The sequence below is a fragment of the Paenibacillus ihumii genome, from assembly GCF_001403875.1.
Classification (GTDB): Bacteria; Bacillota; Bacilli; order Paenibacillales; family Paenibacillaceae; genus Fontibacillus; species Fontibacillus ihumii.
The window spans coordinates 1387158-1502500 of the sequence record NZ_LN884299.1; the positions used below are offsets into that span (position 1 = coordinate 1387158).

At 52.1% G+C, this 115343-nt stretch carries 111 protein-coding genes and 4 tRNA genes (2 of these 115 cut by a window edge); 84 read left to right on the forward strand and 31 right to left on the reverse strand.

What is annotated here, in order from left to right; genetic code table 11:
- The 5 genes from BN2762_RS13645 to BN2762_RS13660 form a co-directional block, all read left to right on the forward strand.
- Positions 1-248, forward strand: partial view of an ABC transporter ATP-binding protein gene (locus BN2762_RS13645; protein ID WP_055110034.1) — the 3' portion only. 649 nt of this gene lie to the left of the window's left edge; 248 of the gene's 897 nt are visible here — the last part of the coding sequence; the start codon falls outside the window, past its left edge; its stop codon occupies positions 246-248.
- The gene (locus BN2762_RS13650) at positions 245-1744 is read left to right on the forward strand and encodes an ABC transporter substrate-binding protein (RefSeq protein ID WP_055107502.1); all 1500 of its coding nucleotides are present in this window, start codon (positions 245-247) and stop codon (positions 1742-1744) included. Before BN2762_RS13645 ends, BN2762_RS13650 begins: the two co-directional genes overlap by 4 nt.
- Positions 1745-1857: 113 nt before the next feature.
- Positions 1858-2022, forward strand: coding sequence for a hypothetical protein (locus tag BN2762_RS27280; RefSeq protein ID WP_187386521.1), 165 nt, complete (start codon positions 1858-1860; stop codon positions 2020-2022).
- Between the two features lie 69 nt (positions 2023-2091).
- Positions 2092-2165, forward strand: a tRNA-Met gene (locus BN2762_RS13655).
- Positions 2166-2185: 20 nt separating this feature from the next.
- Positions 2186-2259: transfer RNA gene (locus BN2762_RS13660), tRNA-Ile, on the forward strand.
- Positions 2260-2975: 716 nt separating this feature from the next.
- Here the strand turns inward: BN2762_RS13660 and BN2762_RS13665 are convergent.
- Positions 2976-3272, reverse strand: coding sequence for a hypothetical protein (locus BN2762_RS13665; protein WP_055107503.1), 297 nt, complete (start codon positions 3270-3272; stop codon positions 2976-2978).
- A gap of 185 nt (positions 3273-3457) precedes the next feature.
- Between BN2762_RS13665 and BN2762_RS13670 the strand changes: the two genes are divergently transcribed.
- The gene (locus BN2762_RS13670) at positions 3458-3931 is read left to right on the forward strand and encodes an ASCH domain-containing protein (protein ID WP_055107504.1); all 474 of its coding nucleotides are present in this window, start codon (positions 3458-3460) and stop codon (positions 3929-3931) included.
- Positions 3932-4003: 72 nt separating this feature from the next.
- Here the strand turns inward: BN2762_RS13670 and BN2762_RS13675 are convergent, their stop codons facing one another.
- Positions 4004-4555, reverse strand: coding sequence for a 5' nucleotidase, NT5C type (locus BN2762_RS13675; protein ID WP_055107505.1), 552 nt, complete (start codon positions 4553-4555; stop codon positions 4004-4006).
- 157 nt (positions 4556-4712) lie between these two features.
- Here BN2762_RS13675 and BN2762_RS27285 point away from each other — a divergent pair, with 157 nt between their 5' ends.
- The gene (locus BN2762_RS27285; protein WP_187386522.1) at positions 4713-4868 is read left to right on the forward strand and encodes a hypothetical protein; all 156 of its coding nucleotides are present in this window, start codon (positions 4713-4715) and stop codon (positions 4866-4868) included.
- Between the two features lie 31 nt (positions 4869-4899).
- On the opposite strand, the gene BN2762_RS13680 is transcribed toward BN2762_RS27285, so the two are convergent.
- On the reverse strand, positions 4900-5121 hold the full coding sequence (locus BN2762_RS13680; protein WP_055107506.1) for a DUF2905 domain-containing protein: 222 nt from the start codon (positions 5119-5121) through the stop codon (positions 4900-4902).
- Between the two features lie 48 nt (positions 5122-5169).
- Positions 5170-5319 carry a hypothetical protein gene (locus BN2762_RS27290; RefSeq protein ID WP_187386523.1) on the reverse strand — a complete coding sequence of 50 codons (150 nt, stop codon included), beginning with the start codon at positions 5317-5319 and terminating at the stop codon, positions 5170-5172.
- Between the two features lie 239 nt (positions 5320-5558).
- Between BN2762_RS27290 and BN2762_RS13685 the strand changes: the two genes are divergently transcribed.
- The 7 genes from BN2762_RS13685 to BN2762_RS13710 all read left to right on the forward strand — a co-directional run bounded on the left by BN2762_RS13685 (position 5559) and on the right by BN2762_RS13710 (position 10847).
- Positions 5559-5644: transfer RNA gene (locus BN2762_RS13685), tRNA-Leu, on the forward strand.
- 215 nt (positions 5645-5859) lie between these two features.
- Positions 5860-6546, forward strand: coding sequence for a uracil-DNA glycosylase (locus BN2762_RS13690; RefSeq protein ID WP_055107507.1), 687 nt, complete (start codon positions 5860-5862; stop codon positions 6544-6546).
- 128 nt (positions 6547-6674) lie between these two features.
- Positions 6675-8900, forward strand: a complete 2226-nt coding sequence (locus tag BN2762_RS13695) for an Ig-like domain-containing protein (RefSeq protein WP_055107508.1) — start codon at positions 6675-6677, stop codon at positions 8898-8900.
- Positions 8901-8993: 93 nt separating this feature from the next.
- Entirely contained in the window at positions 8994-9194 is a 201-nt protein-coding gene (locus BN2762_RS27765) for a hypothetical protein (RefSeq protein ID WP_222861083.1), read from the forward strand.
- Complete coding sequence (locus tag BN2762_RS13700) at positions 9181-10080, forward strand: ComEC/Rec2 family competence protein (protein WP_055107509.1); 900 nt, start codon at positions 9181-9183, stop codon at positions 10078-10080. Before BN2762_RS27765 ends, BN2762_RS13700 begins: the two co-directional genes overlap by 14 nt.
- A gap of 8 nt (positions 10081-10088) precedes the next feature.
- Positions 10089-10301 (forward strand): DUF3006 domain-containing protein, encoded by a 213-nt coding sequence (locus tag BN2762_RS13705; RefSeq protein ID WP_055107510.1) that lies wholly within the window; start codon positions 10089-10091, stop codon positions 10299-10301.
- Between the two features lie 24 nt (positions 10302-10325).
- Positions 10326-10847: a DinB family protein gene (locus tag BN2762_RS13710; RefSeq protein WP_055107511.1), complete on the forward strand. Its 522-nt coding sequence runs from the start codon at positions 10326-10328 to the stop codon at positions 10845-10847.
- A 213-nt stretch (positions 10848-11060) separates the two neighbouring features.
- On the opposite strand, the gene manA is transcribed toward BN2762_RS13710, so the two are convergent.
- Together manA and BN2762_RS13720 are read right to left on the reverse strand one after the other, a co-directional pair.
- The gene (gene manA / locus BN2762_RS13715) at positions 11061-12008 is read right to left on the reverse strand and encodes a mannose-6-phosphate isomerase, class I (protein WP_055107512.1); all 948 of its coding nucleotides are present in this window, start codon (positions 12006-12008) and stop codon (positions 11061-11063) included.
- Positions 12009-12044: 36 nt separating this feature from the next.
- The gene (locus tag BN2762_RS13720; protein WP_055110036.1) at positions 12045-12959 is read right to left on the reverse strand and encodes an ROK family protein; all 915 of its coding nucleotides are present in this window, start codon (positions 12957-12959) and stop codon (positions 12045-12047) included.
- A 113-nt stretch (positions 12960-13072) separates the two neighbouring features.
- Here BN2762_RS13720 and BN2762_RS13725 point away from each other — a divergent pair, with 113 nt between their 5' ends.
- Entirely contained in the window at positions 13073-14101 is a 1029-nt protein-coding gene (locus BN2762_RS13725; protein WP_055107513.1) for a LacI family DNA-binding transcriptional regulator, read from the forward strand.
- Between the two features lie 75 nt (positions 14102-14176).
- On the opposite strand, the gene BN2762_RS13730 is transcribed toward BN2762_RS13725, so the two are convergent.
- A complete protein-coding gene (locus tag BN2762_RS13730) occupies positions 14177-14794 on the reverse strand; it encodes a superoxide dismutase (RefSeq protein ID WP_055107514.1) in 618 nt (205 codons plus the stop codon).
- Positions 14795-14991: 197 nt separating this feature from the next.
- Between BN2762_RS13730 and BN2762_RS13735 the strand changes: the two genes are divergently transcribed.
- The gene (locus tag BN2762_RS13735; protein ID WP_187386524.1) at positions 14992-15249 is read left to right on the forward strand and encodes a YuzB family protein; all 258 of its coding nucleotides are present in this window, start codon (positions 14992-14994) and stop codon (positions 15247-15249) included.
- A gap of 113 nt (positions 15250-15362) precedes the next feature.
- On the opposite strand, the gene BN2762_RS13740 is transcribed toward BN2762_RS13735, so the two are convergent.
- Both BN2762_RS13740 and trhO read right to left on the reverse strand, forming a co-directional pair.
- Positions 15363-15995, reverse strand: coding sequence for a helix-turn-helix transcriptional regulator (locus BN2762_RS13740; protein ID WP_055107515.1), 633 nt, complete (start codon positions 15993-15995; stop codon positions 15363-15365).
- 25 nt (positions 15996-16020) lie between these two features.
- The gene (trhO, locus tag BN2762_RS13745) at positions 16021-16914 is read right to left on the reverse strand and encodes an oxygen-dependent tRNA uridine(34) hydroxylase TrhO (RefSeq protein WP_055107516.1); all 894 of its coding nucleotides are present in this window, start codon (positions 16912-16914) and stop codon (positions 16021-16023) included.
- 120 nt (positions 16915-17034) lie between these two features.
- On the opposite strand from trhO, the gene BN2762_RS13750 reads away from it, so the two are divergent.
- On the forward strand, positions 17035-17742 hold the full coding sequence (locus BN2762_RS13750) for a PIG-L deacetylase family protein (protein WP_055107517.1): 708 nt from the start codon (positions 17035-17037) through the stop codon (positions 17740-17742).
- Between the two features lie 95 nt (positions 17743-17837).
- On the opposite strand, the gene BN2762_RS13755 is transcribed toward BN2762_RS13750, so the two are convergent.
- Positions 17838-18380 (reverse strand): DoxX family protein, encoded by a 543-nt coding sequence (locus BN2762_RS13755; RefSeq protein ID WP_055107518.1) that lies wholly within the window; start codon positions 18378-18380, stop codon positions 17838-17840.
- 259 nt (positions 18381-18639) lie between these two features.
- Between BN2762_RS13755 and BN2762_RS13760 the strand changes: the two genes are divergently transcribed.
- The gene (locus tag BN2762_RS13760; RefSeq protein ID WP_055107519.1) at positions 18640-19992 is read left to right on the forward strand and encodes an IS1182 family transposase; all 1353 of its coding nucleotides are present in this window, start codon (positions 18640-18642) and stop codon (positions 19990-19992) included.
- 128 nt (positions 19993-20120) lie between these two features.
- Here the strand turns inward: BN2762_RS13760 and BN2762_RS13765 are convergent, their stop codons facing one another.
- On the reverse strand, positions 20121-20894 hold the full coding sequence (locus tag BN2762_RS13765; RefSeq protein ID WP_055107520.1) for a polysaccharide deacetylase family protein: 774 nt from the start codon (positions 20892-20894) through the stop codon (positions 20121-20123).
- A gap of 191 nt (positions 20895-21085) precedes the next feature.
- Between BN2762_RS13765 and BN2762_RS26925 the strand changes: the two genes are divergently transcribed.
- Positions 21086-21247 carry a hypothetical protein gene (locus tag BN2762_RS26925; protein ID WP_154674770.1) on the forward strand — a complete coding sequence of 54 codons (162 nt, stop codon included), beginning with the start codon at positions 21086-21088 and terminating at the stop codon, positions 21245-21247.
- Positions 21248-21298: 51 nt separating this feature from the next.
- On the opposite strand, the gene BN2762_RS13770 is transcribed toward BN2762_RS26925, so the two are convergent.
- Genes BN2762_RS13770 through BN2762_RS13780 form a run of 3 tightly spaced genes read right to left on the reverse strand, consistent with a single transcriptional unit; the run spans position 21299 to position 23845 of the window.
- Positions 21299-22039: a hypothetical protein gene (locus tag BN2762_RS13770; protein ID WP_055107521.1), complete on the reverse strand. Its 741-nt coding sequence runs from the start codon at positions 22037-22039 to the stop codon at positions 21299-21301.
- A 3-nt stretch (positions 22040-22042) separates the two neighbouring features.
- On the reverse strand, positions 22043-23119 hold the full coding sequence (locus BN2762_RS13775; RefSeq protein WP_222861084.1) for a hypothetical protein: 1077 nt from the start codon (positions 23117-23119) through the stop codon (positions 22043-22045).
- A 60-nt stretch (positions 23120-23179) separates the two neighbouring features.
- Positions 23180-23845 carry a flagellar brake protein gene (locus BN2762_RS13780; RefSeq protein ID WP_055107523.1) on the reverse strand — a complete coding sequence of 222 codons (666 nt, stop codon included), beginning with the start codon at positions 23843-23845 and terminating at the stop codon, positions 23180-23182.
- 158 nt (positions 23846-24003) lie between these two features.
- Here BN2762_RS13780 and BN2762_RS13785 point away from each other — a divergent pair, with 158 nt between their 5' ends.
- The gene (locus BN2762_RS13785) at positions 24004-26025 is read left to right on the forward strand and encodes a putative bifunctional diguanylate cyclase/phosphodiesterase (RefSeq protein ID WP_055107524.1); all 2022 of its coding nucleotides are present in this window, start codon (positions 24004-24006) and stop codon (positions 26023-26025) included.
- A 78-nt stretch (positions 26026-26103) separates the two neighbouring features.
- On the opposite strand, the gene BN2762_RS13790 is transcribed toward BN2762_RS13785, so the two are convergent.
- Both BN2762_RS13790 and BN2762_RS13795 read right to left on the reverse strand, forming a co-directional pair.
- Positions 26104-27240: a response regulator gene (locus BN2762_RS13790; RefSeq protein WP_055107525.1), complete on the reverse strand. Its 1137-nt coding sequence runs from the start codon at positions 27238-27240 to the stop codon at positions 26104-26106.
- Positions 27241-27932: 692 nt separating this feature from the next.
- A tRNA-Val gene (locus BN2762_RS13795) sits at positions 27933-28005 on the reverse strand.
- A gap of 207 nt (positions 28006-28212) precedes the next feature.
- Between BN2762_RS13795 and BN2762_RS13800 the strand changes: the two genes are divergently transcribed.
- The 3 genes from BN2762_RS13800 (at position 28213) to BN2762_RS13810 (ending at position 29495) form a co-directional block, all read left to right on the forward strand.
- The gene (locus BN2762_RS13800) at positions 28213-28467 is read left to right on the forward strand and encodes a hypothetical protein (protein ID WP_055107526.1); all 255 of its coding nucleotides are present in this window, start codon (positions 28213-28215) and stop codon (positions 28465-28467) included.
- 242 nt (positions 28468-28709) lie between these two features.
- On the forward strand, positions 28710-29156 hold the full coding sequence (locus BN2762_RS13805) for a GNAT family N-acetyltransferase (RefSeq protein ID WP_055107527.1): 447 nt from the start codon (positions 28710-28712) through the stop codon (positions 29154-29156).
- A 99-nt stretch (positions 29157-29255) separates the two neighbouring features.
- Complete coding sequence (locus BN2762_RS13810; RefSeq protein ID WP_055107528.1) at positions 29256-29495, forward strand: DUF3892 domain-containing protein; 240 nt, start codon at positions 29256-29258, stop codon at positions 29493-29495.
- Positions 29496-29570: 75 nt separating this feature from the next.
- On the opposite strand, the gene BN2762_RS13815 is transcribed toward BN2762_RS13810, so the two are convergent.
- Positions 29571-30305 carry an MBL fold metallo-hydrolase gene (locus BN2762_RS13815; RefSeq protein WP_055107529.1) on the reverse strand — a complete coding sequence of 245 codons (735 nt, stop codon included), beginning with the start codon at positions 30303-30305 and terminating at the stop codon, positions 29571-29573.
- Between the two features lie 184 nt (positions 30306-30489).
- On the opposite strand from BN2762_RS13815, the gene BN2762_RS13820 reads away from it, so the two are divergent.
- Together BN2762_RS13820 and BN2762_RS13825 are read left to right on the forward strand one after the other, a co-directional pair.
- Positions 30490-31047 (forward strand): hypothetical protein, encoded by a 558-nt coding sequence (locus tag BN2762_RS13820; protein WP_055110041.1) that lies wholly within the window; start codon positions 30490-30492, stop codon positions 31045-31047.
- 128 nt (positions 31048-31175) lie between these two features.
- The gene (locus BN2762_RS13825; protein ID WP_055107530.1) at positions 31176-31493 is read left to right on the forward strand and encodes a DUF1292 domain-containing protein; all 318 of its coding nucleotides are present in this window, start codon (positions 31176-31178) and stop codon (positions 31491-31493) included.
- A gap of 96 nt (positions 31494-31589) precedes the next feature.
- Here the strand turns inward: BN2762_RS13825 and BN2762_RS13830 are convergent, their stop codons facing one another.
- Positions 31590-33065: an aminotransferase class I/II-fold pyridoxal phosphate-dependent enzyme gene (locus BN2762_RS13830; RefSeq protein ID WP_055107531.1), complete on the reverse strand. Its 1476-nt coding sequence runs from the start codon at positions 33063-33065 to the stop codon at positions 31590-31592.
- 187 nt (positions 33066-33252) lie between these two features.
- Between BN2762_RS13830 and BN2762_RS13835 the strand changes: the two genes are divergently transcribed.
- Complete coding sequence (locus tag BN2762_RS13835) at positions 33253-34521, forward strand: MFS transporter (protein WP_055107532.1); 1269 nt, start codon at positions 33253-33255, stop codon at positions 34519-34521.
- A gap of 24 nt (positions 34522-34545) precedes the next feature.
- Here BN2762_RS13835 and BN2762_RS13840 read toward each other — a convergent pair whose 3' ends face one another.
- The gene (locus BN2762_RS13840; protein ID WP_055107533.1) at positions 34546-35169 is read right to left on the reverse strand and encodes a DUF1054 domain-containing protein; all 624 of its coding nucleotides are present in this window, start codon (positions 35167-35169) and stop codon (positions 34546-34548) included.
- A 235-nt stretch (positions 35170-35404) separates the two neighbouring features.
- Between BN2762_RS13840 and BN2762_RS13845 the strand changes: the two genes are divergently transcribed.
- The 6 genes from BN2762_RS13845 (at position 35405) to ptsP (ending at position 41958) form a co-directional block, all read left to right on the forward strand.
- Positions 35405-36001, forward strand: a complete 597-nt coding sequence (locus BN2762_RS13845) for a hypothetical protein (protein ID WP_055107534.1) — start codon at positions 35405-35407, stop codon at positions 35999-36001.
- A 165-nt stretch (positions 36002-36166) separates the two neighbouring features.
- Entirely contained in the window at positions 36167-37576 is a 1410-nt protein-coding gene (gene gndA / locus BN2762_RS13850) for an NADP-dependent phosphogluconate dehydrogenase (RefSeq protein WP_055107535.1), read from the forward strand.
- Positions 37577-37730: 154 nt separating this feature from the next.
- Positions 37731-38234: a shikimate kinase gene (locus BN2762_RS13855; RefSeq protein WP_055107536.1), complete on the forward strand. Its 504-nt coding sequence runs from the start codon at positions 37731-37733 to the stop codon at positions 38232-38234.
- A 34-nt stretch (positions 38235-38268) separates the two neighbouring features.
- Positions 38269-39558, forward strand: coding sequence for a 3-phosphoshikimate 1-carboxyvinyltransferase (gene aroA / locus BN2762_RS13860; RefSeq protein ID WP_055107537.1), 1290 nt, complete (start codon positions 38269-38271; stop codon positions 39556-39558).
- A gap of 48 nt (positions 39559-39606) precedes the next feature.
- Positions 39607-40038: a CoA-binding protein gene (locus tag BN2762_RS13865; RefSeq protein ID WP_055107538.1), complete on the forward strand. Its 432-nt coding sequence runs from the start codon at positions 39607-39609 to the stop codon at positions 40036-40038.
- A 183-nt stretch (positions 40039-40221) separates the two neighbouring features.
- On the forward strand, positions 40222-41958 hold the full coding sequence (ptsP, locus tag BN2762_RS13870) for a phosphoenolpyruvate--protein phosphotransferase (protein ID WP_055107539.1): 1737 nt from the start codon (positions 40222-40224) through the stop codon (positions 41956-41958).
- 107 nt (positions 41959-42065) lie between these two features.
- Here ptsP and BN2762_RS13875 read toward each other — a convergent pair whose 3' ends face one another.
- Complete coding sequence (locus BN2762_RS13875) at positions 42066-42593, reverse strand: type 1 glutamine amidotransferase domain-containing protein (protein ID WP_055107540.1); 528 nt, start codon at positions 42591-42593, stop codon at positions 42066-42068.
- Between the two features lie 275 nt (positions 42594-42868).
- Between BN2762_RS13875 and BN2762_RS13880 the strand changes: the two genes are divergently transcribed.
- The 4 genes from BN2762_RS13880 to BN2762_RS13895 all read left to right on the forward strand — a co-directional run bounded on the left by BN2762_RS13880 (position 42869) and on the right by BN2762_RS13895 (position 45718).
- Entirely contained in the window at positions 42869-43312 is a 444-nt protein-coding gene (locus BN2762_RS13880) for a hypothetical protein (RefSeq protein ID WP_055107541.1), read from the forward strand.
- Between the two features lie 113 nt (positions 43313-43425).
- Positions 43426-43770 carry a bacillithiol system redox-active protein YtxJ gene (ytxJ, locus tag BN2762_RS13885; RefSeq protein WP_055107542.1) on the forward strand — a complete coding sequence of 115 codons (345 nt, stop codon included), beginning with the start codon at positions 43426-43428 and terminating at the stop codon, positions 43768-43770.
- 108 nt (positions 43771-43878) lie between these two features.
- Positions 43879-44883 carry a catabolite control protein A gene (gene ccpA / locus BN2762_RS13890; protein ID WP_055107543.1) on the forward strand — a complete coding sequence of 335 codons (1005 nt, stop codon included), beginning with the start codon at positions 43879-43881 and terminating at the stop codon, positions 44881-44883.
- A gap of 127 nt (positions 44884-45010) precedes the next feature.
- Entirely contained in the window at positions 45011-45718 is a 708-nt protein-coding gene (locus BN2762_RS13895) for a 5'-methylthioadenosine/adenosylhomocysteine nucleosidase (protein ID WP_055107544.1), read from the forward strand.
- Here the strand turns inward: BN2762_RS13895 and BN2762_RS13900 are convergent, their stop codons facing one another.
- Complete coding sequence (locus BN2762_RS13900) at positions 45719-46903, reverse strand: acetoin utilization protein AcuC (protein ID WP_055107545.1); 1185 nt, start codon at positions 46901-46903, stop codon at positions 45719-45721.
- A 43-nt stretch (positions 46904-46946) separates the two neighbouring features.
- The gene (locus BN2762_RS13905) at positions 46947-47579 is read right to left on the reverse strand and encodes a GNAT family N-acetyltransferase (protein WP_055107546.1); all 633 of its coding nucleotides are present in this window, start codon (positions 47577-47579) and stop codon (positions 46947-46949) included.
- Between the two features lie 318 nt (positions 47580-47897).
- Here BN2762_RS13905 and acsA point away from each other — a divergent pair, with 318 nt between their 5' ends.
- Positions 47898-49622 carry an acetate--CoA ligase gene (acsA, locus tag BN2762_RS13910; protein ID WP_055107547.1) on the forward strand — a complete coding sequence of 575 codons (1725 nt, stop codon included), beginning with the start codon at positions 47898-47900 and terminating at the stop codon, positions 49620-49622.
- An 87-nt stretch (positions 49623-49709) separates the two neighbouring features.
- On the opposite strand, the gene BN2762_RS13915 is transcribed toward acsA, so the two are convergent.
- Positions 49710-50654, reverse strand: coding sequence for a peptidoglycan DD-metalloendopeptidase family protein (locus BN2762_RS13915; protein WP_230202516.1), 945 nt, complete (start codon positions 50652-50654; stop codon positions 49710-49712).
- Positions 50655-50910: 256 nt separating this feature from the next.
- On the opposite strand from BN2762_RS13915, the gene BN2762_RS13920 reads away from it, so the two are divergent.
- Positions 50911-51636, forward strand: a complete 726-nt coding sequence (locus BN2762_RS13920; RefSeq protein WP_055110045.1) for a response regulator transcription factor — start codon at positions 50911-50913, stop codon at positions 51634-51636.
- Positions 51633-53450, forward strand: a complete 1818-nt coding sequence (locus BN2762_RS13925) for a sensor histidine kinase (protein ID WP_074048633.1) — start codon at positions 51633-51635, stop codon at positions 53448-53450. The genes BN2762_RS13920 and BN2762_RS13925 overlap by 4 nt, the downstream gene beginning before the upstream one ends.
- A 37-nt stretch (positions 53451-53487) precedes the next feature.
- Here the strand turns inward: BN2762_RS13925 and BN2762_RS13930 are convergent, their stop codons facing one another.
- From BN2762_RS13930 to rpsD, 3 genes are all read right to left on the reverse strand, one after another.
- Complete coding sequence (locus tag BN2762_RS13930) at positions 53488-53859, reverse strand: hypothetical protein (protein ID WP_055110047.1); 372 nt, start codon at positions 53857-53859, stop codon at positions 53488-53490.
- A gap of 148 nt (positions 53860-54007) precedes the next feature.
- On the reverse strand, positions 54008-57076 hold the full coding sequence (locus BN2762_RS13935) for a transglycosylase domain-containing protein (protein ID WP_055107549.1): 3069 nt from the start codon (positions 57074-57076) through the stop codon (positions 54008-54010).
- 224 nt (positions 57077-57300) lie between these two features.
- The gene (gene rpsD / locus BN2762_RS13940; RefSeq protein ID WP_055107550.1) at positions 57301-57900 is read right to left on the reverse strand and encodes a 30S ribosomal protein S4; all 600 of its coding nucleotides are present in this window, start codon (positions 57898-57900) and stop codon (positions 57301-57303) included.
- A 541-nt stretch (positions 57901-58441) separates the two neighbouring features.
- Here rpsD and BN2762_RS13945 point away from each other — a divergent pair.
- From BN2762_RS13945 to BN2762_RS13965, 5 genes are all read left to right on the forward strand, one after another.
- Positions 58442-60385 (forward strand): sensor domain-containing diguanylate cyclase, encoded by a 1944-nt coding sequence (locus tag BN2762_RS13945; RefSeq protein ID WP_055107551.1) that lies wholly within the window; start codon positions 58442-58444, stop codon positions 60383-60385.
- A gap of 270 nt (positions 60386-60655) precedes the next feature.
- A complete protein-coding gene (locus tag BN2762_RS13950) occupies positions 60656-61492 on the forward strand; it encodes a hypothetical protein (protein WP_055107552.1) in 837 nt (278 codons plus the stop codon).
- Positions 61493-61640: 148 nt separating this feature from the next.
- Positions 61641-62756, forward strand: a complete 1116-nt coding sequence (locus tag BN2762_RS13955) for an aminopeptidase (RefSeq protein WP_055107553.1) — start codon at positions 61641-61643, stop codon at positions 62754-62756.
- A gap of 84 nt (positions 62757-62840) precedes the next feature.
- On the forward strand, positions 62841-63086 hold the full coding sequence (locus tag BN2762_RS13960) for an HPr family phosphocarrier protein (RefSeq protein WP_055107554.1): 246 nt from the start codon (positions 62841-62843) through the stop codon (positions 63084-63086).
- A 398-nt stretch (positions 63087-63484) separates the two neighbouring features.
- A complete protein-coding gene (locus BN2762_RS13965; protein WP_055107555.1) occupies positions 63485-63772 on the forward strand; it encodes an Fpa/YlaN family protein in 288 nt (95 codons plus the stop codon).
- 125 nt (positions 63773-63897) lie between these two features.
- Here the strand turns inward: BN2762_RS13965 and cax are convergent, their stop codons facing one another.
- Complete coding sequence (gene cax / locus BN2762_RS13970; RefSeq protein WP_055107556.1) at positions 63898-65007, reverse strand: calcium/proton exchanger; 1110 nt, start codon at positions 65005-65007, stop codon at positions 63898-63900.
- Positions 65008-65159: 152 nt separating this feature from the next.
- Between cax and BN2762_RS13975 the strand changes: the two genes are divergently transcribed.
- The gene (locus tag BN2762_RS13975; RefSeq protein ID WP_019636071.1) at positions 65160-65522 is read left to right on the forward strand and encodes an Asp23/Gls24 family envelope stress response protein; all 363 of its coding nucleotides are present in this window, start codon (positions 65160-65162) and stop codon (positions 65520-65522) included.
- Between the two features lie 103 nt (positions 65523-65625).
- Here BN2762_RS13975 and ftsW read toward each other — a convergent pair whose 3' ends face one another.
- Positions 65626-66873, reverse strand: a complete 1248-nt coding sequence (gene ftsW, locus BN2762_RS13980; protein ID WP_055107557.1) for a putative lipid II flippase FtsW — start codon at positions 66871-66873, stop codon at positions 65626-65628.
- Between the two features lie 10 nt (positions 66874-66883).
- The gene (locus tag BN2762_RS13985) at positions 66884-67225 is read right to left on the reverse strand and encodes a YugN family protein (protein ID WP_055107558.1); all 342 of its coding nucleotides are present in this window, start codon (positions 67223-67225) and stop codon (positions 66884-66886) included.
- Between the two features lie 220 nt (positions 67226-67445).
- Between BN2762_RS13985 and BN2762_RS13990 the strand changes: the two genes are divergently transcribed.
- The 20 genes from BN2762_RS13990 (at position 67446) to xylB (ending at position 87655) form a co-directional block, all read left to right on the forward strand.
- Entirely contained in the window at positions 67446-68615 is a 1170-nt protein-coding gene (locus tag BN2762_RS13990) for a M20 family metallopeptidase (protein ID WP_055107559.1), read from the forward strand.
- A gap of 84 nt (positions 68616-68699) precedes the next feature.
- Entirely contained in the window at positions 68700-69122 is a 423-nt protein-coding gene (locus BN2762_RS13995) for a CBS domain-containing protein (RefSeq protein ID WP_055107560.1), read from the forward strand.
- A 178-nt stretch (positions 69123-69300) separates the two neighbouring features.
- Positions 69301-71037 (forward strand): DNA repair helicase XPB, encoded by a 1737-nt coding sequence (locus tag BN2762_RS14000; RefSeq protein WP_055110049.1) that lies wholly within the window; start codon positions 69301-69303, stop codon positions 71035-71037.
- Positions 71028-72893 carry a helicase-associated domain-containing protein gene (locus BN2762_RS14005; protein ID WP_055107561.1) on the forward strand — a complete coding sequence of 622 codons (1866 nt, stop codon included), beginning with the start codon at positions 71028-71030 and terminating at the stop codon, positions 72891-72893. Before BN2762_RS14000 ends, BN2762_RS14005 begins: the two co-directional genes overlap by 10 nt.
- Before the next feature lie 132 nt (positions 72894-73025).
- Positions 73026-73466, forward strand: coding sequence for a YlbF/YmcA family competence regulator (locus tag BN2762_RS14010; protein WP_055107562.1), 441 nt, complete (start codon positions 73026-73028; stop codon positions 73464-73466).
- A gap of 59 nt (positions 73467-73525) precedes the next feature.
- The gene (locus BN2762_RS14015; protein WP_055110051.1) at positions 73526-73789 is read left to right on the forward strand and encodes a YlbG family protein; all 264 of its coding nucleotides are present in this window, start codon (positions 73526-73528) and stop codon (positions 73787-73789) included.
- A gap of 255 nt (positions 73790-74044) precedes the next feature.
- Positions 74045-74701: an MgtC/SapB family protein gene (locus tag BN2762_RS14020; protein WP_055107563.1), complete on the forward strand. Its 657-nt coding sequence runs from the start codon at positions 74045-74047 to the stop codon at positions 74699-74701.
- Between the two features lie 128 nt (positions 74702-74829).
- On the forward strand, positions 74830-75267 hold the full coding sequence (locus tag BN2762_RS14025) for a hypothetical protein (RefSeq protein WP_055107564.1): 438 nt from the start codon (positions 74830-74832) through the stop codon (positions 75265-75267).
- 377 nt (positions 75268-75644) lie between these two features.
- Entirely contained in the window at positions 75645-76391 is a 747-nt protein-coding gene (locus BN2762_RS14030) for a GntR family transcriptional regulator (RefSeq protein WP_055107565.1), read from the forward strand.
- Between the two features lie 47 nt (positions 76392-76438).
- Complete coding sequence (locus BN2762_RS14035) at positions 76439-77386, forward strand: sugar phosphate isomerase/epimerase family protein (RefSeq protein WP_055107566.1); 948 nt, start codon at positions 76439-76441, stop codon at positions 77384-77386.
- Positions 77368-78579, forward strand: coding sequence for a M20 family metallopeptidase (locus BN2762_RS14040; RefSeq protein WP_055107567.1), 1212 nt, complete (start codon positions 77368-77370; stop codon positions 78577-78579). Before BN2762_RS14035 ends, BN2762_RS14040 begins: the two co-directional genes overlap by 19 nt.
- Positions 78580-78605: 26 nt before the next feature.
- Complete coding sequence (locus BN2762_RS14045) at positions 78606-79775, forward strand: threonine synthase (protein ID WP_055107568.1); 1170 nt, start codon at positions 78606-78608, stop codon at positions 79773-79775.
- A gap of 28 nt (positions 79776-79803) precedes the next feature.
- On the forward strand, positions 79804-81126 hold the full coding sequence (locus BN2762_RS14050; RefSeq protein WP_055107569.1) for an ABC transporter substrate-binding protein: 1323 nt from the start codon (positions 79804-79806) through the stop codon (positions 81124-81126).
- 95 nt (positions 81127-81221) lie between these two features.
- Positions 81222-82112 carry a carbohydrate ABC transporter permease gene (locus tag BN2762_RS14055; protein WP_055107570.1) on the forward strand — a complete coding sequence of 297 codons (891 nt, stop codon included), beginning with the start codon at positions 81222-81224 and terminating at the stop codon, positions 82110-82112.
- Positions 82113-82154: 42 nt separating this feature from the next.
- Positions 82155-82958: a carbohydrate ABC transporter permease gene (locus BN2762_RS14060; protein ID WP_055107571.1), complete on the forward strand. Its 804-nt coding sequence runs from the start codon at positions 82155-82157 to the stop codon at positions 82956-82958.
- 49 nt (positions 82959-83007) lie between these two features.
- Entirely contained in the window at positions 83008-84042 is a 1035-nt protein-coding gene (locus tag BN2762_RS14065) for a Gfo/Idh/MocA family protein (RefSeq protein WP_055107572.1), read from the forward strand.
- A 50-nt stretch (positions 84043-84092) separates the two neighbouring features.
- Positions 84093-84557 carry a RidA family protein gene (locus BN2762_RS14070; RefSeq protein ID WP_230202518.1) on the forward strand — a complete coding sequence of 155 codons (465 nt, stop codon included), beginning with the start codon at positions 84093-84095 and terminating at the stop codon, positions 84555-84557.
- Position 84558: 1 nt separating this feature from the next.
- Entirely contained in the window at positions 84559-85305 is a 747-nt protein-coding gene (locus tag BN2762_RS14075; RefSeq protein ID WP_055107574.1) for an MBL fold metallo-hydrolase, read from the forward strand.
- 39 nt (positions 85306-85344) lie between these two features.
- Positions 85345-86076, forward strand: coding sequence for a sugar isomerase domain-containing protein (locus tag BN2762_RS14080; protein WP_055107575.1), 732 nt, complete (start codon positions 85345-85347; stop codon positions 86074-86076).
- Positions 86077-86140: 64 nt separating this feature from the next.
- Positions 86141-87655, forward strand: a complete 1515-nt coding sequence (gene xylB, locus BN2762_RS14085) for a xylulokinase (protein ID WP_055107576.1) — start codon at positions 86141-86143, stop codon at positions 87653-87655.
- A gap of 124 nt (positions 87656-87779) precedes the next feature.
- On the opposite strand, the gene BN2762_RS27295 is transcribed toward xylB, so the two are convergent.
- Complete coding sequence (locus BN2762_RS27295; RefSeq protein WP_187386525.1) at positions 87780-87950, reverse strand: hypothetical protein; 171 nt, start codon at positions 87948-87950, stop codon at positions 87780-87782.
- A gap of 216 nt (positions 87951-88166) precedes the next feature.
- Between BN2762_RS27295 and BN2762_RS14090 the strand changes: the two genes are divergently transcribed.
- Both BN2762_RS14090 and BN2762_RS14095 read left to right on the forward strand, forming a co-directional pair.
- Positions 88167-89072, forward strand: coding sequence for a selenium metabolism-associated LysR family transcriptional regulator (locus BN2762_RS14090; RefSeq protein WP_055107577.1), 906 nt, complete (start codon positions 88167-88169; stop codon positions 89070-89072).
- 22 nt (positions 89073-89094) lie between these two features.
- Positions 89095-89961, forward strand: coding sequence for a PHP domain-containing protein (locus BN2762_RS14095; RefSeq protein WP_055107578.1), 867 nt, complete (start codon positions 89095-89097; stop codon positions 89959-89961).
- Between the two features lie 235 nt (positions 89962-90196).
- Here BN2762_RS14095 and BN2762_RS14100 read toward each other — a convergent pair whose 3' ends face one another.
- A complete protein-coding gene (locus BN2762_RS14100) occupies positions 90197-91963 on the reverse strand; it encodes an Rqc2 family fibronectin-binding protein (RefSeq protein ID WP_055107579.1) in 1767 nt (588 codons plus the stop codon).
- Between the two features lie 181 nt (positions 91964-92144).
- Between BN2762_RS14100 and BN2762_RS14105 the strand changes: the two genes are divergently transcribed.
- The 17 genes from BN2762_RS14105 to pknB form a co-directional block, all read left to right on the forward strand.
- On the forward strand, positions 92145-94952 hold the full coding sequence (locus BN2762_RS14105) for a calcium-translocating P-type ATPase, SERCA-type (protein ID WP_055107580.1): 2808 nt from the start codon (positions 92145-92147) through the stop codon (positions 94950-94952).
- An 82-nt stretch (positions 94953-95034) separates the two neighbouring features.
- Positions 95035-95877, forward strand: coding sequence for a diaminopimelate epimerase (gene dapF, locus BN2762_RS14110; protein ID WP_055107581.1), 843 nt, complete (start codon positions 95035-95037; stop codon positions 95875-95877).
- A 151-nt stretch (positions 95878-96028) separates the two neighbouring features.
- A complete protein-coding gene (locus BN2762_RS14115; protein WP_055107582.1) occupies positions 96029-97918 on the forward strand; it encodes a bifunctional homocysteine S-methyltransferase/methylenetetrahydrofolate reductase in 1890 nt (629 codons plus the stop codon).
- Positions 97919-97953: 35 nt separating this feature from the next.
- Positions 97954-98841, forward strand: a complete 888-nt coding sequence (locus tag BN2762_RS14120) for a YicC/YloC family endoribonuclease (protein WP_055107583.1) — start codon at positions 97954-97956, stop codon at positions 98839-98841.
- A gap of 49 nt (positions 98842-98890) precedes the next feature.
- Positions 98891-99151: an extracellular matrix/biofilm regulator RemA gene (remA, locus tag BN2762_RS14125; protein WP_019639066.1), complete on the forward strand. Its 261-nt coding sequence runs from the start codon at positions 98891-98893 to the stop codon at positions 99149-99151.
- A gap of 11 nt (positions 99152-99162) precedes the next feature.
- Positions 99163-99735, forward strand: coding sequence for a guanylate kinase (gmk, locus tag BN2762_RS14130; RefSeq protein WP_055107584.1), 573 nt, complete (start codon positions 99163-99165; stop codon positions 99733-99735).
- Between the two features lie 54 nt (positions 99736-99789).
- Positions 99790-100014 carry a DNA-directed RNA polymerase subunit omega gene (gene rpoZ, locus BN2762_RS14135; protein WP_055107585.1) on the forward strand — a complete coding sequence of 75 codons (225 nt, stop codon included), beginning with the start codon at positions 99790-99792 and terminating at the stop codon, positions 100012-100014.
- Positions 100015-100236: 222 nt separating this feature from the next.
- A complete protein-coding gene (gene coaBC, locus BN2762_RS14140; protein WP_055107586.1) occupies positions 100237-101466 on the forward strand; it encodes a bifunctional phosphopantothenoylcysteine decarboxylase/phosphopantothenate--cysteine ligase CoaBC in 1230 nt (409 codons plus the stop codon).
- Positions 101466-104003 carry a primosomal protein N' gene (priA, locus tag BN2762_RS14145; protein WP_055107587.1) on the forward strand — a complete coding sequence of 846 codons (2538 nt, stop codon included), beginning with the start codon at positions 101466-101468 and terminating at the stop codon, positions 104001-104003. Before coaBC ends, priA begins: the two co-directional genes overlap by 1 nt.
- A 133-nt stretch (positions 104004-104136) precedes the next feature.
- Positions 104137-104619 (forward strand): peptide deformylase, encoded by a 483-nt coding sequence (gene def / locus BN2762_RS14150; RefSeq protein WP_055107588.1) that lies wholly within the window; start codon positions 104137-104139, stop codon positions 104617-104619.
- 8 nt (positions 104620-104627) lie between these two features.
- Positions 104628-105572: a methionyl-tRNA formyltransferase gene (gene fmt / locus BN2762_RS14155; RefSeq protein WP_055107589.1), complete on the forward strand. Its 945-nt coding sequence runs from the start codon at positions 104628-104630 to the stop codon at positions 105570-105572.
- On the forward strand, positions 105569-107077 hold the full coding sequence (gene rsmB / locus BN2762_RS14160) for a 16S rRNA (cytosine(967)-C(5))-methyltransferase RsmB (protein WP_074048634.1): 1509 nt from the start codon (positions 105569-105571) through the stop codon (positions 107075-107077). The genes fmt and rsmB overlap by 4 nt, the downstream gene beginning before the upstream one ends.
- Before the next feature lie 254 nt (positions 107078-107331).
- Positions 107332-108552: an S-layer homology domain-containing protein gene (locus BN2762_RS14165; protein WP_055107590.1), complete on the forward strand. Its 1221-nt coding sequence runs from the start codon at positions 107332-107334 to the stop codon at positions 108550-108552.
- A gap of 594 nt (positions 108553-109146) precedes the next feature.
- A complete protein-coding gene (locus tag BN2762_RS14170; protein WP_187386526.1) occupies positions 109147-111777 on the forward strand; it encodes a DUF5704 domain-containing protein in 2631 nt (876 codons plus the stop codon).
- Between the two features lie 193 nt (positions 111778-111970).
- Positions 111971-113017, forward strand: a complete 1047-nt coding sequence (gene rlmN / locus BN2762_RS14175; protein ID WP_055107591.1) for a dual-specificity RNA methyltransferase RlmN — start codon at positions 111971-111973, stop codon at positions 113015-113017.
- Between the two features lie 9 nt (positions 113018-113026).
- On the forward strand, positions 113027-113797 hold the full coding sequence (locus BN2762_RS14180; RefSeq protein ID WP_055107592.1) for a Stp1/IreP family PP2C-type Ser/Thr phosphatase: 771 nt from the start codon (positions 113027-113029) through the stop codon (positions 113795-113797).
- Positions 113794-115343: the 5' portion of a Stk1 family PASTA domain-containing Ser/Thr kinase gene (pknB, locus tag BN2762_RS14185; protein ID WP_055107593.1), read on the forward strand. The gene runs 610 nt beyond the window's last position; only the first 1550 of its 2160 coding nucleotides appear in the window; its start codon is at positions 113794-113796; its stop codon lies off the right edge, out of view. The genes BN2762_RS14180 and pknB overlap by 4 nt, the downstream gene beginning before the upstream one ends.

A 115343-nucleotide genomic window follows, 5' to 3' on the forward strand; every position in this document is an offset into this window, starting at 1 on the left:
TAACGAGCACCGAATTCGTCAAACGCAATCCGAATTTGGATCAGGCTGACGGGGAGGCCGGATTCGGCACGCAGGGCGGTCTTCAGGAGGTTCATGAAGCTTTTGTCGTTGTCGACCGCGTTGGCCGTCTCCAGGTACCGAAAGAGTATTTGGAGGCCGTCGGAATCGGAGGCCGGGCCAGTATGGAATTCGATGGGGAGAAGATTGTAATTACAGCTCCGAAACCATTAGAGGGGGATAACAAATGAACAGCAGGTATGTTGGGAAAATACGTAAAGTTATGACCTTTGCTTTGGCTGCAAGTTTAGCCGTAGGCCTGCTAGCCGGCTGTAGCACCACGGGAAAGGTTAAAGAAAGCAAGGAAGAAAAGGTACTGCGCATTGGCATGCTGCACGGATCGAACGATGATTCCTGGTTCCGGCAGCAGTATACCGACATTTACGAGTTCAATAATAACGTTAAGATTGAAATTGTACCGGCTGTCGACCAATCCGAATACCGCTACAGGGATTACAGCAAAGAGCAGTATGTTGAGCCAGATTATTATGAGGGCTTAAAGAAGCTGTTGACGAGCAGTAACCCAGTAGATATCGTCATTGCTGACACAGGCACCTTGAAACGGCTGGCAGAGGAGAATCTGCTAAAGCCGCTTGATCCGATGATTCAGGAGGATAAGTACGACACCTCCGATTTCGTGCCTGCGGTTATCGATACTTTGAAGGACATCGGTGGAGATAACAAGCTATACGGACTAACACCGACCTTTAGCTCTTCGGCTCTATATTTTAACAAGAAGATTTTCGCGGATGCAGGCATTGAGCCGCCAACGGACGGCATGACCTGGGATGAAGTGTTTGATAAAGCGCGATTGCTTTCCAAAGGGGAAGGAAAGGACCGGGTTTTCGGTTTTTCCTTTAACCGTTATGTCGGAACCGATCCTTATTGGGATATGCAGTACAGCTATATCTCCACGCTGCAGCTCAGAGTGTTCGACGAGAAGGCGGAATTGATGACCGTCAATTCTCCGCAATGGCAGAAGGTATGGGGGACGATTAGCCAGCTGGCGAAGGACAAAATCATTCCAAGTTCATCGAATATGAACATGGAGGAGTATTATTCAGAAGAAAACTACAGCCCGATCAGCGGAGACTTGTTCTTGTCGGGCAAGCTCGCTATGATGCTCGGCGAAAGCTACTACATCAATGAGATTGCGGAAGTAAATAATAATGCGGATAAGATTAAAAACTTTAGTCCGGTTGATTGGGACATCGTTACAATGCCGGTTCATCCGGAAAAGCCGGGCATCGGCGGGAATATCTGGCTCGGGAATACGTTCTCGATCAACAGTGCGGCACCGAACGCCGAAACGGCTTGGGATTACATTAAATTCGTGACTGGAGAGGATTTCGCGAAGCTGAGATCCCGCAGCAACTCGTATGAGATGGTGTCCCGCAAATCGTTTATTACACCGAGAGCGGGCCAATCCTATAACATTGAGGCATTCTACCAGTTAAAGCCGGCTCCGCCGACCAGCGCTGCCGAAGAGAAGCTGATGCGCGATATGCCGGGGCTGCATGGCGTAACGAATTCGGGAAGACCGCATTTCCAGGAAGTGCTTGAGAACAAGAAGACGCCGGAAGAAGCGCTTAAAGAATGGGCAGAGAAGGGGAATAAAATGCTGTTGGAGCTGAAGAAGAACCCTAACGCCATGTTTAATGATGACGGTTCGGTCTATGAAATGTAGCAATTCTAAATTCTCGCCGGATTTTGATCCGGCGGGATTTTTTTTTGTGCGTTATTGGGTATTCTATAGTTGTAATGGTTCATGGACAAAACTTTGAAGGGCAGGGTCAACAAATGAGATGGGTATATTTCAATAAGCTGTACCGAACAAAATTTCAAGCGAGCTGCCTGGCCAAGAGGCTCGTCCAGGACGGCTGGATCTATGGCTTCGAGGAAATGAGGGAGGTGGAAATATTCCGTTCGCGCAAAGGAAAATATGGCGTTCGTTTTATTCCTTAAATTTTTAAGCAGAACACTTGACGACTGGTAGGGGTATCGTGTATATTATTAGTTGTCGCTATTTATTGACGCGGGGTGGAGCAGCCCGGTAGCTCGTCGGGCTCATAACCCGAAGGCCGCAGGTTCAAATCCTGCCCCCGCAATTCATCTTCATCTCGTCTCCGGGCCCTTAGCTCAGTTGGTTAGAGCGGTCGGCTCATAACCGATTGGTCACAGGTTCGAGTCCTGTAGGGCCCATACACGCGAAACCCCTTGCCTAGCAAGGGGTTTTTGTTATGTTTGGAGTTTGGTAGATTTAACCCATAAAAATGCTCAGTAGAACTGATTTGCTAACGCATTTACTAACGGCGGCTCAATATGGCGTTGGTTCCAGTGACTTTTCGGCATGTTTATTCAGTTCATTCGATTCGATTAATGGCCTCATCCTGCAAGTTGGGAACAGGTGGGAATATCGTTTGTTAAACATTGCCGGCGTCATTCCCAGGCGATCAGCGGCTCCCTTGGGATTAATGCCGATCTTCAAGAGAAAAGTAGCATGGGTGTGCCGTAAGTCGTGAAAACGAATTTTATTCAACATGCAGGAAGTGTTTTCTCGAGAACGCAAGTTCGGTTAATTTACGATGTTGAGGTATATTACACGATATAGTAAGATAACAATAGAAACAAGGAGGCTGCGCCACAGCCTCCCCGGTACAACACTTGGGTGGAATACCTCCAAGAAACAAGCTTGAAAATAACCCGTTCCCTCGGCGCTAACCTGGGCGGGTTATTTTCGTTTATTTTTTGTTATTTTTGCAGGGTTGGTAGATGATAGAATTGATTCTCACAGGAAAGAATAGCCTCAGCAGGTGGGAATAAGATACGCGAATATCTCAGTTGTTATAAGAAAACCGCTGCCCCACGCGCAGCGGAGCAACTGACAAATGTAGCCTGTTAAAATGCCAACTGTTAACTCAGATGAAAAAAGGGAGGAGGAATAAGTTCCGAATGCCATAGAAGGGAAAACGGCGATAGAAAAACCGGCGTCTAGGGAAAAAGCCAGGGAAAAAGCCGAATTGTCGATAGGTTGATTCATTCGCTGGTAATCCGTCTAAACGTTGGATCATTTCATTGCTGGGAACAGCCAGAGTAACATAGTTCTGATCCACATGGGCAATAAAACCATCGTATGCATGACCGTCAGCCGTTTCAATCCCGACATATTTATTCATGCAGCTCCAACAGATTTGTTGATACTCATTTGCGCTCATAAACGTACCTCCAAAGGTTAATGTTCTGACATTAGTCTATGGACTTTAACCCAGAAGGGCACGGCATTAGCCTATAATAAAAAATGTATCTAGCCATACTGGATGTACCATTCGGATTACAGGAATATGATGTTTACTGGCAGGGTAGAAATTTGCCCGCTGATATAAAGGGGAGAGAATTACTCATGAAAGCAATCACTATTATCCAGCCTTGGGCAACACTCCTTGCGCTTGGCGAGAAGCGATTTGAAACACGAAGCTGGGCCACCAGGCATCGGGGGCAAATCGCGATTCATGCCGGTAAGAAGGTCGACCGCAGGATTTGCCGGGAGGAGCCTTTCCGGAGCGTTCTGGCGAAGCACGGGTATACGGCGGATAATTTACCGGCGGGGGCTATCATTGCTGTAACGAGTTTACAGGACTGCTATCGTGTGACCAGGCCTTGCGGAGAGGAGGGAGTTGTCTGGCTCGAGGCAAATGGAAGGAAGCTGGCTTGGGATCCCGCGAAGCTTGAGGCAAGAGAGGAGCAGGAGTATGTCTTCGGAGACTATCGTGAAGGCCGTTATGCCTGGGAAATGGCGGATGTCCAGCTTCTGAAGAGGCCGATTCCGGCCAAAGGTATGCAGGGCTTGTGGAATTGGGGAGAGGAAGCTGAATAGGGACGAAGGGTTATTTGGTATAAGCTCAATAAAGGCTTAAGCAGCCATGAACGGTGTCAAAATAAGAAGCAATCATCCTTCCAGCATCTGATCGACCAGATCACACATTCCGTGCCAGCTGTCCTTGAGCTGGTATTGTTGCTGGATATGCGCATTCCACGGACGGGGAATGAGGATCGTTTCCTTGCCGGCTTCACTAGCTGCGATAATATTATGAGGGCCATCATCGATCAGAAGGTCAAAGCCAACCAAATATTTGCGTTTCGCTACGAAAAAATTTTCATAGGGTATAAAGGGGAGGTGCTTCTGCATCCAATTCCATTTCTCGGGAACGGATGAAGGGCGAGCCGCAGTGATGACGATAACATCATATTTTGCGGTCATTTTGCGTATTTCTTCGACGGTGTATTCATCAAAAATATCCAGCTCCTCGTAAAGGCCTGGTCTGCCGAAGAAGGCCTCTTCCGTGCATTCCGGGTGCCAGATGCGGCTCAGGTCAAAGCTGGTGACCTGCTCTATCATCAGTTGAAGGCTTGGATATTGCGAATTATGATAATAAAGAGCTTTTGGGATCAAGTGACAAATCGTATCGTCCATATCGATGGCTACAATTTTTTTGCTCATGATATTTATGTTCTCCTAGCAGTAAACGTAATGGTTTAATCATGATTGTAACGAAGATCGGGCTTCTTGGCAATTTTGCGGGATGAGGCATGGAACGGTTAGACGCTTGTAGTTTGCTTACCGTGAAGATGCTTAATGAAAGGAAGGAGGTAATGTCTTGAAAAATGAATTTTATGTAGGATGGGGGACACTGGCCTTAATTAATGCGGGTCTCGCGCAAGGAAAGAACAGAAGCGGAATGAATTGGTTCCTGCTCTCGCTATTGCTAGGGCCAGTCGCCACTTTTATTCTTGTCATTTCGGAGAAAAAGTAGGAGTTTAGGATCTAGCGTGATCAGCTACTTCTTATTTCATGAACCACCGCACGATATAGCTAATCAATGACAGAACCACGCTGATCAGAATGCAGGTAACGATGGGAAAATAAAATTTGACGTTGCCTTTATCGATAATAATATCCCCCGGCAGGCGTCCGAGATGGATGAACCTGCCCAGAAAAGACCAGAGCAAGCCCGCAATGATTAGGACTGCTCCGGCGATGATTAATATTTTTGGCATGTTGTTCATGGGAGTTCCCTCCTCTATATACGCAATGGTCATTATACGTCATGGTCGTCATGGTTGCTCTGACTTTTCATAAGCGATCAGGGTCACCTTATTCCCGGTCGCTTCCGCAATGGCTGCCTCGGCTTCTTTGATGATTGCGACGGCTTGTTCCTGATTATTCAGTGGAGCTATTTTGTAATCGTGAGTTGAAATATCCATCTTAATTACCTCCAGTCGAAATGAAATAACATTTATAGTGTGTCCAGACATTTCGGCTTGATGTAATATGAGCCGGATTGAATCATCCTTACCATTAACCTACCAAAAAAAACCGCATATGGCTATAAGCTAAACGTAAAGTTTAGGAAAGGGCTTGAAAGTCTGTTGAATTTCATGCTATAATCAACAACGCAGGAATTTTTTCGGCATTGCTTTTTGGCAGGTACAACTTCTAATCTGCCGGGGTGGCGGAATTGGCAGACGCACAGGACTTAAAATCCTGCGGTAGGTGACTACCGTACCGGTTCGATCCCGGTCCTCGGCATTATGTGAATATCGCACAGCTCTCCAATCATGGAGGCTGTGCGATTTTTTTATATAGAAATTATCTTTTCCCGACCGGAAGAAGAAGGTTTTTGATATAGTAGAGTTATCCAAAATTTGCACTGATCTATGCGGTTAGCGAGGCATGCTTCTAGCGTTGTGTTACTAACTGTTATAAGTGCTTTGCTGCAGCTTTTATAGAAAAGGAGAGACATCATGAGTGAAGAGTTATTCGGCAACGATTGGGATGAAGTGCTTGCTGCAGAGGTGGACAAGCCATATTTCCTTGAGCTGATGAACTGGCTGGAAGAGGAATATAAAGAGCATACGATATTTCCGCCGCGGCCGGATTTGTTTCAGGCATTGAAGCTGACCAGCTACAAAGGGACGAGAGCGGTAATACTCGGCCAGGATCCTTATCATGGGGCAGGGCAGGCACATGGCCTGAGCTTCTCCGTGCTGCCCGGCGTGAAGGTTCCGCCGTCGCTACGGAACATCTATAAAGAGCTGTCCAGCGACCTGGGGATTCCCATGCCTGCGGGCGGGACCCTGACTCCCTGGGCTAAGGAGGGCGTACTGCTGCTGAACACGGTGCTGACCGTCCGGGAGGGGCTTCCGGGCTCGCATCAGGGCAAGGGCTGGGAGAAATTTACGGATGCCGTCGTGGAAGCGCTGAACGCAAGGGAAGAGCCTGTTGTCTTCATCCTGTGGGGAAGTCATGCTCAGAAAAAAGGAGCGCGAATCAATACGGAGCGCCATCTGATCATTGAGTCGGCCCATCCCAGCCCATTGGCGGCAAGAAGGGGCTTTTTCGGCAGCCGGCCTTTTTCCAGGGTTAATGCCTTTCTGGAAGCGAACGGAGAGCGCCCGATCGACTGGAATGTAATAAATACCGATAAATGATAGCGGGAGTAGGACAAAGGAATTATTTTTATAGAAAAGGGTTACGAATTTAATCCTAGATGTCGATATAATTCCAGTAGAGCTGGATTGGATTCTGGCAATAAAATGACAACAAAGGAGAGAAATGGATGATTCCGAACAGGAAAATGACGAAGTGGCTCCTCACCATGGTGCTGCTCATTGCCGCTGTATTCCCGACTAGCGTCTTTGCTGCCTCCGGCGATGTCTTATCGATTGATATTGAAGGCTCCGGTGCAACGCTAGAACTTACGGTAGGCAAGGGAACAAAGCAACTGAAGGTATGGGCGACGGTCGAGGGCTCCTCGGTCAAGAAGGATATTACCCGTGCCGTCAGCTGGTCATCGGATCAGCCTGATACTATCAAAGTAGATAATGGTCTCCTAACGCCACTAAAGAGCGGGACCGCAACGATTACGGCGGTCTATAACGACTCCGCAGTAGATACGATTACTGTCAAAGCAGTGGATACCTACAAGGATTTGACCTTGGAGTATTCGCTGAAGGGGAAATATAAGCTTGGAGCGGATGAAGCGGATCTGAATGTTAAAGCTCAGGCTATCATTGAGAATACGAACGGCCAGCTGGCCGATGTGACTCAGGATGCCCATTGGACATCCTCCAATACGTCCGTGCTTACAATCGATAAAGGGAAAATCAAGCTAGTTGGAGAAGGTAAAGCGACGATTACAGCCAAATATTCCGGCTTGACGGCTTCCTTTGAGGCGACCGTCTCCTCTCCTTATTCCGAGCTGAATCTCATATATGCGAATGGCGAGCGTGCCGAGGATATCGAGCTGGTCGTAGGCGATAAGGAGATTGAAATCAAGGCTACCTCCATCGTGGCAAGCGACAAGTCGACGAGCGACGTTACCGACAAGGCCGAGTGGTCGACATCCGATAAGGCTGTCGCTACAGTCGAGGACGGCAAGATCAAAGCCGTTGCCGTAGGTAAGGCTACGATTACGGCGGAATACCTTGGAGCCAAGGGCCAGGTCGATGTCTACGTACGCACGCCATATGAAGTGATTATGCTGAACCCATCGTCCGATCAAGCGCTGTTTATCGGCGAGCGGCTGGAGGCGAAGGCTGAGGTTAGAAGCCGTGCCAACTTCACGGACGAGGTAACGGCAGAAGCCGAGTGGACGTCTTCCAATCCTCTTGCGGTTACGGTAGAGAGAGGTGTGATTTCTCCTAAAGCCGTGGGCTCTTCCACGATCAAAGTCAGCCATCTGGGCGTCAGCAAGACCATTAAGGTAACGGTTCAACCGACGATTACGAAGCTTGAAGCGGATAAGACAGAGCTTGAATTGTTCAAGAATGAATCGCTGAACGTACCAAAGATTAAAGCAACGAAGCTGGATGATGAGGAAATTGATTTCAGCAAGGAAGTCAACTGGACCTCGAGCAATGAGGATATCGTCAAAATCGAGGATGGCAAAATTGTAGCGAAGGATGCGGGCACGGTTACGATTACCGCCAAGCTGCCTGAATCCAAGGTAACGGCGGAGTCAGCGTATTCTATCCGCAGCAGCACGGTTGACGTGCAGGTTACGGTTAAAGAAAAGGTGCTTGCCCTGATCAGCGAGGAAGAGAAGCTGAATCTGGTCGTTGGCGAGGAAAGCCCGTTCCCTAAAGTGGCTGTCGTATGGGAGAACGGTAATGAAGAAGCAGACCTTTCCAGCGAAATGACCTGGACGATCTCCAATAGCAATGCGGTTATCAAGGATTCCGCGGACGGCAAAACGATCAAAGGCCTGATTAAAGGGTCGGCGACTTTAAAAGGAACGTATTCGAACAAGACGATCAGTATCCCGATTACGGTCGAGCAAAAAATTACAAAGATCGTCGTCGAGCCGCTGGATATCGAGCTCAACCTTAAGAAATCCAAGTCGATTAAAGTGACGGGTTATTATTCGAACGGGCAGAAGGTAACCCTGTCGACCAAAATGAACTGGCAATCCTCCAATACAGGCGTTGCCACGATCAGCACATCGTCCGTCAAGGCTGTTGGCGAAGGCTCGGCCACATTGACCGGATCTTATCAGGGGCATAACGCCACTGTCAATGTAAAGGTTGTACCTAAATTAACCAAGCTAACGGTCGACGAGAAGAAGTTTACCCTAGCTCCTGGAGCGAGCAAATCGGTTGTCGTTAAGGCTCAGTATGACACAGGGCTGATCTCCGACGTAACCGGAAGCGCGGTGTGGACAAGCTCCAAACCTTCGGTAGCGAAAGTGACCGCAGGTAAAATCGAAGCGGTAGGCAAAGGTACGACGTCGATCAAAGGAAAATTCGGCGGCAAGACAGTTACGATATCGGTAACAGTGAAGTAACAGCAGTACTCATTTATCCCTAACTCCAATTACAAAGCACTTCAGCTATTGCGGCTGAAGTGCTTTTGTATTAGTTAGAGCAATTGCACAAGGTTGAAGCAATTGCATCAGGTTAAAGATGTTGCAGTAGGCTGGAGCGTTATATTTTTTGATAGAGTTCATGCAAGCTTATGGTTGATTCTGGCGGGGTCATCTAATATAATAGGAGGAACAAATGTTCTAATTGGTTCGTTGTCATGGCGCAAGGTTAGAGCAACTAGAAAAGGACAATGGGAGATCAATGAAGAAGCTTAATTCGATTTTTAAGTTCAATTTAACGTCGTTTGTGAGTTTTGTGGCCATTATGCTAATGCTGTCCGGCTGTACCTTGGAATGGGAGATGGGGGATCCGCCTGGTTCCGGCAACGCCTCCAGGATGAATTCGGATCGTCTGCGCGTTATCTTTCTTGACGTGGGCCAGGGGGCGTCTCAATTGCTGATCAGCCCTTCGGGGAAGACGATGCTCATTGATGCGGGGAATAACGACCGGGAGCAAGCTATGCTGGATTATCTGAGGGAATATGGCGTGACCCGTCTGGATATCGTAATAGGCACGCATCCGGATGCAGACCATATTGGGGGCTTGGACCGGGTGATCGATCATATCGATGTCGGGGAAATTTATATGCCGAAGATTCAGGCGAATACGAAGACGTTCGAATCGCTGCTGCTGTCGATCAAGAATAAGGGTCTGAAAGTTAAGACTGCCAAGGCAGGGCTCGTGCTGGAATGGGATGAGGACGTCGAGGTGACGATGGTCGGTCCCGTTAAGGCCTCTGACGACAGGAACAATATGAGCGCTGTTGTGAAAGTAGTGTACGGCAATACGTCTTATTTGCTTACAGGCGATGCCGAGCGCGCAAGCGAGAAGGATATGCTCGAATCGGGAGCAGATTTGCGGGCGGATGTGCTGCTGATCGGGCATCACGGCTCCAAGTCATCCACTACGCTGAGTTTCCTGAAGAAGGTTGCCCCGCAATATGGGGTGATCCAGGTGGGGGACAATAATTATGGTCATCCTACCCCGACCGTATTGGAACGGCTTCGCAAGCAGGGGGTCGAGGTATACCGCAATGACCTGCATGGTACCGTGGAGATTGCTTCAGACGGGCATACATACCTAATCACGACCGAGAGGTGAGTGGAACGATGACAGGGATCATTGAAGGCTTTGAAGGCGAATATTGTATTATAGAGATTGACGGCAAGACAAGGGACGTGCCTCGCAAGCTGGTGAACACCGGCGCCAAGGCAGGCGATGTCGTGGAATGGGACGGAAGCCAATGGAATACGAACCTGGACCGGACGAGAGAACGAAGTGAATATATAAAGTCTTTAATGAATGACGTATGGGATGATTAGACGATCGCGATTGGGGGATAAGTTATGACGCTATCTAGACCACAGCCAGGAGAGTACGCAGCATACTTTGAGGAATATATTCGTGAAGTGCCGGAAGGGCAGCTCATGTCTCTGCTTGAGCTCCAGCCGGAGGAGGCTATGCTGAAGCTGGGAACACTCTCGGACGAAGCCGGCAATTACAAATATGCTGAAGGCAAGTGGAGCCTGAAGGAAGTGCTGGGTCATATTTCGGATACAGAGCGCGTGATGAGCTATCGGCTATTGCGGATTGCCAGAGGGGATAAGACGCCGCTTCCAGGCTTTAACGAAGAGTTGTTCGTCAGCCATGCAAATTTTGAACGGCTGTCGATTCTGCAGCTGATGAAGGAGTTCTCGTTGGTTAGGAGCTCGACCCTGTCGCTTGTCCGGCAATTGGATGATGAAGCCTGGCAGCGCATCGGGACCGCCAGCGGGGAACCCGTCTCCAGCAGGGCGCTTGCTTATATTATCGCCGGTCACGCGACTCATCATTTCCGCATTATACGTGAGCGATATATGCATGCCTAATATGCTTTAACTTGATACACTTTAATGGCTGGCTTGGGATTTAAGGATTTTATCGGACTTTTACAAAATGTAAACGGGCTGTCTCCGCTATGATATGCTCACCTTACAGCAACAGGCTTTATTTTCTACCTGTCTGCTATATGGGGGACATATCAAACTGAAGACAGCCCTTATTCTATTTCCGAAGCATAGTGAGGTGAAGGCCTGATATTGTTATTCCGAGGATACGATCAAATTCATCGAACCGCTAAGCTCATACGGGCCAAAGGAGACGGGAAGGATGAAATGATCCCCTTTATTCAGCGGGTACGGATTGTTGCTGATCGTTAACTGGCCTTGGCCGTCAATCACACTGCATATCGTATACTTTTTGCTGGCTTCAAGCTGGACTGTACCATCCACATCCCATTTTTGCACGGTGAAGAAGTCATTGGATACGAAGGCTGTAACCGTGAGCCCTCCCCGGGTATAGGAATCATACGTCCCCTTCTTGTACGATTGAGGAATCGTCGTAACATCAATTGCTTTGTCTAAATGAAGCTCCCGCGTATTGCCGTCTTTATCTTTACGATCGTAATCGTAAACCCGGTAAGTGGTGTCGGAGCTTTGCTGCGTCTCTAGGACGACGATCCCTTTCCCCAGAGCATGAATCGTACCGCTAGGCACGTAGAAAAAATCGCCTGGATGAACCGGAACCTTCGTCAGAAGACCATCCCAATTTCCTTCCTCCATCCACTTTACTAGCTGCTCCCTAGATTGGGCTTCATGGCCGTATACGATTTCTGCGCCCGGCTCCGCGTCAATGATATACCAGCATTCGGTCTTGCCGAGCTCACCGTTCTCATGCTCTCTCGCATACTGATCATCCGGATGAACCTGAACAGAGAGGTCGTCGGAAGCGTCCAGGATTTTGGTCAGCAGAGGGAAGACGGACGATTTGGAATGGAACAATTCCGGATGAGAGGACCATAGCTCTCCCAGAGTTAAGCCTTGGTAGGGCCCGTCCTTCACCACGCTTTGTCCGTTGGGATGCGCAGATACCGCCCAGCATTCGCCGGTCTTCGCATTAGGAATGTCGTAGCCAAACAGCTCAGCTAGCTTACTTCCGCCCCAGATGCGCTCTTGAAATACTGGCTTTAAAAAAATAGGCTGTTGATTCATGATGGTAATATCATCCTTTCTGATTATCGATCAAGATTAATAAGTCATGTGAATCAAGGCGGCAGCGCCGATCAGGCCGGCATCCTGATTTAATGCCGCTGGTACGATCGGGGTGCTCTGCCCGGACGGATTCAAGGCACAGCTCCGGACATAGTCCTGTACAGCGCTAAACAGAGGCTCGCCTACCTGTGAAACGCCGCCGCCGATGACTACTTTCTCGGGGTCAAAGGTGTTGATCAGCGTTACGCAGCCGATGCCGATATAGCGGAAAGCTTGCTCGGTCAGCTTCTTCATGTCGGCATGACCCTCCTGGGCCAACTCGAATACCTCTTTGGAGGTGATGTCTCTGCCGAGCAGCCGTGAAGCTTGTCTGGCAATAGCGGTGCCGGAAGCGACGAATTCCCAGCAGCCCTGCTGGCCGCATACGCAGTCCCCGGCGGAAGGGTCGATGACCAGATGTCCGACATCGCCGGCATTACCCGTCGAGCCCGTAATGAGCCTGCCATGGGAGAAAATTCCCGCCCCGATGCCCGTGCTGATCGTTATAAAGATGAAATGCTCGGCGTCCCGGGCAGCGCCCAGCCATTTCTCGGCCAGAGCTGCCGCCGTTGCGTCGTTCTCGAACTTAATCGGCAGTTTGAAATGCCTCTTCAAGGAGTTGAGCAGGGGGAAGTCGTGCCAGGCTTTCATATTCGGCGGCTTGACGATATAGCCTGTCTTAGTATTTAAAGGCCCAGGGGCTCCGACTCCGATACCAGCAATCTGCCTTTCATCCAGGCTCTGCTCTGCAAGCAATTGCTTGGCGGCATCAGCGATGCGGCTCACCATTACATGCGGATCGATTGTTAGGTCTGTAGGCAAGGATGTCTTGGCACATATCGTTCCATGAGAATCTACGATCCCGATCGCTGTCTTGGTACCGCCGATATCGATGCCTATTGCGTAAGTCACTTCCAAGTTGAATACCTCCTGTTTCCGCAAGTTAACTTTACAAACTTGACAAAATTAAATAATGTAAAGTATATTTAGGCTAAGTTTAGCATGTTTTGAGAGGATTGAAAAGGATGACCCGGAAAAAGAGAATATCCATGCAGGATATCGCCGATAAGCTGGAAGTTTCCAAGAATGCCGTATCGCTGGCTCTGACGAACAAGAAGGGAGTAAGCGAGGAGCTGCGCAGCCGCATTATCCATACAGCCAAGGAAATGGGATATGGGCCGTATGCGATTAGCGAGAGCGGAGAGTCCAATATTCTCGTGCTCGTTCCAGAGCGGATTATGAGCTATCAGGATAATGATCACTTTCAATTTTATCATGACATGATCTGGGGGCTTGAGAAGAGTATTCGGAGCAAAGGCTTCAATGCCGTCATCGCTCCAATCGACAAGGAATCCGAGGAGCGGCTCCAGCTGCCTCGCCTGTTCACGGACATTTCCTATCGGGGCATTATATTATTTGGAATTACGCAGCCGGAATATGCGCGGCTAGTGTGGGAGCAGGATGTGCGGCTTGTGATGATCGACTCTTACTACCGGGAGCTGCCCTGCCCGGTCGTGACCTCAGCCAATATGGAGGGGGCTTATGAGGCGGTGTCCCATCTGATGGAGTGCGGTCATGCGAATATTGGTTTTATTGGACCTGTGAATTTGACAACCAGCCATGAAGAGCGCTGGCTGGGGTACTGGAAGGCGATGCAGGCCGGGGGACTAAAGGTCAATGAAGAGCATTGCTTGACTTCATCGGTGGGCTATGATTATACGGCTGAGGAGATTTCGACCTTCCTGTCCGGGCTGAGCGAGCTGCCTAGTGCTTTTTTCTGCGGCAATGACCGTATCGCGTATATTTTGGCGGAGCTGCTTCAGGAGCGGAACATCGCCGTGCCTGGGGACGTTTCGATTGCGGGATATGACGATCTCCAGTATGTTAGCAGCTCGGGCGTGCATATGACGACCATGCGCGTGGAGAAGGAGAAGATGTGCGACGCCGCCGCAACGCTGCTCTTGTCGTTGTCTGAGCCATCCCGGGAGGCGATCCGCTGGAGCGTGGCTTCAACGCTGGTCGTCCGCGATTCGGTGCAGGAATTTCCAAAATGATTAAACAAGCAATCCTAACAATAAATAAGCGGCCGTCTCCATGGAGACGGCCGCTTTAATTTCTTGAATGCTATATTATTTGTTCAGTGCTGCTTCATAACGCTTCTCAACTTCAGACCAGTTGATGACGTTGAAGAATGCTGCGATGTAGTCAGGGCGTTTGTTTTGATATTTCAAGTAGTAAGCATGCTCCCATACATCCAGACCGAGGATTGGGGTTTTGCCTTCCATGATTGGGGAATCCTGATTAGGCAGGCTGTATACGGACAATTTGCCGTCTTTGTCTACCGCAAGGAAGGCCCAGCCGCTACCGAAGCGTGTCGTAGCTGCTTTCGTGAAATCTTCCTTGAACTTGTCGAAGCCGCCAAGCTCGTTGTTGATAGCGTCAGCAAGCTTGCCGGAAGGCTGCCCGCCGCCGTTTGGTCCGATGGTTTCCCAGAACAGGGAGTGGTTGGCGTGTCCGCCGCCGTTGTTGCGAACCGCTGTGCGGATGCTTTCAGGCACGCTGTCCAGATCAGCAATCAGCTCTTCCACGGATTTGGACTGAAGCTCAGGAGCGGATTCCAATGCCGCATTCAGGTTCGTTACGTAGGTATTGTGATGGCGGTCATGGTGGATCATCATCGTTTGTTCGTCGATATGCGGTTCCAGAGCGTTATTCGGGTAAGGTAGAGCAGGTAATTGATGTGCCATAATTTAAAATCATCCTCCCTAGTGTATATGTAATGCCCTTTTATTTCTCACAATGATCATTATAAATATTTAAGAACACTTAGTCAACTTATATGTATGTTAAGTATATTAAATAGGTAGTTCGTATTGACAAATGGTAGGACGTTCATCATAATAATTGAACTGTAACGATTACGTACATTGAGGTGAATTTAACAGTGGGCCTGGGAGTCGTTGTTGTGGAAGTGTGCGATAGCAATCTGCTCAGCTCGGTAGAGCTGGAGCAGCTGGAAGAGGAATATCCCGAAATAGCCGTTCTCCGTCTCGACTGCGTCAATTTATGCGGCCTCTGCAAGCTGCGGCCCTATGCGATGGTCAATGGCACAAGGGTATTCGCCAAGACGGTCGAAGAGTGCGTTCAGCTCATTAAGCAGAAGATCGAGGAGGAGCTTCGGGCTTTTGACGATATAGAGTAACGCTCCTCTTTATTAATAACCTATAGCGGGCAAAAGAAAACCTTCGGCGCCGAAAACGGCGGTTCCGAAGGTTTTTTAAGTCATCGAATAATATTATAAACTTCAGTATCTGCTTATTCTTTATTGGATATGATATAAATGCATCTTTTGCCGTCCTGGGCCAGGCATTCCGTTCGCTCGACCTCGGTGTCCAGCAGCGATTTGAAGAGGCTTAATTCGCAGTCGCAAGCATGGTTGTAGCGGTTCGCAATTTGTGAAATCGGGCAATTATGCTCCTTTAGTACAAAATCCCCGTCTTCATTCTGCTCACATTCGGTCATATAGCCGTTCTCGTTCTGAATTTGGGCCAGCTTCTTTACTTTGTCGGCAAACGGAATTCCTTCCATGCTCCTCTGATACTGCAGCTTTAGCCTGTCCCGGCGCTTCTCGAACAGCAGCCTGATCGTATCCTCGCCGCTTTCATTTTCAAGCTCTCCCAGCAGATCAAGAGTTAGCGTATGGTAATTCTTCGGGAACAGGCCTTCGGCCAGCTCAGTAAGCCCGAAAACCGAGGTAGGCCTTCCCATCGTCTGCCGGATCATTTTGGATTCGATCAGCCCGTCGCGCTCCATCGTGCTGAGATGGCGTCTGACCGCCATTTCGGTAATCTGCAGCTCGGACGTAATTTCTTTGGCGCTGAGAGGGCCGGATGTCTTCATCATATGCAAAATCCGTTCCCTCGTCGGCAGCTCTTTGATTTGGTTCATAATGACACTCCTTGCTAGAATGACATTAGCCGTTGTTTACAGCTAGCACCGATTCCCTGCATTCATTGCTGCAGAATCCATGATGCTCTTCCTCGCAGTCTTCACAGCAGACGTACTGAAGGTTGCAGACAGGGCAGTTGATATAGCGGTCATTCGTCTCGCCGCAATGGTAGCAGCTAGCGATGACGACATCCTCGTCGGTTCGGTTGATCGGTACGGAAATCCGCTCGTCGAAGACATAGCATTTACCGTCGAACAGATGGCCCTTTACTTCGGGATCTTTGCCGTAGGTGACGATTCCGCCTTCCAGCTGAGCCACGTCATTAAAGCCTTCATGCAGCAGGAAGCCGGTCAATTTCTCACAGCGGATTCCTCCTGTACAATAGGTCAGAATTTTTTTATCCTTAAATTGGCCCAAATTCTCGCGGATCCATTCCGGGAACTCGCGGAAGGATTCCACCTCTGGGCGGATGGCGCCGCGGAAGTGGCCAATATCGTATTCGTAGTCGTTGCGGCCATCGATAACAATGACGTCCTCCTGCTGCAATTGCTCGTGGAATTCGGCGGGAGAGAGCCGTTTGCCGCTAAGTTTGTTCGGGTCAAGCTCGCGCTCGTAGCGGAAGGTCACCAGCTCTTGCTTGTGGCGAACGAACATTTTTTTGAAGGTGTGTCCATCAGCTTCGTCAATTTTGAAAACGATGTCGTGGAACAGCGGGTTAGCCCGCAGGTCATTCATATATTTCTCCGTTTGCTCTACCGTCCCGGACACTGTGCCGTTGATCCCTTCGGAGGCGATGAGGATGCGTCCTTTGAGTCCGAGGTCTTTACAGTACTGCAGATGCTCTGCGGTAAATGCTTCTGGAGATTCGATGTGTACAAATTTATAATATAATAACACGCGGTATGCGGATTTGCTCATTATGATCACCTATCTATATTGGATTCTTCTGAATTGTAGTGAATTTTAACTACTTAGTCAATATTAAAGTATAGTAAGTATAAAAACGAAAATCCACAGGATAATTAAGGAGACGGACTTATGAACAGAACGGTTGGCTTTATTTATGCGCATCCTGACGACGAAACCTTCGGCTGTGCTTATCTGATCCGGGAGATTGCTAATCAGGGCGGTAAGCCGGTGCTGCTGACGGCAACCCGGGGGGAAGCAGGGAAGAGCGGCAGGCTGGGACCGATGACTCGGGAGCAGCTGGCGGAGATCCGGGACCTTGAGCTGCAGCGGGCCGGGGAGATTCTGGGCATTGCAGACATGGAGCGGCTGGATATGGGAGACGGCAAGCTGCAGGAGACAGAGCAGGAGGCGCTTGTTGACATAATTACGGCATTCCTGAACAAGCATGGGGCTGAGGTAGTCGTTACCTTTCCGGCGGACGGCATATCCGGCCATCCCGACCATATTGCCATTCATCATGCGGTAAATAAAGCCGTATTCAGCGGGAACTGCAGTTCCGTGCAGAAGCTCTATTACAACGTAATGGGCATTTCGGGGGCGAAGGCAAATGAAGAAGGGGCTGCGGTATTGGAACTGGAGGGGGAGGGTCTGCAGGAGACCAAAGCGAGAGCTCTTGCGGCGCACGAATCGCAGATTTTATCGATTGAGCGAGTATTCGGCAAGCTAAGCGAGGGGCCGCCTTGGCATTTCCCGCCGGAAGCCTTCCAGCTCGTATGGGAGCGGGGGAGCTTCAATCCGGTGAAGCGGGAGCGCTCGATTTTTGATGACCTGATCTAAATGCACAAGGCAATGCATCAGGCAGCGGACAAAAATTGAAAGGCTGTTCCTCCGAAGAGGAGCAGCCTTTGTTTATTTTTCGAAGAGTATCCTATTTATGCGCCATGGTTCACCTTTAAATGGGGTTTGCCTGCAGGTCCTTGCGCTTTGCTTGCCGTTTTTCTTTTGTCAAACAATCCCCGAAGGTAAGGCAGCACGTAGTAGTCAAGTCCGATTTTACCGGCATTGGCGGCTGCTACGATGACCAGTACTTCAAGCAGGAGCATTTGCGCATTCGTGCTCACGGTGCCCGAGAAGAGGAACGCGGCGTTCATCACGAGTCCCATCAGTGCTGCAAAGGTAGTGAAGGTACCGAGGATGAGGCCCAGTCCGACGAGAAACTCTCCGTAAGGAACGAGGATGTTAAAAATGTCTACGCCGGGTAGTGCTACATGCTCCAGGAACGCGGCCCACCAGCCTTGAACTGCCGGATGATCGCCGGCGCTGTTGGCGATGGCTCCAGCCAGGTAGCCGCCGGCATCGAAGCCTCCTGTAATTTTGCCCCAGCCTGCTTTCATCCATTCTACCCCGAGATAAATCCGTATGACGGTTAGGAACCACATTGCAAATTTATTTGTTCTGAGGAAATTGTTAAACATAATTACCACTCCTTCTGTGTTGTTCGCTGTAATGTTTTAGTTTGTTTTGGGATGATCATCTTTTATGTCTTTATTATAAGTGATTTTTTTCACAATATATGTGATTTAAATCACAATTATTAAATTTTTAATAGAATCAATTTCATAAATCAAAAGCCTTGCCACGACTGGTTTTTAAGGCATAGAAAAAGGAGTACCTCCCCAAATCTCGAATTAGTATAGTGACCAAACCAAACTAATGAGACGAGGTGAACTCCCTATGCCATATATTCGACACGAGAGTTTATTTACCCTGCAAGAACTTTATGAAATGGAACAAAAAGATCGTTTTCGTGAGGTTTTTTCTACGATTGACATTGCACCTATTCTACGTTTGGTCAGAAAAACATCTCTTTATGGTGCGCCCATTGAAGTGAATTATAGGGCAATGGTCTATTCCTTGATCATCCGAATCGTAGAACGTATTCCTACGATCAAAGATTTAATAAAGAGACTTCAACATGACATCTTATTTCGCTTGGATTGTGGCTTTATGCTGTCAGAATCGATCCCATCGGCTTCTTCTTACTCCCGATTAATGCGTAAGATAAGCGAAAGCCATGCGCTAGAAGAGATGCAACAGCAGCTACTAGAACATGCCATGGCCGAAGGATTTATTACAGACGATACGGTTGCTATTGATGCTACCCATATCGAAGCTCGAGATCAGGCGCCTGCAAAGCAAGAAAAGGAAAAGCCAGAACCCAAAAAGCGTGGGCGAAAAGCGAAAGCTGAACGCGAAGCTTGGTTGAAACAAAAACAAGAAGAAGAGGAGCAAAAACCAATCTTCGAGAAAGAAATCGCTGCCCAATTACATGAGCCGTTCAACATTTTACGAGATCAAATGCCTCTTGATCCGCAATGGGGAGTCAAGAAGAATAGCGATGGCAAAAATGTCTTTTGGTATGGCTATAAAGGTCACCTTGCCGTAGGATCGCAGAGTCAATATATCCTTGGAGCAATGCTATCTTCTGGGATCTTGAATGATGGTAAAGCTGCCATTCCGCTCCTAAAAGGGATGGCATTACAGCATCACAGTTTCAGTATCAAGTACGTAACCATGGATGCTGGATATGATTATGAAGCCATATACAAGCAAATTCGAGAAGCAGATGCACATGCTGTTATTGCTTATAATCGTCGGCGGGAACCAGAACTTGTTGGATTTGACGAATACTTCGCACCCACTTGTGTCAGGGAACATTCTTATCGCTATGACAGCTACGATCCAACCTATGAAATACTCAAATATGTTCGACCGAAAGAATGTGCAAGCTGTCCATTAGCGCATGATTCACTTTGCCAGAAGGTCTATAAAATGAAGATTACAACGGATCTTAGAAAATATACCGCTCCGGCCAGAGGCTCAAAGCAGTGGAAAGAAATTGCTAAGAGACGATCTGCAGTGGAAAGAGTGAATGCTTACTTGAAAGAATTTTTCCAACTGAACAATGTGAGACATCGAACAGGTCAAAAAGCTAAGGTTCATTTAAACTTGGTTACTTTAGTTTACAATTGCATGAAGTTAGCGTGTGATCGTTTAAGCCGTCAGTTACAAGAACGAGCCGCATAGTTTTTTTTAAAATGGAAATGCTTTAATTCGGTTAGTCTACGATTTTGTAACTAAGCATTATGAAATTGATTCAATAAATAAATTTTTAGAGAAATAAAGCAGCGGAGAAGTGGCTTCTCCGCATTCGATCAGTGTAGAACTTTTTTTAGCTGATGGTCGGGCGTAACTTTATGGGTAAGCAAGTCGGATACCGTGACGAAGGAGTAGCCCTGCTTCTTAAGCTCAGGTAAAATCAGCTTGAGCGCTTCGATGGTCTGTGTGCTGTTAGCCACATAGTCGTGCATGAGGACAATATCGCCGCTCCGCGCGTTTGTAACCACCTTCTTGACGATTTTACTTACTCCCGGGGACTTCCAATCCTTCGTATCCTGATGCCAGGACCAGAGGATGAACTTCAAGTCATTCTCTTTAGTAACATTAACCAGCATCTCATTATAGAATCCGCCGGGGGGACGAAACAGGGCGGGCTTGAAGCCGGCAGCCCGGTAAATCGCTTCTTGGGTTTTGCTGAGCTCATCCTGCATTTTGCTCTTGCCCAAAGTCTGGAAGGGGGGATGCCGGTACGAGTGGTTGCCAATTTCATGGCCGCGGGCCAGCTGCATTTTTACGATGTCTGGGTATTTCTCTACCCGATCGCCTACGACAAAGAAGGTAGCCTTGGCATTGTATTGGTCCAGCACGTCCAGAATTTGCGGCGTTTGTCGATGATCTGGACCGTCATCGAATGTAAGGGCAATGTATTTGTCTTCGGTAGGCACCTCCCAGACAATATCGCCGCGCTGCTCATAATAAGCCCGGTCTTTGAACCTGGATACCGGGCTGGCCAACGATGCATCCGGGAGGAGGGGGAAGAAGAGGGTGAATGTCACAATCAGAATTAACAGTCGTGTGTGTTTAGACATCTGTTCGCTATCCTCCATTATGGCTTCGTTAAACGAGTGTCTAGTTATTTTGGCTCAACCTGCTGATTTTATCCTTGCGAATCCTTCTCTAAGAAGAAGTTCGGATGGCAAGTCATTCAGCATATCTTCAAATACAAGCAGGCTTGTAAGCATTCGATGTCGAATAAGATGCTGGTGGGGAGGTGATGAGAATGAAGAGGAACAGCGTGAAAACATTCTTCAACACAAATATTGGTGATCTTGAGAAGGAGATTAACGACTGGCTGTATGAGAACAGACGGTTTACCGTACAGTCCATACAATATGCAGCGGAAGGGAACAGCTTCAGCGCCCTGGTGTGGTATTTGGTATAATTTCTTCTTCTTCCGTATAACGAACCAAAAAAACCTTTGAAGCCTGCGGCTTCAAGGGTTTATGGCGTTGATCAGGTATGAAGCGGCCAGGGAGGCGAGCAGAGCTCCGCCAATCCACCACCGCAGCTTGCGAAGCAGCAGCTTCTCCGCTGCTTTGGCCTGCTTCTGCTGCTCGTCAGCGATCTCCTGCTTGAGCTGCAGGATCATGTCTTGTTTCCAGGTATCCATCTCTTCGCGCTGGCGCAGCAACTCCTGCTGCAGCTTCTCGCAGCCGAGCTTCTGCTCTTGCCGGAATTGCTGCGTCAGCCGCTGCTCGGCCTCATCGATCATCGTATGCTGCTCCTGGATAACAGCAAGAATTTGCCGAGCCTGCTCATCGCTGATGCCCCACAGCTGTTCGATATGGCTTTGCTGCTCCCGGATTGCCTCATTCTGCTCCTTGAGGACTTGCTGCTGCTGGGAGAGTGAGTCCTGCTGATCCTTGATCACTTTGGCGTACATCGTCGTGAGCATAGCCAGCCCGATATTCATTTTCGAGCTTTCGATCAGCGTCTTCTCGGCGTTCGCGAGCACTTTATCATTGCCTCCGGTAAAGGAGCCCCACCACATTTTGAACACGCCTTGCTCAGACAGCTTATCCAATGAGTCCTGGGCATTGTCCAGATGCTCAACCACTTCGGTAATTTTGGGAATGAGCGAGGAAATATCCACTTTGCTCAGCATTTCACGGGTCACTTTTATTTTGGCCAAATCCTCGATTTCGCTTTGCAGTGCAGTTAGCTGTTTAGTCATAGTTTATTCACCTTTACGTCGTTCTAATAGCCGGAGAACCTCGGCGTAGGTATCCGACACGCTGCCTAGCCGCCCCGCTACCTTCAGGTTGCTTAAACCGATGCTCTCCTGGTCTTTCTGCATGTCCGCATAGCCTTGAATAGTCTCCTCATAGACATTGTGGATGCTGTCCATCACGGCTGCATTTTCGTACAATGCGAGCAAATCGCGCTCTTGGCCGGCGAAGGAAAGCTGCTTGGCGGTGATGAGCTGTTTACGAATGTCCATGCTTTCCCTGGCGATTTGGACACAGTATTTCGCGATCATGATCAGCTGGGGGATATTCAACATGAACGGATTCTTGCTAATTACAACCTTGCCCAGATTAAACAGCATTGCGAAGGAATGCGAGAACAGCAGCATCTTTCTGCATTTGGATTGGATCGCCTCTTTGGGCACATCTGCACGGAGATAACGTATGAAAAGATACACTCTCAGCATGGTCTCAATGGCGGCGACGCTGAGGGCCTGTCCTGTAACGATGCGCAGATTGAATCCATGCTCGATATACAGCTTCTCCGCAAAGGCAGGCATTTCATCGCCGTTCAAATTGGCGAGAATGGTCATGCCGGGAATCGGCAGGGAACGGACCGTACAAAAGTCTTTGAACAGGTGCAGCAAATTGACAATGACGGCAGTCCCAAAATCCAGCTGCTCGTATGCCGGAAACTCCTTGATCAATTCGCCCCCGCCGACGGACGATACCCCGGCATATTCGCCGAACATCGTTTGCCGTACGCCCTCGAAAAATCGGAACAGATCATGCCCGTAGGAGTACAGGCGATGATCCCCGCCAAAGGCTCCCGGCTCCTGAAAGTCTATGGGATTATTCTTTAGATCATATTGCTTCAGCTGTTCGCCAAGCCCGCCGAAGGAGCTGTTGGTGATTTTCGGCTCCTCCATGCCCCGGGGATGGCCAATGACCAGATCGCATAAAGCGCCTGCGGTGCCGCTTAGCACCATCATGATCCAGTCCCATTTATCGAAGGGAAGCTCGGTGCCGTGGATATGATCAAAGGAAATATCATCTATCAAATTCATAGTAGGGAGAGAATCGTCCATCGCTTCGTTCACCTCGGTAGGAATGTAGTCTCTTAGTTGTTACAAACAATAATTTTTGAGCTTGTTTCTTGCTTCCACCTGCTTGAACAGACAATATTTAATGATGTCGGAACGGGTGGATTCCTTCAATTGAACAAATTCCAGCGATATTTTAAAATTACTGTCCGGAAGCTTGATGCAATTAACAACTCTGCCATGAAATTCGATCGTATTCTGGGAATTGTTCGTCTCTAAACGCATTGTCCCCGCTATGAGCGCCTCGATCCCTACTTCAAAATCACAAAGAAAGGATATTCCTCCTCCGCTAATATCCTTGGTCGTCACTTTGATGAGCTCGTCTTCATTCGGATTCTCGTCCGGCATTAGATTTAAATTCAACTCTACTTCAACAGGAACCCGGAAGAAGCGCCGTCTTTGCGCCTTCTTGATCCGCTCGGCCAATGGGGCGGGGAATGACAGTTGATTATGCTGCAAGCTTATGATGGTATCAAAAGAGTAAAGCACCCGTTCATCGCTATGAAAGTATACCGTTACAGATTTGTTGCCTGTGACCGTTAAATAGCGGTCCATGCGGTTGATTGGCTTTTGTATGTAAAGGCGGTTGTCGACCTGATAGATGATCTGCGTCTTATACATGACTCCTTCCTCGGTTTGAAGCTCCAGCAGCTGGCCTTTCCAAAACTCGATTTTTGCCGATTCGTCCATGAATGAATCTCCTTTCTCCAGGATTACACTTATTCGATTACAACAAAGACAACTCTACAATACCTGTACAATTGGATATGTACAACTAGTGATTTCCCCGGGCTGTCAAGTTTTTGTAGAGCCTGATCTTATAAAATATTTGTTAAGGGGGGGAATTAATGAACTTAGAAGGCAGTTATAATTACTACATTGTGGCACTTTCAGTAATAATTGCAGTACTTGCATCATATTCCGCTCTCAGCATAGCGGCTAAGATATCTCATGCTAACGGTAGAACCCAGTTTTTCTGGCTGCTAGCGGGCTCTCTGGTCATGGGCAGCGGCATTTGGTCTATGCATTTTGTAGGCATGCTGGCATTTCATCTCCATATGCCTGTCACCTATGATGTCTGGCTTACGCTAGGATCACTTCTGGCGAGCGCAGCTTCCTCCTTCATTGCATTTTACATCACGATGCCTCGGGATATTAATTGGTATAAAATCGCCGGCGGCGGCTTCATCATGGGCAGTGGCATCGTGACCATGCACTATCTGGGAATGGAAGCTATGATCATGCCCGCCGAAATCTATTATGATAAAACTTTATTGGTGCTCTCCGTCATTATCGCGTTAATCGCTTCTTATGCGGCATTGCTGCTGTTTCTTCGGTTTCGCAGCAAGTCGTCCATGAGCAGAGCGAAATGGCTGTCTGCATTCATCATGGGCATCGCCATTTGCGGAATGCATTACACGGGCATGGAGGCGGCCCAAATGAAGCATACTGCTGCCGTTGATACGATGGTGCATGAAGGGCCTGCATATGTAGACTTATTCCTGCTGCTTGGCGTCACGGTAGTCATTTCCGTTATTTTGCTCATATCCTGGGTTGCGCTATTTTTCGACCGGCATGTACTGGAAAGACTAGCTTATCTGGACTCGATTACAGGGCTGCCGAACCGCAACGAAATGAACCGTTTCTTCGATTCGCATGTCGGTACGGAGAAGCTCGGCGTTCTATTTATCGATCTGGATCAATTTAAAGCGATCAACGATACGCTCGGTCATAACATTGGCGATCTGCTTATCCAGGAAGTCGGCATCCGCCTCCGTCAATTTATACGCGAGGATCAGCAGGCGTTCCGCATCGGCGGGGACGAATTTCTGTTCATTATCAAGCATTGCAATACGGCAAGAGCCGAGCAGCTGGCCCAGAGAATTCTGCAGAGCATCAAGCAGGTATACTATATTGAAGGCAATGAGCTCTATGTTACTGGCAGCATTGGCATCAGCATCGGCTCGATTCAGGATTCCGACCGCTCCGTGCTCCTGAAGACGGCGGATACGGCCATGTACAAGGCCAAGGGACTGGGAAAGAACCAATTTTGCTTCTACAGTGAAGAGATGGGCCTTCAAATGGTACGCAAAATGGAGCTGGAGAAGGACCTGCAGCTGGCACTCGAAAACAACCAGTTCTTTATCGTATACCAGCCTAAATGGAACGTCAAAACGAACAGTCTGGTCGGATTCGAGGCCTTGATCCGGTGGGAGCATCCGCGGCTCGGCCTTGTCACTCCTGGAGAGTTCATCCAGATCGCCGAAGACACGGGCTTGATCGTACCGATGACAAGGTGGGCGCTGGAGGAGGCTTGCCGCAGATGCAAGCTGTGGCAGGAGCAAGGAATGAATCAGCCGGTCTCCGTTAATTTGTCCGTACGGCTCTTTCAAACGGGCAGCCTGCAGGAATTGGTGGAAAAGGTGCTCCAGAAAGTGAAGCTGGATCCCCATCTGCTTGAACTGGAAATTACCGAGTCGATGGTACTCTTCGATATTAACGATATCATTCGTCAGCTTCAAAGCCTTCGCAAGCTGGGCGTACGGGTGTCCATGGATGATTTCGGCACCGGATATTCCTCCATCGGACTGCTTGACCGGATTCCTATCGATGCCTTGAAGCTGGATCGCTTATTCACCAATGATTTGGAGAGCCCTAGCAAAAGGGCGATCATTAACGCCATCATTATGATGGCTGACCATCTTCAGCTTGACGTCATTGCTGAAGGCGTCGAGAACCAGGAGCATATCGAGTTTCTCACCGAGCTCGGCTGCCATGTTATGCAAGGGTATTATTATGGCAAGCCTATGAGAGACTCGGATATTGCCGAATGGGTCAAGCAGCATGAACACAAGCCTAGTTTAGTCTGACAGAAGCGATTGCAGAGCTGGTCCCGAAATCAGTTCTGCGGACAAGCAGGGGCTGAAGGATAGGAGGACTTCCTTCTGTCATCCGCCATGCTGTATTTTCCAATCGTTATACCAATCCGTAATATATGTACTTGGCTGTTCATTGAATTCTTCAAGTAATATGGCAACAAGCAGGCGGTACTGCCGGTGAACAGCCAATGAATTTTTATTCGCCGCGAATATTTTCATCAGGGCAAAATGCGCCTCCTCCGCAATCGGATGTTGATGGCAAACCTCCAAATATTTTTCCACGGCCTTCGGCTGCTGGTTATTCGACATATACCAATCAGCCATCCGGAACGAAGTACGGAGCCACAGCATCTTTAGCCTCTGACGCTCGCTCTCTGCCCACCAATAATCGTACTCCTTCAAGTAATCATCCTTGAACAATTTCATGTATTCCACATAACTGCCAATCGTTTTGCTCGTCAGAGTCACACTGGACAGGATGAAATTCTCCCATTCCTCAACATCCAACAGCACATTATTCAAATTTAAAATATAACCATCTACGGAGTTCGAAAGGGAAAAATATTCCTCGTACTCTTCGAGCGTTTTTCGAATATGATAAATGACCGTATATAAAAGGGAATATGCCCGGTTTGGCTCGTATTCCGGCCATAGCAGTTCTATTAAAGTGGATTTGCGGATAAATTGCCCGCGGCATTGCAGCATATACAGGAACAGTTCCTGGGCTCGCGCGGTGCGCCAGCGCAGCGGCGGCAGCAGCTTTCCTTGAAGAATCATTTGAAAATGGCCTAGCATTCTAATTTGCAGCGATTGATTCTGCTCGGCCAGCCGATCCAGATCGAACCCCGTATTTGAACGGTCCATCCGCTGGAGTGTTTTTTTCAGTCTTTCCAATTTAACGGGCTTTAGCAGGTAATCCAGTGCATTGAGCTCAAACGCCTTAATCGCGTACGCCTCGAAGCCAGTCACGAACACAATTTTGATTTGAGGCTTGTTTTCTATAATTTCTTCTGCCAGCTGAAGTCCATCCACGTCAGGCAGCTGGATTTCCATAAAAATCAGGTCAACCGGCTGCTTCAGTATCTTTTTCTTGGCTAAAGCCGGATCCGTAAACTTCCCCGCAATCTCAATCCCGGGAATCTGCTGAAGCTGGTGTTCCAGATAATCCAATGCAATACTATCATCATCCAGAAGAATAACTTTCATCGCGCTCTCCCTACATGTATAATAAACGTCTGTAACAAACTAACAATTCCAATAAAATACTATAGACCATGAATCTATACAAACTCTGAACAAATGGATTCTTCCTTGATAAAAGCATCGGCAGGATATGGCATTTCCAAATATGTACATATTAAAATTGGAGAATCTACTATATTAGAGATGGAGTGTAAGGAGTTATATAATGAAGAAATTAAAACATGAAAAATGGTTTTACATGCAGTTGTTTTTCATTATTGCCATAACAAGCTCCTTTCTTATCGGTGAAAGAGCGAATGCTGCAGTAACTGCCCTTATATTCGGCAACTATATCTTTCCTATAACCGCAATCCTATTCATGTCAGTTTCATTTTACTAAAAGATGAAAAAGAAATATTCGATATTCTTTATTTCATGTATGCCGTCGCATTCTACGCGAATTTTGGGAACCTTCCAGCGATATATTGGCTGCTGTTAGTTTTGACGCCTATTTTTTGTATGCTTAGAATCTATCAATTATACAAAAGAAAACACCGATATAACCAGTATTTCATACCCATTCTGCTTATAACGTTTGTTTTTATTTATCTAACATCTTTAGTCTACTAAATAGCTGCTGCTGATCGTTGGGGGTTATACGCATCAGCACAAAAAGAAAGAACCCTTGAAGCCATAGCCTCAAGGGTTCTTAAGTATGATCTGTAGTGGGCTCGAACCACTGACCCCCACCCTGTCAAGATGGTGCTCTCCCAGCTGAGCTAACAGATCATGATATAAACATGTAATTAGTGAAGACAAGAAATATCATAACAGGAATAGCGAACCTTGTCAAACCCTTTTTTCAAAAAAATTATAGAGCAACGAGTTAGCCCTGGCCTTGCATGGCGTATAAAGGGTATGCCTGCTGACGACAATGAATGAAGCAAGCAGTCCAAAGGAACAATGAAGCATAGAAGTTCAAAATGCAGAGAAAGGATGAAGCTCGTGCAGCAGTGCAAGCAAGGGGGAGAAGCGAGACCTCTCCGGATCACCACCAGCAAAGTAATCCTCGCCATCGGCAGCGTCACCCTGCTGCTGGTAGGCAGCGGGTGCGGGCTCGGGCCAAGCGAAGAGACGCTGGCCCGTCAGCAGCAGTTCCCCTCATGGTTCGGCCAATCCGTACGCGACAATGTATATGGCAAGTCAATACGGGAGCATGTCTATTCGAAAGAAGCGATTACGCCTCCATGATCCGGCGTCAATCATCCTCCCATTTGCGGGAATAGCCCTTTTTGATCGTATAGAACATGGGAACGATAAGTATAACAGATATTAGCACGGCCGCGGCAATCGTTAGTTCAGTCATGGCGGAATAGCTCCTTCCGAGTGAAGTGTTCAATGAAGCCTTAAGTACTTACAACTATACACGAAAAGCTTTTTTTTGTATAATGATGCAGTTTACAGAGTAAAGAAGCAACATGGGAGGGGTAACAATGGCTGCTGCTGTAATTATTGCCGTGAACTCGGAACAGCAATTGGAGAAGTGCTTGGATATTCGCAAGGAAGTTTTTGTGGAGGAGCAGAAGGTGCCGATTGACCTCGAGATCGACGAATACGATGTCATCAGCCCGGATGCCGTTCATGTGCTCATTGAGCTGGAGGGCACGGCTGCGGCGACAGGGAGAATTACGTACTATAAGGATAATAGCGCAAAATTGCAGCGGATTGCGGTTCGGAAGCCGTTCCGTTCGCAGGGCCTTGGCAGAGTGCTGCTGCTTGCCCTCGAAGAGCGGGCCAGAGAGCTCGGCCTGACGAAGGCTGTGCTGGATGCGCAATGCCAGGCAGAGCCGTTCTACGCGAAGCTCGGCTATGAGACGATCTCCACGGAGCCGTTCTATGACGCAGGCATCCTCCATGTGCGGATGGAAAAGCCGCTATAGGCGTTATAGGGAGAGGAGCCTCATATAATTATCCTGCGCGGGCCACACTAAAGGCATCCCTTACCGGGAATCCCAGCTCGATAAAGGAGATGATCAAGGATGGCAGTCGATAGCAGAGAGACTTTTATCGCGGTTCAAAGGAACGGGGACGGCAATCTGACCCGCTTCAAAACGTCCAGCGGCCGTATATTAAACTACGAAGATGCCCTGCGTGAAGTGAATGCAGGCGCTATTGCGGGCGTGAATATTTTCAAGGGAAAAGATGGCGAGATGTACATCCGCGGCGATGCGGACGGAGATCCGTCCAATAACTTGGACGCGCTGCCCACATTCGAATAGAGCATTCAAGAAGGAGCCCGCGGGAAATATTCCCCGGCTCCTTTGCTTTTTTAATGCGCCGTTATCTGGCCGATTTTATAAATCATAGATTTCATGCTGGTGAAGAAATGCCATTTCCTTCGTCCGGCCGATAAAGGATTCCATCTCATCGCCATAGTGCATCAGCGAGATTTTCTCCCGGAGATCGGCAGGCAGGGACAGCAGCTCCTCCAGCGTGGTGTGCACCTGTCCGGGTCCCGTTAGCTGCACCTCGTGCAGAATTTTGCGGCAGCCGCGCTGGCGGACGAGCTCTGTCAGAAGCTCGGGCTGAAAGATCATATCCGCGCTGTAAAAAATTTCGCCGTTCAAATAGAGCGAGTAGCTGTTCTTTCCCGGAATATGAGGAGTGCGAATGATCTCCAGCGAGAGGCCTCGCGCCAGCTCCGAAATTTGCCCCTCGCGAAGGAGATGGACGTGAAAGGCGTCCTCCAGCGAGTCGATGCCGTCCTGGCCTAGACCGCCCTTCAGGGTATTCTCCCATAGCGGCTCCGCCAGCAGCTCGGGAACGTAGAGCACCGGCTTGCGCCCGTGGCCGTATTTCATGCGGAAGGCATACTCCTCCAGGCCGCCGACATGGTCGCCGTGAATATGGGTGATGAGCACGGCGTCGATCGCTTCCATGGGCTTGCCCATGTGATGAAGCGCCAGAGGAGCCGTGATTCCGCAGTCGATCAGCAGTGTGAAGCCGTCTGCGTACAGCAGGGCGTTATTGTTATAATATCGCTTGGCAAAGGCGCCGCCCGTGCCAAGCATTTGCAGGCGAAGAGTCAAACGATTCCCTCCTATCTTTCTAAGGCATTCATTTTTAATTTACACGATTTCCCTGAGGAGAGAAAGCGCCTCTTGCATTCTCGCAAAAAATAAGAGCGATTTGCAGGAAATACCGCAACTTGAGCAATTAGCCGGAGTATACATTAACATCAACATGAATCAATTGGAGGGCTATTTAATGAACTTGAAATGGAGAAGAGTAATGGTACTGGTATTGGCATTCTCCCTCACGGGCGGATCCATGCTGTTCGCAGATTCGGCAACTCAAAAAGTTAAGCTGTCCATCGACGGCCGTGAAGTGGAAGAAGGGGCCTACGTGATCGATGGCAAAACCTACGTCCCGGTCAGAGAGCTGGAGGGACTGGCTGAATATGATGAAGCAACGAAGAAGGTAACCTACTATAAACCTAATGTGCATATTTTCTTGTTCAAGGGCAAGGACATTTTCTCGGATATCGAGAAGGCTGGCAAGCTGAAATTCAGCGTGTTCTCGCAAATTGACAACTTGAAAACGGAAATTTCCGCCATCAAAGTGGCGATCACGGCTCCGGACGGCACATCCAAGACGATTCAGACGAAGGATGTTAAGGACACGGGCAGCAACTTTTACTTTGTGACCGACGACTATACGTATGATTTCAAAACCGCGGGGAAATATACGCTCGGCTTCTATATGAAACCGGCATCCGGCAGCTCGGATTTTGTACTAGTATCGGAGAAAAGCATCAACGTGCTGAAATAATTCCAAATTTACGGCCCGCAGCCTTGCGATCGAATTGACCTGTCCCTCATAAAAATGATACGATACGAGAGGAAACTGACAAGTTCATCCAAACCACTACACAAAACAATTTAAAGCGAGGTATTTCAATGAGCGATCACAAGCACGAACACGGTGAAGCGTGCGGCTGCGGACACGACCATGACCATGAGCATGAGGAATTTGTACTCACGTTGACGGACGAGGAAGGCAATGACGTAGAAATGGTTCTAGTCGAAACGTTCGATGTAGCGGAGAAAGTATATGCGCTGTTGCTTGAGCGGAACAATCCGGAAGCGGACGGCATTATCCTTCGTCTGGAAGAAGAGAATGAAGAAATGGTTCTCTACAATATTGAAGACGAAGACGAATGGCGTCAAGTGGAGGCGGCTTACAACGAGCTGGTCTCCGGTCAAGATGAAGTGTAGAATGCTTGTTTATAGATCATGACCTGAATTGAAGAGAAGCTCCCCGGCAAGGGGAGCTTCTTTGGATAGAAGAGGCGTATGCCACTTGCCGGCTTCTTAGAATATCGGATCGGCCTCAACGATTACCTTGACCTGATTGATGTAGCGGTCTTCCGGTCCTTTGACGGGAAGCCCTACTTCCACATGGTCAACGATATAATCGATATTTTCCTGCGAAATGACCTCTCCTGGCAGAAGAATTGGAATCCCCGGCGGGTATACATAGATGAACTCGGCAATGATGCGGCCTGCCGATTCTTTAAAAGGCACAACCTCGGTATCGGCATAGAACGCGTCACGCGGAATGAGCGAGAGCTGAGGAATTTCCGGAATTTTAACGATTAGCTCATTGGCGTTATTTTCTTTATAATACAGTTTAGACAGTTCACGCAGCGCCGTCAGCAGGGTGTCTACGGTTTCCTGTGTATCCCCGGGGGTAATGAAGCAGAGAATGTTGTACATGTCACTGAGCTCTACCTCGATATTGTAGCGCTCTCTGAGCCAGTTCTCCGTCTCATAGCCGGTAATTCCGAGATGCCGGACGTGAATCGTAAGCTTGGTCGGGTCGTGATCATAGGCGGCTTCGCTGCCGAGAATTTCGCGGCCGAAGCAGTACAAGCCTTCAATTTTATTGATTTCGCGGCGCGCATAGTGCGCCATATCCAGCGCTTGCTGAATCATTTCGCGGCCATGCAGCGCGAGATTTCTCCTGGCCGCGTCCAGTGAAGCGAGCAGCAGATATGAAGTGGATGTCGTCGTCAGCATGCTGATGATCGTCTGAACGCGCTGCGGATTGACGTATCCGTTCTTTACATTCAAATTCAGCACGGAGCTCTGCGTCATCGAGCCGCCCAGCTTATGCACGCTTGTCGCCGCCATATCGGCACCCGCCTGCATTGCAGACATCGGCAGCTCCTCGTGGAAGTGGATATGCACGCCGTGCGCTTCATCGACGAGCACGGGGACATCGAAGCTGTGCGCCAAATCGACGATCTCCTTCAAATTGGCACAGACGCCGAAATAGGTCGGGTTGATGACCAGCACGGCCTTCGCATCCGGGTGGCGGTTCAAGGCCCTTCTTACCGAGGAAGTCGTAATGCCATGATCGATTCCCAGGTTCTCGTCCTGTGCAGGAGAGACGAAGACCGGCTTGGCGCCTGCAAAAATGATGGCCGACATGACGGATTTGTGCACGTTTCTCGGAACGATGATTTTATCGCCGGGAGAACAGAGGGACAGGATCATCGTCATAATGGCGCCGCTAGTTCCTTGTACGGAGAAATAGGTGTAATCGGCGCCGAACGCGTCTGCCGCCAGCTTCTGGGCCTCTTCGATGACGCCGGTAGGCTGGTGCAGGTCATCGAGCGGAGCAATGTTGATCAAATCGATCGACAGGGCGTTATCGCCTATAAATTCTCGGAATTCTTTATCGGCTCCAAGCCCTTTTTTGTGCCCGGGAATATGAAATTGAACGGGATTGCCGGCCGCGTGCTTCTTAAGCGCGGTAAACAGCGGTGTGACTTGATGATCCATGAAGGCCATCCCTGCCTTTCAAGCTAAATTTTTAAACAAGGTTGAGTATAGCAAAAAGAGGCCGGAATGCAAGTAAAGATTGAACGCATAAAAGACAAAATCGCTTCAGGGGTGTAAGTTACCTCATCAAGAGGATAGACTAGAAATAACTTTACGATTTATAAAGAGAAGAAAAGGGAGAACGACTGTGGAAATCACGACTAAACTCGTAAGTAAAAAGCTGCTGACTCCGACCTTTATTTGCCTTTGGATCATTATGTTTCTGGTGGAGTTCGTAAAGGGAGCCTTAATCGTATCCATTTTACCCGTATACATGGGCGATGTCTTGAAATTGAGCGCCTTCGCCATCGGTTTATCCTTCTCGCTGCAATATATTGGTGATAACGTATTTCGCAGCCCGGCCGGATGGCTCATTGAGCGGGTCGGCTTCCGGCTGACGATGATGATTGGACTGCTGATTACGTTCCTTGCCGTCTTCATTATTACGGTGGCCGACAAAATGGGGCTGATCGTGTTAGGCTGCGCATTGATCGGAGTCGGCACCGCGCCGCTCTGGCCATGTGTGCTGATGGGCATTTCCGCCGTCACGCGCGAGAACAACAATTTCGGAACAGCGATGGGTGTCATTCAAATCTCCAGCTTGGGCGGAACCGGTCTGGGACCGGTAATTATCAACTTTTTCGTGGACGGCTCCTACCGCCCCGTTTTCTGGTTCCTGCTAGGCCTGATGGGAATCGTCGTTATCGTATCGATATTCCTGCCGGGCAAAGGCAAGGCGAAGCAGGAGCTCAATTCGCCGGAGACCTCGCCGGAGGAGCACTCCTTGTGGGAAGGGGGAATCCGCGGCGTCCTGAATAACGTACGCCAGTCGATCCGTACTATCAGGGAGAATCTCCATGTCAGCCGTTTATTATTCCCGGCACTCTTCCTGCAGACCTTTGCGATCGGGCTGCTCACTCCCGTTATTACGCTGTTCGTGCGTACAGAGCTCAACTTATCTCCGGAAGCCTTCAGCGCCCTGCTCGTTACCGGAGGGGGCATCACCGTCATCGGACTGATCCCGATCGGGCGGCTGGTGGACCGCTTCGGAACGAAATGGTTTCTGCACGTCGGATTCGCGCTGGCTGCCGTGGCGATCGGGGTGTTCGCGGTTACGCGCTCGATTCCCATGGTATGGTTCCTGGTTATTTTAATCGGGATCAGCTATGCCTGTATACTGCCAACATGGGACACGATGATTTCGCATATGCTTCCGGAAGGGGAGAAGGGGACCGTCTGGGGCCTGTTCCTGACCGTGCAGGGCTCAGGGATGGCTGTGGGACCGATCGTGTCGGGCAAAATGTGGGACATGCTCGGCCCTTCCGCGCCGTTCATGGCCAGCGCCATCGTGATGGGCATCCTCTTCTTCGTCCATATCCTCATCTCACGGCATAAAAGCAGCCTTCCCCGAGCTTAACGAGGGAAGGCTGTTTTTCGTGTTTTAGAAGGAGCCTTTGTACAGCGGCAGCAGCGTCTCGAAGGTCTGTTCGATCCTCCGGGTCAGCCCCTCCCCGTCCTGCAGCAGCGGGTGGTCCCGGTCGAGGCGCAATCCGCAGAGCAGCTCGGACTTCTTTACCGTTTTGAGCTTGGCGGCCATTTGCAGCAGAGCCTGCTTGTCCATATCCTGATGAGGCGTGCCCTCGGGCTTCATATGGTCGGTCGACCAGTAGAAGTCCGCGGGTACGAGCTTGCGCACCTTAGCCGTATGTTTCTCCAGGTATTGGGCGGTCTTCTCTTTATTTGGACTTTCATAGATGACCGCAAAAATGATGAACAGATGGGTCGAGAACATGCCTACCTGGAAGTGAGGAAGCGCTTTGTAGCCGCGCTTGCTGCTGCTCCAGGCAATCCACGTGTCCTCGGGCGGATTGATCGTCCGTCTCGCGTGCTTGGCAACATGCGGGAACATCTCTTCTCCGCAGAGGGCGGACAAATACGGGGCGATTGTCCCGCCAAGCGCCTCCAGCTTGGGCCGGATGTTGGATATAATCGCTTCCATTCGGGGCTCCAGCCCGGGCACGGTCAAGCTATCGAAATCTTGGTCTGTAAAACCGGTAAAATTCATGATGGTAACCTCCAGCGTAATTCAAATCGATCCTTCGGCGGGTAAACCAGCCTCTCCCGCCAGTATACCACTTTTAAAACCCTGCTTGCCAAGCTGTCCCTCGGTCGAATTCCAGAATATTCCGTTTTGTTTTTTTATTTGCGTCACATTGGGCCGATTACGGGTAAAAATAATCAATAATCCAAGTAACCTCTACATAAGATGAAGTATAAGATAAGGTAAGGGAGGGAGTGCCGTGAATAAAAGTTATGAAGTAGAGTACTGCAATCTGGAACTCCGTTTCGACCGCCGGCACATTCAGCAATTGATTCGCGACCTGATTCAGGACGGATACTCGCTGTATTGGAGCGAGAACGAATCTATTTTCATTATTTCCGTCCGTACGGGACGCAAACTGACAAAGCTGCGTTTTCAGCGTCTTGCAAAAGGATACAAGCTCGCGGGAGATTACTTGATCAAGGATGCCAGACTGGCGGAATGGCTCGAGAAGCTGATCGGAGATCTGCGCGGTCATGCGGTAGTCAAACGTTTCAAGGACCGGCAGATCCTCATTGAGAGCATCCTGTTCGGCGAGGTGATCCGGCTGGTGGAAATCACCGGTGTGGAGCATCGGGTTATTTTTCAGAAGGGTCCTATGCTGGACATGGAGCAAACCCTTGAGCTGCTGACCTCGCAATCGGCAGAGCAGCAGATCGAAAGCCTGCAGAAGGAGCTGGACGAGGAGTTGGAGCACTTGTACAGCGCGATGCAGTCCGGGGATCAGGAGCGGGCAGAGAGCTGTAAAGAGAAGCTGCGCAAGCTTCGTATTCAATTAATTCAACTGGAGTGGTAAGAGAAGCAATGGGAACAATTAAACGGGACTGAAACGGCTCTTCGAAAACCATTGGAAGGGCCGTTTTTAATTCAAATAGGAGTTGGCTGGAGGGGTTCACTTCTGTACTTCAAAGAGTTAAAATGATATTATTGAAAAAAATATAGAATGCAAAGGATGGAGACCATGTCGAAACAACAAATTGGCGTTATCGGCCTTGCCGTTATGGGTAAGAACCTCGCCCTAAATATTGAAAGTAAAGGGTTCACCGTCTCGGTGTTTAACCGCTCCCCGGAGAAGACACACGATATGCTCGCGAATGAAGCGAAAGGCAAAAACGTGGTCGGCACCTTCTCGGTCGAGGAGTTTGTCAATTCCCTGGAAGTCCCCCGCAAAATCCTGATCATGGTACAAGCCGGGCCAGCTACCGACGCAACGATCGAGCAGCTCCTTCCTTATCTGGATCAAGGCGACATCATTATCGATGGAGGAAATGCATACTTCCCGGATACACAGCGCCGCAGCAAGGAGCTTGAAGCCAAAGGCTTCCGCTTTATCGGCACAGGGGTGTCCGGCGGTGAGGAAGGCGCGTTGAACGGACCGGCAATCATGCCTGGAGGCCAGGAAAGCGCATATCAATTGGTAGAGCCGATTCTGACAGCCATTTCTGCTAAAGTGAACGGCGATCCATGCTGTACATATATCGGTCCAGACGGTGCAGGACATTATGTTAAGATGGTGCACAACGGCATTGAGTACGGCGATATGCAGCTGATCGGCGAAGCCTACCACCTGCTGAAGGATGTGCTTGGCCTGGATGCCAAGGAACTGCATGAAATTTTCAGCGAGTGGAACAAAGGCGAGCTGGACAGCTACTTGATCGAAATTACGGCGGACATCTTCTCGCAATATGATGAAGAGACCGGCAAGCCGATGGTTGACGTTATCCTGGACGCCGCCGGGCAGAAGGGTACGGGAAAATGGACAAGCCAGAGCGCTCTCGACCTTGGCGTCCCATTGTCCATGATCACGGAATCCGTGTTCTCCCGCTTCTTGTCCGCGATGAAGGAAGAGCGCGTTGCCGCCAGCAAAATTTTAAGCGGACCGGCTGCCAGCTCCTTTGACGGCGACAAACAGGAGTTCATTGAAAATGTTCGCAAAGCGCTGTTCGCCAGCAAGATCGTATCCTACGCTCAAGGCTTTGCCCAAATGAGAGCTGCTTCCGACGAATACGGCTGGGATTTGAAATACGGTAACATCGCGATGATCTTCCGCGGCGGCTGCATTATCCGCTCCCAGTTCCTGCACAACATCAAGGAGGCTTACGACCGCGATCCTGGCCTGAAGAACCTGCTTCTCGATCCGTATTTTAAGAACATCGTGGAGACCTATCAGGATGCATGGCGCCAAGTGGTGGCAGCGGCGGTATCCCGCGGCATTCCGGTTCCGGGCTTCTCCAGCGCATTGTCGTACTACGACAGCTACCGGACGGAGCGCCTGCCGGCCAACCTGCTGCAAGCGCAGCGCGACTACTTTGGGGCGCACACGTTCAAGCGCGTTGACAAAGAAGGCGTATTCCATCATCAATGGTTCTAATCCAATGATTCATAAGGCGTCAAGAGCTGCTCTGCTCTTTGGCGCCTTTTTTGAATATTTAGAGATGAGATGTGCCGAAACAACGGCGCCTGTGTTATGATATGAAAAAGTTTGCCATCAGCACAGGAATAAAGTAGGTGAAATATTGAGTCAAATGAGAAACAATATTATACTGGTAGGAATGATGGGCACCGGGAAATCCACGGTAGGAGCCGTGGTAGCCGAAAGGTCCGGTTATCGCCTGATCGATCTCGATCAGCGGATCGAGGAGGAGGCGGGCTGCACGATTCCCGAGCTGTTCGCCAATCAGGGCGAATCCTATTTTCGGGATCTCGAGTCGGCATTGCTCCGCAAGGTTCTGCAGGAGGGAGAGGTAGTGCTTGCGACCGGCGGGGGTGCCGTGCTGCGCGAGGAGAACCGCTCCGTCATGCTGGAGAACGGCTGGGTTGCGGCCTTAACCGCAGACCTGGAGAGCATCCTGAAGCGGGTCGGCGAGGATCCGAACCGGCCGCTGCTGGCCGGGGGGGCGAGAGAGAGGCTGACCGTGCTTCTGAAGGAGCGCAAGCATGCCTACGATTTCGCCCACATCAAGATCGATACCTCGGGTAAAAGCCCGGATACCCTAGCGTCTGAGATTTTAATGCATTACCGCGGTTAATCAAAATAATATTGGAGAAAAAAGGAGAATATAAATGGACGTTATTGTAAGACCTACACCCGAGCTAAGCGGTGAGATCGGGGCGCTATCATCGAAAAATTATACGACGCGCTATCTGCTCGTTGCCGCTCTGGCCGAGGGTACGAGCACTATATACCATCCCGCGCACAGCGAGGACAGCGACGCCATGCGCCGCTGCATTGCCGACCTGGGGGCGGTACTGGAAGAGGACGACGAGAAGATCGTCATTACGGGCTTTGGCCGGAAGCCGAAGGATGTCAAGGAACTGAATGTCGGCAATGCCGGCGCTGTGCTCCGGTTTCTGATGGGAATCGCCGCGCTGTGTCCTGAAGTAACCTTCGTTAATACGTATCCCGATTCTCTCGGCAAGCGTCCTCATGACGATTTGATCAAGGCATTGGAGCAGCTCGGCGTCGAGGTCGGCCATCAGGAGGGCCGGCTGCCGATTACGATTCGCGGCGGCCATCCGAAGGGCGGCAGGATTACCGTATCCGGCGCTGTCAGCTCGCAATATTTGAGCGCGCTCCTGTTCCTGACTCCCCTGTTGGAGGAGGACAGCGAGATCGAGGTGCTGGACGATTTGAAATCGAAGGTCGTTGTCGGCCAGACGCTGGAAGTGCTGGAGCAGGCGGGAATTATTATCCATGCCAGCGATGATTATATGAGCTTTAAGGTGCCCGGACGCCAGAGCTATCAGGCGAAGACTTACACGGTTCAAGGCGACTATCCGGGCTCTGCGGCGATTCTCGCGGCGGCTGCGGTAACCAAATCGGACGTGAAGGTGCATCGTCTCGCCGAACGCAGCAAGCAGGGCGAGCGCGCGGTTGTGGATGTTCTGCAAATGATGGATGTGCCGCTGACCCATGTCGACGGCACGGTTCACGTCCAGGGCAACGGACGCCTGCGCCCGGTAGAGTTCGACGGCGATGCCGCAACCGATGCGGTGCTCGCTATGGTGGCAGCCGCGGTGTTTGCCGACGGGACCTCCCGTTTCTATAACGTGGAGAACTTAAGATACAAGGAATGCGACCGGATCACAGACTACTTGACCGAGCTGAGAAAAGCCGGTGCAAGCGTAGAGGAGCGCCAGGCTGAGATCATCGTACACGGCCGTCCGAGCGGGCTGGAGGGCGGCGTGGAGATCAACGCGCATTACGATCACCGCGTCATTATGGCCTTGACGATCGTCGGCCTGCGCTGCCGGGAGCCTCTGGTCATCAAGGACGCTCATCACGTTGCCAAATCGTATCCGCAATTTTTCGATCATATGAAGGCGCTTGGCGCTCAGGTAGAATGGGTATAACCGTCTTGAGCCGGGCATACTATGGAAATTCGAGAGGAGGATTTGGCTATGGCTTTTGAAAACCCGAGCCGCGAGGAGATCAAGGAAATATTGCAGCATGCCGGTAATATCGCCGTCGTTGGACTGTCTGACAAGCCGGATCGCACATCTTATATGGTGGCCCAGGCCATGCAGAGCAACGGGTATCGCATTATCCCGGTCAATCCGGCGGCAAGCGGGCAGATTCTCGGCGAGCAGGTGTACGCTTCGTTGGCGGATATTCCGGAGCCGATCGATATCGTCAATGTATTCCGGCGCAGCGAGTATACGCCGGAGGTGGCCCGGGAGGCGGTAGCAGCGGGCGCCAAGGTGCTGTGGCTTCAGCAGGGGATCATCAGCGAGGAAGCGGCGCAAATCGCCTCACAAGGCGGTCTGAAGGTAGTTATGGATCGGTGCATCAAGGTAGAAGACAGCATTTTACTCGGCAAGAGCCGTCAATAATCTGTAAGATTTGGACCCGTCACTCGCCGGGTCCTCTTTTACTTTGCCTGGACAGGCTTATTTTCCTTTGACAAATTTGCAAGCCTGGGATTACCATAATAGTGCGCACCCGAAATACTAATGAGAGATAAATTATAGAGAGATGATATCCTATAACAGCGCAGGACATAGGGGGTCTAAAACATGATACAGGGCATCGGTGCAGCAGCGGGCGTCGCCATCGGCAAGGCTTTTGTGCTGCCTGCCTGGGAATGGGATGTGCCGGAGCGCCAGATGGATAAGATCGATTTGGCGGCAGAGTTCGAGAGATTGTATGAAGGCATACGCACGTCCAAGACGGAAATCGAAGTGATGAAGAACGAGGTCAAGGAAGCGGTAGGCGTTGAGGAGTCAAGCATATTTGACGCTCATCTAGCCATATTGGAGGATCCCGTATTCATGAGCGAAATCCGCGGGATCATCGAACGGCAGTACAAGGCGGCCGAGGTCGCCGTTAAAGAAGCGATCGATCATTTTGTCACGATGTTTGATTTGCTTGATGATGAGTATATGAAGGAGCGGGCGCTCGATATCAAGGATGTAGGCAATCGCCTGCTTAAGCATCTGCTAGGTACGCCCGATATTACGCTCCCGGCCGACACCCAGCCGTATATATTGGTAGCCAAGGAATTGTCGCCCTCCCAGCTTGTACATATGAATCCTGACAATGTGCTTGGCATGGTCACGATGGCTGGCGGCAAGACCTCGCATTCGGCGATTATGGCCCGGGCTCTGGGAATCCCCCTTGTGTCCGGACTGGAGCACAAGCTTGCGGCGCCGCTGAAGACGGGTGATTTGCTTGTTGTGGATGGCGACGAAGGACTCATATATATTGAACCTGATCAGGAAATTATAGATCGTTATACGGAAGTGGCCGAAAAGCAGCGCAGACGGAAGGAGCAGCTGCAGCTGCTGGCGGCGGTCGAGGCCGTTACCCAAGACGGCGTCCGCTTTCGCTTGGCCGGCAACATCAGCTCTGTCAAAGACTTGGAGCAGGCGCTCAAATATGGCGCGGAAGGCGCGGGATTGTTCCGGACCGAGTTTTTGTACATGGACCGCCCGGACTTCCCTTCAGAGGAGGAGCAGTTTGGCATTTACCGGCAGGTCGCGGAGAAGGCGGGGCGGCATTCCGTCGTGATTCGCACGCTGGACATCGGCGGAGATAAGCAGCTGGAATACTTCGAGCTGCCGGAGGAAGAGAACCCGTGCCTGGGCTATCGGGCCATCCGCATCAGCCTGAACAGCAAAGAGATGTTCAAGGCTCAGCTAACAGCGATCCTTAGGGCCAGTGCTTACGGCAATTTGAAAATCATGCTGCCGATGATCTCCTCGCTGGAGGAATTGCGCGAGGCGAAGCAAATTTTGGCCGAAGCGAAATCTGAGCTCGACCAGCGCGGCATCGCTTACGACGACGGAATACCGGTCGGTGTTATGGTCGAGGTGCCCGCTGCCGCGGCGATTGCCGATTTGCTGGCCCAGGAAGCGGATTTCTTCAGCATCGGCACGAATGATCTCGTGCAGTATGTCCTGGCTGTCGACCGGATGAACGAGACGATCGCCCATATGTATCAGCCGTTTCATCCGGCCGTGCTTCGCCTGCTCCGCCAAGCGATAACCGGAGCGCACGAGGCGGGCATACCGGTCAGCGTCTGCGGGGAGCTCGCCGGGGACGAGAAGGCAATTCCGCTCTGGCTGCATCTCGGCGTACGCGATCTGAGCATGTCGCCGCAATCCTTGTTAAGAGTGAAGCACCGGATATTAAATGCCAAAGCCTCTGCGGGCAAAGAGACCGGAGCGAACTGCTTCCGGCTTGCGACAGGGGCTGAAGTGGAGGCGGAGCTGACGCGCTTTGCCGAGAGCTGCGTTTGGCAGAACAGTTAGAATCAAGAAAGAACCGCTTGGAGGAGCGATGAGCCTCTTCCTTGCGGTTCTTGTTGTTCTTAGGTTGGTTTCTTGTTGTTTACTGCTGCTGCCTTGAAATGTTCAGATTAAGCCTTGGCCAGCGCATCGACGAATGCTTTGCCGTACGGCGGCAGATCCGGCGGGCGGCGAGCCGAGATGATATGTCCGTCGACGACAACCGCTTCATCCTTCCAAATCGCGCCTGCGTTTTCCATGTCATCGCGGATTCCCGGGGTTGAGGTCACCGTAACGCCCTTAAGGATTCCGGCCGAGATCAGCACCCAGCCGGCATGGCAAATTTGGCCGATCGGCTTGTTCGCTGTATGAAGCTCCTTGATTATTTCGAGCACCTTGCCATAGCGGCGAAGCTTGTCCGGCGCCCAGCCGCCGGGGACGAGGATGCCGTCATAGTCTTTGGCATCGATTTCCTCGAAGCTGTATTCCGCCTCGGCAGGCACACCGTATTTGCCGATGTATTTTTTGCCTTTCTCCAGTCCAACGAGGTGAACCTCGGCCCCTTCCTCGCGCACCCGGTAGATCGGGTACCAGAGCTCCAAATCCTCGAATTCCTCGTCCACTAAAGCGATGACTCTTTTACCAGTAAGTCTCAATATTCACGCCTCCTGTTCTCGATCGGTCTTGACGAAATTCGTTTTCGATATTTTAATTGTATCAAAAATAAAGTTATTTTTCATATGACTGCGGCCTTTAGCCTGTCAATACTCCTTTCCAACCTAGGAAATAACAAGCATTTGTCTCCTTGAACAAGGAGAACATCCCCCATAGGTCGAATACATCATTTGACATCCAATTCTACATTTTTTTATCGCAACATAACGGGGACGACGGGCAGCCAATTGAAAAATGATTTGTTAGAAGAGGTGGTACTGTGCGCAAGCTGTGTCATTGCGGGCAAGAAATGAGCCTCGATTTTCGAGTGCTTATTTTCGAAAGTGTTATCGAAATTGACAGGGTACCGATTTTCGAATGCGAGCAATGCAATCATTACGAAGTTCTTTCAGCCATCAAGCCGGATCTGCTTGCTCTGCTGGGGGAAGTGAAGGCGAGCCGGGAGCAGGGGCTCGTGCTATTTAACGAAGTCAACGAGCTGGTCGATGTCATGTACGGGATTTACCGTTCCTGGAACGACACCGGTTCACCTTCTTTTGAAGCGCTGCTCGACCAGAAATGCAAGGAGCGCATCAATCTTCTGCTTGATGTGTATGGATGTGCCAAGGAGATGCAGGATCGCGACTGGATGGATGATATCTCCAAAAGATTGACTCAAATATCTTGCTTTGTGAATAATAGTCAGTTTTCAAGGGCGAATTAGGGGCGGATTTTCAGCAAAATACTGCAATGAGTTGTGTTTATCGTCTTTTTTTTGTTAAGATATCTAATAAGTATGCTTAATAATCTGTTGTCGGAAAAGGGGATGGATATTATATGGCTGCTTTGAAAAGAATAACTTCTATAGAAAAGCTTGCCCAGGCTATGGAAGACTCTGCGCACAAGCCGTTGTTGCTATTCAAACATAGTACCCGTTGTCCCATCAGCTCGGGAGCGCATCGGGAAGTGGAAGCATACTTAAATGATAGTCCCAATGAAGCTGTTGCCTATGGTGTTATATACGTTGTTGAAGACAGGCCCGTCTCCAATGCGGCGGCGGAGCGTCTTGGCGTGAAGCATGAATCCCCTCAAGCCATTTTAGTCCAAAACGGACAAGCCGTTTGGCATACTTCCCATTCCGACATTACTTCAGAAGCCCTAGAGGGGGTTCTAGCCGAATAAAGCGCGAACATTGCACAAAGTAAAATTTTGTCGTATCATAAACCTAATTGGAGCTTGAAAATTTACGGGATGAATGAGTGAAAATCTATTGGCAATGGAGAGAAGAATGTGACGGTTACCATTTACGATGTGGCACGTGAAGCAGGCGTCTCAATGGCCACGGTTTCACGGGTTGTCAATAACAACCCTAACGTGAAGCCGCAAACCCGGAAGAAGGTATATGAAGCAATTGAACGTTTGGGATATCGTCCGAACGCGGTCGCAAGAGGCCTTGCGAGCAAGAAGACCACTACGGTTGGCGTAGTGATTCCGGACATCTCGAATTCAATCTTCGCCGAAATCGCCCGGGGCATTGAAGACATCGCCAACATGTACCACTATAACATTATTTTATGTAATGCAGACAAGAAGAAAGAGAAGGAAATCCGCGTCATCAACACGCTGCTTGAGAAGCAGGTGGACGGGCTTCTCTTCATGGGCGGAGCAGTGACGGAAGAGCATATGCAGGCCTTCCAGACATCCTCTGTTCCTGTTGTTTTATGTGCGACGAGCGACGAGAACGGAACGATTCCGTCCGTCGATATCGATCATGAGGCGGCGGCTTTTGATGCTGTAAGCACGCTGATTCGCCACGGTCATCGCGAGATTGCCATGATCAGCGGCACGCTGCAGGATCCGGCTAACGGATACGCACGGTTTCAGGGCTATAAACGGGCCCTGGAGACAGCGGGCATCCAGTACCAGGAGGATTTGGTCCGGATCGGCAACTACCGTTACGAATCCGGTGTCGAAGCTATGAAGTATTTTCTGGGTCTGAAGAAGCGCCCAACGGCTATTTTCGCCGCTACGGATGAGATGGCGATCGGAGCGATTCACAGTATTCAGGACGAAGGGCTGAAGGTTCCCGAGGATTTCTCTATTATCAGCGTGGACAATATCCGCATGGCCTCAATGGTACGGCCCCAGCTGACCACGGTAGCCCAGCCGATGTATGACCTCGGCGCGGTAGCTATGCGCTTGTTGACAAAATTGATGAAGAAAGAGACTGTGGAGAGCTCGAAGGTGATTTTGCCGCATGAGACGATCCTCCGCTTGTCGGTCAGCCACGTATAATCGGCTGATTTCGATCATCAATTATAGATAGAGAAGAAGAATAAAGACAAATATATGAAAAAGGTTATACGGAAAAAGCTCCTGCTCAGGAGCTTTTTTTAGGGGGAAAATAGAGGAGGAGATCGTTATGGCCGCAACAATCGGGCTTATGGGCGCCATGGATGAAGAAATTGCCCTTCTGCTGGAGCGGGTAGAGGGAAAGAACACGGTCGGATACGCCGGGATCAGCTTCGTGACGGGACGGCTGCACGGCAAAGAAGTTGTCGTCTGCAAATCAGGCGTCGGCAAAGTCAATGCCGCAGCCACAACGCAAGTGCTGGTCGACCGGTTCGGAGTGGAGGCGATATGGTTTACGGGAGTGGCCGGTGCGGTTCATCCGGAGCTTAATATCGGGGATATCGTGATTTCCTCTTCGTGTCAGCAGCATGACGTGGATGTGACTGCGCTTGGCTTTGCCCGCGGCATAATCCCTTATCAGGACGTATCGGACTTTCCGGCCGACAGGAAGCTGATCCGCCTGGCGGAGGAAGCTTGCGCCAAGCTGTGCACGGATAACAATTTTATCGTAGGCAAAGTGCTATCCGGAGACCAGTTCATTTCAAACTATGATTATGTTCGCGAGCTCCATGAGACGCTGGATGGCGCCTGTGTGGAGATGGAAGGGGCTGCGGTGGCTCAAGTATGCCATATGAATGAAGTGCCTTATGTCATTCTCCGTTCGATGTCCGACAAGGCCGACGGGACTGCGGACGTCAATTTCGCCGAATTTACGGCGCTTGCTGCCCGGCGTTCGTTCGAAATTCTGAACGAGATGGCCGCCCGCCTGAACCGGTAATCAGACCTTGGGGAAATCCTGCAGCGCAACCGCGAGACTCTCGCGGTTTTTTGCTGTGATTTCGTCCCTGCGGGGAATTCCCTCCCAATGCGTCAGGTCATCCAGCCATTCGGCCGGGAGGCTCACAGAGCTTTGTCCCTTCCACCGCTCTCTCCAGGCCTGCGGCAACGGCGTGCGAGGCTGCTGCTTCAGGGAGCGCTTCAAGGGGTGATCCGTCATTTCCAGCCAGAGCAGGCTCCATGCCCGGGGGACGACACGCCATATGTCATACCCGCCTCCGCCCACGGCGACCCAACGCCCCTCGCAATGCTTATGGGCAAGGCTGTGAATGATGGCGGGCATTTGGTCATAGATGGCCATGCTGCACTGCATGTGGGAGAGCGGATCGTAAGCATGCGCATCGCAGCCGTGCTGGCTGATGATAAGATCCGGCTTGAAGTACTCTACCAGCCGCCGAATCGACTGCTCGAAGCATTCCATCCAGGAGTCGTCCTCCGTATAAGGCTGCAGCGGGATGTTGACGCTGGTTCCGTAGCCCTGATGCTCGCCTCGCTCCTGCACGAAGCCCGTTCCGGGAAATAAATATTTGCCGGTCTCGTGGATCGAGTATGTACAGACCTCCGGATCGGAATAGAAGCTCCACTGTACTCCGTCCCCGTGGTGGACGTCCGTGTCGATATAGAGCACCCGTGCCTGATAACGCTGGCGAACATAGGCTATGGCGACGGAGACGTCATTATATACGCAGAAGCCTGCCGCTCTGGCTGAAAGGGCGTGGTGCAGGCCGCCGCCCAAATGCAGGGCATGGTCGCAGCGTCCGGACATGACGGCTTCGGCAGCCGTGATGGAGCCGCCGGCAATATATGCAGCAGCGTCATGCATGCCCGGAAAGAACGGCGTATCCCCGTCCCCCAGCCCGTACTGCTCCGCGCGCTCCAGCCAACCCGGCCCGGGGGGGCTCGCGCTTAATGCTTTAACGGCCTCAAGGAAAGCCGGCTGGTGAACCTGCAGCAGCTCATCGTCCGTGGCCGGACGGGACGCCAGCATCGCCGAGGGCTCCAGAGCCCTCGCTTCGGCAAGGAGGTCGAGCGTTAATTTGAGCCGGATCGGATGAAAAGGATGGCTGTCGTGAAAATGATAATTCAGGGCTTTATCATGATGAACTAATAAAGCGCTTCCAGTCATGGGCGCCACTCTCCTTGCTCTTGTGTCATTCTCTGCATGAGCATCAGTACATGAACCGCTGCTGAAAGCGGATCCGATCGAACTGCTCTTCAGATTCTAGCGGAACGTCCTTCCCGATGCGAACCATCAGGCAGTTTGCCGGGTGGGAGCAAATTTCTGGGTCATCGGTAGCATACCAGACCATATCCACTGTTTTCATCAGCCGCTCCATCATTTTCCGGTAGTCCCATACGCTGAGTCCGCTGCTTTTTAAATCCCAGTGCCAGTAATATTCCGTCGTAAATACGATATACCGCTCCATCTGATCCTGCTCGAAGGCCGTTCGGATCATTTTGGAGCCCAGCCCGAGCGAGCGATAATCGTTCGCCACCTCGATTGCTCCAAGTTCAATCAGATCGGGCATATTTCCCTGGGACCAGCGCTCCATCTCATCAGGGTAATGAAACGTGACGTAACCGACGATGGTATCCTGCTCCCGGGCAATGATAATGCGCCCTTCCGGGAGAGCCGCGATTTCAATCAAGGCTTCGTGCTGATCGTTCGGCCTGCGGAAGGCGTCCAGCTCTTCGTGCATCCGGAAGCTCTGAAGAAGCTCCGGGGAGACAGGGCCTTCAACTACGATTTCGCGATCTCCTCTGGACAGGGTATGGCGGATATGCGTTTTCCGATGTTCCATTTTCGCCGCCTCCTTTGCTCGTTCCCCTCACTTATAACAGAAAAATGAAAATTTGAAAAGTATAGCCCCTCATAAAAGCGTGTGTTATAATGTATTCCGACATAAAACATTCACAAATAATTCTTGACATCCCGCTTTACACTGCATGACTAATTACACAATGGCTCCATTAACAAAGTGGATAGCGCTTTGGCTGCATTAAACAGGTGGCTGAAAGCCATATCCACATTGTCATATCCGCCAAGGTGTATCCGTTTTCACAATTGAATTTGCTTTCAAAGATTTAACTTTTAGACAGATTCAAGGGAGGATGAAACAATGAGTCAGCTGCAAGGTGAGATTATTTCGGAGGTCGCCCCTTCGTCCAATTTAGGGAATTATGAGGAGGCTTATGCCAAGTTCGATTGGGCCGATGTGGAGAAGAATTTCTCCTGGTATCAAACGGGCCGGGTCAACATGGCTTATGAAGCGATCGACCGCCACGTAGATGCGGGGAAGGGCAGCCGTACGGCTCTGCTGTTCAGAGATTCGACCAGAAACGAATCCTACACTTACGAAGAGCTGAGCACGCTGTCGAACAAATTTGCGAATGTATTGCGCAGCTATGGGATCGGCAAAGGGGACCGCGTCTTCGTGTTTATGCCGAGAAGCCCTGAGCTGTATATCTCCGTGCTTGGGACGCTTAAGGTCGGTGCGGTGGTAGGGCCGCTCTTCGAGGCATTTATGGAGACGGCGGTCAAGGACCGGCTGGAGGATAGCGGAGCGGTAGCCATCGTTACGACGCCAGCGCTGCTGCCTCGTGTGAAGCGGGAGGAGCTTCCGGCGTTGAAGCATGTGTTCCTGGTCGGCGAGGATCTTCCGCAGGAGGCAGGGCTGATCGACCTGATGGCCGAGCTTGAGCAGGCTGCTCCGGAGACCGAAATCGAATGGGTCGACCGGGAGGACGGGATGATTCTGCATTATACGTCCGGCTCTACCGGGAAGCCCAAGGGAGTATATCATGTTCATAACGCGATGATTCAGCATTACCATACCGGCAGAGTCGTTCTGGATTTGAAGGAAGGCGACCGGTTCTGGTGTACGGCCGACCCGGGCTGGGTGACGGGCACCTCGTATGGCATATTCGCACCCTGGCTGCTTGGGGTTACGAATATCGTACGCGGCGGACGCTTCAATCCGGGGGATTGGTATGATACGATCCAGCAGTACAAGGTGACGGTCTGGTACAGCGCGCCGACCGCGTTTCGGATGCTGATGGGGGCTGGTGAGGACATGATCGCACAGTATGACCTGTCGTCATTAAGACATGTTCTGTCCGTAGGCGAGCCGCTCAATCCGGAGGTCGTCCGCTGGGGGTATAAGGTGTACGGGCTGCGAATCCACGATACGTGGTGGATGACGGAGACGGGCGGACAGCTGATCTGCAACTATCCGTCGATGCCGCTCAAGCCGGGCTCCATGGGCAAGCCTGTTCCAGGCATCGAAGCCGCGATTATCGATGATAACGGGAAGATTCTGCCGCCTAACCGGATGGGGAATCTGGCTATCCGCGCACCTTGGCCGTCCATGATGCGGCTCATTTGGAACAATGCTCCGAAATACGAGGAATATTTCCGTATCCCGGGCTGGTACATTTCCGGCGACACGGCTTATATGGATGAGGATGGCTACTTCTGGTTCCAGGGCCGCATCGATGACGTGATCAATTCCTCCGGGGAGCGGATCGGACCGTTCGAGGTGGAGAGCAAGCTGCTGGAGCATCCAGCTGTCGCAGAGGCGGGCGTAATCGGCAAGCCTGATCCGACCAGAGGCGAAATCATCAAGGCGTTCATTTCGCTGCTTGATGGATACGAGCCCTCGGAGGAGCTCAAGGCGGATATCGCGCGCTTCGTGAAGGAGGGGCTGTCGGCCCATGCGGCGCCGCGTGAAATCGAGTTCAAGGATAAGCTGCCGAAGACGCGCTCCGGTAAAATCATGCGCCGCGTACTCAAAGCATGGGAGCTGAATCTGCCGACAGGTGATCTGTCGACGATCGAGGATTAACGGGATATGTAGGCCCATTCAGGCATAATATTTATATCAGACATGAAGAAGACGCCGGCGCATGCTGTTCCGGCGTCTTTCTTTTTGCTAACCTTCCACGAATTGTCCCCTGATCGGATCCAGACCGTTCTTGAATTTGATGCGGATGGATTTACCTTTCTCGAGGCTGGGCTGGTCGGATACCTGAAAATGGATATGCGCTTCGCTGGAATTCCCGGAATTCCCCGTTAATCCGAGCAAGTCGCCGCGCTTTACCATGTCCCCCTTCTGTACCGTGATAGATCCTTGCTTGAAATGCGCCAATATGCTGTACTCTCCATCATGATCGATGATGACATAGTTGCCGGCAGCCTGCTTCTCGTTCATCGTACCGACGGGGACGTTATCCTCAACGTCATTTGCGACCTCTGCGATGACGCCGTCCGCAGGGGCGAGCACTTCCCTGCCGAACGCGTGAAAGCTCTCGTTCCGGGATGGATCTCCTTCGTAAGAGGCTCCGTCCTCCAAGGCTACGAAATCATAGGCATACCGCTGGGTTTCGTAGGCGTAGTGGTAGTTGAGCAGCACATGGCTTCCGCCCCAGAAGGTAAACCATTCTCCTTTAAAGGGCAGACTGTACTCCTGCTTGGTATAGGCGTTGTCGGTCTCGGCATAACTAATCAAATGCTGAATCTGCAGCCCCCACAGAACGCCATTCTGGCCGGCTGCGGCGTAAATTCCTTTGCTGCCGGAAGGATTGACCCAGATATAGTCCGTCGTACCGTTTAAGGCATAGCTGGTCTGAAGGTCAAACGAATCGCCGGCCTCGAAGAAGGCTTGCGACAGCTCCTTAATCTGCTGCTTGCTGACCTGGCTGCGGAAATCGCTGCTAAGGCTGTTGTAGACCTGGTCATAACGTTCATCCATTAACGCTTCCGGCAGCTCCTGGATATCGGCGAGGGGATCCGTATTCTGCGAATACGCTCCGCATCCCGAGATCATCATAAGTGCCACTGCGCAAAGGATCAGCTTTCCTCTCATCTTCCTTCTCATGCTTCATCTCTCCATTCTGTCTATCGATTATCGTTGTCCTGTTACTCTCTTTCTATGATTATATGCCCTAGAGTTAAACAGAGGAGAAACCGGGCATGAACCCCAGCTTAAATTTATGGTGCAGGCGTTAAGGTTCTGTTAAGGTGCTGGACGATATTAGGTAAAATGGATATGTTACAATGGGCGTACGAGGAGTGTAGGAAATGATGAAATGTAAGGAGGGCTGATAATGAGTCATATGAGCCATATGAGCCACATGAGCCAGCCTCGAATTCTGCTGGTCGACGATGAGAAGGCGATACGGAAGCTGCTGCAGACGGTTTTGGCCAAGGAAGGGTATACCGATGTAGATTCCGTCGGGAGCGCAGAGGAGGCCATTGAGGCCTGCCGCTCCAAAATTTATGATCTGGTCATCCTGGACGTGATGCTGCCGGGAAAAAGCGGCTTTGAAGCTGCTCCGTTCATCCGGGAAACGACGGATGCCCCAATTTTGTTCTTGACGGCGCGTTCCACGGATTTGGACAAGCTGACAGGATTTGCGATCGGCGGCGATGATTATATCGTCAAGCCCTTTAACCCACTTGAAGTCATAGCCCGTTTGAAGGTGCATCTGAGAAGAACTGCCGGGATCTCTCCGCCCCTACTGGCGAGGAAGCCGGGAGGACAGGAAATATACGATTTCGGTTACTTTAGCGTGGATGCAACCGCCAAAGAGCTAACCGTGGACGGAAAGTTCGTCGATTGTCCAGCACAGGTCTTTCAGCTGCTGTTATTTCTGTGCCGCCACCCCAATCGCGTCTTCCCGAAGGAGGAGCTGTATGAGCGGGTCTGGGGAGGCTCTGCGGTCAACGATGATAACACCGTCATGGTACATATTCACCGGATTCGGGAGCGAATCGAACGAAATCCTGCCAAACCTGAGTTTTTGCTTACCGTTAGGGGGATGGGCTATAAGCTCGTGCGCAGAGAGGGAGAGAAATGACGATGCGCCGCCGCTTCGTGCTGATGTTTATCAGGCAATGGGTGACCGTCGGTGCAATTACGGCCGTATGCATCGTGCTGATGTTTCTATGGATGGCGGAGAAAATGACTGAGCTTGATTTGAAGCGCAATTTCTCGCGGGTCGCCCTGGAATCGATCATGGATGCCTACTCGGTACGAGAGGATGGTTCTCCGCACATATCCCCCAGACTGTTGAAGCAGGTTGAAGACAATGGGGGGTGGCTCCAAATCTTGAATGAGGACGGAGAGGCGGTGCATGCATTTTTTACGCCGCCCGATGTCCCTGCGAAATATGCGCCTGGACAGCTCATCAACTATTTTAACCGCCAGACGCCGTTTCCCTATCGCCTGTATATCCTGATACGCCTGATTGATGGAGAGACCGTTACGCTGCTCTACGGCGTCAAGGAGCCGCTTGATACAGCCGCAGCCAAACTGGCCGAGGAAGGCTCCGTTTCCGAGCGATTGATCGAGGAGGCGGAGCAGGTGCCCTCTGATGAATGGCCTGAGGAGGTGCGCTATGCCTTGGAGGAATATGAGGCCGGCATTCAGCTTCTTGATCCGCAAGGTGCAGAGCTTGCCTCGTATCGGCTTCCCCCCGGCGTGCCTCGGGACTATTCGCCGCAGGAGCTCGTGCTAAGGCTTCAGTATCCCGAACGATACAGCGCTCGTGTGGAGATGAGATCGGAGGAGGGGACCGGGAGGATCTGGCTGATCCATGCGCCGTACCAAGCCGCTCCGGGCATTCTATTGACGCCTCTCGGACCAACGGTGAACAGCGAGGGACAGCTCATCATGTACGGCTTTGGCAGCCTTGCGCTGCTCTTATTGCTTGCCTGCGGCGCATTGGCATTCTGGCAGGGAAATAAATTTGGGCTCCCGATGCTTCACGTAATGCGTTGGCTGCAAACTTTGGCTCAGCGGCAGTATAAAGAGCCAGTGGACCGGAACGGGAGGCCGCGAAGCAAGAAGCGCTCAGGCCGGCTTAAACGCAAGTATCAGGCATATGGCGAGGTGATTCATTCGGTGCAGGAATTGTCATGCCAGCTTGAACGAAGCGAGCTTGAGCGGGAGCGGAGCGACCGGATGCGCGAGGAATGGATCGCAGGCCTGTCCCATGATCTGAAGACTCCGCTTTCCTCCATATTCGGGTATGCCCAGCTGCTTCGAACGAGCCAATACGACTGGCAGCGGGAGGAGGTTGCGGAGTTTGCCGCAATCATGGCGGAGAAAGCTGAATACATGGACGGCCTGGTGCAGGATTTGAATTTGCTGTACCGCCTGAAGCACGCCGCAGATGCATTGAGGCGGGAGCGCCGAAGCATGAATGAGGTCGTAGGTGAAGCGGTTGCGCGCATCGCGGAGGATCCGGCCTGGTCCGAATATGAATGCAGGTGGGAGCCTTCTCCCGAGGTGATTTATTATCATGTCGATGCCACGGCCTTTCGCCGGATGATGGACAACATTATAATCAATGCCATGCTGCATAATCCAAAAGGGACCCGGGTAACGGTATATGTAAGAAAGCTTAACCCTGAAGGCTTCGTCATCGGCTTCGAGGATAACGGAGTAGGGATGGATGAGGCTACCCTGGACAGCCTCTTTCAGAGGTATTACCGGGGAACGGATACCGACCGTTCATCATCGGGCAGCGGGCTCGGCATGGCGATTGCCAAAGAGATCGCTGAGGCTCACGGAGGCGCGGTTGAGGTGCGAAGCGGAATTGGGCGCGGGACGGCCATCGTCGTTCGCTTCGGCAAAGCCGAAGCGGGGCGCCCGGAGGAGCAAAGTTAAGCTTCGCCCGGACGCCCCGCCTTGTGCAAATGGGGGGTTAGATGGATCTGAAGCCGCTAGGCAGATTGCCGGTTCTCCGAATGGCCCGAATCTGATCCAGGCTCAGACGGGAGTTCGAGCTAATGATCGATTCAGGGTCATTGTCGCCAATGATGTCATCCAGATCGGCAATATTCGTTACGCCCCGGAATACTCTGAATCTTCCTCGGAAGTTGCGGCGAGAGAACAAGACTAGAGTGGCGTTTGCGCTGGGAGAGAAGAAGCGCAGGCTCTCGATATCTCCGAAGGACCGATCCAGGTTGCGGATTCCGACATTGCCGCGGACTACGAATCTCCGGCCTCTGAAATCTTCTTCTCTGAACAGGCGGAGTCTAGGAAAAATGGCTTGAGAAATGAAAGCTTTTTTCATAGATATCACCTCCTTCTCGAACAGTATATGATGCAGTGAATCGGCTGCTTGGACATTCTTCCGGCGCCAGATAACCAAATTAGCCATATTAAAAAGCTTCCACGGAAACAACTGTGTTTCCGTGGAAGCTTTTTTGTTGTTAAGCAGGCTATTTATTAAATTGCACCGAACCCGAAGGCGAGGACTCTCCTAGTGCATTGATCGCCGTTACCCTAATCCAGCCGCTTGAAGCGTCCGTTTTGAACGAGAACTGCGTGGCTTGTGTTGAACCCAGCTTGGAGTAATTTCCATCCTTCGCATCCGATAAGTAAATTTGATAGTTTGTGATGAATTCTTCTGAAGCGTTAGCTCCCCAAGATACCGTGATTTCCTGATCATGGATGAGCACGCCGACCTGGGCGGGCGCGCTAGGCGGCGCCAGGTTCTCCATATCAGGCTCGGGCGCTTCTTGGTTCGGATCCTCCGGATTGTTAATACCTCCCCAGCTGTCGAAGCTTACGACGGCGCTAGGCTCGGACTCGCGCCCGGCAACGTCGACGGCAGTGACAAAGTAGGCGTGGCTGCCGCCTTCGGCAGAGTCCGTGAACAAGGTATCCTGACCCGTCAGCACAACCTTGCCGGTCGACTGGAAGGGCCCGCCGCCGCTGGATCGGTAGAGACGGTAGCCGACTACGTCCTTCTCGGGATTTTTGTCAAAAGAGATGCTGGCCATGCCTCCCGCAGAAGTCATCTGGACATTGCCGGGGGCTGACGGATCTTTGCCGTCATCCTCACGCGGATCAAGCTTGGATGGTGCATCCTCGCCCGCGTCCTTCGGCATGTAGTAGCTAAGCGATTTATGGCCGCCTCTCATGCTGGAGAAGGCCTTCTGAAGGTCGTCTACCAGCTCTTTAATCGGCTTCTCTCGCTTCAGGACCACCTTCTCAAGCACCATATCGGAAGGAGTGGTGTCGTGCGGGATATAGTTCACGCCCTCGTATGTTACATATTTTGCACGAACCAGGACATCATCGGCTTCGGTAGGGACGTACTTGGCATTAAATATGTCAGTGACCATCTTGCCGGCCTGCTGTGTAAGCGCCGTAGGCAGCTTGCCGCTGTAGCCCGAGACGGTCTTGGTCACGATGCCTTCGGGCTTGTCGAAGGCCTTATTCTGGAACAGCTCCGGCCTGCTCTCCGTGACCTCGTTCATGACTTTGGCCCAAATCGAGCGGGCTCTTGATTTGCCGGCGGTAGAGAGCGTATTGACCGGCTCCCTGTAGCCGATCCAGACGCCGAGCGACACGTCAGGAGTGTAGCCCATGAACCATACGTCCGCGTAGTTTTGCGTTGAGCCGGTTTTGCCGACAATCGGAATTTTGCCATAGCCCTTGAAATCGCTTTTTAATGATTTCGCCGTTCCGTCGGTAATGACCGTGCGAAGCATGTCTGTCATTAAATATGCAGTCTGCTTGGAGAAGACGCGCTCCGGCTCGACCTTGTGCTTATAGATGACATTGCCTTTGAAATCGGTAATCTTCTCGATCATATAAGCATCGGTGAATTCCCCGCCATTGGCGATCGTGCTGTAGGCATTCGTAAGCTCCTCGACGGTAACGCCGTATTTAAGGCCGCCGAGCACGCCGGTCTGCGCCCCGTAATCCTCCTCCTCGATGGTCGTAATCCCGAGCTTCTTAGTGAACTCCCAGGCCTTCTCAATGCCGACCGTCTGATTAAATACTTTAAGCGCTGGCACATTCCGCGACTCGTTCAAGGCCGTCCGCGCCGTAACCAGACCTTTATATCCGCCGCTGGAATTCACCGGAATGTGATAACCCTTCGAATAATCCCGCAGAATGATCGGCGAATCATCGATAATGCTGGCCGGCTGGATGAGCCCTTCCTCCATTGCCGGCAGGTAAGCGGCGATCGGCTTCATTGTCGAGCCCGGCTGTCTCTTCATCTGCGTGGCATAGTTCATTTGCTCCGTGTAGAAATCCCGGCCTTCAATCATGCCGAGGATGGCCCCGGTCCGGTTATCCAGCATGATGGCGGCGACTTGCTCAAGCCCTTTTTTCTCGCTGTACGGGCTAAAGTTGTCGGGATTCTCGGATACTTTGTGCATGGAGTTGTACACTTGCTTGTCAATGGTCGTATATACCCGGTATCCTCCCGTTAGAAGCTGCTGCCGTGCTTCTTCCAGCAGCTGCGGGCTGCCCAGCAGCTCTTCCTTGCTCATTTCGGGATTGTTCATCATAGCAAGGACAAGAGCGCCCTGCCGCTCTGTTTCGAGCATCAGGTACGGATAAGTCTCGTAAGCCTTCTTCGTTTGCTGGGCCAAAGAGCCTTTAATGTCGAAGGCCAGCGCCTCGTTGTACTGCTCCCTTGTAATCTTGTTCTCTTCCAGCATGCGGGACAGAACGAGCTGCTGCCGCTTGAGCGCACGGGCAAATGCCTCTTCGTTAAATTCCCCTTTGCCATTAAAAGCGGAATAAGAGGAGGGAAGCTGAGGCAGCCCGGCCAAATAGGCGGTTTGGGCAATATTGAGATCATTTAAATTAGTCACGTTGAATATGCCTTTGGCAGCCGCTTTAATACCGTATACCTGGTATCCGTTCGAGCCGTTGCCGAAAGGAACCTTATTCAAATAAGCTGTAATGATTTCCGGTTTGGATAAAAAGCGTTCCAGACGCACGGCCAGCAATATTTCCTTTACCTTTCGGTTAGCAGTTTTGTCCAGGTTAAGGAAAACCCGTCTGGCCAATTGCTGCGTCAGCGTGCTGCCGCCGGTTTGAACGTCCTCCTTCAGGAGCCGCTGTTTGACCGCACGCATCGTTCCCTTAAAGTCGACGCCGATATGGTGATCGAAGTTATTGTCTTCAATCGCAATGACCGCGTCTATGACGGTAGCGGGAATCTCCTCGTAGGTGACCGGGCGTCTGTCTTCCTCCGACCGGAGCTGTCCGATGCCTGAACCATCGCGGAAATAGGCGAAGCCTGTCATTTCGTTATGGTTGATCTTCGCTTCAATGTCGGCGCGGGATCGTACAGGGTCATCCTTCACGATCGAGGAGACGTAGCCGAATACGGCGCCTCCGGCAAAGAGAACGGCAGCAAATCCTAGCAGGGTCATCCAGCCGAGCGTCCTCCAGACCCAGCGCCATTTCGAGCGTTTCGGCGCTTCTGCTTTGCTTCTCCGCGGTTTACTGTTGGAGTTTGTATCGTTATCGCGAGCCATGAAATATCCTCCTTTTTAACAGCAACATTATAGCATAAAATAGGGAATTTGAATGCTCTTTCAAAGATTGGCCTCGCATAAAGTCATGAGGGAGGGTCTCTGGACTCAATTTTTTTAAGTATGTATGTTTTTTGCCGTATTATTAGCTTGTATGAGAGAACCGATGCGAAAAGAGAAATAAAAAACCGGCTCGATCCTCTGGATGAGCCGGTCTTTCACTGTGATTAACGGTTGTAGAACTCGACGATTTGCTTCTCGTCGATATCTTGGGACAATTCAGAACGCTCTGGCAAACGGATGAATTTGCCTTCCAGCGCTTGGTCGTTGAACTCAAGGTAAGCTGGAACATGCGTGCGGTTCTCCAAAGCTTCCTTAATGGAAGAGAGGCCGCGGCTTCTTTCGCGAAGGCCGATTACATCGCCAGGGCTTACGGAGTAAGAAGCGATGTCGACTTTCTTGCCGTTAACGGTAACGTGTCCGTGGGATACCAGCTGGCGTGCGCCTGCACGGGAGTTTGCAAACCCGAGGCGGTATACCAGATTGTCCAAGCGAGTCTCAAGGAGGAACATGAAGTTCTCACCCGCGATCCCGCTCATTTTTTGCGCTTTGTTAAACAAAGTGCGGAATTGCTTTTCGCCCAAGCCGTACATGTGGCGAAGCTTTTGTTTTTCTTGAAGCTGCATACCGTAGTTGCTAATCTTTCTCCGTTGGGTTGGACCGTGTTGTCCCGGAGGGAACGGGCGCTTCAATTCTTTTCCAGTGCCGCTCAAGGAAATGCCAAGACGGCGGCTTAGTTTAAATTTAGGACCAGTGTAACGTGCCATTGTATAGGTAGACTCCTTTAATTTGAATTTTCGTTAGAGGGTTCTACTTGCGAGGACTTTGTTTATGTGAGCGGGGATAGTATATAATAACGCTCATCTGCCAGGAAAGTTCAGCCGCTGTCCCGACAGCAACAAAATCCAGAGGGTGCCGCATGCGTTACGCCCCAATCAAAGACCTATCCAGTCTTCATCAACAATATATATTATATGAGATCATCGCTTAAAGTCAAGATGTGGTTTTTGTATGAAAAGCGGTAAAAAGCAGGGTTTGTGTCGATAGGGCTTTCGACCTAAAAAAGTGTGATATAATGAAGTAAATTTAATGCAAAAAGGCAAGGAAGATAGTAAAATAAACATATAGTCACAAAAATCGGAATTACAAAACTAAGATCGAAATTACAAAACTAAGATCGGAATTACAAAACTAAAAATAACAGGACGGAAGAGACAACGATCAGCAGCAGTTATACATGGACAGAGTTGAATAGCTCAGGTTACCAGTAAGCCGCCGTTTTCAAGTGCGACGAAAAGGAGTTTTCCTATGGGTAAACAATCCAGAGATGACCCGATGATAGATACAATTCCGAATTCTTCCCTGTCTATGCTATTTGAGGAAGCTAGCGAGCAGATGAGCTGGCTGGAGCAACTCGATATAACAGAGCATGATTACTCGTATATTGGACCGTTCATTCAAAAAGGATACGCCGACTGGAAGCAGGAGGTGTCCGGATTGCCCGAGCTTGCGGGGGCAGGGTGGTTTGCAGCGGATCATGTTGGCACCCTCATTGAGGCGGACAAGCCTATTCCGCCGCTAGTTGCCGAGACGGTTACTGCGTGTCTGCAAAGCCTCGATTGCGCCATCCGGGTCTCAGAGAGGAGCAGCTGCATTGCGGTTCCGGTTCTAACTCGGACGAGCAGGCAATTGTTTGCCGTATTCGGCTGCATACTGGATGCCGGTCTGGCTGACAGCGTCTGGACTATTGTGGCCAAGACGAATGCGCAATATTTCCGGGCCTGCTTCTATAAGAGAATCCACGCATGGTTTGTACAGGATTTTCTGAGCATTCAAAGGCAGGCCAAGCGCGAGGAGCATCGGCGCTCGTTATTGTTCCAGGTCGTACAGAGGCTGCATGGCAAAATCGATGTGGATGCTATTTTGTCCGAAGTTTTCGAGCGAATTACCGGAATGTATCCGATGGCCAAGGCAGAGCTGCTGATGTCCCAGGATCATGTCAGCCGTGATCCGCGGGTCAAGTCGCTTCTGCTGCATGGAGAGCAGAAGCATATTTGCGTCAGGGCCTTTATGGAGGGCAGGATGCTGCGCAAAGAGCTGGAGGGGCCAGGAGGCGAGCCTTGCCTGGAAATCGCGGTGCCGCTCACCGGCAAGCAAGGGGTTTATGGCGTATTTCAATTGCTGCTCCCCCGGGATGAGGTGGAGGAGGTCGACCTGCAGCTGATCAGCATGCTTGCGGACACAGCGGGTACAGCATTTGAGAACGCGAAGCTCTATGAGCAGTCCAATCTATTGATCAGCGAGCTTCGCCTCATCAACGAACTGACCAAACGCTTGAATCAAAGCCTTCGCCCCAAGGAAGTATTTAAGTTTGCTACGGAAGAGCTGCTGTCGATCTTTAAGGCGGAATTTTGCTGCATTTTGCAAATCTCCAAAGAAAACGATCATTTTGAGATTATGTCCAGCAACGTACCCTCCCTCTCCAAGGAGTTCTTTCCGAAGGATTATGGCTTCAGCGGCTTGGTCTATTCCACGCAGGAGCCGCTGATCCTGTCCGACTACTGGGCTTACGGCAAAATTTCATCCATTATGATGGATGAGACGAATTCGCGTTCCCTTATTGCAGCGCCCTTGATTGTAAGGGGAGAAGTGAATGGCGTCATTATGCTGTCCCACCGGGATGAACGATTCTTCTCCTATGAGAATTACAAGCTGCTGCAGATGCTGTCCTCTCATATCGGTCTCGCGATCGCTAACGCTTCACTGCACGCCGAGGTAAGAAGGATGGCTAACCGGGATATGCTGACGGGGCTGTATGCCCGCCACTATTTGGATGATAAGATTCAGGAGCTCCAGAAGAAGGATGCCAACGGTTCATTGATTGTAGTCGATATCGACCAGTTTAAAGGGATAAATGATATGTACGGACATCAAACCGGGGATCAGGTGCTGAAGCAGGTGTGCTTAATTATCAAGAGCACGATCCGCAAGACTGACATCGCTGCCCGATGGGGCGGCGAGGAAATCGCACTATATTTGCCTGGAGCGAGTCTGGAGCACGGCCGCCAAATCGCGGAAATGATCCGCCTGCGCGTAGAGCAGGAGACCGAGCCGAGGGTGACCGTATCCTGCGGGGTTGCGGATTGGAGCCGGGATGATGGCAAGGTCAGCGTTGAATCGCTGTTCTACCAAGCTGACATGGCATTGTACAAGGCAAAGAATAACGGCAGAAATCAGACGCAGCTGGGTTGACTGGGCAGTCAGCTGGCTTATGCTGCAGTTCATCGAATTTCTTTGCAGTCAGCTTGGCTCGTGCAGCAATAGCAATTAACCGGAGCTCGCCCCCGTCAACCGGATTGCATTGCAATCCGTTGGCTCTCAGCCGGTTGGACTGTATGCGTCAATAAAACGAAGAACCGTTCCATACTGCGGGACGGTTTTTTTGCGTTTGCCGGCGAATAGATTCTCCGGGCAGGGACAGCCTACAGCTAACAGGTTTTAGCTCAAGGAGGGAACAGGATCATGAGTCTGATTTACAGATCCGTCTTAATCGGCATTTGCTTGCTGGCCGCAGCGGCGACGTCGTCCTGCCGGCTGCAGGAGGCCTGGACCGGCGAGCAATGGTTTAATCATACATGGTCCGGCTTGGCCGGCGTCGATACATTGACCTTTCAAGGCAAAGCAGCATTGTGGAGGGGGGAACAGGGGGTACTGGAGCATAATTTGAGCTATAACGGCAAGCTGGAGGATCATCACCGCCTGACTATGCGGACGGTCATCGCGGGTGGCGATCGCGGCAGGGGCAAGCTTCTGGCCTCGGGCAAGGGGACAGGAGAGGTATGGGAGACGAGCTTGCAGGCGCTTGGGCGGCGCTGGCATATCGTATCCGATGAAGAAGCGCTGGGCCAGGGGCTGGCCAGGCTAAATCCGCTGGAGCAACTGGAGCATATCCGCAGCTCGGGCAAGTCGATCAAACTGGAGAGCGGGGCAGCCAGGGGGACGAAGGTGCTGCGGATCGAGCTCGACCCCAAGGATGCGCTCGCCCTGATTGGGGGAGAGCTGGAGGAGGAAATGAAGCAGGTCAGGCATAAGTGGGAGAGAAAGCTCGCCAAGCTGCCTGAAGCCAAGCAAGCAAAGCTGCAGAGTCAGACGGAGCAGATCTGGAGCGCAGGCCGCGGCCAGCTGGACCAGATGCTGACCCAAGCCGAAGTTCAAGCCGTTTACCACCTCACGATAAATGCCAAGACAGGCCTTCCGGTCCGATTGACCTCTGAGTCGAGGATTGCGTATGTAAGCCCGCAAGGGGTTCCTCAGCAGGAGATGCTGCGGACGGACAATCGTTTCTCAGGCTATAAATAATCGCTAGCCAACGAGCATCCCTTGGAAGAGTGCGGACGGGCGTGCTACAATAGGGAATGAATTTACCAGTGTTCAACTAGCGTAAGCAGCCTCCTGTCCTTGTTTACGGGGGCTGCTTATATCAATTTATTAGGAGGCGTAAGTCTGAATGCGGGATCCAAGGATACAGAAGCTAGCGGAAAATTTGGTTGGATATTCGGTTAATGTCCAGCCAGGGGAGAACGTGCTTGTCGAAATGATAGGCAATGAACGGGATTTATTGATTGCGATTATCGAGGAGATCGGCAAAAGAGGCGGAAATGCATTCGTTGAACTGACGGATCGAAGGGTGCAGCGTTCGCTGTTCAAGCATGCAAATGAGGAGCAGATGAAAACGTGGGCAGAAATTGATTTGAACCGGATGAAGCAAATGGACTGCTATATCGGCATTCGTGCAGGCACCAACGTAAACGAGCTGTCCGATGTTCCAGAAGACAAGATGAAGCTGTACAACTCGCTTTATTCCCATCCAGTACATAGCGAGCAGCGGGTGAAGCATACGAAGTGGGTTGTCCTTCGGTATCCGAATGCAAGCATGGCGCAATTGGCGAATACCAGCACGGAGGCCTTCGAGGATTTCTATTTCGATGTGTGCAATCTGGATTATGCGAAGATGGACAAGGCGCAGGATGCGCTGGCTGATTTAATGAAGCGCACGGACAAAGTCCGGATTACCGGACCCGGAACGGATCTGACCTTCTCCATTAAGGGAATCGGGGCCATCAAGTGCTCAGGCGAACGTAATATTCCGGATGGCGAGGTATATACCGCGCCGGTCAGAGATTCCGTGAACGGCACGATCAGTTACAATACGCCTACTTTGTATAACGGAATTACGTTCGAGAATATCCAATTCCGCTTCGAGAACGGAAGAATCGTCGAGGCTGCAAGCAACGACACAGAGAATCTGAACAAAATTCTGGACTCCGACGAAGGCTCGCGGTATATCGGCGAATTTGCGATCGGATTTAATCCGTACATCCTGCATCCGATGAAGGATATCCTGTTCGACGAGAAGATCGCGGGCAGCCTCCATTTTACGCCGGGGCAAGCCTATGAAGAAGCGTTTAACGGGAACAAGTCATCGATCCACTGGGATCTGGTGCTCATCCAGCGGCCGGAATACGGCGGCGGGGAAATTTATTTCGATGATGTATTAATCCGCAAGGACGGGATTTTCGTATTGCCGGAGCTCGAAGGACTGAATCCCGAGAACTTGAAATAAACAGAATATCCCTTGCTAGGGAAGCGGATTCAATGTATCATGGTAATATATTTATTCCAAAGTTAGACGCGGAGGGATTCAAAGATGGCGAACAACAATCAAGCGGTAGTTGAAATTGCCCAAACAGCGGGTAAATTTTCATCATCCATCGTTCTTCAAGCAGATAATAAGTATATCGATGTCAAAAGTATTTTGGGTCTCTTCACAACGCTGGTCAACACGCAAAGCTATGAGCTTCATGTTCATGGTCCTGATGCGGATGCAGCCAAAGCTGCCGTATCCGAAGTGTTTGCCAAGCATGGTCTGAATGTGAAGGTAGTAGCCGAATAATAACGTTCGAAGAAGCACTTTTGCCGCTGCAGGCAGAAGTGCTTTTTTGAATATTATAGAGTTTAAAGCGGATTATATTTTTTAGAGAGGGCGTCGAAGGATGTTTTTTTTATTTTTATAAATATCGAATTATAATTATTCATGGGTTGAATAATCTATCAACTAATAGCAATTGCCTCTACATCGCCTCTTCATAGAAGGCGGCGCGCTGGGGATTTTCCATAGAGCCGGGAAGTCATTGTCTAGTTTACATAGGCAGCGCAAATTCTTGTATCGATCTGGAGAGACTTGGGATTGCGGATTATTTGGAGAGGTTCTTGTATTGGCTTCCGATTTCGTCTAATATTAAGAATAGAGTAGATGAGTGATCGACTTTATGGACATAGGGGGGAAGAAACATGACTTCATCTGATTTGCAGGAGCAACTGAATCTGAAAGCATTGAATCTTCTGCAGGAAGATGCAGATAAAATACAGAAGCTGATCGAAGTGCAGATGGAGAACCTGGCTACGCGTTACTGCCCTCTCTATGAGGAAGTATTGGATACCCAGATGTATGGTTTCTCCAGACAGGTTGACTACGCGGTTCGTGTCGGGCTCATCCAAGAGTCTACAGGGAAGCAAATTTTGAACAAGCTTGAGCGGAATTTGGCCCTGTTATACGAAGCGATGAATAATAAAGAGTAGCCTGTTTTTAATAGAAACAGGCTTACATACCACAGAAAGCGTATGAGCTGGTCTTAGCCCCGGCCCGTACGCTTTTTTCATGATACCGTTGCTGTTCATCTCTTGCTTATTTCGTCCCGGAGGCATCATACCAGATAGAACGAGACGCCGAGGATTGCATAGATCGCGAGCAATAGCAGGCCTTCGTACCAGTTCGTCTGTCCGTCCTGGGTAATCGATTTGGCGATGAAGACGGACACGCCGATGGCTGCAAGCTCGATGACGGTGAATACGATATCCATCGGACGTCCGAAGAGATGACTAACGAAGATCAGAACGGGGGCGACGAATAACGCGATTTGCAGGCTGCTGCCTACGGCGATTTCCACGGATGCGCCGATTTTGTTCTTCATAGCGAGCAGAATGGCCGCGCTGTGCTCGGCCGCGTTCCCGACGATCGCAACGACGAAGGCCCCGACGAAGATTTCGCTCAGTCCGAAGCGTGTCGTGAACGTGTCCAGCGTGCCTACGAGCCATTCGCTGACGAAAGCGACCATGACGGTAGCAAGGACAAGATAGACGATAGATTTGCCTTTAGACCATGCAGGCTGATCCTCAGGCGAGTCTTCCGTATGATCCAGAGCCTCGCTAACCCCGCCCGTAGACATCTCCTTGCCGACCTCCGTTACATCGGCCAAATAATCCTTATGCGTAATCATGGAGAAGATGAGCCACAGCAAATAGGAAACGATGAGAATCCCGGCGACGACGAGGCTTAGCGTGGTACGGTCCTCCTCATGGAGGACATGCGTCTGCAGAAAGATGGCCGGCACGAACAGAGCGATGATGGCGACGATCATCAGCGAGCCGTTCATCCCTGCCAGCGATACGTTATACCGCTGTATTTTATGCTTCAAGCCCCCGGCGAACAGGCTCAAGCCAAGAACGAGCAGCAGGTTGCCGATGATGGAACCGGTAATGCTCGCTTTTACCATGTCGAATAATCCTTCGCGAACGAGCAAAATGCCGATAATCAGCTCTGCAGCATTGCCGAAGGTCGCGTTGAGGAATCCCCCCAGGCGCTGCCCGGCGTAGTGGGCTACATTCTCCGTCGCCTTGCCGAGAAAACCGGCAACAAAAATGACGGCAATCGCGGAAATAGCGAACTGCCAGGTGGCCGGCCAGTGCATGTAATGTCCTGCGGCGCTTAAAACAAAAAAGATGATCAACAGGCTTGGCGATAAATACCTTCGCATGGTGGCACCTCGGCTTTGCATTAAATATGTCAAATTCAATATAACCAATTTGGATAAAATAAAAACGATGACAAAAAAGAAAACTCCCTATTTGCTTTACCCGAGCGGAGGAATTACAATAAATAATAATGAGGTTGAAGGAGGAATTGACCATGACCGAACAATTACAGTTAGATAATGGGCTTATTCGAATTTCAGATGACGTCGTTGCAAAAATCGCCGGGATGGCAGCACTGGAAACGCCGGGAATCGCGGCAATGTCAGGCGGGCTGTCAGAAGGATGGGCGAAGCGGTTAAGCGGCAAGAACGTGCAAAAAGGCGTCACCGTAGAAGTCGGTCAGTTGGAAGCAGCAATTGATCTCCGTATTATCGTGCTGTACGAGACTCCGATTCACGAAGTATGTCGCATGCTGCAGCAGAATGTTCGCGAAGCTGTTGAAAGCATGACAGGACTTAAAACCGTGGAAGTCAATGTAAAGGTTGAGGGCGTTGCATTCAAGGATGATGAGGCCTGATCCTGCAGCGCAACGGTACATAGATGGTTTAGCATTTTTGAACCGAGCCTGAATAAGAAAGAAGACTGCGGGATTCCGCAGTCTTCTTTTCTTATTCTTCTAGTTACAATTGACGGCGTCTAGGGGAGCTCAGCTCGTATGACGCTTCCTTTACTACGACGGATTTGGTCCGCTCCTGCTTTGAAGGCAGAGAGGAGTCGCGCGAGATGCTGAGCACGATGCCCATCGCGCCCATCATGACGAGCAGGGAGGAGCCGCCGTAGCTTATGAATGGCAGGGTAACGCCGGTAATCGGAATCGTGCGCGTTACGCCCCCGATGTTGACGAAGGCCTGAATCGCGATGAGCCCCATAATACCTACGCCGGTCAGCAGGCCAAACGTACTTGAACAACGGAGGGAGACAAGCAGTCCCCTCCATATAAAATAGATATAGAACAATAAGAAAATAATGCTGCCGATGAAACCAAATTCCTCACCAATGACCGAGAATATAAAATCATTGTAGGAGTTAGGCAGGTAATGCAGCTTTTGAATGCCCTGACCGAATCCGGCCCCTGTAATCCCGCCGTGTCCCAGCGCGGTCAGGGAGTGGATCAGATTGTACCCGGTATGCTGCGGATCCTCCCATGGATCAATGAATGATTTGATCCGGCCGATCTTATAGTCGCCGCCTGACGATGCCGTTTCGCCCGGGCTGATCTTATCCCAGAGGGCATTCGCGCCCAGAACGATGCTGGCGCCAAGAATCAGCAGGGCGATCGATCCCAGGATATGCTTCAAATTCGCTCCGCCCGCAAATATGATCAGGCCTGCGGTAGCGACCAGGATCATACACGAGCCGAAATCGGGCTGCAGCATAATGAGGCCGGCTACAAAGCCGACGATGACCATCACGGGAATATAGCCTGTTCTCAGATCCCGAAAGCGATCCCCTTTTTTGGAGATCAGCGCAGCCAGATACAGGATCGTGGCTATCTTCGCCAGCTCCGTAGGTTGAACGCCGAGACCGAAGATCATGAACCAGCTTTTTGCCCCAAAGATGTCATCAGCCAAGATGGGAACAAGGATAAGCATAATAATAGTCACAATAAAAATAGGAACAAAAAGCTTCTTGAACTTGTTATAAGGAATGTTCATCGTAATGAACATGAGGATAAGTCCTGCTCCTCCGAAGATCACTTGACGTTTTGTAAAGTACATCAAATCATAACCAAATTTTTCACTTACCAAAGTAATGCTGGAGCTGGAACTGAACACCATGACAATCCCGAAGCCAACCAATAGCAGGGTGAGAATAAGCAGTTGAAAATCGGGAGCTCCGCGTTTGGGCTCTGATTTGCTGTCTCTCATGCCAAGATCCTTACGCTTCTAGGAGCTGCTTCAGTTCGGATAGCTTTAGGTTGGCTGTTTTTAGCACGAAGGCCGGAATTTCGGATTCATATTCCAGTCCGTGCGGGAATGTAGCCCGTCCGATATAGACGGCTTCAATTTCCAGAACCGTGTCAGGACGCTCCAATTTGCCCTCAACGGCACGCGTGTTGATACGAAGGAAATATTCGTTATCATTTGCTTCTATTTTGTAATCGTATGTAGCCCGGTAATATTCCCATTGCCAGCGAATAAACCCGACTTTTTCTGCGGATTCGTCCAGATAGGACAAGTCGCTCTTTAGACCGTTCAAACCGGTATTTTCGAGAATCATCGTGTAAAATGCCTCCTTAAAAGTTCTTCTCCCATGATATTATGTTTCCACCGCTTGTGCAAGCATAGGAAACGCTTAAACTCGTGAAGGGACGCTGTTTATAGTGAATTCCCCCATATTGAGGGCAATGATTTTTCTGTTACAATAATACATATCGTTCGGCGGCGGACTTGCCGCACGTAATTTGATGCGTTATTGACGAAGAAGGAAGTGGAAGTCCATGAGACAGGAAGCGCTTAAAGCGTTGTTTCCGGTAATGGTAGAGCGCAGACGGTATTTGCACCGCCACCCGGAGTTATCTTTCAAGGAACAGAAAACGGCGGCGTATGTCGCCGATGTGCTAGGGAAGCTCGGCATCGAGGCAGAGGCAGGCGTCGGCGGGAACGGGGTCGTTGGCACGATTCGGGGACATTTGCCAGGGAAGACGGTCGCCCTGCGCGCCGATATGGATGCGCTGCCGATTCAGGATGAGAAGACCTGTGAATATGCTTCACAGGTTCCCGGGGTGATGCATGCCTGCGGACATGACGGCCATACCGCGACCCTGCTGGGCGTGGCCGAATACTTCAGCACCCGGAGGGAGACTCTGCGGGGCGAAATCCGGCTCATATTCCAGCCGGCGGAGGAGGTCTGTCCCGGAGGGGCGCTGTCCATGATTGAGGCTGGCGCGCTGGATGGAGTGGATGTTATCTATGGCGTGCATTTATGGACGCCGATTCCGGTGGGAACGGCAGCCAGCAGGCCCGGACCGCTGATGGCCTCGACCGACGAATTCTTCATCGAGCTGTCGGGCCGCGGCGGGCATGGCGGAATGCCTCATGCTGCGGTCGATAGCGTCGTCGCCGGGGCCGCGCTCGTGCTTCAGCTGCAGAGCGTCGTCAGTCGCTCGGTCAATCCGCTTGATCCGGCGGTCGTCACCATCGGCTCCATTCACGGCGGCACGGCCCAGAACGTGATCGCTGATACCTGCCGGCTGGCCGGCACGGTTCGCTGCTTCCAGGAGGAGACCCGCCGCAAGATCCGCGAGCGGATCGAGCAATTGGCCGCGGGGACGGCGCATGCTTACGGAGCAGGAGTGACGATCGACTATATGACCGGCTACCCGAGCCTGGTGAACCATCAGGAGGAATATGAGAGGTTTCGGCAGACTGCGGAGAGAGAGGTCGGGCTGGCATGCGAGCTGTCCCCGCAGATCATGCCCGCTGAGGATTTCGCTTATTATTTGCAGCGCGTTCCCGGCTGCTTCATGCTGGTCGGCGCCGGCAACCCGCAAAAAAATGCGGTATACCCGCACCACCATCCCAAATTCGATATCGACGAAGAGGCCATGCTGCATGCGGCAAGCCTTTTGATCGCCATGGCGGAAGCTTATCAGGAAGGTCGGCCTTAAATCTATAGGCCGGCTGGATTCATTTAAAGGCCATGCATAATATCGCCCCCTCCTAGGAAATCTAGATTATGGAGGGATGGCATAATGAGAAAAGTAAAGGATATCATGACAGATCAAGTGGTTACCGTATCGCCTAAAGACAATATTTATGAGGTTGCGGTAAAAATGAAGGATCATGACACGGGCTTCATGCCCGTCGTCGAAGACGGAGATCGCCTGATCGGCGTCATTACTGACCGGGATCTCGTTATTCGCGGAATTGCCGAGAAGCACCCCGGCTCGACGGCTGTAGAGGCTGTAATGACGAAGGGAATTCGTGCTGCTTCGCCGGACACCCCTGTTGACGATGCAGCGGATATGATGGCTGACCAGCAAATTCGCCGCCTGCCGGTAACCGAGGGAGAACGTCTGATCGGCGTTGTATCGATCGGCGATCTGGCTGTACGCAACAATTTTGCGGACGAAGCCGGCGATGCGCTGAGCGATATTTCCCATCAAGTCCACTAATTCCGATTCTGTCTGGGCTGTTCGTTCGTGAATGATTCACAGGACGAGCAGCCTTGCATAAGAGACAGCCCAAGAGAAGAAGTTCGCAATGCTTGCGGGCTTCTTCTTTTCCATACTCCCATTTTCGAAGGAGCGCCTGCCCGGGAAGGGCGCAGCATTCAGGAAGGAGGATTACAGGATGAACGGGACAGGAGCGTGCATCATACAGCGTGATTTTACGGTTCTGCTGGAGAAGGAGCATCCGGATTTCGAAGAAGCCAAAATGCAGCTGGCCCAATTTGCGGAGCTCATCAAGAGTCCGGCCCTGTTTCATACCTATCGGATTACGCCGCTATCCCTATGGAATGCGGCGGCGGCAGGCAGGACGGCGGACGATGTCGCGGCGATGCTGTGCAGCCTGGCAAGGTGGGAGGTGCCCGGCAGCGTGCTGTCGGATATCCGTACCTGGATGTCGCGCTACGGCTCCCTGGCATTGGTGCGGACGGACGACGAGTCAGGCATGCTCTGGCTCGAGCAGCGCGGCGACTCGTCTCCCGAGCTGTTGGAGCAGCTTGTGAATGAATCTGCTCTGAAGCCCTTCAGGCTGGAGCGGGACGGGAGTCTTCGTCTGCGTTTTCCGGCCGTGTTCCGCGGCTTGCTGAAGCAGGAGGCTGCCCGCCTCGGTTATCCTGTTATCGATGAGGCGGGTTACCATCGCGGGCATACCTTGCCGCTCGCTTTAAGGACGAAGCTCGATGATGGACGGCCTTTTGCACTGCGGGATTATCAGGCCAAAGGGATCGATGCTTTTGCCGGCATCGCCCAGGCAGGGCGCGGAGGCAGCGGGGTTATCGTGCTTCCCTGCGGGGCAGGCAAGACGGTAGTTGGCCTCGGTGCGCTCGAGCGCCTGCAGTGCGAGACACTTATTCTGACCTCGAACGTTACCTCAGTGCGTCAATGGATCACGGAAATATGCCAGAAGACGACGCTGACGCCCGATGAGGTCGGGGAATACTCCGGGGACAGGAAGCAGGTCCGTCCGGTCACCGTTTCTACGTATCAGATTTTGACCCACCGCAGCAAAAAAGATGACGGCTTCCCGCATATGCGCTTGTTTAACGAAAGGGACTGGGGGCTGATCATTTACGACGAGGTGCACCTCCTTCCGGCGCCGGTATTCCGGGCTACGGCGGATATTCAGGCGACCCGCCGGCTTGGCTTGACAGCCACCCTCGTCCGGGAGGACGGCTGCGAGCGGGACGTGTTCTCGCTGATCGGGCCGAAGCTCTATGAGCTGCCTTGGCGGGAGCTGGAGGCGGCTGGCCATATCGCCAAGGTCGAATGCCATGAAATCCAGGTCGCAATGCCCCCTTCCTTGAGAGAGAAGCACGAGGCCGCCCAGGGGCGAGACAAGTTCCGTATCGCCGCGGAGAATCCCGGGAAGATCGCCTGGCTGGAGCGGCTGCTCCGTCAGCATGAAGGCAGGCAGATCATCGTGATCGGCCAATATTTGCGCCAGCTGGCCCAGGCCGCGAGCATCCTGCGGGCGCCGCTCATAACCGGAAGCACCCCGCAGGAGGAGCGGGTTCGGTTGTTCCAGGCTTTCCGCGAGCGGCGGATCAACGTACTCGTCGTTTCTAAGGTCGCCAACTTTGCCGTGGATCTCCCGGATGCTTCCGTCGCCATCCAAATCTCGGGCAGCTTCGGCTCCAGGCAGGAGGAAGCTCAGCGGCTCGGCCGGATACTGCGCCCGAAGGCTGCGGGGGATATCGCTTATTTCTACAGCTTGGTCTCCGCGGACAGCAGGGAGCAGCATTTCGCCCTGCGCCGTCAGCTATTTCTCGTGGAGCAGGGCTATGAGTACAACATCCTCCGTGACGGCGCCTTAAGCCCGAATGTGATTTCCCAAGGGGAGGTTCCTTCAAATTGGATTTGAATTCGGATGCAAGAGACGATTTCAACTATTTCCGGCCGCTGCAGGAGAAGGAGGCAATAGCGACAAGCACCAGCCAACGTGGTGTCAGCCTGTCGATGCTGGGGGAGCTGCCGCAGCCCGCTCAAGCAGCGCTGGGCTTGATCCTCCGCCGCTTTGCGGGGCTGTCCTTCAAGCTGGAGCATTTGGCCAAAGCTGCGGAGGGGCGAAGGACTGCGGCCGCTTTGCGCGCGGCCGTTCCGGCTTTGCTGCGTCACGGATATCTGGTAACGGCTTGCAATGCATGGGGCGAGCGTCTGTTTTTTATTTCCGAAGAGCTGCTTGGTGCCCTTCAGGAGTTATGGATAACGCCGCGCCTCACGCCAATTGACGGCAGACAGGTCAAGCTCGTGAAGGAGGCCAGGCGGGGGCTTGCCTGGGACTTGTTCCGCAGTCTGGTCTGGATTGCCCGCTGCGGTATGCCCGTTACGGCCAAAGGAACTATTCATCAAAGAGCGCTGGAGAAATTAAGCCGGCAAATAGCGCTTCAGCCCGGGGATGTGGCGGGATTGTCGCTGAAATATCCCGATGCCGGACCGCTTCCGTCCTCAATAGCAGTCGTGCTGGATCTGCTGCTGGATTTGGGGCTGATCGTCCAGGCTCCCAAGGCCTGGCAGTTGAGCGTACCGGAGCTGTTCTTCTGGCTCAAGCGGGATTGGTGCGGAATGAATGCCGAGCTGTTTCGGCGAATTCGGCTGAAGTATGTTCCGGCCGAGGCCGGAATGCAGCATTTTGTCCATGCCTTGTCATCGCCTGGCATTGCGGAGGGCAAATGGTATTCGTTTGAAATGCTCCTTCGATGGCTTCAGCAGGAGCGTCTGCTTCGGGCAGACCTGAACGAAGCAGACTTAGGCTGGCTGTGGGGCTGGATGGAGGCTATGTGCGGCTTCGGCTGGGTCGAGCTTGGCCTTGCTGACGGCGGGATCCGGGCCTTCCGCTGGCTGGAGATGCCGAACCGGACGGAGGAAGAGCTGGCGGAAGGAATCGCCGCGCCCGCTGCTTCTTCGGGTCATTCCCGGCATTTATCGAGGTATGGCTTCTACGTTCAGCCGGATTTCGAAATCATGGTCCCCCCGGAGATCCCCTTCACTGTCCGCTGGGAGCTGGAGGCCTTTGCCGAGAGCGTTGCTGTGGACCGCATGTCTATTTACCGCATCACACGGGATAGCCTCGCTCTAGGCATCCAACTCGGCGGTTCATGGAAGGAGATGCTTCTGTTTCTGCAGCAGTGTCCCTCAGGGGTTCCAGCGAATGTCGCCACCGCTATAGAGGAATGGGGGAGGCAGCTCGGCGGGCCGCAGGAAGGAAGACGCTTCCCTCGGCTGGATGCTTCCGAGCCTGTGAATAGTATGTTCATAGACAGCCATCCTTCAGCCGACGGCCGTTATGCAGCGAAACACCCTGCGCTGGAAGCTGCGCGCGGCCGCCGCGGCTGGATATTTTGCGGGGAAGACAGGGCCGATTACCGTTTATCCGACGCTACGCCTGGGAAGGATGAACTGTTTCCCGGACTGGAGCAGGTTCCGGTTATGTGGCTGAAGACGGCAAGAGGCTACCATCCATCTACGGCCCGGCAAATCGTTAGCCAGGCCATCTGCTGGCAGACGATGCTCGCTCTGCGGATTGGGGGAGAAATGCTGGAGTATTTGCCGGTCGGCCTGGAAGAGAAGCAGGGCTTGCGGGAGGGGAGCGGCTGGCAGATCACGGGCAAGCTGTTCTCGCCCGGCCACCCCGAAGGCAGCGATACGGTGCTGGCGCCGGAGAATTGGGAGACCATGCGCCTGATTCTTCCCGAAGCGGACATAGGGCACAAGGGATGAGGGAGATGAGGAATCATGCGGAAACTCTTCTGCTCGGAAAGCGAATATGTTATTATAGGGGAGTCTACTGAAAACCTTATTTTTGAATAATTATCGTGGTAGACCAATCTATATAGAATCGAGTTGAGATTCATGAGCGTAACCGAGCTGAAGACGGTCGATATGGCCCAGCTTTTGACATACGCCTATGAATTAGGCGATATGATAAACAATTCCACCGCGGTTTCCGAATATTTGTACTGGAAGAGACGGGTGGAGGAGGATGCGGAGATTCAGGTTTATGTCAGAAAGCTTGCTGCTCAGAAGGAGCTTTTTGAGGAGACGGAGCGATTCGGGCACTACCATCCCAATTACCATGAGGCGAAGGACAGAGTAGCCCAGGTAGAGAAGGAATTGGAGCAGTTCGAGGCCGTGCGCAGCTTCAAGGCAGCGGAGAAAGAGCTGGACGACATACTGCATCAGATGTCGGAGACGATCGCCTATGCCGTATCCGATACGATCAAGGTGCCGAGCAATGATCCGAATCCGAAGGCCGGCGGCTGCGGAAGCGGCGGCAAATGCAGCTGCGGGTAACCGCCAGACGGCTGCTGGCCGGAACAATGATGAACGGACGACGAAATTGGGGGGATTACATGTTTCCGGAACGTACAGGCTATATTATTTGGGTAAGCGATCTGAAGGCGGCAAGAAATCTGGAGAAATACGGGAGCGTGCATTATTTATCCCGGCGGATGCATTACGTCGTCATGTATGTAAATGCGGAGCGTGCAGAGGATATCATGCGAAATATCCGCAAGCTGTCTTATGTCCGCAAGATTGAACGATCCTACCGTAATGAAATCAAGACGGAATATTCGAAGGAAGTTCCAGATAAGACGCAGTATTATGGACTGTAAGCTGCATAAGAGCGCGAATAATTATTGCCCGTTTGGCGTAAGCCATATAAGAGTGCCGGCGGGTTAAGATAAAGAGCGACCCTGAGGGGGCGCTCTTTGTTTTTTATCCAAGCAGAGTCAGATGACAGGACAAATCGCCAGCAAAGCTGCAGCAAGCTCTGTTTCTGTTTTTTTGTACGAGGGTATTGTTGTCAGAGCTTTTCTTGCTTGAGACTGGAGCGGCTGGAGGCAGAACATCATCAGGAGGCGGGACAGATGGAGTATGAAATGCTGCTTCGCGTGCTGATCGCGGGAATATGCGGCTCGATTATCGGCTTTGAACGGAAGAGCCGCATGAAGGAAGCGGGGGTGCGGACGCATTTTGTTGTGGCAGTCGGCGCTGCCCTTATGATCATTATTTCCAAATACGGCTTTCAGGATCAGATCGGCTGGAGCAGCCTGTCGCTCGATCCATCCAGAATCGCGTCAGGGGTCGTGAGCGGGGTCGGCTTTTTGGGAGCGGGCATGATATTTATGCAGAGGCATACGGTCAAGGGCCTGACAACGGCTGCCGGGATATGGGCGACGGCGGGAATTGGCATGGCGGTCGGGGCGGGAATGTACTTTGTGGGAATCGGCGTAATGCTGATCATTTTCGTGGGACAAATCGTATTGCACGGCCGCCTCAGCCGGCTGACCAGCCCTAAAATCGAGAATGTCGTCCTTGTGCTTGAGAATGAAGAAGAAGCGCTGGAGCGGATATTGAAGCAGCTCAGCGAGCTGAATATCTCCGTGCTGTCCTTTGAGATGGAGCGGCAGGAGCAGCATATGGATGTAACCCTGACTTTGCAGCTCAAAGGCCGCTATGATCTAGAGAGGCTGCTGCTGACCTTGGGCAGCCACAAATTAGTGAAAAAAATAAAAGCGGAATAAGCTTTTTGGCTAGATTTTGGTTCTAAGATCAAGGCCTCCCTTGTAGAATAATGGAAAGTGATGTATCATTATAGGTAAATATACTTAGTTATAAAGACCTATCAACTACAAGACATGAGGGGTGCGTCATGAGAGACAAGGTTACGGAGCGGTGGGGAACTTATGAGGCTTTTCATGTAACATTAGGCGATAAAAGAGTCTCCGATATCGTGATCACTAACCATGCCATGATGCGGTATCGCGACAGAATAGATCGGACTAGCAAAGGCTTTGAAAAAATTGCCGGCTGGGCTTGGGAATGTCTCAAGCAGGGGCGGATCAAGCATTATTATCGCAACGAAGAGGATGTTTATCTGGTTGACGATGATTTGGTGATGGTTGCCGAATTCGCAGAAATACCAGGAGAATACGATTTGGTCGGAAGACCTATGCATAGGATGATTATCGTCACTTTCCTTGGTCGCATGTCCGAGACGATCGAGCTGCGCGACCTAAGGTCCTATTATTCCTGGCTAAGGCATTCGAGACGCATGACACTGATGAAGAACAGCCGCAAGCGGAAATAATTTAGAGAACGGGAGAACGTTTCTAATCTAGAGAAGGTAATGAAGCAGACACGAAAGAGGTGTTTGCTTTTTTGTTTTTAATGCATCAAATCACGTACATTACAGAAAACAAAGCTTATATGTATCAGCTATCGTCAGTCGACAACATGAGCTCAAGCACAGCCGTACGGGTGATTTTTTAATGCGGTCAATTCTATCTATTCTAAGCTAACGTGCAGAAATGCTGTGAGGTTTATCTCATATTGCGTGAAGAAATATAAAAAATATAGAAACTATTTGCGAGAATGTATTGACAGCATAAACTGGCCTATTTATAATTCTGATTAACAACTGGTATAGACAACTACATTACTAGATGTTTGGAGGTGAAGAATGGCATGAAAGAAAAGAAGAGTGTTATTGATAAGAACAGCGTGATACCACTCTACTTTCAAGTGAAGGAATATTTGCGGAATGAGATCATCACAGGACATTTTAAACCGGAGCAATTAATTCCGTCAGAACGGGAATTAGCAGAAGAATTTGAAATCAACAGACTGACGGTCCGCCAAGCGATTAATGAATTGGTTCAGGAGGGACTGCTGTACAGACAGCGCGGTGTTGGCACATTTGTATCGCAGCCGAAAATTGAGCAGCCGCTGACATCCCTAACGAGCTTCAGCAAGGATATGCAGAATCGCGGTATTGTCCCCGGGGCGCAGGTCGTATCGATGAAGGTGATTCCCGCAACCAAACAGCTCGCTTCCCGGCTGCAGATTGAACCCCAAGAGGAAGTGCTTGAGCTGGTGAGGGTGCGCACCGCTGACGGAGAGCCTATGGCTCTGGAACGCTCCTACTTGCGATATGATCAGGTTAAGCCGCTTTATGGAATGGATATGGAGAACGTATCTCTTTATCAAAAGCTGGAAGAGGTTTGCGGCATCAGGCTGGTAAAGGCGATTCAAACGATCGAAGTTGCAAGCGTTTACCCGGAAGAAGCTGGAATATTGGAAATCGGTCCGCATGAGCCTGCGATGCTGATTGAAAGAACCACCTATACAGAAGGTGCAGACAAGCCCCTGGAATTTGTCAGATCTCTATACAGGGGAGACCGATATAAATTCAAAATCGAAATGAATCTATGACCCGAAACTTCCTGTAAAAAATCACACACATCTAGGAGGCACACATTATGAGCAATCATCTGAAACTGTCGTTTGAAATCTGGCCGAATATGCCATGGGGCAGACTGGAAATCGCTGGTCCCGCTTGGAACTCGTGGGGAGACAAGCCGCTGGACTGGTGCATACGGCAAATCGCTTCATACGGATATGAAGGCTTTGATGTCATTTATCCGAAGATTCAGGAAATCCTACCGCAGGATTATGACGATAGTGTTAAAAAAATACGCAAGGCCATGGATGAAACCGGTCTGGCCTTCTCCTCGATCGGCTGCCATACGACGTTTGTAACTCCGCGTTATTTTGACCGCGAAGCAGGGATTGCGAAATTTAAAAAGGCCATCGATGCAGCGGCGGACATGGGTGCTGAAACCGTCGTTACCTTAATCGGTGACGGGTATTACGATCCGCCTCTGTATAACCTGATGACGCGGAAGGAAGCATGGAGACAGGTGGTTACCGCAACTCAAGAGGTTGCCGACTACGGTCTGCAGAAAGGAATCGATGTCAGTATTGAACTGATTCAAGGAACAATCATTAACAATATCGACGATATGCTGAAATTGTTTGAGCTTGTTGATCGTCCAAATGTATACGCTTGCGTAGATGTCGGCACGTTCTACACCACGGTCAAACCGCGTATGCCGATCAAGGAAGCCATCCGCAAGCTTGGTGACCGGATCAAGGTGACGCATGTCAAGGACGAAGTAGGCTTCCCTAATATTATGCAGTCTCAGCATGTATGGTTCGGTGCAGGCTTTGTAGATTTCAGAGAAATGGCGGAAGCACTGAAGGAAGTAGGATTCACGGGCTATAACTCCGTCGAGTGGGAAGGATTCCAGACGGGGGGATTATATGGCGTAGGCGATCCTTCAGGCGTGAGCATGACGGACTTTGACCGGGTAGCAGAAGAAGCCAAGGAATATCTTGAGGAATTCGGATGGGGCAAACAGAGCTAATCGACTCTGTTCTCACCGCTGCCTCTCCCGGAGAAACAGAGCAGCTGCTGATGGATCTGATCGCAATAGAAAGCCACAGCGACATACAGGATCAGGAAGAGCAGATCGCCTGTTTCATCCGGGATTGGCTAAGTGAGCGGGGAATCGAATGCATGCTGACCGAAGTGCTCCCGGGCCGGCCTAATGTCATCGCCCGGTTGACCGGGGACGGAACGGGGCCTTCATTGGTATTGAACGGCCATTTAGATACAGTACCACCGTATGGTATGCATTCACCCTTTAAAGCTTTAAACAAGGAAGGTAAGTGGTATGGCCGGGGAAGCGTAGATATGAAGGGGGCCTTGGCTGCCATGCTTTCAGCCCTGGCCGCTATAAAGCGAAGCGGTATTTGCCTTCGGGGCGATGTATATTTCGCAGGCACTATTGGTGAGGAATCCTACAGTCCCGGCGCTTATCAGCTTTCCCGCAGCGGCTTTACAGCCGATTATGCGATTGTAGGCGAGCCAACCGGACTCAGGACGGGCATAGCCCATAAAGGTGTTGCCTGGTACGAAGCTGAATTTGCCGGCCGGTCCGTACACGGCAGTGTTCCTGAGCAGGGGATCAACGCCATTTATCGCGCAAGCCGATGGATTGAGCATATTCAGGATCGATACCTTCCCAGCTTAAAGGAACGATCTCACCCGCTGCTGGGCTCTCCTTCACTGAATATTGGCACGATTGAAGGAGGTACCCGCACGGTGACGGTGCCAAACCGGTGCCGGATCGGATTCGAGCGGCGGCTGATTCCCGGAGAAACGGCAGAGTCCGCGCTCATGGAGTTTCAGGCGACCTTAGTTGCTGTGAAGGAAGAACATCCTGATTTTCAAGGCGAGATCCGTATTGCGGATAATTTTCATGGCGTACCCCATGGTCCGCTGCAGACACCGCCAGACAGCCCGCTGGCAGCTGCGCTCTCAAGCGCATATGAAGACGAGTTCAAGGAAGAAGGCGTCTCGCGATCCGATGCGCTAATCGGCCTTCAATTCTGGACGGATGCGGCACTGCTGCAGGAATGCTGCAGGCATACGGTAGTCTGCGGACCTGGAAATATCGAGCAAGCCCATTCAGACGACGAATATATTGAGGAGCGTCAGCTGCATGCGGCAACCCGGATTTATATTCGTACGGCTGCTGCGCTTTGTGCACGGTAGCCTGCCTATACAAGGGGGAAAGAGGGATGAACATGTTTGAACCTGTCTGCCGGAGCTGCGGCACGGTTCACCCCGTTGAAGCGGTATATGCTTGCAGAAAATGCGGCGGAAGCCTGGATATAAGGTATGATTACGAGCGTATTTTTGCCGATTACCCGTTTGCTGAATTGATCTCCAGCTCTGGATGGGATATGTGGAATTATCGGCCGCTGCTGCCGATTTTGCCGGAGGCTCAGGCGATCACACTTGGAGAAGGAGGGACACCGCTTCTTCGCAGCCGCAATATTCAGGATTTGGCGGGTCTGCCAAGATTGTATCTGAAGCTGGAATCTGTTAACCCTACCCTCGCTTTCAAGGATCGGCCGCTGTCGGTGGCTTTAACCGCAGCCATGCAGTTCGGCATGCAGGAGGTGGTGTGCGCTTCGACGGGAAATACCGGTGTTGCTGCTGCTGCTTATGCGGCGCGTGCCGGCCTCCGGTGCACGGTATATGTCCCTGCATCCACACCGATGGAGAAGCTCGGAGCCATGAAGGAGTATGGCGCAGAGCTGCAGCCGATCGCTGGAAGCTTCAGTGATGCCTTAGAGACGGCGATGGAGCAGGCGGTGCTCCGGAATGCCTTTAACCTGACATCGACCTACCTGAATCCGTATGCGATTGAAGGGAATAAGACCGTCGCCTACGAATTGCTTGCCCAGCTGGGGCGTGTACCGGACTGGATTGTCGTTCCGATTGGAGCGGGGCCGCTTCTGTCCGGCATTTACAAAGGGTTCCAAGAAATGAAGCGATCCGGCTTCGTGGACAGACTTCCGCGAATGGTTGGTGTACAAGCGGATGGCTGCGCGCCGATTGCCGAAGCTTACCGGAGCGGGGCCAAGGAAGTTCTTCCGTGGCGCAGCGCCGTTGCTACTGCAGCTTCGGGCATCGCCGATCCGCTGATTAGCTACCCGGCTGACGGATCGCGCACCTTATCCGTCATTCGCGAATCCGGCGGAATCGCTCTTTCGATCCCCGATGATCGGCTGCTTCATTATCGTAAGCAGCTCGCTATGCGGGAAGGTGTACTGGCAGAGCTCTCCTCGGTTACAGCAGTCGCTGCCGTTCAGAACATGCTGCAAGACGGAGTGCTGAGAAATGAGGATACGGTCATTGCGATTGTCACCGGACATGGCTTTAAAGACATGTCTGTGCAATAAACAACAAACAAAAAGGGGAGTAGACGCAATGAGACATAAAAAATGGGTTGTATTGCTGTTAGTTGTCTTCGGGCTTCAAAGTATTCTAGCTGCTTGTTCTTCCGAAAAACCTGAGGAAGCAGCACCTAAAGCAGCGGACGGTGTAACTGAAATTGTGCTGTGGCACATGGAAGAACCGCCTAATCGCGTGGAGAGATTCAAGGAGATCATCGACGGCTTCAATCAAGCGAATCCGGACATTAAAATCATTTCCCAAGTCCAAAGCTGGGGGGATGCTTACTCGAAATTTCCTGCCGCCATTCAATCTGGCAACGGGCCGGATCTCTTGTTCACGATCCCGGACTACACAACGCTGATTAAAGAAGTAGCAGACATACAGCCAATGGATGACATCATCGCTTCTCTGGATGAGAAGCACGACTTCTTTGAGACGGCTCTTACACCATACCAATATGAGGATCATACATGGGCCGTCCCTGTATTCGGCATGGGGCAGGTACTTTGGTACCGGAGCGATATTCTGAATGAAGCAGGCTTAACCCCGCCTACAACTTGGGATGAACTGAAAGCGGTTGCCGAGAAGCTTACAACTGGAAAGCAATATGGCATTGCCCTTCCGGCCTCAAAATCGATGGCGACCGACCAAGTTCTGTACAGCTTTTTAGCGTCGGGCGGAGCCAAGCACATCATGAATGGCAGCAACGAAATTACATTTGATAATGAGAAAACGGTAGCTGCTTATCAGATGTACAGTGATTTGCTTCAATTCTCTCCACCGGACAGCAATACGTATCAATGGGGCGAGCCGCAAGCGCAATTTAACGCCGGAACCGTCGCGATGGCGATCGAGAAGGGGCAGTATCTGTCGACATTCGAAGCGGAGTCGGGAAGGCCAGCCTCTGATCTAGGCGTAGTTCCGATGCCTGTTGGTGAAGGCGGAGAAGAGAGCAGCATTTATATCCCGAACGGAATCATGCTGCTGACAGGCGATGCCAAGAAGAAGGAAGCCGTCGCCAAATTTTTCGAGTATTTGTTTGAGCCGGAAACCTACGGGAAATTCGTGAACGCGGAGCCGGGACTGTTCCTGCCTGTCACCGAAACAGGAAGCCAGGCGGAGAGCTTCTGGAGCGATCCGGTCATCAGTAAATTCAAGCCGCAAGTCGAGGTGTTGATGGAATCCTCCAAAAAGGGCGCGTTGTTTGGATTTACAGATGGCGTAGCAAGCAAGGTAGGCGTGATCGCCGGACCTAACTATATCGCCCAAACACTGGAGCAGATGACAAGCGCCGGAAAATCCGCTCAGGAAGCGGTTAGCTGGGGTCAGGAACTGATGGAAGCTGCAGTGAAATAATCGGTAATAAATCGGTAAGGAGAGGCATCAGGAGGAGAGCGGGAATTACATAAATTCCCGGTTCTCCACCACCTCGAAAGAGAGGGGTTGAATGTATGGATACGTTAGGCAAAGCGAAAGGAGCCGGCAGGCTGCTGCCGTACTTGCTAGTTGCGCCGATCGTGATTTGGATTGTGATCACTATTTTTATTCCGTTGTTCAGCGTCATTAAGGAAAGTTTCTATAGTACCGGCTTAATCGGCAGCAAGGGCGCATTCGTAGGCTTTGACAATTATAAAGCAACGCTTACGTCGCCTGTCTATTGGGGCGCCTGGAAGAAAAGCTTAGTCTGGGTTTTTGGTAATGGTTTGGCGCAGACTTTGCTCGCATTTGGAATTGGGCTGCTTCTTAATAAAGCTACGCGGTTTACGAACTGGGCTAGAACCTGGATGATCATTCCGTGGATTATTCCTACGATTGTCGTCGCGATTTTTTGGCAATGGATTTTCAACGGGTCTTACGGTATTTTCAATCATATTCTCCAGGCACTTCACATTATAGATAAGCCGATCAATCTTATTGGCGACAATACATGGTCGCTGCCTATTGTTATCTTCATTAACACATGGCACTGGTTTCCCTTCATGGCCGTCATCATCCTTGCAGGCTTGTCAACCATTTCGCATGAAATGTATGAGGCCGCGGATGTCGATGGCGCAAATAAATGGCAGCAATTCTGGTCGATTACGTTTCCTTCGCTTGGAAAAATCACGTTTGCTTTAGGACTTGTAGGTACCTTGTGGTCATTTAACATCTTTGACACGATTTACATTCTGACTGGCGGCGGCCCTGCCGGAGCTACAACGACGATTCCTGTCATGATTTATCAGCAGGCCTTCGAATCGTACAGAATCGGGCAAGCCTCAGCCACCTCTATCATCACAGCATGCGTTTTGATTGTATATGCATTCTTTTTCATCAAGTATGTTGCGCCAAAAGAAGACTAGCTATTGTACACACTTTATTTGCTGCGAAAAGAAGGTGACCTTATGAAAATATTTCGTTACATTTTCGGCGTTCTGCTTACATTTCTGATCGCTTTCCCGTTTTATTGGGTCATTATATCGTCATTTAAACCGGCCGATCAGATCCTGAAGCCAGATCTATTTCCAAAAGTGTTTACGCTCGATCATTACCGTGAGCTTCTGAATCAGACATCGTATCTGACCAATCTATCCAACAGTGTCATCGTAGCGATCGGCACGATGGCTATATCCGTGCTTATCGTTATTCCCGCCGGGTATGCGTTGTATCGCATGAAATTTCCGGGACGCCGTTTCTTCAGTACGCTGATCCTGGCTACCTATGTTTTTCCGGGAATTTTGCTGCTGGTTCCAGTCTACCAACTGATGTCCAACCTGAATCTGGTGGATTCCCTGCTGGGGCTGATCGTCATAAATGTAACCTTTGCGGCACCGTTCTCCGTATGGCTGATGCAGGGATTCTATGACTCTGTTCCGCTTGTTCTGGACGAGGCAGCTGCCATCGATGGGGCAAGCCGACTTCGCACGATGCTTGTCATCGTCCTGCCTTTGATCGGACCTGGCATCGCGACTATTTCGATCTACGCTTTCATTACCTCTTGGACGGAGTTCGCTTTCTCCTCTGTCCTCATCAGCAGCGAATCGCTCCGGACCCTTCCGATCGGCCTGAACGCAATTATGGGTCAATATACCGTCCGCTGGGGCTGGACTACAGCAGGGGCAACGCTGACACTGCTGCCAGTCGTCATTTTCTTCGCTTTTGTCGGAAAGTATTTCGTCAAGGGACTTACTGCCGGTGCTGTGAAGTAATCTGAATAACGGTGCCGGGAAGTAAATCAGAGAAAGAGAGGGTGGGGTTATGAAAAAGGTAAGGATTGGACTGATCGGTACGGGCCGTTTCGGAAGGCTTCACCTGAATGTGCTCCAGCAGCTGCCTGGTGCCGAGATTGCCGCTATATCCGATGTTCAGAAGGATGCCCTAGAGAAGGCAGCCTCCGACTTTGGGCTGGCGAAGGATATTTGTTACACCGATCCCTTTGGCTTGATCGCTCGGGAGGAGCTGGATGCGGTGGATATCGTTTCGGATGAAAAATCTCACGGCCCGCTTGTTCTAGCCGCGCTTCAGCACGGCAAGCACGTGATCGTGGAGAAGCCGCTGTCGGTCATTTACGCGGAGGCTGAAGCGATTCGGAAAGCTGCAGCCGAGTCCGGCAGACAGGTCCTGGTAGGCAACATATCCAGGTTCAGCCAGCCATACTTTGCGATAAAACGGCAGATCGACGAAGGAAGGCTGGGGACTATAGCTGCAATTCGCACCAAACGAAATTTCAGCAAGAGCTGGTTCCATGGATTCGGCAATCGGGTGCATCCGGTCTTCGAATCCGGGGTTCATGAGCTGGATTTGCTGGTATGGTATGCCGGCTGCCGCTGCACGAAAGTCATGTCCTATGAACGGAATATGAGCGGATATGCCTTCCCTGATTTATTCTCGGCAACGCTGGTATTCGAGAACGGGATCGTTGCTTCACTGGATTCCAGCTGGATGGTCCCGGCTGGCAGTCCGCAAAACCTGGTGGAGACGCTGGAGCTGGATGGCACGATCGATGCTCATATCGAGGTCATTGGCGATCAAGGCACAGCCTCGTACCAGCTCGCCCACGCTGGACTATCCGTGTGGACGGATAGCGGGGCGCTGCATCCGGAGACGACGCTGTGGCCGACGGGTCCGGAAGGAATCGGCGGAGCGATTCGATTGGAGCTTGAGCATTTTATACACCGGATCGCCGAGAATCGGCCTTCTGAATTCATGCCGCTGTCTGATTCCGTTGAGGTCATGAAAATTGCCGAGGCTATCGTGGAATCAGGACAGACGGGGCGTCCGGTCGAGCTTTGAGTTTTTTACAAAATGATAAACCAGAATGATCCGAATTAGTGAAGGGTGAGATGACTATGACGATTGCAGACCGTTTACAGGAGCTTGACATTGTCATTCCCGAGGTGAAGCCCCGTTTTTTATTTGAGCCTGGGGTTCAGGCCGGGAACCTGCTGTTCATATCAGGGGCTACCCCAGAGATCGGCGGGATGATGCAGATGCCGGGAAGACTCGGGGCTGACCTCGATGTAGAGACCGGAAAAAAGGCAGCCCGGCTGGCTGCGCTTAACTGCTTAGGCCAAGTTCAGGCCGTGCTTGGATCGCTCGATCGCGTGGAGCGCATCGTTCGGCTGATGGGGTATGTCAGGTCTGCTGAGGGCTTCGGAGAACAGCCGCTGGTGATCAACGGGGCGTCCGAGCTTTTGATTGAAATTTTCGGAAATGCGGGAAGGCATGCACGGGCTGCGCTTGGCACAAGCGAGCTTCCGTTCGGAGCGGCGGTCGAGCTGGAAATGATCGTGCAGGTCAAGGATTAGGATGAAAATTCGCAAAGACATCTATCTGGCCGCGAGCGGAAGGCTTGGCTTTGACTGGACGCATCCCGCCGATTGCAATGTGTATGCGGTGGACACGGGCGAGGGGGTCGTGCTGATTGACAGCGGCACAGGCCTTAACACAGCCGGACTGCTTCATCATCTAGCCGAGCATGGCATCGGGACCGATTGCATCAGCCATGTTCTCCTGACCCATCTTCATGCGGATCACTCGGGCGGGGCCTGTGAAATACGCCGAATTACGGGAGCGAAAATCGCTGTGCTGCAGGAAGCCGCTCCGATATTGGAGGCGGGGGACGAGGAAGCGATCAGTTTGCCCCAGGCCCGGGAAGCGGGGCTGTATGCACAGGACTATACCTGGAACGCCTGCAAAGCGGATATACTGCTGAATGATGGAGATCGCTTTGATATCGGGAACTATGCATTCAAGGTGCTGCACACCCCGGGACATTCGGGATTTGATACTTGCTTTTACATCCGTACTTCAACGGGAGACAGCCTGCTGTTCAGCGGTGACACGGTGATGTATGGCGGTAAAATCTCCATGTTGAACACCTATGATTTCTCCATGCTCGCCTTGTCTGAAAGCATGAAGCGGCTTGCGGGACTCACGCTGGACGTGCTGCTTCCGGGACATGGACAGCCTGCGCTTTCCAGGGCATCCGAGCATATCGAAACGGCCCATAGCATATTTAGCAAGCTGGGCATTCCGGCTAACTTCAGCGGATAGAACAACAATTAGGAATGTGACCAGGAAGGAGTAAACCATATGCTTGCCTACGAATTTGTATCCAAAATTATTGAACATATTGAAATCATTAAAAAAGAGGAAAGCGAGTCCATTAACCAGGCTGCGGAGTGGATTGCCGACTCCATTGCGAAGGAAGGACTGCTGCATCTGTTCGGCTGCGGCCATTCGCATCTGCTTGTAGAGGACTTTTTTTATAGAGCCGGTGGAATGGTGCCGGTAAATGCTATACTTGAAACCAGCATCATGCTGCATGAGGGAGCCGTTAAGAGCTCCAAGATTGAGCGGATGACCGGTTATGCCGGACATATTCTGGATAATTATATCGTTCATCCCGGCGAAATCATCATTGTAATTTCCAATTCCGGCATTAACAGCTTGCCCGTGGAAATGGCGCTGGCTGCCAAGGCGAAGGGGCTTAAAGTGGTGGCCATGTGTTCCTCGGCTTATTACGGAGATGAAACCCGGCACTATTCGGGACAGCGCCTCCGGGATATTGCCGATCTGGTCATTGATAACCATATGCCGCATGGCGATGCGCTCGTAGAGCTGCCTTCATCGGGGACCAAGATGGCCTCAGGATCTACGATCATCGGAAGTGTGATACTGAATATGGTGATGACCAGCGTTGCAGAGAAGCTGATCAAGCGAGGGATTGAACCGCCGATTTATGTCAGCGGCAATGTCCCGGGCGGCTTTGAGCGCAATGAGGCATACATTGAGCGCTATCGTCAGCGGATAAAGCATTTGTAATGAACCCCATGCTTCATGTTTTTTGGAAATATTCATTCAATCATAGGGGAGAGGAGCTGTTAGGATGGGTGGGACAAGACAGGCTCTGATGATGGGAGTCGATCTAGGCACTACGGCAATTAAAGTAATTGTAATGACACCGGACGGACAGGTGTCTGTCTCCGCATCCGGAAGATATCCAACAAGAACGCCTCGTCCCGGATGGGTGGAGCAGAACCCGGAGGACTGGTGGGAGGCGGCCGTAAAGGCGATTCAGGCCTGCACCCGGAGCATAGATTCATCGGATATTGCGGCGGTGTCCTTTTCCGGACATATGAGCGCACAGGTACTGCTTGATCACAACGGCAACGTTCTCCTCCCCAGTATCTTAGTAGCGGATGCACGCTCTGCCGAGGAAACTCGGGAGCTTCGAGAGAGATATATGAAAGACTTCGTGGACCGGACGGGCAATGAGCCGATTGATGCCTTCACGGTATCGAAGCTGCTTTGGATCAGACGGCATCATCCGGATCTGTGGGCCCAGGCAGGGGTGCTCATGTTTCCGAAGGATTTTATTCGCTACAAGCTCACGGGTGAAATAGGCACGGAGCCTACGGATGCCGGGAACAGCCTTTTGTTCGATTTATCCACAGGCGGCTGGTCTAGGGATTTGATGGAAGAGCTGGGGCTCAGGGCGGACATCTTCGCCCCAATTCTGTCATCTAGTCAAATCACGGGGCATATCAGCGGGGAAGCGGCGGCATTGACAGGCTTGCTGGAAGGAACACCGGTCGTTACAGGGGCTGCCGATATGGCCTGCAGCCAGCTCGGAACAGGTGCAACGCAAGCGGGAACCTTGGCGGTGACCCTCAGCACATCCGCTCAAGTTGTACTGCATGTTGATCAAGCCTCTCCTTCTGCAGCGGGGCGGGTTACGTTTCATCCATCTGCAGTACAAGGCTCCACGTATGCGATGGGTACGGTATTCACAGGAGGCCTTGGCGTCGACTGGGGGTATAGGCTGCTAAGCGGCAAGTCCAATCTGGCTGCAGAGGACTTTGAAGCGATTAGCTCGTTATCGGCGCGGATGGAAGAAATCCAGCCCGGCAGCTCCGGATTGATGTTCATGCCGTTTCTTGGCGGAAGCGGTACGCCTTATTTTGACCCTCGAGACCGTGCCTCGTGGCTGGGACTATCCACAGGACAACCTACCGAGCTTCTTCTTCACTCGATCATGGAAGGGATTGCCTATAACATTCGGGAAAGCATGGAAGTCTTCCAATCTCTCGGACAGACGATTCACAAAGTGCATCTTGGAGGAGGGGGAAGCCGCAACAAGGTATGGGCCAAGATGATCGGCGACGTGCTCGGCAAGGATGTCTTCCTGCTGAATAACCGCGATGCCTCCGCTTTGGGCGCGGCCATGCTGGCCGGTGTTGGCTGCGGCATCTATCCATCGATAGCCGATGCGGTGTCCTGCGTCGTATCTACCTCGGAGCCGGAGCCGTTCTCACCAAGCAGGCATCAAGCCTATGACAGGTTATATCACCGGTATCTCAAGGCATACCGCATGTTGAACGAGTTTTATCGTGAAGCGTAGCGGCTTCAATTCCATTAGATTCCCGGAACCTTTGAATAGCAACCCCAACTCTAAAATCCCATCAAGACTCCATGATGGGATTTTTTTAATTGAATCGGGTATGGTTTGTTCTGCGGATTTCGGCTTATTTTGAATTGTCGCCCGAAGGATCCGCCTGACGATGAGCGGCTTTATCGATTTCCCGGTCCAGCTTCGATGGTCCTTGCATTTCTTCAGCAGCTTCCATTTGCTGATTCAACTGTTGTTCGACTTGTCCGATTCCATGCGCTTCTTGATGCTGTTTGCTCTTGGCCACAACGATCCCTCCAATTATGTCCTTATAATCTCTGCATGACTACAATGCGCCAATCCGTATGAACTTATGCAAGAATCTGTATGGCTGCGATGAAAAACAAATAGACGGAAGGCAGATTAGCCGGGATTGGAGTTATCGTCCGAGTCCCGGTGAAATTAGCTGGTTTTTGTTTGCTTGGACATGCTATTGTAATGGAGAAGAAGGAGTGAAGCGAAGATGGCTTTGAATTATCACCAATTACATATTTTTTATACCGTTGCCCAGCGAGGCAGCTTCTCCGCGGCCGCGCAGGCGCTGCATATGACCCAGCCTGCGGTGACGATGCAAATTCAATCGCTTGAGGATTATTTCGGCACGAAGCTCCTGGTCCGGTCGACGAAGCGTATCGATTTGACCGAAGCGGGAAAAGCTTTATACCCGTATGCGCGTAAAAGCATCGAGCTCATGCGCGAGACGGAGAAGGCGATGTCGCAGTTCACGTCCATGCTGGAAGGGCGCCTGCTGCTCGGCTCCAGCCTGACGATCGGCGAATATGTGCTGCCGCGCCTGCTCGGCCCGTTCGGGCGCCAGTATCCGCATATTTCCATCGTGCTTAAGGTGATGAATACGACGCAAATTATCGACGAAATCGTGAGCCATCAGCTTAATTTCGGTTTGGTTGAAGCGCCGGTGCACCATCCGGATATGATATCCGAGCCGGTCATGGAGGATGAATTGAAGCTGGTCGTGCCTGCCGGGCATCCGCTCTCCGGCAAAGGCCCCTTGAAGCTTGCAGACGTATTGTCCTACCCGTTCGTCCTTCGGGAGAAGGGCTCGGGCACCCGCCAGGTCATGGAGGAGCAATTGGAGAGCAGCGGGATCGATCTGTGCGGGCTGGATATCGTCATGGAGCTCGGAAGCACGGGTGCCGTGAAGTCCGCCGTCGAGGCCGGCTTCGGGCTTACCTTTCTGTCGCCGTCATCGGTCAAGCACGAGCTGGCCCTTGGATTGCTGGAGATTCTGGAAATCGAGGATGCCACGTTCAAGCGGCAATTTTATTCGATCCATTTGAAATCCACGCTGCTTCCGGTATCAGCAGTTACGTTCCTGACCTTCTTGCGGGAACAGCAGCAGCCTTTATAGACAGTTAAGGAGGAACTCCATAATGAACGATAAGGTAATCCCAAATTTATGCGATCTGCATATCCATACCCGGGCCTCCGACGGCATGAACGCTCCAGCGGAAAATGTCCGCCTGGCCCAAGAGAAGGGTCTCGCCGCTATAGCGATCACGGACCATGATACGGTAGCCGGGATTGAAGAGGCGCTTGCTGCAGGACAGCAATACGGCATTACGGTGGTTCCGGGCGTTGAGATTAGCACGGTTGCAGCCGGCCGCGACATTCACGTATTGGGTTATTATATCGATACCGGGAATGAGAGGCTGCTGGGCAGGCTGCAGGGGCTCCGGGCTACGCGGGAAGCGCGGAACGAGCTCATTTTGGAGAAGCTACATGGCCTCGGAATGCCGCTGACGCTTCGGGAAATCAAGGAAGGGCTTGGCCGTCCCCTCCGTCCCGATGAGAGCATCGGACGGCCTCATATCGCCGATGCGCTGGTCCGCAGGGGCTACGCAGAGAATATGCGGGATGCCTTCGACCGTTATCTCGGCGAAGGGAAGCCCGCTTATGCAAGTGTCCCCAGGATCGCTCCGGAGGAAGCGATGCAATGGATCCGCGAGGCCGGCGGGGCCCCCGTGCTGGCGCACCCCGGGTTATATGGGGATGACGAGCTGGTCAAGCGGATTATCGCTGCAGGGCGGCCCGCAGGAATTGAAGTGTACCATTCTGACCATGGGCCCGGGGAGGAGCAGCGCTATGCGGAAATCGCGCAGCGGCTCGATCTGATTGCGACCGCCGGGTCGGATTACCACGGTGTCCGGCAGGGCGTCGTCTTCCACGGCGATATCGGCTCTCGCACAGTGCCGCTAAGTACGTTGGAACAGCTTCGCCTCCGCTCGGGCCTAGGCTGATTCGTATCGCAGGAGGAGCAGCGTGCATTGCCGCCTTTTCGAAGGAGCAAGGGCAATTTGCAGCAATTTGCAACGGTTGGCAGCAGTTAGCAGTAGTTAGCAGAGACATACTGCCGATTGTACGAGGCTCTTCAGCTCGAAATAGAATACCAAGATGAATAAATCCTTCGGCCCTGCTGCAGAGGCATTAGCAAATGGCCGAAGGATTTGTTGTGTTGAGATATTTGAACGTAGCTTATTTGACGGTGTTCGGCAGGCTCTTGATCAGCGCCTCATCGGGCGTAACGAACAGGGTGCGCTGCTGCTCGTAGATGACAAAGCCGGGCTTCGCGCCGCTTGGCTTGCGAACATGCTTGATCAGCGTGTAATCGACAGGTACGCTGCTGGATTCCTTGGCCTGGCTGAAGTAAGCAGCTAGCTGGGCCGCTTCATTCAAGGTGGCCTCTCCGTAGGAAGCGCTCCGAATGACGACATGGGAGCCCGGGATGTCCTTCGTGTGCAGCCAGGTGTCATTGTGGCTGGCCAGACGGTTGGTCACGTACTCATTCTGCAGATTGTTCTTGCCGACGTAAATGTCTATGCCTTCGGATGAAGTATACACATGGAGTGTCGGACGGTCGTTCTTCTTCTTTTTCTTGCTCTTGCCGCTTCTTTGCCTCAAGTATCCCTGCTGGATCAATTCCTCGCGGATTTCATCGATGTCGTTAAGCGTCGCATACTCCAACTGCTGAAGCAAGCCTTCCAGGTAAGTGATTTCCTTGCGTGCGATGTCCATTTGCTCATCGATGACTGCCAGGCTGTTCTTGAACTTATTGTATTTCTTGAAGTAACGCTGCGCATTCTCGGAAGGGGTCAGCAGCGGATCGAGCGATATCCTTACCGGCTTCTGCTCCTCATCGTAATAGTTGATGAGCTCGACCTCTTTATCGCCTTTCTTGATCTGATGCAGGGAAGCCAGGAGCAGCTCGCCGGATATGCGGTACCGTTCGGCGTCCTCAGCTTCCGTAAGGTCCTCCTGGAGCTTCGTCAGCTTCTTCGCATTTTTACTGCGCTCGTTCTGCAGGAAACGCAGCAGATCGCTTGTCTTCTGCTTCACTGTGTCGCGCAGCGCTTTTTCTCCGTAGTAATCCTCCATGCAGGCGCTGATAGAATCGTATGTGCGGACATTGTCCTGCACCATGCTCAAGGATACAGCGGAGAACACATGCTTCCCTTTGCTGCTGCTGCCGCTCATCGGATGGTACTGCTGACGGGAGATTTCGTCCATCAGGACTGAGAAGGCCGACCACACGGTCTCCAGCTCAGGAGCTGCCTGTGTCTCGGCTGCCGAGTCTGCGGCGGCGGCTCCCTGTCCGGCCCGGAAATAGATTTCTTCCGCAATCAGCGGACTCAGGCCGCTGTAGGCCTGAACGAGCCAGTAGCTGGCTGCGGTATTCTCTCCTGCTTCGCACCAGGCGGCCAGGAACTCTTCCTTGCCGGCCTCCAGCGGGTTCAGCTTATGCTGCTCCGGCGGCTTCGTATAGGCGAACCCGGGCATAACGACCCGGTAGCTGCTGATGGAAGGGGTAACATGGTGGATGCCGTCCAGCTGTACGCCGGTAGCGGGATCAACGAGGATGATGTTGCTGTGCCGCCCCATCAGCTCGACGATGATCCGCTTGGCCGAGATGTCCCCGAGCTCATCGCGCTGCCTGATATCGATCGCAATGATCCGCTCCATTCCGTGCTGGGCAATGGCCTCAATGATGCCCCCCTCACAATGCTTGCGCAGCAGCATGCAGAACATGGGAGCCTCCTGCGGATTAGGGAAGGACTGCTCCGTCAGGTGAACGCGCGGATAAGTCGGATTGGCCGACAGGATCAGCCTCCGGTTTCCGCCCTGTGCTCTTAAATTGATTATTATATCGCTATCGGATGGCTGGTGTATTTTGTTGATGCGCCCGCCCACGCAAAGCTGCAGCTCGTGGACAATAGAACGCGTAACGATGCCGTCAAGTGCCATAATTGTATTCTCCCTCTATAAGTGCCTTGGCGCATACCGCGCTCTCTCTATGATGCCATACTTCACGCAAAAACTTAAGTCCTCCCTTGTGATAATTCGGGACTGGCCCGAATACATTTACCCTAGGTGGAAAAGCCTTCGCTCTGTAAAACGGCATAATTACGGGAGGGGAATAGAGAGGATGGAACAAAAAAACTGGCACCAGTGGAGTGGTGAGGAGCTTCTCCAACGATTCGGCGTCTCCAGGGAGCAGGGGCTGACCGAAGAAGAGGCCCGGCGCAGGCAGGAGCAAAGCGGATGGAATGAGCTGCAGGAAATGCAGCGCGTGTCGCCGCTTCTCCTCTTCCTAAATCAATTCAAGGATTTCATGATGCTCGTACTGATGGCAGCTACCTTGATCTCCGGCCTTCTCGGCGAATATTTGGACGCCGTTACTATTATAGCCATCATCATTCTGAACGGAGTTCTCGGCTTTGTTCAGGAATTCCGCGCCGAGCGTTCGCTAAGGGCGCTCAAGCAGCTGTCCGCTCCCCATGCCAATGTGCTGCGGGGCAGCAGCATCCGCCATATTCCGGCGCGGGAGCTCGTACCGGGAGATATAGTGGTTGTGGAGAGCGGGGACCGTATTCCTGCTGATATCCGCTGGCTCGAAACGAACAGCCTTGATGCCGAGGAGTCGGCGCTGACCGGGGAATCGCATCCGGTGAACAAGCATTCGGCGCCGATCCAGGACGCTGAGGTGCCGCTCGGCGACCAGAAAAATATCGGCTTCATGGGAACGATGGTTACCCGGGGGAGCGGGAGAGGCATTGTTATCCGCACGGGGATGGAGACGGAGATGGGCAAAATCGCCGATCTGATCCAGAGTACAGAGGTTCAGGAGACGCCTCTGCAGCGCAGACTGGAGCAGCTTGGCATAATCCTGATTTATTTGGCTCTCGGCTTGACGATTCTCGTTGTCGTGGTCGGGATCATCCATGGCCAGCCAGCCGGAAGCATGTTCTTTGCCGGCGTAAGCCTCGCCGTCGCCGCAATTCCGGAAGGGCTGCCGGCCATCGTCACGATTGCACTGGCGCTGGGGGTGCAGCGAATGATCAAACGCAAAGCGATCGTGCGCAAGCTCCCATCGGTCGAGACGCTCGGCTGCGCCTCCGTCATCTGCTCCGACAAGACGGGGACTCTGACGCAAAACAAAATGACGGTGACGCATATTTGGGTGGAAGGACGCCCGCTTGAAGTTACCGGCGACGGGTATGAACCGGTTGGCCATATTATGGAACAAGGGCAGCCGCTGGATGTGAAAAAAGATCAAAGCCTGCGCCGCCTGCTGCAAATCAGCGCGCTCTGCAGCAACGCCGTCATTTACGAGGAGGAAGAGGAGGAGAACGCTCGCGGTCGGCGCAAGGCCAAGGAGGAGCCGGCGAGCTCGCGCTGGAAGCTGAAGGGGGATCCAACGGAAGGAGCGCTGGTCACTCTGGCGACCAAAATGGGGCTGACCGCCAGCTCGCTAGCCGGAATCTACAAGCGTACGAAGGAGCATCCCTTCGATTCCAAGCGTAAAAGGATGTCTGTTGTCGTCTCTCATCAGGGAGGAGCCCTCGCTCTCGTCAAGGGTGCGCCGGATATGCTGCTGGAGCGCTGCTCGTATATTTTATGGGACGGCAAGGTCGTGCCTTTTACGGGCACCCTCCGGCAGAAGGTGCAGGCGGCGAACGAGGAGATGGCGCGCCGGGCTCTGCGCGTCCTGGGCCTCGCCTATCGTGAGCTGCGGCCTCAGGAGAACGCGGATAGCGAGGAGGCGGTGGAATCGCAGCTCGTCTTTGTCGGCCTGACCGGAATGATCGATCCGCCGCGCCGCGAGGTCCGGGATGCGATCGCGGTCTGCCGCAAGGCGGGCATCAGGACGGTCATGATTACGGGCGACCACGGTCTCACTGCCGAAGCGATCGCCCAGGATCTGGGGATTCTGCAGCGGGGCGGCGAATCGCTCTCGGGAGCGGAACTAAGCCTGCTGAGCGATGAGGAGCTCGAGCAGAGGGCGGACAGCATTTCCGTCTATTCCCGCGTATCGCCGGAGCATAAGCTGCGCATCGTCAAGGCGCTCCAGCGCAAAGGCCATGTCGTAGCCATGACCGGGGACGGCGTCAATGATGCCCCCGCCATCAAGGCGGCCGATATCGGAATTGCCATGGGCATCACGGGAACGGACGTATCCAAGGAGGCTTCCTCGCTCATTCTGAGCGATGATAATTTCTCGTCGATCGTAGCGGCGATTGAGGAGGGCCGGAACATTTACGAGAATATCCGCAAATTTATCCGGTATCTTCTTGCCTCCAACGTGGGAGAAATATTGACGATGCTGTTCGCCATGCTGGCCGGCCTCCCTCTGCCGCTGGCGCCGATTCAGATTCTATGGGTCAACCTGGTGACCGATGGGCTGCCTGCGATGGCGCTGGGCGTGGACCAGCCGGAGAAGGACCTAATGGAGCAAAAGCCTAGGGGCAAGACGGAGAACATCTTTGCCCGGCGTCTCGGCTGGAAGATATTAAGCCGCGGCCTGCTGATCGGCTTGTGCACCCTTGGCGCGTTCTGGATTACGCTGCAGAGCAATCCGGGAGCGGAAGGCCAGCTTGCCAAGGCTCAGTCGGTAGCGTTCGCGACGCTTGTTATGGCCCAGCTTATCCATGTGTTCGATTGCCGGAGCTCACGGTCTATTTTTCACCGTAACCTCCTGCAGAACCGGCTGCTCGTTATCGCGGTGCTGTCGTCCATTCTGCTCCTGCTCGGAGTCATTTACATTGAGCCGCTGCAGCCGATTTTCAAAACCGTGCCGCTCACGATGAGAGACTGGTCGATTACGCTTGTAGCCGCGGGGATTCCGACATTTCTGCTCGGCGCGGGCAGTGTGTGGTCAGGGCGGAGGAATCGCCGCAAATACAACAATTCCGGCCCGTTCATTCCGGCGAGGAATACAAATTTTCGTGCATAAAATCAATACCCTTTCGAGCCCTTAAAATATAGACTAACCCCATACCAAGCCTTGCGGTGCAAGGCATGAAGGGGTGGTTCATATGAAATTTACGAAAATGCACGGGCTCGGAAATGATTTTCTCGTTATTTACGGAGAGAAGGCGCTGCCGGAGCATGCTTCACAGCTGGCGCAAAGGTGGTGCAATCGCTACTTTGGCATCGGGGCTGACGGGCTCGTGTATATTCTGCCATCGGAGCAGGCCGACTTCCAAATGAGGATCATCAACTCGGACGGGACGGAAGCGGAGCAGTGCGGGAACGCCATTCGCTGCGTCTGCAAGTATGTGTACGAGAAGGGCTATATCGGCCGCGAGAAGATCAGTATCGAAACGCTGGGTGCCGGCGTGCAGCAGGCAGAGCTCCAGACGGTGTCCGGCATGGTCTCGTCGGTGCGCATAGATATGGGAGAGCCGGTTCTTGACGGCCGCGCCATTCCGACGACGCTTGAGGCAAGCCCGGTGCTGGACTGGCCGATAGAAGCCGGCGGGGCGAGCTTTAGGTTTACAGCGGTATCGATGGGCAACCCCCACTGCATTATTTATGTGGATGACGCTGCGGCGTTCGATTTGCATACCTGGGGGCCAAGGCTTGAGAAGCATCCTATTTTCCCCCGCAAAACGAACGTCGAGTTTGCCACAGTGAAGGCCCGGGATCGCGTGGAAATGCGGGTGTGGGAGCGTGGAGCCGGTCCGACCCTCGCCTGCGGAACCGGGGCTTGCGCCACGCTGGTGTCCTCCGTGCTCCACGGGTATACGGACCGCGCGGCATGGATCGGTCTGGCGGGCGGGGACTTGTACGTCGAATGGAACGGGACGGATAATCATGTGTATATGAGCGGCCCGGCCGCGGCGGTTTGCGAGGGAACCGTCGAGCCGGGAATTTAAGAAGGGGCCCCTGGCGGCCTCTTTTCTATGCTGAAAGGATGGGGTTGGCAATTGCTTTTTCTAACCATTCAGCCAGAATTTATGGTACATTAGAATGAAAACGAGTTCTGATAGATCTTGAAATAGAATGAGGGCAGTGGAGGTAAGAATGATGAGGCCGGATTTACGCGAGAAAATAAAGCGCGAGGTGTTGATCGGAGACGGGGCGCTCGGTACCTATTTGTACCAGCTCGGATTTCCCGTGGGCATTTCTTATGAGGAATTTAATTTATTAAGACCTGAAGTGATCGGTGATGTGCATCGCCGTTATATAGAGGCTGGAGCGCAGCTGCTGGAGACGAATACGTTCTCGGCGAACTATTATAAGCTTGCTAAATTCGGCTTGGAATCCAAAGTAGAGGAAATCAACAAAGCGGCCGTACGGATCGCCAGAAGCGCAGCGGGGGCGGATGCTTACGTTGCCGGTGCGGTGGGGTCGATTCGCGGGGGGAGACGGGTTAACGTCTCCGTGCAGGAGCTGAACCGGAACTATGAGCAGCAAATTACCGCATTGCTGACAGAGGACGTCGACGCGCTGCTGTTCGAGACCTTCTATGATCTGGCGGAAATGCGGATTGCGATCGGCAAGGCGCGGCAGCATACTTCGATTCCTGTCATCTGCCAGTTCGCCGTCGATCAGCTTGGCCGGACTTTGGACGGCTACAGCATTAAGGAAGCCTTCGGAATTTTGCGCGAGGAAGGCGCTGACGTTCTAGGATTCAACTGTCATTCGGGACCTAAAGGAATTATGAGCGTGATGGAGAGCCTGGAAGGCCCGCTCGACGTTCCGCTGTCCGTATTCCCGAATGCGGGTTTAGCTGACTATATAGATGGAGAATATGTATATGGAGCAACTCCTGAGTACTTCGGAGAATGCGCCGTGTCCTTCGCGGATCTTGGCGCCCGGCTGATCGGCGGCTGCTGCGGCACGACGCCGGAGCATATTTCCGCGATTGCCGGGGCGCTGTCCGGCTACGCGGCTCAGCCGCTTCAGGAGGGGGCTGTTCTGCCTCCGGTACGGCCTTCGGTCGCCATTGAAGAACGGGAAGAACGGGACGGAGAGAGCTTCGGAGAACAAGCTGGAGAGCCGAGCATTGTGGAGCTTGTAAAAGAGCGCCATACGGTTATAGTAGAGCTCGACCCGCCGCGCGATCTGGATATTCGCAGATTTATGGACGGAGCAGCCGCTCTGAAGGAGGCCGGAGTCGATGCCTTGACTCTGGCCGATAACTCGCTGGCTGTTACACGGATGAGCAACATGGCGCTGGGGCATCTTGTCCAGTCCGAGGTCGGACTGCGACCGCTCATTCATATCGCCTGCCGCGACCGCAACCTGATCGGCACGCAGTCGCACATGATGGGCTTCGATGCCCTCGGCATCGACCATGTTCTGGCCGTGACCGGCGATCCGGCCCGCTTCGGCGATTTGCCCGGCTCGAGCTCGGTCTATGATTTGACTTCCTTTGAAATCATCCGGATGATCAAACAGCTTAATGAAGGGATTGCCTTCTCCGGCAAGCCGCTGAAGCAAAAGGCGAAGTTCGTCGTCGGTGCCGCCTTCAACCCGAACGTAAAGCATTTGCATAAAGCCGTCGAGCGTCTGGAGAAGAAAATAGCCTCCGGGGCCGACTATATCATGACCCAGCCGGTCTATGATCCGGAGCTGATCGTCGCGGTCAAGGAAGCGACGGCTCATCTGGACATCCCGATCTTTATCGGCATCATGCCGCTAGCGAGCGGCAGGAACGCCGAATACCTGCACAACGAGGTTCCCGGCATACAGTTATCCGACAGTGTCAGAAAACGGATGGAAGGGCTGCAGGGCGAGGAAGGCCGCAGGGTAGGGGTGGAAATCGCCAAGGAATTGCTGGATACGGCCTTGGAGCATTTTAACGGCATTTATTTGATAACTCCATTTATGTTCTATGAAATGAGTGTCACTTTGAGTAATTATGTCTGGGAGAAATCCGCACATCGCTCGCAATACTTGTCTCGTTCATAATTATCAATTACAATAGGGTAACGGATGTGATACCTTTGTCTCACAGTATGACAGGATACGGACAGTCCGCCAGACATTACGGCGGTTATGTTATTCAATTTGAAATTAAATCCGTCAATCACAGGTATGCCGAAATTGTGCTCCGCATGCCCAGGGAATGGACATGCTACGAGGATGGGCTTCGGCGCCTTGTGCAGCGCCACGTCAAGCGCGGCCGGATTGATGTATACATCAGCAAAGAGCGTGACGACAGCAGCTCTTTGCCATTTGTATTGAATTCTTCCATCGTGCAGTCTTACTTGCAGGCGGCCGACGAGCTCAGCCGGAATTTCGGCGTCAAGGCCGATCTCACCGCGAGGGACATCCTGGCCCTGCCTGATGTTCTGCAGGCTCCGGATTTGTCCTTGGAGGATTCATCCCAGGAGGATGGATGGGAGGCGATGCTGCAGGATGGACTGGAGGAAGCGGTGTCCGGATTGCTGCGCATGCGGGAGAAGGAAGGGCTTCACCTTGTTCGCGATTTGGAGAGCCGGCTAATGAAGCTGGACGATCTTCACGAAGAGCTGGTCCGGCTTGCTCCGGAAGTGGTGAGCGATTACCGCGCCAGGCTGAAGGGCCGGCTTAATGAATTGTTTGAGGGCTCGCTGGATGAGCACAGGTTTGCGATGGAGGTCGCGCTGTTTGCGGATCGGTCCAACATTGATGAAGAATTGATCCGATTAAAGAGCCATTTCGAGCAGTGCCGCGGGTTGCTGAGCAGCCGCGAGCCGATCGGGCGCAAGCTGGATTTTTTGATACAGGAAATGAATCGCGAAACCAATACGATTGGATCAAAGGCCAATCATTTGGCCTTAGTCAACCGTGTTTTGGAAATGAAAGCAGAATTGGAGAAGATTCGGGAACAGGCAGCGAATATGGAGTAATGCCACCGGCTGCAAGCGAATCGAGAAAATTAGGGGGAACTACCTAACCATGGCAATTAAACTTATTAACATCGGTTTTGGAAATATCGTATCGGCGAATCGCATCATTTCCATCGTCAGCCCTGAGTCCGCTCCTATCAAGCGGATCATCCAAGAGGCGAGAGACCGCCATATGCTGATCGACGCCACTTATGGGCGCCGTACCCGCGCGGTTATCATAACGGATAGCGACCATGTCATTTTATCGGCAGTACAGCCGGAGACGGTCGCGCATCGTCTATCCATCAAAGACGACGACAACGACGAATAATGGAGAGAACAATGGCAAAAGGGCTACTTATCGTATTATCCGGGCCGTCCGGAGTGGGGAAAGGTACGGTCTGCAATGAATTAAGACATCGTTTGCCGGAGCTTGTGTATTCCGTGTCTGCGACGACGAGGCAGCCGCGGCTGGGCGAGGAGCACGGTGTGAATTATTTTTTCAAGACCCGCGAGCAGTTCTTGGATATGATCGAGAACGACCAGCTGCTAGAATATGCCGAGTATGTCGGTAACTATTATGGAACGCCGCGCAATTTCGTAGAGCAGACGATCGAGAGCGGCAAGGATATCATTCTGGAAATCGAGGTTCAGGGCGCGCTGAAAGTGAAGGAGAAGTTCCCCGAAGGCATATTTGTGTTCCTGCTTCCGCCATCGCTGGATGAGCTGAAAGGGCGGATACAAGGACGGGGGACGGAGAATCAGGCGACGATCGATCATCGGATGTCCGTAGCTGCCGATGAAATCGCTCTGCTCAAGCACTATGATTACGCCGTCGTCAACGACGAAATCGACCTTGCCTGCAAGAGAATTGAAGCCATCATCACAGCCGAGCATTGCAGAGTCAGGAAGTAGCTGACCGGGCCGAGCCGTGATTTAGATGAAATATTTGAAGAGGTGTTGTTGAACATGTTGTATCCATCTATTGATAGAATGCTGGACAAAGTCGACAGTAAGTACTCCCTGGTAGTAGCCGCATCCCGCAGAGCAAGACAGCTCAGAGAAGGCGAGAAGAGCGAGCTGCAGCAGCCGAAGTCTCACAAGCAGGTCGGCGTGGCGCTGGAGGAAATTTACGGCGATTACATCAAAATCAAGCGGGATTCTGACGAGGATTCCTTGACAGCTGAAGAATAATCAGCACAGCCTTCGGGCTGCTAGACATTTAAGTGTTTTCTTCTCCAAGCTATCAGAAAGTATCAATTTCGAATCAAGGCTTTCTCATATCGCAATAACAACTACCGCTGAACGCGGTCTGTCTTCTATGCAACTACTTTTGATAGACGTTTTTCATACGACAACCGCAAGGTTGTTGTTTTTTTCTGTAAAGGAATAGGGACGGAAAGAGGGGGATTACCGATGTTAACCGGCAAGAAAGTATTGCTGGGAGTTACCGGCGGCATAGCAGCATTCAAGGCGGCATCGCTCTGCAGCAAGCTTGTGCAGCAGGGTGCGGAGGTTCGCGTCATTATGACGGAATCAGCGACACGGTTCGTTACGGAGCTGACGCTTCAGGCGCTGTCCAAGCATCCTGTCTATACAGATACGTTCGATGAGAAGAACCCGCAGGTTATCGCGCATATTGATCTTGCGGATTGGGCCGACCTGGTGCTGATTGCGCCGGCTACGGCCAACATCATCGCCAAAATGGCCGTGGGCCTGGGAGATGATATGCTGTCCACCACCTTGCTGGCTACCGAGGCTAAAATCATGCTGGCTCCAGCTATGAATGTTCATATGTACACCCACCCGACCGTTACTCGCAATCTGGCGGAGCTGGCCGCGCGCGGCGTGCTTATGATCGAGCCGGGCAGTGGGCAGCTTGCCTGCGGATATACGGGCAAAGGCCGGATGGAGGAGCCGGAGAACATCGTCGCCGCCGTCGAGGCTTATTTTGCCCGCCGTGAGCGTGCGGCACAGCGACCGCTGACTAGCCGAAAAGTTGTCGTGACCGCTGGGGGAACCATAGAAAGGCTGGACCCGGTACGTTATATTACGAATGATTCGTCCGGCAAGATGGGCTTTGCGATCGCCAAAGCAGCTTTGGATTTGGGCGCGGAGGTGACGCTTGTTATGGGCCGAACGGACGCTGCCCCGCCGATTTATCGGGAAGGGCTGTCCCTCGTCCGTGTAGAATCTGCCCAGGACATGTATGAAGCGGTCCAGGGGTTATGGGCGGATACGGATATTCTCGTGAAGGCGGCCGCCGTAGCGGATTATCGCCCTAAGCAGGCCGCCGAACGCAAGATCAAGAAGTCCGGGGATTCCATGACGCTGGAGCTCGTCAAGAACATCGATATCCTGGAGGCGCTGGGCCGGAACAAGACGAAGCAATTTCTGATCGGCTTTGCCGCCGAGACCGATCACCTTGAAGAGCATGCGATGGATAAGCTGCGGCGCAAAAACTGCGATCTCCTCGTGGCCAACGATGTAACCGCTGAGGGCGCTGGCTTTGGCACCGATACGAATATCGTGCATGTGTACGACGCGAATGGACTGGTACTATCAATTCCGCGGGCGCCCAAGGAGGAAATCGGGCTGGCTATTCTGGAGCTGGTTGCAGCACGTTTGACGGGAGAGTCGAAGTAATGTACAGAATGGCCAAAGTGATTGTCGATGTGCCGAGCCGGGAGACCGACCGGCCTTTTGACTATTTGATTCCTGAATCGATGAGCGGCTGGATCGAAGTGGGAAGCCGGGTCGGGGTGCCGTTTGGCCGCCGCACTGTGCAGGGCTTCGTCGTATCCCTGCATGAGGAGCTGGAAATGGAGTCCTCCAGAATGAAGCCGATCGATGAATTGCTCGATCTGCTTCCCCCGCTTCCTCCGGATTTGGTGGAATTGGCAGCATGGATGAGCCGCAAGTATGCTTGCAGCATGATTTCGTCTTTACAGGCGATGATTCCCTCCGCGCTGAAAGGCAAGGCGGAGAGAAATATCCATGTGGCGGAAGACCATCAGGAGGCGAGGGGCGGGGCAGCTGAAGCGGACTTTCTGTTCGAGTCCGAGGCGCTTCTCGGTCCCGCCGAACGGGAGATCGTCGCTTACGTCAATCAGTCCGGATCGGTGACGATGGCTCACTTAAGCGCTCGCTACCCGGACCGGGTAGCGGTCATTAAGAACCTGTTGGGGCAAGGGATATTGTTTGAGAGCCAGGCGATTAGAGACAGGGTAAGGAAGAAAACGGTGAAGACCGTGGCTGCCTCAGTCAGTGGCGAAGCTGCGGAAGAGGCGCTGGCCTCGTTTGGAGGAAAGGCCCGCCGCCAGCGGGAGGTGCTGGAATTCCTGCTCGAAGTGGGCGTTCCGCTGTCTATGCAGGAGGTTCTGTCCACGCTGCGGGTGACGGCGGGGACGGTCAAAAGTTTAGCGGACAAAGGCTATGCGACGATCGAGGATGTCGAGGTGTTCCGCGACCCGTATCAGGATCGCCGCTTCAAGGCCACGAAGCCGCTGGAACGCACCACCGAGCAGGAGAACGTATATCGTTATCTCACGGATGCCTTGGATGCGCGCCGGCACCGCGTGTTTCTTCTGCACGGCGTGACCGGCAGCGGAAAGACGGAGGTCTACCTGCAGACGATCGAACGCTGCATCTCGCTGGGCCGCCAAGCGATCGTCCTTGTTCCGGAAATCTCGCTGACGCCGCAAATGGTCGAGCGCTTCAAGGGGCGGTTCGGCAGCAAGGTCGCCGTCATGCACAGCCGTTTATCTACGGGCGAGCGCTATGATGAATGGCGCAAAATCCGCGAGGGCCGGGTTCAGGTCGCAATCGGGGCCCGCTCTGCGGTTTTCGCCCCTTTTGCGGACCTGGGGCTAATCGTTATGGATGAGGAGCATGAGACGTCCTACAAGCAGGAGGAGACGCCGAAATATCACGCCCGCGACGTGGCGGTGGAACGAGCCCGCCAGCATGGGGCGGCGGTTATCCTTGGTTCGGCGACGCCCTCACTGGAGAGCTATCATGCGGCCCGTTCCCAGAGCAGCGATGAATTTGCCCCGATGATTCTCGAGATGAATCAGCGGCCTGCAGGCAGCCGCCTGCCCGGGGTTCATATTATAGATATGCGCGAGGAGCTGAGGGAAGGCAACCGCTCGATGTTCAGCCGGGCCCTGCATCAGGGGATCGCCCAGCGGATCGAGCGGGGGGAGCAGACTGTGCTGTTCCTGAACCGCCGCGGCTATTCAACCTTCGTCATGTGCCGGACCTGCGGTTATGTGGCGGGATGTCCGGAGTGCGATATATCGCTGACCTATCATCAGAAGTCCAACAATTTGCGATGCCATTATTGTGGTTATGCCGCTCCCGCTCCGGACGTATGCCCGGAATGCCAGAGTGAGCATATCCGCTATTTCGGAACAGGTACGCAAAGGGTGGAGGGCGAGCTCTCCAAGCTGTTCCCGGGCATCCGGGTCATCCGGATGGATGTGGATACGACGAGCGAGAAGGGCGCGCATGAGAAGCTGCTGCAGGCCTTCCGGGAGAAGAAGGGCGATGTGCTGCTCGGTACGCAGATGGTCGCCAAGGGTCTGGATTTCCCTGATGTTACGCTCGTTGGTGTCATCGCTGCGGATACGGCGCTGAATTTTCCGGATTTCCGATCGGCGGAAAAGACATTCCAGCTGCTTACCCAGGTAGCTGGCCGTGCCGGACGCCATCAGCTGCCGGGCGAAGTCTATATTCAGACCTATATGCCAGACCATTATTCGATCATTCATTCCAGCAGGCATGATTACCATTCCTTCGTAAGGGAAGAGCTGCAGCATCGCAAAATGCTGCATTATCCGCCTTATAGCCGGTTGATCCTGGTGACCCTATCCCATGAACAGCTTCCCCTGCTGCTCCGTATGGCGGAGAATTTCGCCAGCGAGCTAAGGGGCAAGGCGCAGCGCCTGGGCTGGTACGGCGACCTGGACAGGCGGACGGCGGAGGCGCTCGATATTCTCGGGCCTGTAGCCTCGCCGCTTCCGCGCATCAAGAACCGATACCGATTCCAATGTATGGTCAAATATCGGGGAAATCTGGATGCGGTATCCCTCGTCCGGGAGACTTCGGCAGCCACGATGAGTCAGTTGAAGGATGCGTCGCTGCAAATCAGCATCGACGTCGATCCGCAGATGCTGATGTAAGCTGTAAGGCCGGACTTATTCCCTCTAACTTTAAAAAGTGAGAGCCTGCCGGAGCATCGGCGTGGACGGCTGCATATATATTTTGTAAAGAACAGGCAAATCTAAGTAGAGGCAAGAGGAGGATGTTTCCAGTATGGCGATTCGGATTATAGTCCACGAACCGGATGAGGTGCTGCACCAGGTAGCGAAAGAAGTGAAGCATATTACCCCGAATGTGCAGAAGATCCTTACCGATATGGCGGATACGATGTATGATGCGGAGGGGGTCGGTCTGGCTGCCCCGCAAATAGGCATACTTAAACGGATGATCGTCGTCGATGTCGGGGATGAGCATGGATTGATCGAGCTGATTAACCCGGAGATCGTATCGGCGGAAGGAGAGCAATTCGGGCCCGAGGGCTGCCTGAGCATCCCTGGTTACCGCGGAGATGTGCGGCGGGCGATGGAGGTTACGGTCAAAGGACTGGATCGCAACGGCAAGGAAGTGACCTATACGGGCACCGAGCTGCTGGCCAGGGCGTTCCAGCATGAGATTGATCACTTGAACGGTGTGCTGTATACGGATATCGCGGAAAGAGTGTACGAAATTACCCCTGAGGGTCAAGAGAAGGAGTGACTTCGCAATTGAATATCGTATTTATGGGAACTCCCCAATTTGCGGTGCCTTCCCTTGAGGGGCTGCTCCGTGAGGGATATAACGTGGTCGGGGTTGTGACCCAGCCAGACCGTCCGCAAGGCCGCAAGAGAATACTGACTCCTACGCCGGTAAAGGAGGCCGCATTGAAGCACGGCCTTCCCGTGCTTCAGCCGCAGCGGATGAGAGCGCCCGAGGCGATCGAGGAGCTGGCGGCGCTGCAGCCCGACCTTATCGTTACAGCGGCATACGGTCAGATTCTGCCGAAGGCGGTGCTCGAGCTGCCGAAATATGGCTGCTTGAACGTTCATGGCTCGCTGCTCCCGAAGTACCGGGGCGGCGCGCCGATTCAGCGGTCGATTATTAACGGGGAGAAAGAAACCGGAATAACGCTGATGTACATGGCCGAAGGGCTGGACACCGGAGATATGATCGCCAAATCCGTCGTTCCGATTGAAGACGAGGATACCGCGGGAACGATGTTCGAAAAGCTGAGCCTGGCTGGAGCGGAGCTGCTGCTGAAGCAGCTTCCGCTGATCCTTGACGGCCGCGCCGAGCGGGTTCCGCAGAATGACGAGCAATCCACATACGCCCCCAACTTGTCCCGCGAGGACGAGAAGATCGATTGGTCCTCCACGTCCCGCGCCGTTTATGACCGGGTCAGAGGCTTGGTGCCATACTCCGGCGGCTATACGCTGTGGAACGGCGAGGTCTTTAAAGTGTGGGCTGTAGCCAAGCCCGCCTCCGGCTCGGGCAATCCTGGCGGCGGACAAGCCCCCGGCACGGTGCTGAGCTTATCCGAACGGGGAATCGAAGTGAAGACAGGGGACGGCTCTGTGCTGCTGACCCGGGTTCAGCCTGCGGGCAAAAAGGCGATGGAGGCCTCCGAATTTATTCGCGGCGGGGTTATGCAGCCTGGGACGGTTCTGACATGAGCCGGGATACGGAAAGCCGCCCGAACGGCAGAGCTTCGGGGCGGCGCGGGAGTGGAAGCAGCGGGAAGAGCGCAGCTTCCAAAAGCGGGCAGCAGGGCGGCAAGGGCAGCCCTCGCCGGCAGCATAAGGCGTCGGCCCGCGATACCGCGCTGCATGTATTGACCGAGGTGGAGCAGGAGGGAGCATACAGCAATCTGCTGTTGAACTCCGCACTGCAGAAGTCCGGCTTGACAGGGCCGGAAGCCGGACTTGCCACAGAGCTTGTGTATGGCACGATTTCCCGGAAAAACACGATTGATTATTATCTTGATCAATTCGTTGCCAAGGGAGTGGCCAAGCTGCAGCCCTGGGTGCGGAATTTGCTGCGGCTGAGCTTTTATCAAATTTATTACTTGGACCGCATTCCTCCGCATGCCGCCGTTAATGAAGCGGTGAACATCGCCAAGAGACGAGGGCATCAGGGAATCTCGGGAATGGTTAACGGGGTGCTTCGCAATGTATTGCGCCGCAAGGAGGAGCTGAAGCTGCCGGAGGGGCTGCCTCCAGCTCGCCGCATTGCCTTGGAGCATTCGCATCCGGAGTGGCTGGTATCGAATTGGATCGGGCAATATGGCGAGGATACGGCGGAGGCGATTTGCCGGGCCAACAATGAATCTCCTCCCGTTAGCGTCAGGGTTAACCAAGCCCGCATCGGCCGGGACGTGCTTATGCAGCGGATGGAGGAGAGGGGGCTTGAAGTAATGGCCTCCCTGGTTTCTCCTGATGGAATCATTGTGAAGAGCGGAGGAAATATGGCGTTAACCGACTGGTATGAGGAGGGGCTGCTGTCGATTCAGGATGAGAGCTCAATGCTGGTTGCTGAGGCCGTAGACCCTCAGGGCGGGATGAAGGTGCTGGACTGCTGCGCTGCTCCGGGCGGCAAGGCCTGCCATATGGCGGAGCGCATGGAGGGCTCTGGCGAGGTGATTGCGAACGACATTCATCCGCATAAAGTGAAGCTGATCGCCGATCAAGCTGCCCGCCTGCGGCTGGGCAATGTCCAGGCTCTGGCCGGGGATGCGGTGGAGCTGGGCAAGCGCTTTGATCCCGAGAGCTTTGACCGTGTTTTGCTTGATGCTCCCTGCTCTGGTCTTGGAGTTATTCGCCGCAAGCCTGACCTCAAATGGGCCAAAACGCCGGAGGATATCTCTGAAATAACCGAGCTTCAGCGGGAGTTGCTTGAGACGGTGAGCGGTCTTCTCAAGCCGGGCGGTGTGCTCGTGTACAGCACCTGCACGATCGACCCTCGCGAGAACGAAGAGATGGTGAAGCAATTTCTTGCCCGCCATCCTGAATTTGAAGCGGATCCGGCGGCAGCGATGTGGCAGCGGCTCGGCCGGAAGAACGATGCGGAGCAGCAGGAAGCCGGGTCAACCCAGAAAGGCTTCGGTTTGCAAATTTTGCCGCAGCACTATCATTCGGATGGCTTCTATATCGCGCGTTTGAGAAAACGCATGAAGGCTTAAATGATATATGGGAAATATGGGAGATATGGGATTTACAGGCTAGGCAATATCCTATATAATGGACGAAGATGAAGCACATCTCTTGAATCGCGTGAAGCGGTTTGACGAGATGTGTTTTTTTGTGGAGTAAGTTCCTTAATTTATCAATTTATCCATTTAAAAGGAGGTCTATAGTCCTGTTATCGCGAAATAGGAGGAGGGATGCATATGTACACAGGAGTATGAAATGAAAACGAGAAGGAAGTGGATAAACGATGAGAAAACGGGTTTTCTTATGGCTGGCAAGCTTTATTGTTGTTATGAATGTACATTTTGCCGCAGGTGTTCAAGCGGCTGGCACGGGATTTCAAGATGTCCAGCCGGATCATTGGGCAAGCAAAGCGATTGAGTCTGCGGTAGGCAAAGGTTATTTCAAAGGCTACGCGGACGGAGCCTTCAAGCCTAACGCAACCGTTACGCGTGCGGAGTTTGCGGCTTTGCTGGCGCGTGTATCCAAGGCTGAGGCGGACGTGACTACCCACGCAAGCTTTGCTGATTTAAACGGGCATTGGAGCGAGTCCGAGGTCAAGCGTGCGGTTGCCCTCGGTTTTGTGCAGCCTGGTGATTATCCCGCTGGATTTAAGCCGGATACGCCGATTACACGCTTTGAAATCGCGAAATGGATGGCATCGGGATTGGCCGAGGCGGATCCGGATTATCAGCAGGCTTTGGAGGATACAAAGACAACGGTGATTCCGGTCAAGGAATATTTTAATCCAGGCATACCTGAGTCTAAATCCGCCTACCTCGCTGTTGCCTTGGGGACGAAGCTGTTAAGCGGCTATCCAGACGGCTCCTTCGGGATGGAACGGCAGGCCACCCGTGCTGAGACGGCCGCCATTTTGCTAAATTTTGAGGATGCAAGCTCTAAGAAGGCCGATGAGTTTCTAGGGCTGCAGGAGCTGCGACAGGTAGGCACGGAACGTACCAATCTTGAAACGATCAGTCCGTTTACGACGGGGAATACGTCGTTTAATCATGTGGTGGATAAAACATATACGTTCAAGAATAATGCTGGCACCTTGAAGCTTCACAATTATATTGTCGTGGATACGGAGGATTTCAAGGAGATCAAGAGCATTTATGCGCCGTTGTTTGTGGATGAGTCGGACTATGTGGAGCGAATTGATAAGGTTGGTACGTACAGTGTTTTTATGCAATTAACGATCTATCCTAAAACTAAAGAATTTTTGCTAGATCATTATATGAATGGTGTAAACTCGACGCTTTTAGGTAGTGGAGGAATCAGAAATCAAGTATTAATACAAAAGTATGATTACTTAACTTTACCTAATATGGAGGTTCAGGAGTTTTTTAAAAAACATAATAAAGGGAAAGGAATTACTTTGTGGATTAAAAGTTATATTACTTCTGATCATAAACGGAGTAGCTTTACGACCGATGATATATCAGTTGTAGTTGTACAAAACCAATAACATGGGGCTTAAACAATGAAAAATTGGCTGATAACGCTATTTATTCTTTTTTTATTATTTACGATACCAAGAACTATAAATGCTGGATTTGAAAATGGATATCCTGAAACAGGGATTGACGTAACTCCGGATGGGCCGGTGTATATGCAATCAATTAAAGTTGAAGTTAGGGGAGAAGCACTAGCAAGACCAAAGGTTATGTGGGTACAAACGGATTCCGAAATATGGAAGGCTACGTTTGCTAATATCACAGTTGAGACTGGAACTTATAGTAGCGGGGTCAATGCTTTGCCCCTAAAAAAGCAAACTGACGAAAAGTTGGATATGACTATCTATGCTCCAGACTCAATGCAAGATAATTTAGGTAATGCCTTTTTACGTTCTTATGTCAAAGAACTAGTTATTGAAGAGATGGGGTGGAGAGAGCAAAATACTTCCTATGAACCAATCGGAAGCAAGCCTTTTTTTAACAGAGGTCAAATTATAGCTAGTGTCAAAGTTTATACCGGGTACCCGTTAATTGCAAGTCAAAAATATCAATATTCTATTCGGGCTGATGGAGCACCTAAATTCATTGTAGAGTATTATATTCCAATGGATGTGTTTTACACCGGATACGTAGTCGAGAAGAAACAAATTCGCGTGTTGGAGAATGCGGTCTTACAAGTTCAAGAGACCAAGGATATGAAGGCTGAGGTCAGAACCTTGGAGTACACGATGGCAGATTGGAACGACAAGTGGTTTGATGTATCGAGCGCTGCGGAAACGACATGGTCATCCAGTAACGAGGCGGTGGCCTCTATAAGCAGCAGCGGCAAAGTAACCGCGATTTCGGAGGGGACGACAACCATTTCAGCAACATGGAAAAAAGGCCCCTATTGGTTGAAAGAAACAGCGACGATCAGGGTGGGCCATGGATCGACGACTCCTCCAGATCCCGATCCGCCAGTTGAGCCTGGGGTGGTTTGCACGACTCCTTCGCCTGGGGGATCGATGACCGGTGAGGATTTCAGCCCGAATGTCAGCGCCGTTATTAAGGCGGATGCCCGGGGCAGCGAACGTTTTAATGTGCTTGATGGGATACCGACAACCGAAAGCCTGTATGGCAATGTATGGGCAAAAAACTACCTGCATAAATACGGTTATCAGGAAATGACGGGGCAGTGCACGTTTACCGTTAATGTAACCGTACTGCCGCCGCCCCCGCCCCCGGACGAGGAACCGGGGGAGCCTTCTACGGTGCAGGTTCAGGTGAATAAGGACTATTCGTTTTGGACGATTTCTCAGGTCGAGGTCTACGGCATAAAAGAGGCTGCTCTGCAGAATTATGCATTCGAGGCAAATGGCATCAGAATACCCCCTAGCGGATATAATGCCCCTTATTATGCTATAGCGCAGACTCGTTCTTATGAGCCTTCATCTATCCCGGATGTCACCGTCGGTTCTGGCGGTGATCCCGAAGCTGCTGCGCGATCAGCAGTAAGCGTACGGGTCCGGAACGATACATTTACTTTCAATAATCATACCCTGATGAGCGGAGCAGAGACGACAGGAAACGGATCGGCTCCTTCACCGATTCCTACAGCTCCAATGACGGCTGACAACATCCTCTATAGTCCGGGGAACCTCGTACCGATGTCGAAGATGAATAAGGCAAGCCAGGCTAGCACCGGAACGATTTATTATATTCAAGTCAGCGGTGTTGGAGAGAAAAGCTACCCGATTTACGGCATCAACCCGATTACTGTACATACCCCCGTCGTTATTTATCCGGACGTGTCGGATGACCAGGCGCATAACCAGAAAACCAAACCTGCAGCCGGGCGTTCTGCGGTGATTCTGGATCGGCCGTTTACGATTGAAATGCCGAATGCAGGGCAGCATGCCGAATATATTGGATACGGCAGCCGCGATTATTTAAAGTATGTCGGCAGCAAACAGGTCAAATTCCCCTTCGATGTCTATAACGGCACAAAGACGCAATTTTATCCGAAAAATACGTGGATTAAGGTGGAGAAATCGCAGGAGACCTTTGCTTTTTTTCTTCCGGTATGGGTGGATGAGGGATTCTATGACGTAGAGTTTCGAACGATTGCGCATAATGCTCCTGCGGGGGCCAGCCAGCAGACAAATGCCAATCTGGACTTAACGCATCATATTGCCTATGATACGGTGGCCGTGGATGTAGTGGGGCGCGTCTATGATTTTCGGGTTACGGATATTGCCGACTATAATTGGGAGTCGGTGTTTCGAGCCGCTAAGGGAAGCAGCCGGCCGACGGGGGCCGCTTACTGGGTAGGGCTTGGCGGGATCGATGGAGAGCCGAGGGGAAATACGGCCAAGTACACTCTGCCGATCCGTCCAGGGAGCCATCCTGTGTATGAGAATATTGCGGTTAAAACCGGTTATCATTTCAAGTTTGATCTGAAGACGAAAGGAAATATGTTCGGACGGCAGGATGAAATCAGGATTACGCCGAGTTTCTACTTTATCAGCGCGGAGGACGGGGCTAGGACGCCCGCAGATCTGTATTATCATAAGAGCGGTAAAAGCTATGTCCGGGTAGGCTCTCCCGGCGATCAGGCGACCCGGTACGTCATCCTCAACGAGCGCCTGCGGAATGTACCCGTCGAGGAGCTGACGGACACAGCGCTGTACAAGTATGATCATGAATACACATTTGATCAGATCGCCCATCTTGGGCGTCCGCAATTTGTAAGCCATTACGTTAACATTGCCACGAAACGCCGGACGGCGGTTGGAAGCCTCAGTCTGCTGCGTCTCCCGGAAGGGGTTCGTACTCTTATCGGTCCGAAGACGAGCATTCCCGCAGGGGTTAACCCGAGCCGGGCCAACGCTGCCGTACAGAAATGGTACGGCGAGTACAGCCTGCCTGCGGATCTGTTTGCCGTAAAAGCCGGGACGAATGTCGCAGAGTACGGGCGAACGCACCGGGGATTGACGGGGAGGTCGCCGATCTTTTTAAAGAACGGCTATATTGTCGTCAATTTCAACATTGAGACGATTCGCGAGGGGAGCACTGGCGAAGCGCATTTGCAGTATATTCACGGTCCGCTAGTGAACCAGTGGCATCGGCTGGAGGGCTTCGCCCGCAGTGTGCAGGATCCGTTCGGCATAACCTATCGTCTGCAGGACGGAGACGTCGTATTATACCATGCCGGCCTCTCCAGCCGGGATGATTTCCGCTCTATGGTCACGCATTGATTCATAGTTCAATAGTCTTAGCCGATCTGTGCGCCGGTGCCCGGCTAACGTTCGGCTTTCTTTTTTTCCTTCATAGGGAGCCTGGGGGCAAGGCTTGAAACTTGCCGCACTTTAGTGTAAAAATGATTTGTGTTAAAATAGGAAGAATGAGTGGGCAACTGCATACGATATACTATAGGACAGGTGTGTGAACATGAAACCTTTTATATACGATTATACCTTTGAACAACTTCGGGAATGGGCTGTCGAGCAAGGCGAGCCGGCGTTTCGCGGAGGGCAAATCTTCGATTGGCTCTATGTCAAGCGCGTGAATTCCTTTGAGGAAATGACAAACCTGTCTAAATCACTCCGCCAAAAGCTGGATGAACAGTTCGCTTTCGTCACTTTGAAAGAGATCACCAAGTTCGAATCGAAGGACGGAACGGTCAAGTTCTTGTTCGGGCTTCACGATGACCATGCGATCGAGACCGTGATCATGAAGCATAACTACGGCAACAGCATTTGCGTAACGACGCAGGTCGGCTGCAAGGTCGGCTGTACGTTCTGCGCATCGACGCTCGGCGGATTGAAGCGGAATCTGACAGCGGGAGAGATCGTTGCCCAGGTTGTACAGGCCCAGAAAATCCTCGATGCCCGAGGCGAACGCGTAAGCAGCATCGTCATCATGGGAACCGGGGAACCGTTTGAAAATTACGAAGCTACGATGAACTTTTTGAGAATCATGATCCATGACAAAGGGTTAAATATTGGGCAGCGGCATATTACGGTCTCGACGAGCGGAATCGTGCCCAACATCTACCGGTTCGCCGATGAGGATACGCAGATTAATTTAGCAATTTCCATCCATGCGCCCAACGATGCGCTCCGTTCCAAATTAATGCCGGTGAATCGCCGCTTTCCCTTTGATGACGTGATGGAGGCGCTGCGCTATTATATTGCGAAGACGGGGCGGAGAATTACGTTTGAATACGCCCTGATCGGCGGCGTCAACGACCAGCCGGAGCATGCGGAGGAGCTGGCCAGCGTCATCAAGGACATGCTATGCCACGTGAATTTGATCCCGGTTAACCATGTGCCGGAGCGCAAATATGTGAGAACTTCCCGAAACGATATTTTTCAGTTTCAGCGCATTTTGGCGGACAAGGGCATTAACGTAACGATCCGCCGTGAGCAAGGACACGACATCGCAGCGGCCTGCGGCCAGCTGCGGGCGAAGCATATGGAGTCTGGTGCGAGGTGATCTGGTTCTATGAAAATGGTGTATGTTAGTGATGTGGGGCGCGTCCGCGCCGTGAATGAGGACTGCGCTTGGGTATCCCGGCTGGAGCAGGGCTATACCTTGGGAATAGTCGCCGACGGCATGGGCGGCCACCAGGCCGGAGACATGGCCAGCAAGCTGGCGGTGGAGACGATAACTCAGGATATCGTCTCGCTGGCTCCGGGACTGTCTGTCCAGGCCTGCGCTGAAGCGTTGAAGGCAGCGATTCTGCATGCCAATGAAGTCGTTTTTCGCAAAGCCTCAGAGCATGATGAATACCACAACATGGGAACGACCGTCGTCGCCGTGCTCCTCAGCGGCCAGGAAGGGGTCGTCGGCCATATCGGCGACAGCCGGGCCTACCAGTTCCGGCAGGACGATCTGGTGCTGCTGACGGAGGATCATTCGCTGGTGAACGAGCTTGTCAAGAACAAGCAAATCAGTGAAGAGGAGGCCAGCGTGCATCCGCGGCGCAATGTGCTGACGAGGGCGCTGGGCACGGACTCCGAAGTGGAGGTCGATTTGGACCATGTCATTTTGGAGGCCGGGGATATCCTGCTGCTCTGCAGCGACGGGCTCAGCAACTATGTAACGAAGGAAGAAATGACCCTTACGCTGGGATTGGACGATCTCTCCTTACAGGATCGGGCGGATCGTCTGCTTCAGCTTGCTTTGAATGCGGGGGGAGATGACAACATCACCGTTGCCCTGCTAGAGCATCAAGAAGAAGCTGGGTCAAGCACAAAGGAGTGGAATTCATGATCGGACACGAATTGGGCGGTCGTTATCAAATTATCGAACGAATTGGCGGCGGAGGAATGGCGCTTGTCTATAAAGCACACGACATTCTGCTGAATCGCAACGTAGCCATCAAGGTGCTGCGCCAGCAATTTGTGAACGACGAGGAATTTATACGCCGCTTCCGGCGGGAAGCGCAATCTGCTGCGTCTTTGTCGCATCCCAACGTAGTAAGCGTCTATGATGTGGGTCAGGAAGATGATGTTCATTATATCGTGATGGAATATGTAGAAGGCCAAAATCTGAATGAGATCATCAAGGAACGTGCGCCGCTGCAGGTGGAGGAGGCCGTTCGTATCGCGTCCCAGATCGCGGATGCACTGGATCATGCCCATCATAACCAAATCATTCATCGGGATATTAAACCTCATAACATATTGATCGGTCGCAACGGCCGCGTTAAAGTTACGGATTTCGGAATCGCCCGCGCGGTCACGTCCACGACAATCACGCAGACGGGGTCGGTGGTAGGCTCGGTGCATTATTTCTCGCCGGAGCATGCCAAGGGCGTGACGACGGGAGAGAAGTCGGATTTATACTCGCTGGGCATTGTGCTGTACCAAATGCTGACGGGCCGTTTGCCCTTCCTGGGAGAGAGCCCGATCAGCGTGGCTCTAAAGCATCTGCAGGAGCATTTCGAGGAGCCGCGCTCCGTCAATCCGATGATTCCGCAAAGCGTCGAGAATATTATTCTCAAATCGATGCGTAAAAATCCGGGGGAACGCTATCAGTCGGCTAAGGAAATGCTGAGGGATCTGGAGACATGCCTGATGCCGGAGCGGCGGATGGAATCCAAGCTTCTCTTCGACGACGGCGATGATGAGGACAGCACCCGGATCGTTCCGGCGATCAAGCCCCATACGGGCTCGAGCGCAAGAAGCGGCTCCAAGCTGTCCAGGGATTCGCAGGCTCAAGGGGATGAGGATCGCAACGAATCGAAGAAGAGCGCGAGCTTCTGGTCGAAGCCAGTGCTCTGGGTAAGTCTAACGATATTGCTGTTATTGGCGATGGCGAGCGTTGTCTGGTATGTGAACAAGACCTTCACCGTGCCTGAGGTTACGGTTCCGAGCGTCATCAATCTGAATGAGGCGGACGCAACCAAGGCATTGCAGGACAAAGGGCTTGAGGTCGGCGACGTGAAGCGGGAGTACAAGGAAGGCTTCGATGAAGGGATCGTCTATGACCAAAGCAGGCCGGAAGGTACGATAGTCAAAGAAGGCGCAATGATAGATTTAATGGTAAGCACGGCCAAACCGCTGAAGAAGATGCCGTCATTCATCGACAAGACTTACCAGGAAGCGAAGGCCCAGCTCGTAGAGGCCGGGGTAGATGAGGATCGAATCAGCCAGACTGAGGAGTTCAGCGAAGCGGAAGAGGCCGGCAAGGTGATCGGCCAAAGCCCGGATGCCGGCGCTGAATACGATCCGGCAACCGCAAGCATTACGCTTAAAGTGGGCAAGGGTCCCAAAGAATTTAATATGCGCAACCTGATAGGAATGAAGCAGGAAGA

Bases quoted from the DNA above. Each gene is read 5' to 3' on its own strand.
- ftsW (WP_055107557.1), bottom strand. From the start codon at position 66,873: ATGAGAGACAGCAAATCAGAGCCCAAACGCGGAGCTCCCGATTTTCAA.
- BN2762_RS13710 (WP_055107511.1), top strand. From the start codon at position 10,326: ATGACGCTATCTAGACCACAGCCAGGAGAGTACGCAGCATACTTTGAG.
- BN2762_RS14170 (WP_187386526.1), top strand. From the start codon at position 109,147: ATGGATGTGTTTTACACCGGATACGTAGTCGAGAAGAAACAAATTCGC.
- BN2762_RS14010 (WP_055107562.1), top strand. From the start codon at position 73,026: ATGAGCGTAACCGAGCTGAAGACGGTCGATATGGCCCAGCTTTTGACA.
- BN2762_RS13740 (WP_055107515.1), bottom strand. From the start codon at position 15,995: ATGAACCAAATCAAAGAGCTGCCGACGAGGGAACGGATTTTGCATATG.
- BN2762_RS13925 (WP_074048633.1), top strand. From the start codon at position 51,633: ATGACGATGCGCCGCCGCTTCGTGCTGATGTTTATCAGGCAATGGGTG.
- gndA (WP_055107535.1), top strand. From the start codon at position 36,167: ATGTCGAAACAACAAATTGGCGTTATCGGCCTTGCCGTTATGGGTAAG.
- trhO (WP_055107516.1), bottom strand. From the start codon at position 16,914: ATGAGCAAATCCGCATACCGCGTGTTATTATATTATAAATTTGTACAC.
- BN2762_RS13990 (WP_055107559.1), top strand. From the start codon at position 67,446: ATGAGACAGGAAGCGCTTAAAGCGTTGTTTCCGGTAATGGTAGAGCGC.
- rpsD (WP_055107550.1), bottom strand. From the start codon at position 57,900: ATGGCACGTTACACTGGTCCTAAATTTAAACTAAGCCGCCGTCTTGGC.
- BN2762_RS13730 (WP_055107514.1), bottom strand. From the start codon at position 14,794: ATGGCACATCAATTACCTGCTCTACCTTACCCGAATAACGCTCTGGAA.
- BN2762_RS14115 (WP_055107582.1), top strand. From the start codon at position 96,029: ATGAGGCCGGATTTACGCGAGAAAATAAAGCGCGAGGTGTTGATCGGA.
- BN2762_RS13665 (WP_055107503.1), bottom strand. From the start codon at position 3,272: ATGAGCGCAAATGAGTATCAACAAATCTGTTGGAGCTGCATGAATAAA.
- BN2762_RS13670 (WP_055107504.1), top strand. From the start codon at position 3,458: ATGAAAGCAATCACTATTATCCAGCCTTGGGCAACACTCCTTGCGCTT.
- coaBC (WP_055107586.1), top strand. From the start codon at position 100,237: ATGTTAACCGGCAAGAAAGTATTGCTGGGAGTTACCGGCGGCATAGCA.
- BN2762_RS13785 (WP_055107524.1), top strand. From the start codon at position 24,004: ATGAACTTAGAAGGCAGTTATAATTACTACATTGTGGCACTTTCAGTA.
- BN2762_RS13810 (WP_055107528.1), top strand. From the start codon at position 29,256: ATGGCAGTCGATAGCAGAGAGACTTTTATCGCGGTTCAAAGGAACGGG.
- BN2762_RS14000 (WP_055110049.1), top strand. From the start codon at position 69,301: ATGAACGGGACAGGAGCGTGCATCATACAGCGTGATTTTACGGTTCTG.
- BN2762_RS13780 (WP_055107523.1), bottom strand. From the start codon at position 23,845: ATGGACGAATCGGCAAAAATCGAGTTTTGGAAAGGCCAGCTGCTGGAG.
- dapF (WP_055107581.1), top strand. From the start codon at position 95,035: ATGAAATTTACGAAAATGCACGGGCTCGGAAATGATTTTCTCGTTATT.
- BN2762_RS13800 (WP_055107526.1), top strand. From the start codon at position 28,213: ATGAAGCTCGTGCAGCAGTGCAAGCAAGGGGGAGAAGCGAGACCTCTC.
- BN2762_RS14020 (WP_055107563.1), top strand. From the start codon at position 74,045: ATGGAGTATGAAATGCTGCTTCGCGTGCTGATCGCGGGAATATGCGGC.
- BN2762_RS14070 (WP_230202518.1), top strand. From the start codon at position 84,093: ATGACTATGACGATTGCAGACCGTTTACAGGAGCTTGACATTGTCATT.
- BN2762_RS13905 (WP_055107546.1), bottom strand. From the start codon at position 47,579: ATGGAACATCGGAAAACGCATATCCGCCATACCCTGTCCAGAGGAGAT.
- BN2762_RS13900 (WP_055107545.1), bottom strand. From the start codon at position 46,903: ATGACTGGAAGCGCTTTATTAGTTCATCATGATAAAGCCCTGAATTAT.
- BN2762_RS13855 (WP_055107536.1), top strand. From the start codon at position 37,731: ATGAGAAACAATATTATACTGGTAGGAATGATGGGCACCGGGAAATCC.
- BN2762_RS27290 (WP_187386523.1), bottom strand. From the start codon at position 5,319: ATGGATATTTCAACTCACGATTACAAAATAGCTCCACTGAATAATCAG.
- BN2762_RS13680 (WP_055107506.1), bottom strand. From the start codon at position 5,121: ATGAACAACATGCCAAAAATATTAATCATCGCCGGAGCAGTCCTAATC.
- BN2762_RS13865 (WP_055107538.1), top strand. From the start codon at position 39,607: ATGGCTTTTGAAAACCCGAGCCGCGAGGAGATCAAGGAAATATTGCAG.
- BN2762_RS13765 (WP_055107520.1), bottom strand. From the start codon at position 20,894: ATGTCTAAACACACACGACTGTTAATTCTGATTGTGACATTCACCCTC.
- ytxJ (WP_055107542.1), top strand. From the start codon at position 43,426: ATGGCTGCTTTGAAAAGAATAACTTCTATAGAAAAGCTTGCCCAGGCT.
- manA (WP_055107512.1), bottom strand. From the start codon at position 12,008: ATGAATCAACAGCCTATTTTTTTAAAGCCAGTATTTCAAGAGCGCATC.
- def (WP_055107588.1), top strand. From the start codon at position 104,137: ATGGCGATTCGGATTATAGTCCACGAACCGGATGAGGTGCTGCACCAG.
- BN2762_RS13985 (WP_055107558.1), bottom strand. From the start codon at position 67,225: ATGATTCTCGAAAATACCGGTTTGAACGGTCTAAAGAGCGACTTGTCC.
- BN2762_RS13790 (WP_055107525.1), bottom strand. From the start codon at position 27,240: ATGAAAGTTATTCTTCTGGATGATGATAGTATTGCATTGGATTATCTG.
- remA (WP_019639066.1), top strand. From the start codon at position 98,891: ATGGCAATTAAACTTATTAACATCGGTTTTGGAAATATCGTATCGGCG.
- BN2762_RS14025 (WP_055107564.1), top strand. From the start codon at position 74,830: ATGAGAGACAAGGTTACGGAGCGGTGGGGAACTTATGAGGCTTTTCAT.
- xylB (WP_055107576.1), top strand. From the start codon at position 86,141: ATGGGTGGGACAAGACAGGCTCTGATGATGGGAGTCGATCTAGGCACT.
- rlmN (WP_055107591.1), top strand. From the start codon at position 111,971: ATGAAACCTTTTATATACGATTATACCTTTGAACAACTTCGGGAATGG.
- BN2762_RS14080 (WP_055107575.1), top strand. From the start codon at position 85,345: ATGCTTGCCTACGAATTTGTATCCAAAATTATTGAACATATTGAAATC.
- BN2762_RS13760 (WP_055107519.1), top strand. From the start codon at position 18,640: ATGCCATATATTCGACACGAGAGTTTATTTACCCTGCAAGAACTTTAT.
- BN2762_RS27280 (WP_187386521.1), top strand. From the start codon at position 1,858: ATGAGATGGGTATATTTCAATAAGCTGTACCGAACAAAATTTCAAGCG.
- rsmB (WP_074048634.1), top strand. From the start codon at position 105,569: ATGAGCCGGGATACGGAAAGCCGCCCGAACGGCAGAGCTTCGGGGCGG.
- BN2762_RS26925 (WP_154674770.1), top strand. From the start codon at position 21,086: ATGAAGAGGAACAGCGTGAAAACATTCTTCAACACAAATATTGGTGAT.
- BN2762_RS13840 (WP_055107533.1), bottom strand. From the start codon at position 35,169: ATGAATTTTACCGGTTTTACAGACCAAGATTTCGATAGCTTGACCGTG.
- BN2762_RS14075 (WP_055107574.1), top strand. From the start codon at position 84,559: ATGAAAATTCGCAAAGACATCTATCTGGCCGCGAGCGGAAGGCTTGGC.
- BN2762_RS13995 (WP_055107560.1), top strand. From the start codon at position 68,700: ATGAGAAAAGTAAAGGATATCATGACAGATCAAGTGGTTACCGTATCG.
- BN2762_RS14060 (WP_055107571.1), top strand. From the start codon at position 82,155: ATGAAAATATTTCGTTACATTTTCGGCGTTCTGCTTACATTTCTGATC.
- BN2762_RS13975 (WP_019636071.1), top strand. From the start codon at position 65,160: ATGACCGAACAATTACAGTTAGATAATGGGCTTATTCGAATTTCAGAT.
- BN2762_RS13700 (WP_055107509.1), top strand. From the start codon at position 9,181: ATGAAGAAGCTTAATTCGATTTTTAAGTTCAATTTAACGTCGTTTGTG.
- BN2762_RS14105 (WP_055107580.1), top strand. From the start codon at position 92,145: ATGGAACAAAAAAACTGGCACCAGTGGAGTGGTGAGGAGCTTCTCCAA.
- BN2762_RS14100 (WP_055107579.1), bottom strand. From the start codon at position 91,963: ATGGCACTTGACGGCATCGTTACGCGTTCTATTGTCCACGAGCTGCAG.
- BN2762_RS13915 (WP_230202516.1), bottom strand. From the start codon at position 50,654: ATGAGAAGGAAGATGAGAGGAAAGCTGATCCTTTGCGCAGTGGCACTT.
- BN2762_RS14045 (WP_055107568.1), top strand. From the start codon at position 78,606: ATGAACATGTTTGAACCTGTCTGCCGGAGCTGCGGCACGGTTCACCCC.
- BN2762_RS13830 (WP_055107531.1), bottom strand. From the start codon at position 33,065: ATGGATCATCAAGTCACACCGCTGTTTACCGCGCTTAAGAAGCACGCG.
- BN2762_RS13650 (WP_055107502.1), top strand. From the start codon at position 245: ATGAACAGCAGGTATGTTGGGAAAATACGTAAAGTTATGACCTTTGCT.
- BN2762_RS14035 (WP_055107566.1), top strand. From the start codon at position 76,439: ATGAGCAATCATCTGAAACTGTCGTTTGAAATCTGGCCGAATATGCCA.
- BN2762_RS14065 (WP_055107572.1), top strand. From the start codon at position 83,008: ATGAAAAAGGTAAGGATTGGACTGATCGGTACGGGCCGTTTCGGAAGG.
- gmk (WP_055107584.1), top strand. From the start codon at position 99,163: ATGGCAAAAGGGCTACTTATCGTATTATCCGGGCCGTCCGGAGTGGGG.
- BN2762_RS13895 (WP_055107544.1), top strand. From the start codon at position 45,011: ATGGCCGCAACAATCGGGCTTATGGGCGCCATGGATGAAGAAATTGCC.
- priA (WP_055107587.1), top strand. From the start codon at position 101,466: ATGTACAGAATGGCCAAAGTGATTGTCGATGTGCCGAGCCGGGAGACC.
- BN2762_RS13755 (WP_055107518.1), bottom strand. From the start codon at position 18,380: ATGTTTAACAATTTCCTCAGAACAAATAAATTTGCAATGTGGTTCCTA.
- BN2762_RS14040 (WP_055107567.1), top strand. From the start codon at position 77,368: ATGGGGCAAACAGAGCTAATCGACTCTGTTCTCACCGCTGCCTCTCCC.
- BN2762_RS14165 (WP_055107590.1), top strand. From the start codon at position 107,332: ATGAGAAAACGGGTTTTCTTATGGCTGGCAAGCTTTATTGTTGTTATG.
- acsA (WP_055107547.1), top strand. From the start codon at position 47,898: ATGAGTCAGCTGCAAGGTGAGATTATTTCGGAGGTCGCCCCTTCGTCC.
- BN2762_RS13750 (WP_055107517.1), top strand. From the start codon at position 17,035: ATGAACAGAACGGTTGGCTTTATTTATGCGCATCCTGACGACGAAACC.
- BN2762_RS13775 (WP_222861084.1), bottom strand. From the start codon at position 23,119: ATGAATTTGATAGATGATATTTCCTTTGATCATATCCACGGCACCGAG.
- BN2762_RS13960 (WP_055107554.1), top strand. From the start codon at position 62,841: ATGGCGAACAACAATCAAGCGGTAGTTGAAATTGCCCAAACAGCGGGT.
- BN2762_RS14090 (WP_055107577.1), top strand. From the start codon at position 88,167: ATGGCTTTGAATTATCACCAATTACATATTTTTTATACCGTTGCCCAG.
- cax (WP_055107556.1), bottom strand. From the start codon at position 65,007: ATGCGAAGGTATTTATCGCCAAGCCTGTTGATCATCTTTTTTGTTTTA.
- BN2762_RS13920 (WP_055110045.1), top strand. From the start codon at position 50,911: ATGAGCCAGCCTCGAATTCTGCTGGTCGACGATGAGAAGGCGATACGG.
- BN2762_RS13945 (WP_055107551.1), top strand. From the start codon at position 58,442: ATGGGTAAACAATCCAGAGATGACCCGATGATAGATACAATTCCGAAT.
- aroA (WP_055107537.1), top strand. From the start codon at position 38,269: ATGGACGTTATTGTAAGACCTACACCCGAGCTAAGCGGTGAGATCGGG.
- BN2762_RS13705 (WP_055107510.1), top strand. From the start codon at position 10,089: ATGACAGGGATCATTGAAGGCTTTGAAGGCGAATATTGTATTATAGAG.
- rpoZ (WP_055107585.1), top strand. From the start codon at position 99,790: ATGTTGTATCCATCTATTGATAGAATGCTGGACAAAGTCGACAGTAAG.
- BN2762_RS13965 (WP_055107555.1), top strand. From the start codon at position 63,485: ATGACTTCATCTGATTTGCAGGAGCAACTGAATCTGAAAGCATTGAAT.
- BN2762_RS13725 (WP_055107513.1), top strand. From the start codon at position 13,073: ATGACCCGGAAAAAGAGAATATCCATGCAGGATATCGCCGATAAGCTG.
- BN2762_RS13675 (WP_055107505.1), bottom strand. From the start codon at position 4,555: ATGAGCAAAAAAATTGTAGCCATCGATATGGACGATACGATTTGTCAC.
- BN2762_RS13805 (WP_055107527.1), top strand. From the start codon at position 28,710: ATGGCTGCTGCTGTAATTATTGCCGTGAACTCGGAACAGCAATTGGAG.
- BN2762_RS14095 (WP_055107578.1), top strand. From the start codon at position 89,095: ATGAACGATAAGGTAATCCCAAATTTATGCGATCTGCATATCCATACC.
- BN2762_RS14015 (WP_055110051.1), top strand. From the start codon at position 73,526: ATGTTTCCGGAACGTACAGGCTATATTATTTGGGTAAGCGATCTGAAG.
- BN2762_RS13690 (WP_055107507.1), top strand. From the start codon at position 5,860: ATGAGTGAAGAGTTATTCGGCAACGATTGGGATGAAGTGCTTGCTGCA.
- BN2762_RS13930 (WP_055110047.1), bottom strand. From the start codon at position 53,859: ATGAAAAAAGCTTTCATTTCTCAAGCCATTTTTCCTAGACTCCGCCTG.
- BN2762_RS14030 (WP_055107565.1), top strand. From the start codon at position 75,645: ATGAAAGAAAAGAAGAGTGTTATTGATAAGAACAGCGTGATACCACTC.
- BN2762_RS13695 (WP_055107508.1), top strand. From the start codon at position 6,675: ATGATTCCGAACAGGAAAATGACGAAGTGGCTCCTCACCATGGTGCTG.
- BN2762_RS14055 (WP_055107570.1), top strand. From the start codon at position 81,222: ATGGATACGTTAGGCAAAGCGAAAGGAGCCGGCAGGCTGCTGCCGTAC.
- BN2762_RS13950 (WP_055107552.1), top strand. From the start codon at position 60,656: ATGAGTCTGATTTACAGATCCGTCTTAATCGGCATTTGCTTGCTGGCC.
- BN2762_RS13955 (WP_055107553.1), top strand. From the start codon at position 61,641: ATGCGGGATCCAAGGATACAGAAGCTAGCGGAAAATTTGGTTGGATAT.
- BN2762_RS13825 (WP_055107530.1), top strand. From the start codon at position 31,176: ATGAGCGATCACAAGCACGAACACGGTGAAGCGTGCGGCTGCGGACAC.
- BN2762_RS13935 (WP_055107549.1), bottom strand. From the start codon at position 57,076: ATGGCTCGCGATAACGATACAAACTCCAACAGTAAACCGCGGAGAAGC.
- BN2762_RS13770 (WP_055107521.1), bottom strand. From the start codon at position 22,039: ATGACTAAACAGCTAACTGCACTGCAAAGCGAAATCGAGGATTTGGCC.
- ptsP (WP_055107539.1), top strand. From the start codon at position 40,222: ATGATACAGGGCATCGGTGCAGCAGCGGGCGTCGCCATCGGCAAGGCT.
- BN2762_RS14180 (WP_055107592.1), top strand. From the start codon at position 113,027: ATGAAAATGGTGTATGTTAGTGATGTGGGGCGCGTCCGCGCCGTGAAT.
- BN2762_RS14050 (WP_055107569.1), top strand. From the start codon at position 79,804: ATGAGACATAAAAAATGGGTTGTATTGCTGTTAGTTGTCTTCGGGCTT.